This is a genomic window from Bacillus sp. AM 13(2015) (assembly GCF_001518755.1).
GTDB classification, from domain to species: Bacteria; Bacillota; Bacilli; order Bacillales; family Bacillaceae; genus Bacillus; species Bacillus safensis.
This window is the reverse complement of sequence record NZ_LKCP01000008.1, coordinates 1-96,721: the sequence shown is the minus strand read 5'-3', so window position 1 is coordinate 96,721 and position 96,721 is coordinate 1. Positions and strand designations below refer to the sequence as shown.

The window sequence follows — 96,721 nt, the reverse complement described above, 5'->3', positions numbered from 1 at the left end:
TTTTACAGCAGGTTTGTCTCGTTCTATCGTCAAATCCGCCCTCTCTACCTTTCCGATCTTTGTAAACAAAAGCAAGCATATACCTGAAACAGCTTCAATGATGCCGCCAGCCGCAATGACATACCCAGATCCAAACAGTGTAGCCATATAACCGCCAATGAGAGCGCCTAACGGAATCATCAAGAAGGAAATCATGTTGATAATCGCGTACACTTGCGGCTGATCCTCTGCCTTTACTGACAATTGAATCATCGTATGTTCGGGTACGTTAACTGCACTAATGGCTGCTCCTAAAGCAAAAGCTGATATAAACACAAGTGGTAACAATGCGTTCATACCTGTGATGAAGAAGGCGATTCCATCAACAATCCCAGCACCTATAAACAGCAATCCATACCGATTCACTTTTATTTTTGTCAAAACAAACCCCATCAAAAATGCGCCTAGTGCGGTTGTGACTTTGATGAATGAATAGACGACCGGTCCACTATGTAAATCTTCAGTTAAATAAATAACAGACAATGCTTCCCATGGTGCCGCAGCAAAGTTTGAGCAGACACAAAAAATGGCTAACGGAAACAAAATATGATGGCTTCTAACAAGTGAAAAACCTCGAATTAATCTTTTGCCATAAGATAATCCTTTTTTGGCTTTATCGATGATGGCTTCTGTTTGATATGAAATCATGAACACCAATAAAGCGGACAAAAGATAAAGAGGAATGATCACAAGCATTGTATAGCCTACGCCTACAAATGCAATCATGACACCACAAATCGTTACCGTCACAAGTCTTACGACATGACTTGCTGATTGGATGGTTGCATTCGCCTTTTGTATGAGGTCCTCATGGACAAGCTTTGGAATAATCGATACAGATGCCGGTTCGTAGGAGCCTCCCGTCGCCGAATGAAGCAGCATGCAGCCAATGATGAGGACTAATGGTGTGAAACCATAAAAGTAACTAACCACGATCACAAGAATAATCGCTCCTCGTGTTAAATCAGCAAAGCACATCCAAAATTTCAATTGATGCGGCTTCATCATAGGCGTAATAAATGGTCCAACAATCGCTTGAGGGACAAAGCTGACCGCAATAAAAAAAGCTGTCCCTATTGCTCCTTTCCCTCCTAGTACCAAAAGCCACAAGATGGTGTTGAAAGATAAACTATCCGCTGTAATTTTGCACATTTTAGAAACAAATAGATAAGTAAAATTTCTTTTCCACAGGCTTTGAGCACTCAATAGTCGACATCTCCCTAAATCATATCCTTTTTTTTACATCCATATCTTTCACAATAGCTTACAAGAAAGCCTTCGTCAATTACTTCAACATTGTTTTTATTGACCATAAGCAATTGATTGTTGCTCCAATATGAAAAAGCACCAGACAGGTGCTTTTAACACTTACACGCTTCCCATAAAAGCCGCTTTGTTTTTTCATAAATCGAATCAAATTGATCCATGGAAAGAGGATTTTTCCCTAGACCAAGCTCAACTGTATAGCCCTCATTATGAAATTGATAAATAAACCAATCGCGATAGCCTGCATAGCTGTCGAGATATTGGATCGGTTTGTAGCCGCTCACTTGTTCGAATCGTTTGACCATTTCTTTTGAGATGGCTGGCTCATGGCCAAGAAAACCCCAATAAATCTCTTCTCCTTGTGTATGAAGGGCAATCAGCCGGTCAAATCGTTTTCGCAGCGCAAGATTTGCCATCGCTTTCGCTTCTGGTTCTGTTAATGGCTCGCGCCCAGGATAATCCCGGTAGGACGGTGCCTTCGACTGATGACGATAGTACTCGATCTCCCAATAAGCAGGGAATTGATTGTTTAAATCCACCCCTCGAATATTTGCTTTCCATTCCCGGTAATCGGAATATCCACCGTTTAGTAGTGTGAATTCTTCACGATGAAGACCTAGTGACTCCGGTCCATTACGAACCAAATCCACTCCATCTGGATTGACCATTGGCACGATGGATAAAGCGGTGGTCTGCAGAATATGAACCGCTTCATAATGTCTTGCCTGAACCGGGTCAGACGCTGCTAAGCAAAGCGATTTCAACCATTTTAATAAAACAGACGTCGTGATCCATTCATTTGCATGAAATGTGGCATTGAGATGAATAGAATGTAAATGCTGAACAGGCTCTGTTCGGATTTCATAAATAGGTGTATCAAGCACTGAATGACCAATGACGCTGATATGAAGAAAAGGAAATACGGCTTTCAAGCGGCTCAGCTCTTCTTCTAATTGAGCGCTATCATATTCAAATGTTCCATTGATCCAATCATCGGATTGCTGCAGTCTATAAGGCGCAATAAATTTCTGCACATCACCGATGGAATCAAATTCATGGACTCCTTCTGGAAGTCTATATCCCGGTAAAAGAAGGTCATCAGTGCTTGTTTGATTAGATAAATGAAAAGCAGCTTTGCCAATACCAAGCTGCTTTGCCACAGCATCCCTCTCCGCTTCATCCAGCTGCCATTCAATTTTTCCAAACGACGTTGTCTTCATTTACATCCCTCCTCTCATATTATATGAGCCGTCAGGCAAAAAAAGAAAACCTCTGCTTCTAAAAATAGCAGAGGTTTTTTCATCTATTAGGACGCCTTTTTCAGCTCCGTTTCACCTTCTTTTTTGGATGGTGAATGGTCGGGCTGTTTCGATCATAAAATCTAAGGAGATCTCCGTAGATGATTTGATCAGAGAATTGAAGCTCCTGCTTCGCCTTCTCTTCATAAGACTGACACAAATTTTTATCATCTGCTGGCTCGCCTGTCTCTTTATTGTAGCAAACACCATCTGTAAAAATGCTGTCCTTCGTAATAAAGCTTCCATCACGGAGTACTGTAAAGTCATTCGTATCTTTCGATAAAAGGTCATGACCAAATTGAATTTGTTTACTTGTATCAATGCCTAGAAGATTGAGTACAGTTGGACGGATATCGACCTGACCACCTACCGTATCAATTTCTTTTGGATGTTGATCCGTTACCCCTGGAATGTGTACAACAAATGGGACTTTTTGAAGCTGTACTTCTTCAAATGGCGTAATCTCTTTATTTAAAAATTGTCCCATGGCTTCGTTATGGTTTTCAGAAATTCCGTAGTGATCCCCATATAAAACAAAAATGGAGTTATCGTATAACCCAGCTTCCTTCATCTTTTTAAAGAAAAGCTTAAGGGCTTCATCTTGATAACGCACTGTAGGGAAGTACTTGTTCAGCGTTTTACTCTTTGAATCATATTCATCAATGAGCTTATCTTCTTCATCTAAATCAAAAGGGAAATGGTTCGTTAATGTAATCAATCTCGTATAGAAAGGCTGCGGGATCGATTTCATTAATTCAGCGGACTGCTCAAAGAACGGACCATCTTTCAGTCCCCAGCCAACTGAGTTTTCTTCATTCACATCAAATGATTTAATATCAAAGAACTTGTCGTAGCCAAAGCTATCGTAGATAAGATCACGGTTCCAGAAGCTTTTGTTATTCGCATGAATAACAGAAGAGTGGTAGCCCTCATCCTTTAACAGCTCAGGTGTCGCTGTAAACTCATTACTTGGATTTGTGAAGAACACAGCCCCTCTTCCAAGTGGATAAAGAGAATTATCTACAATAAACTCTGAGTCAGATGTTTTCCCTTGACCTGTTTGGTGATAAAAATTAGTAAAGTTATAGCTTTTCTTGATCAATTTGTTTAAAAACGGAGTAATTTCTTTCCCGTTTAATTTTTCATTGATCACGAAACTCTGTGTAGATTCAAGTGATACAAGAATGACATTTCGTCCTTTTGCTTGACCAAATGTCTTTTCATTACGGTCTGTTTGATTTGCGCTTACATAGTTTTCAATTTCAGTTAAGCTATTGCTGTCAGCAAGGGCTCGTTGGGCGGACTGCTTCGATTGCAATACCCCGTCATAAATATGAAAGTTATATAAGCTGATATTTTTCACCAGCATCTCACGGTCAAATGAGCGAGTAAGCAGTTCTGGTCTTTCTGTTTCAGCTAAACCAAGGTTAAAGAAAAATGTAGCTGCCACAAATAAGTAATATGCTGCTCGTTCTTTTCGTGAAACTGTGACATCTGTTCTAAAGGAAGGCTGTTTTTTATAGAGCCAAATTAAAATGATGATATCAACGAACATCAGTAAATCGACTGGTTCAATTAAAGAGGTAATACTTGACCCGAGGTCACCCATATTGTTTGTTTGAAATAGGACGGGGATGGTTAGAAAGTCACTATAGAATCGATAAAACACAATGTTGGCTAACAAAATGAATGTCAGGATAAAGCTTGTCACGATGATATATCGATTTCGATTTTTCTCTTTGAAAAATAAACCGATACCGAAGATAAACAAAAGAAAGCTAAGCGGATTAATAAACAGGATAAACTCCTGCATGAAATTTTCAATTTTAATATTGAAGCTAGATTTATAGATAACATAGGTTTTGACCCACATCAGCAATGTCGCAATCAGTAAAAATGAAATCGCCTTTAATCTATTCTTTCGCATTGTAACCTCCTTATGCTAAGCGCGCACCCAGGCTCAGGATATACCCTAATTATTGGTGCTTCTAGAAAAATAACTAAAGTATATCTTATCCTGTATATGATGGAAAATCAATGTCTTTTTCCTCATGACAAACTTATGAATATGCTAAACATCCAATTTCATGCCTATCTATCGCTTTTTTTAATAAAAATGACATCATTATGACTTTTTTGTTCAAGACAGCCATTTGGTTTTTGCCATCCATGCACCACCGATGACACCCGCATCGTTTCCGAGTGATGCTATCACCACTTCGACATCGTCTGCGCAAGGCGGGAACGCATGTTGTTTCACAACGCGTTCTACTTTACTGCGAAGAAGCTCACCTGCTTTTGAAACACCGCCGCCAATCACAATTTTCGTTGGGTTTAAAGCACTGGCAAGATTCGCTAGGACAAGTCCAAGATGTGTCGTCACTTCTTCTACGACACGCATTGCAAGATCATCTCCGTTTTCTGCCGCTTCAAATACATTCTTTGCTGATAGCGAAGCGAGCGTGCCAAGTGAAGATGTATGCTGCTCGGTTTCTAATTTATCCTTTGCAAGCCGGACGATGCCAGTTGCAGATGCGATTGTTTCAATACAGCCTGTTCTTCCGCAGTTACAAGGTGCTCCTTGAAATGGAACGGCACAAATATGGCCAATTTCTCCGCCAGCTCCTGTCTCCCCTTGAACAACTTCACCGTTGACGATGATGCCGCCGCCAACCCCCGTTCCAAGTGTGACCATCAGGATATTTTTTGCGCCATCTCCTGCACCCTTCCACATTTCACCGAGTGCAGCAATATTCGCATCATTTTCAATGACAGATGGAAGTCCTGTCTCTGCCTCTAGGTGATCTTTCAACGGATAGTTTGTCCAGCCCAGATTCGTTGTTTTATAGACGATTCCAGATACTTTATCTACAGGTCCAGGTGCACCCATTCCGATCCCAATAAGTGCTGATTTCGGCATACTGATCTCAACCAGTTTATGGTCAATTGATTTGGCAATATCGACTGTGATCGTCTGCCCGGATTTATCCGTAGGAATCTCCCACTTATGCTGAATTTCACCATATAGATTAATGAACGCAAGCTTAATTGTCGTACCGCCAAGATCAATACCTACAAACCAATCCCCTGTCATATGCCCTCCACCTTCACATTGTTTTTCGATTTAGTTTGGCTAACTCCATTTGAAGAATCGTCATTGCGTTTGACCATTCAGTCCGGTCAATGATGCCCGATGTATACATTTCCTTCAATTCGTCTGCCATAAATTCTAATTCTACTTCACGATCTCCGAAATACACATAATTTCCAAATCTCATAAGCAGCTGCTGTACATCATATAACGTTTTCATTGTTTCCACCATTTCTTCTCATCAACAGATAGGATAAGCGTATTCATAAATGCGCTTTCAGTCAAGTCATTCAACGTGTTTGACTATTTTCGATATATTGTTTCAGCTTTAAAAATTGATCATTTTGAGGATCTTGTTTTAATGCTTTCGCTAATAGATCATCTGCTTTCGCTGTCTCTCCTTTTTCTACGAATAACAACGATAAATGATACAGTTTATTTGGATCATCTGGATCTTTTTCAAGCGACTTTTGTAAAAATTGAATAGCCTTATCAAGTTGGCCCTGCTGCGCTTCCGATAGTGCATAAATATGAAGTGCCTCAGCTGATGCATCTTTTTCGTGTACATATTCCTCTAGTCGTTCACTTGCTTCGCTATACTTTTTCTCATCAAATAAACTCGCTGCCTCACTTGTTGCCGCTGCTTCCTTTTGATTATCTGAATGAAACCCTGTATACAATCCAAAACCACCAATCAAGAGCAAAGCAGCAGTCGCAAGAAGCATTTTGACAGGCTGCGTCTGTTTAGGAAGACGGACAGCTAATGCAGCGAAAAAGCCGCCAACCAGACCGCCAAGATGCCCTGCGTTATCAATACCTGATACAGTGAAGCCTATTCCTAGGTTAATGAGAATAATGACAATAATATTTGTCCCCATCGTCCGAAAGAAAAGCTTTCGGTTTGAGATAGCTAAATATAACAGTGCCCCTAAACAGCCAAAAATCGCGCCTGATGCTCCGGCTGCAATTGCCGTATTAAACACAAAGCTCGCTATGGAGCCAAAAATGCCAGAAATTAAATAGATGAGCAAAAATCTTCCTGACCCATAAATTCTCTCAACAGCCGCTCCAACTGACCAAAGAGCAAAAGTATTAAAGAGTAAGTGCGTCAAGCCAATATGTAAAAACATTGGTGTTATCAGGCGCCACCATTCACCCTCTAAAATCAGCACATTATTTTTAGCACCAAATGCAGTTAAAGTTGCCGTATTGGTACTTCCGCCAGATAGCTCAAGTAAAAGAAACATCACCACTTGGACAGCGATCAGCAAGTAGGTGAAAATGGGTCTGCCATTTTGAAACACGGCCCGTTCTCGTTCACGCTGTTTTTCCTGATCATCAAATGCCTGGAGCACGTTCCTTTTAAGCTGCATTGCATCCTCAGCTGTGTCTCTCTTCGCTTCTTCTACATCAACTGCAAGAGATGTATTCAGCCATTTTTGCAGTTCGTTTATATCGTTTTGAAGCGTGTCTGCATTGAGTAACACAGGAGTAACTGTCACCTTATTCTCTTTTTGCAGCTCACCGTTTAAGTCTTCCCAATCATCTACTGGAACATCAGTTGTAAATTGCAGCTGCAAGAGATGAAGCGATCGTTTACGCATAGCTTCTCTCAGCTGATTGATCCGATATGTTTGCTCCTCGATATCTCGAACGATCTCCTGTCTGAAATTCACATCTTTTCTATACAGACGAATGAGATCATAGCCTGAGTTTCGTGGTGCTTCAAAAAATATTTCATCTTCTGGGTACGGACTTTGAATCATCTCGTATCCTTTTTGTCTTAGTTCATCAACAACTCGCCAAAATAGACTATCTATGACATTCATACATTCGCGCTCCATTTTTTACATTATTATAACAAGAATCGTTCTGATCCGCATTTCAAAACAAAAAAATCCCGGCATTTGCGGGATTAGAATGCTTGGCGAATAAATTTCGTCCGAAAATATGGGATTTTCATCAGCCATTTAATCAAAAAGTGACGTACTTGATTTTGGCCTAAAATCAAATTCATGAGCCGATAACGATTTTGCACGAGAACGAATGCAAACAGTGTGAACACAATGCTCCAAATCATTTTATTCATCATATTCCCTCCTATGTTCGTATCGTGGCTTAAATAGGATTTGTTTATGCATGAACCAACATTTTTATCGCTTAAAAGCAGGCCTTCACAATCTAATCCCTTGTTCTTTTGATTGAATATAATAAACCTCTCCCTCTGATTGATCATAAGAAACGTCAAATTGATGAAGGTCGATTAAATCCTTGAAAGTATGAGGCAGCTTACAATTCCGCTCTAACCCCTCCACCTTGTGCGGGAAGTAACTGTCGTATGGATTTGGTGTATGAACATATACAGCGTCTAAACCAGGGTCATGCTCGTGAATACAAATCCAAGTTTGGTATGGCTTTTCAAAGCCTTCAAGCTGTTTTAACAGCCTATGATATAAAGCGATATGAGCTTTAATATGTTCTCTCCTTATTTTTAAGCTATTTTCCCCGACTCCAAAAAAATCAAGGTGCGTATGCGAAAAAGAGAACCACGAATCGTGGTCGAGCGTTAATTGATAAGTATTCACTTCCTCCCACATATTACGGAAGTATCTTTTCTTTCCACGAAATTTTTTCAAAACATATCCCCCCGTCAGCTAAAATGCTTTTTAATGAAGAATGTTGATCGCTATCGTTCATGTGACTTTTGATCACAAACAAGACCTTCGCTCAACACAAAAAGCCCGTTCATACGTATAAGCAGCGGACTTTATTTTATAAGATACCTTTCTCACTGACGATAATGGAGACCGGAATGTCGTGCGTTTCAACCGGAATCTGCTCGGTTTGCTGAACAGTCAAACAAAGGGCAAGGGTTTCACCGTGATAATCAGCTAAGTAGCGGTCATAATAGCCGCCCCCATATCCGATACGGTAACCTTGTCGATCAAAGCACACCCCAGGCACAATGATCAAATCGATTGATTTTTTAGATGCAGCGGCCGACGCCATAGGGTCGGGCTCCAATAGCCCAAAGTAGCGGGATATCATCTTCGTTTCTGGTGTATATTTATAAAACGTCATCTCTTTTGTTTCCGGAAAACAGGTGGGTACACATACTGTTTTCCCCTCCTGCCATGCTTTTTCAATGAGAGGCATTGTCGGTACCTCTTTTCCTCTAGACATGGTGAGTGCAATCGTATTTGCTTGTTTCCATGCTGGCAGCTGAAACAAGTGCTCATGAAGTAAAGCGGTGCTTCGCTCGAATTCCTCAGCACTCATCTGATCCAGCTTGGCTAATGTTTGAAGGCGGAGTTCCTTTTTCACACAGATCATCTCCCATCATAAAAAAACAGCAGGAAAATTCCCTGCTGCTTACTTTGTTTCACGATGTAAAGTTTGTTTTTTATCACGTGAGCAATACTTTTTGAATTCAACGCGATCTGGATTGTTTCGCTTATTCTTTTTAGTAATATAGTTACGCTCACCGCATTCAGTGCAAGCTAGAGTAATATTTACGCGCATGTTTTTCCCTCCAAACTAAAATCAATTCACATTCAGACCTAACTATAATACCACTTCTAGCTTAGGAATGCTAGAATGTTTTTTCACCAATTTCAATTTCAGTGCAATCCGTCTGCGTTCTGATCTATATCGTACGATCATTTCATGAAAAATGGCCTGCTCCCCTATAAAACGTCAATCTTTGTCGTACTGTATACATGAGAAACCCTCTTTTATTTTGACAGCGAGCAAGATTTTCATACTCGTTTTTCATATAAAAAGAAAAAAGATGAAAAAAAGGTGATTTTTTCAGCAATTCCTTTTGAAACTAGCTTTTTTATGGTATAAAAAAGAAGGGTCGAAAACTGTCTGAAACAATCATGAAAGCCTTTTATGGTTTTCAGCATTAAAATACGAATAAAAGGTGATGAAACATGGAAATTGCAATTATTGGATTGCTTGTTGTCAGTATCGTACTGATCGCATTCTCATATTTTCAAAGAGAGCCGATTAAAGAAGTCGAGCAGGAACTTGAAACACTTCAACTATCTGCAATGCAAGAAATCTATAAACTGAAAAAGAAAATGAAGGTTCTTGAAGAAGAATTGCTTGAAACAAACATCGTCGTCCGCAAACATTCAGAAATTGATCCATCTATCGCAAGACAAATCATTTCAAAGCATCAAAATGGCATGTCTCCTGAGGCCATTGCACGCGCTGAGCATGTATCTGTAGATGAGGTCAACATGATCATTAAAGACAACGAGAAGGTGCTTGTATGACGAAAAAAAGCATCCAAACGTTTGCGGCAGGTATGATTCTTGCAACTGGTGTTCTGGCAATCGTTTTTTTCCTCACTGGAAAAGATGAAGCGGCGGCTGATACGACCACAAAAGAAACGCTCGCAGCGAAAGTAACAGACACTGACGTGAAAAACTATTTAGACTCTAAAAAAGAAGTCTCCGTTAGCCGTGAAACATATCAGCAGCTTCTTGATTATAAAGAAAAAGCACTGAAAGCAAATGAAGACGGCGATTCTAAAAATGATAAAGAAACATCAGACAAGCCTAAAGGAAAATCGGTCAAATTCGTTATTAAAAACGGGATGAGCACAAGTGATGTTTCAGACATGCTTGAAAAGGACGGAATCATCAACTCGTCTAAAGATTTTAATGATTACGTGATTGACGCCGGCTACCATAAAGAAATTCGTGCAGGCAAGTTCAATTTAAAAACAGGGATGACGTTCAAACAAATCGTCAAAGCCTTAACAAAATAACAATAAAAACCCCTGGCGGCGCTGACCTCCAGGGGTTTTTGTTATCCAAATCGACCAGATATATAATCATTTGTTCTTTGATCATTTGGCTCAGAGAACATCACATTCGTATCATTGATCTCAACAAGCTCCCCCATTAAGAAGAAGGCTGTTCTATCTGATACCCTGGCCGCTTGCTGCATGTTATGCGTCACAATGGCAATCGTATATTTCTCTTTTAATTTCATAATCAATTCTTCAATCTTTAATGTTGAGACAGGATCAAGCGCTGATGTTGGTTCATCCATTAATAAGATATCTGGGCTTGTAGCAATGGCTCTTGCGATACAAAGACGCTGCTGCTGACCGCCGGAAAGACCTAATGCAGGCGCACTTAAGCGATCTTTCACTTCATCCCAAAGGGCAACATCACGAAGCGCTTTTTCAGCGATTTCTTTTAATTGCTGCTTGCTCTTCACCCCGTGAATTCTTGGCCCATAGACGACATTATCAAAGATAGATTGAGGGAATGGGTTTCCTTTTTGAAAGACCATCCCAACGTTTTTACGCAGTTCCACGAGATCGACACGGCCTTTTAAAATATTGTCACCGTTATACATCATATCCCCGGTGATTTTCACACCTGGCACTGTTTTGACCATGAGATTTAAGGTCTTGATAAACGTTGACTTTCCGCACCCGGACGGACCGATAATTGCTGTGACTTCATGCTCTCTTATGTCTAAATCAATATGCTTGAGTGCGTGATGCTGTCCATACCAAAGGTTCATATCATTCACACGAAACACTTCTTTTTTGGCTGTTTCAGTTGCTACTGCATTCATCAAAATCCACCCGCCTTATCCAAATCGACCATTGATATAGTCTTCTGTTTTTTGCTGCGCAGGACGTGTAAAGATACGTTCAGTGGCATCATATTCTACTAGATCACCGTTTAGGAAAAAGGCCGTATGATCAGATACACGTAACGCTTGCTGCATGTTGTGAGTCACAATGACGATCGAATAATCATTTTTCAAATCTGATAATAGCTCTTCAATTTTTGCATTTGAGATCGGGTCTAGGGCAGAAGCAGGTTCATCTAATAAAAGAACGCTGGGCTTCATCGCAAGTGTACGGGCAATACAAAGGCGCTGCTGCTGACCGCCGGATAATGACAAAGCTGAGCGGTGCAGACGATCTTTGACCTCATCCCAAAGCGCCGCTTTTGTTAAGCTTTCCTCTACCGCATCATCAAGCACTGATTTTCTTTTTTCACCCGCATACTTTAACGCATGGGTAATGTTATTGTAGATCGATTTAGGAAATGGATTTGGTTTTTGGAAAACCATACCGATCTCTCTTCTTAAATTGACCACATTAATGCGGTCATCCAAAATATTGAGCCCTTCGTACATGATCGCCCCTTCACTTCTCGCACCTGGGATCAAGTCGTTCATGCGGTTAATGCTGCGTAAAAAGGTTGATTTCCCGCAACCAGATGGGCCGATTAATGCGGTAATTGCGTTCTTCTCAATTTCAAATGAAATGTGATTGACCGCTCTTTTTTCCCCATAATAAATGCTTAAATCCTGCACCTGTAAAATCTGTTCTGCTTGAAGTGGAGCCTTTTTTGCTGCAATCTCTTTTTTTTCTGCTAGCATTTGAACCATATCCCCTTCACACCTTTCTCACATTATTTTGACGTAAGCTTCTTATGAATAAATGAACCAAGCCATCTAGCTGCTAAGTTGAATACTAAAACTGAAAGCACAAGTACGGCTGATGCACCATTTGCAATGGCCTCTGCATCTGGAATGATTCCTTGTGTATTGACGTTCCATATATGAACGGCTAATGTTTCTGCCGGTCTAAAAATATTCAGCGGTGACGTATCAGAAAATGGACTCCAGTTTGTAAAATCAAGACGCGGTGTGGTGAGGCCTGCTGTGAAAAGAAGCGCTGCTGCCTCCCCGAAAACTCTTCCTGATGCTAAAATCGCACCGGTAATAATAGAAGGAATCGCACCTGGAATCAGGACCGTCTTCACTGTATGCCATTTCGTCACACCAAGCGCTAGTGATGCTTCCTTTTGATCCTTCGGTACAGAGCGAAGCGCGTCTTCTGTCACCCTGACCATCACTGGCAGGTTAAACACCGTGAGCGCAAGAGCTCCTCCGATGATTGTATAGCCCCAGCCTGTTAAATTGACAAACATAAGTAAACCAAACATACCAATGACAATGGAAGGAAGTGAAGACAGCACTTCAATACATGTACGAATAAAATCAGTGACTTTGTTTTGAGGCGCATATTCAGCCATGTACACTCCGCCACCGACACCAAGTGGTACTGTGATCAGCATTGTAATAAACAAAATGTAAAACGAGTTAAACAGCTGATCCCTAATGCCGCCGCCAGAGCCAATTGCACTTGAGCGTGTTGTCAAAAAGTCAAAATTTAATTCTTTTGCACCGTTGAAAATGATATAAGAAAACAAACCAACTAGGATCGCCGTAATAATGGCGGCACATAATCCAAAAACAATCGTGGCAAAACGATCGGTCATTTTGCTATTCATTAAATCTTCCTCCTAGACGACAAGTATCTGATAATGAGTATGAACATAAACGATACAACTAGAAGGACAAGCCCCATTGACCAAAGTGTATTGTTCTCAACACTTCCATACGTTGTGTGACCCATGTTTAACGTAATAATGGTTGTTAATGTACCAGCTGTATCCATAATGCTCTCTGGTAAATTACGTGTGTTTCCAATGACCATTTGAACGGCAAGGGCTTCTCCAAATGCTCTCGCCATCCCAAGAACGACAGCTGTCATTAATGTTGGAAGAGCTGCTGGTACAAGCACACGTCTAATCGTTTGCCATCTTGTTGCGCCAAGTGCATACGATCCCTCACGCAAGCTTTTTGGAAGGGAAGCCATTGCATCAGTTGCAATAGATGTAACGGTTGGCAGAATCATAATAGACAGGACAATCGTTCCTGCTAACACGCTATGCCCTGAGCCGCTTGACTTGAAATGTCCGATAAACGGCACCAATACTGTAAGACCTATGAATCCGTAAACAACGGATGGAATCCCTACAAGCAATTCAATGACTGGCTGGAGAATTTTCCGGCCCCATGCAGGTGCAATTTCTGTCATAAAGATCGCTCCTGCGATGCCTAGCGGCGCTGCAATGAGTGCCGATAGAAGTGTGACGGCGATCGATCCAAAGATAAAAGGAAATGCGCCGTACTCCGGGTTTTCTGCTGTTGGGTTCCAATTGATACTGGTTAAGAACTCAATTGGGCTTACACCATTTACGATGAAAGATTGTAAACCCTTAATGCCAAGGAAGATGGTGATGGCGATGGATACTGCAATCATTAAGAATGCGCAGAATCTTACCAAAATACTTCCTCTTACTTCATCCATTTGCCTATTTTTCTTCGAGCTGATCAGCCGATCGCTCGCTTCTGTATGTTCTATCTGCTTCATCTTTTTCTACACTCCTATGAATGTCATAAAAGGAAAAGTGAAATGCTCCACTTTTCCTTCATCAGCAATTCAAGACCTCTTACTTATCTGATTGTTTGCCTGCTGCGTCTCTTTCTACTTTCATATTAGAGACTGAGATGTAGCCTTGGTCTTTAACGATTTCTTTTTGTACTTCGTCACTCATAAGGTAATCTAAGAATTGTTTTGCTAGACCTTCCGGCTCACCTTTTGTGTAAGAGTGCTCGTATGCCCAAATTGTATATTTACCGCTTTCTACATTGCTTTCTTCTGGTTTCACACCATCAATGCTAAGCGGTGTAATTTTGTCATCTGTTAAATAAGAGAATGCTAGGTATCCAATTGCACCTGGTGTTTCTGCAATCAGTTTTTTTACTGTGTTTGAAGAATCTTCTGTGATTCCTTCTGCAGGTGTTGCACCATCAAGTGCATATTTCACAAATGTTGCACGAGTTCCTGAAGAATCAGGTCTGTTAACAAGCGTGATTTTTTGGTCTTTCCCGCCAAGCTCTTTCCAGTTTTTGATTTTACCAGTGAAGATTTTTTTCAATTCGTCCTTTGTGATGTCTTTGACACCCACTTCAGGGTTAACAGCTGCGGCCATTCCAACAACTGCTACTTTGTGGTCTTTTAAAGCTTTTGCGTCGATTCCGTCTTTCTCTTCAGCGAATACATCTGAGTTACCAATTTGTACAGATCCTTCTGAAACTTGAGAAAGTCCTGTTCCTGAACCGCCGGCTTGTACTTGAATATCGGCTTTTGGATGTTTATCCATGAATTTTTCTGCTGCCGCAAGAACTAAAGGCTGCATCGCAGATGATCCTGAGATGGTAATGGAACCTGATGCCTCATCTTTGTTTGAAGCATTTCCTTTACTGTCTTTTGAATCTCCGCTTGAGCTGCTGTTTCCGCATGCTGTGACGAATGCTAACAATGCGATAGTAAGGAAAGTAAGCAGCCATAATTTGTTCTTTTTCATTTCAAGAATACCCCCTGAATAATTTGTCCTACGAGTAATACATTAAAGGTTCTTTATTAATTTCGTTTAAATGGAATGTTAAGGTTTTGTAAATGTCGAAGTTTTGTAGAGAAATTGCGGCGTTTTTTATGAATTTTGTCAATTTATATCGGAATTTTTGAAGAAAACGTAAAAAAACGCCCACAAAAAGTGAGCGTTTTTACCTATGAAAGGTCTAGTTATTTGTTTCTGCTTCATTTTCAATTTTGTTTTTGTTTTTCGCCTGTGTATCATTGCTTTCCTGTTTTGATTTCAGTTCAAAGTACTTGTCTAATACTTGTTCCCCAATATCATTTGTAATTGGATAGCGCTGATTATAGTCTTGATACACCCACGGGACGACAACGGAAATGGCCACTTCTGGATTATCAGCAGGCGCGTATGCTACAAGAGTTGTGTTATACGTCGGTGTACCGCGCTTGCTTTTAATTGGACCGTCATAGAATGATTGAGCGGTTCCTGTTTTGCCAGCTGGATTATACTTTTTGTTGCCAAAGTTTGAATAGGCTGTCCCTCTTGGGTTCTGCATCACAAGCTTGAAGCCTTGCTGGACACGCTTGATTTGATCACTTGTCATGTCTAGCTTATTCAATACATCCGGTTTAACGGATTCTGTCACAGCTCCAATGCCGCGCTGCGGATCTGGCTCTCTCACTTCTTTGACAAGCTGCGGACGTAAACGATATCCCCCATTTGCAATGGTTGAAACGTATTGCGCCATTTGCAGCGGTGTAAACGTATCATACTGTCCTATCGCATAGTCAAGTAAAAGGCCCGATTGTGTAGACGTTCCTCTGTAGCCCGTTGCCTCGTTTGGCAGGTCAATACCAGTTTTGACGCCAAGGCCAAATTTACTGAAATTGTAGCGGAACGTATCAAATGCTTTCGGATCAATTGGGAGCGGCTGATTCTTACGATATTCGCTTTTCCCAATGGCGATCGCTGTTTTGAACATATACACGTTTGATGAACGCTCTAGTGCTGTTAAATCATTAATGAGTCCCATATTTTGATAGGATTTCTTTGGCGGTGACTGGGCGATATAGAGAGGTTCATCATATTGGGTACTTCCAATATGAATAGCGCCTGTTTTATATCCGGTCAGTACCGTTGCCCCTTTTACAGCTGATCCCATCGCATATGAGGATGTCATCGTTCCTAATGAGTAGTCATCGAACTTGTATTTTCCGTTTTTGTTTGAAATCTGCTTACCCGCAACAGAGAGAACCTCTCCATTTCTCGGGTCCATCATAACAACAAATGCGCGATCAAGAAGCTCAGTTCCCCCTCTTTGTTTCGCACTTCTCAAGTTCTTTTCAATAATTTTTTCAACCGCTTTTTGCAGCTGAATGTCAATTGTCAGCACAAGGTCTTTCCCGCTCTTACCTTCAGTTAACACTTTAGAGCTTGTGACATTGCCCTGTTTATCAGTTGTACTCTGTTCTTTTTCCTTTTGACCCTGCAGGACATCTTCATATTGATATTCAAGATAGCTTTTTCCTACACGGTCATTTCGGCTGTAGCCGAGTGATAGATAATGCTCAAGAAGTGACTGCGGAAGACCTTCATCACTCGAAGACACACTGCCAAGCATACTGCGGAGCAGTCCTTTATACGGATAGCTGCGTGACCAGTCTGTCGTCACATCAACACCTGGCAGCTCGTCCAAATGCTCAGAGACGTAAGCAATTTCGCTCGGCTTTACATCTTCATTTTTAATAAATTGAGGCGTCAGTGCATAGCCTCCATCCATCTGCCTTTTAATGGCAAGCACTTGTAAATCTTTTTTCGTCAGTTGATTTAATTCCTTGTCTGTGATGCGTTTTAGCTGAAGCTCATATAGTTTATCATCAGAGACCTTATCGTCACCCTTTAATTCTGATTCCTTTTGAACAAGCTTTTTCGCTTCATTCGGATGCGTTAAGATCCAGAAATCTTTTTTGTCCCGATCTGTGATTTTTTTCGTACTCACATGAATCATATCCGCTAATTTTGATGCCACTTTGAGTCGCTCTTCTTGTGAAGTCGTCGAGGTTCTCGTATATGTAATGGCATTTAGCGCTTTATTGCTGACAATCGTATTGTAGTTTCGGTCGTAAATTTTTCCGCGCGGAGCAGATGAGCTGACATTCACATCCTCTTGTTTCTCTGCCTGCTTTTTATAATCTTCTCCATTGACAATTTGCACAAACCCGAGTCTAACGACAACGCCGGTAAAAATAATAAACGCAGCTAAAAATAATAAATTCAGCCGGATCGGAAGTGTTTTGCGCCCTTCCTTCGCGTCTTTTTTGTTTTTCTTGTTTCTCATCACATCACCTTTTCTATCAAGAAAGAAATGGCACCCCTTTTTGTGTTTAAAAGGTGCCATCATCATTTTAGCGGTTTTTTTATCATTTATCTAGAAATTTGATGTTCCATTGGTAAGAAATTTTACCTTTCTCCCTTAATAAGGTTCGTGTGAGAAACTGGCTTTTGACCGTCAGCCTCTTTCATATCAGCTGTTTTTTCTTTCAAATGAATATCTTTTACAAAATAATAAATGAGGGTATGTCCCGCCCCGAGCACTACAAGAGATGCTGGGATTCCGAGCTCATCACCTAGTAAGGTGACAGACAGCAGGAACAAAACAATCGAACTAATACGGCCGGCATTTAAAAATAACTCTCTGACCACAATATATTCAATTCTGGCCTTTCTGGCATACCTTGCATGGCCGATGACATCATATGTTAAGGATACATAAGGAACAAGCAGGAGCGGATATCCTATTGCAATCGCTACCGCATACATGAGAAGTGAAACATAGGACAAGTGGAAGACGATTAAAAACAGGGCGCCGTATAAAATCAGACCGCCAAGCATAATCGCCTTCTTCCGCCACTTTTTCTTAATCAAACGTGTAGCGAAGAAATAAGCAAAAAACGCAACACCTGAATTCACTAAACCAAACGTCCCGAGAGCAAGCTCGCTGTTTGTTGCAATAAACACGAAGACACTGATTAAGAAGACAAAGACCCCTTCACGAAGCCCTTGAAAAAAGTGTGCTGATGTAATCCTACGCCAGTTCTCGTCTGCATGGCGTTCTTTCCAAATTTGTTTGATGATAAATTTGCCTTTTGACTGTCTTCTTTTGAGGAAAAAGCTCATCACAACCGCTAGTGAAAACAAAAAAAGCGATAATGTGAAAATGACTGTGTAGCCTGTATCATCCGTTAACTGAGAAATGACAATCCCCGCAATGAGAGGACCGATCATGCCGGCAGTTGAGGAAAGCACCCCGAGAAACCCATTAAAGAAGTCTCTTGTTTCAGGCTCGGTGATCTCAAAGGTGAGTACGTTAAAAGCAAGCCAGTAAAAACCATAGCCAATCCCAAGGACACTTCCCAATAAAACAAGCCGTGCGGCCGCTTGTTCTCCTGCCATTAAAACAATTAAATAAAAAGCGGCTAAAAAGATGACACCGAAACGAAGGACAAACGCCCGGTCTATTTTTTTAGCGAGCCGGCCAGCGAATAAAAACGTAATGGGCTGAAGCACCACAATGGCCAAGTTATAAATCGCAAGATCCGTGAATTTCCCAGACTGTTTCCATAAGTACACATTTACAAACGTATTTGAAAGCGCTATGGCAAGTGCGTATAACCCGCCAATCGTGAGGAGGAGCAATAAATCTCTTGTAACATCCATGTCCCCGAACATTTTCTTTAATCTGCTCATACAATTCATTCTCCTTTTCTACACAATAGTCTGTCTCATCAAAAGGCAGATATGTAAAAAAAGGAGGGAAAATATAAAAAGACCTGCTTCTCTTGAAAGCAGGTCTTTTAGAATCAAATCATTATTTTGCTTCGCTGTAAAGGCGAGCTACTTCATCCCAGTTCACAACATTCCAGAATGCTGAAATGTAATCAGGACGACGGTTTTGGTAGTTTAGGTAGTAAGCATGCTCCCAAACGTCTAGTCCTAGAATAGGCGTTTTTCCTTCAGTTAAAGGAGAATCTTGGTTTGGCGTGCTTGTGATTTCAAGTTTTCCGTTGTTCACAACAAGCCATGCCCAACCAGAACCAAAGCGTCCTGCAGCTGCTGCAGCGAAATCAGATTTGAATTTTTCAAATCCGCCTAATTCTTTTTCGATTGCATCTGCAAGTTCACCAGTTGGTGCGCCGCCACCGTTTGGTGAAAGAAGCGTCCAGAATAATGAGTGGTTCGCATGTCCTCCGCCATTGTTACGTACAGCTGTACGAATGTTTTCAGGCACTGAGTTTAAGTTAGCCACTAGCTCTTCAATTGATTGATCTTCAAGAGCTGATACACCTTCGATTGCTTTGTTTAAGTTTGTTACGTATGTGTTGTGGTGTTTTGTGTGGTGAATCGTCATTGTTTCCTTGTCGATATGTGGTTCTAATGCATCGTAAGCATATGGTAATTCTGGAAGTTTAAAAGCCATGGTTAAATTCCTCCTTAAAATGTATGTACTGAAATGCTTCCTTTGTAAGTCAGCAATTCACCCTACTCAAAGAGTATCAAAAGAAACAGCTTGTTTCAACGTTATTGCTCATGTTCTGAAACATTTCAGTGTTTATTTTGTATTTAGCCCTTTAGATAAAGTTTTAAACACCCTTTTTCAACTTAGCGAAGGACATAAAATAAAAAGATGCCCAGCATCAGCGCCTGAATCAATCCTTTTGCAAAAACACCTGATACAAATCCAATTAATGAACCTAATCCGACTTTCACACTCGTCTTCAAATCTTTTTGATGAACAAGGAGCTCTGCAATGACACTTCCGAGAAATGGACCAATAATAATTCCTGCAATGGGGATCACAAAAGGACCAGCCAATAACCCAATGGTGCTTCCCCATATAGCAGCCTTGCTGCCGCCAAAGCGCTTGACCCCAATAAGGTTTGAGACATAATCTGCCGCAAATAAGACGGCAGTAAACATCGCTTGAATGAGCCAGAACGTCAGTGTAAGCGGCTCGAAGCTAAAGAAGAAACCATATAGAATAAATCCGAGTACCATAAAAACCACACTCGGGATAATTGGATAAACCAGTCCAACAAACGCAATGATAAATGCACAGCCAATCAGTATCCAATAAAGCACGTCCAAGACCCTGCCGCCTCCTTTTTATATGCTGTATACATTATGCCTCATTCCTTCTATCTTAACCAGTGATGAGGGCCATACTTGTACTTGATGGATAGACATTGATACAATATGAGAAATAGAAAAGAATGTAGGAAGTGAATGGGTATTGAACGTATTTAATCTATTGTTAAAAGGAATTTATTCACCAAAAGATATTGCCAAAGCAAGATTTACAGGAATCGGTAAAGCGATTTTATTCATTTTTATCCTCTCAATTATCGCAGCAGTTCCGCAGGGATATCATATGAGCCAAGAGATCTCGAATGCGATGTCAGGATTTCAGCACGTGATCAAAAAAGATTTACCCGACTTTTCAATTGAAAAAGGAAAGCTTCAAGCGGATCAAAGTGCACCAATAGAAAAAGAAGAAAACGGCATTACGATCATCTTTGATCCTGCTGAAAAAATAAAAGCAAGTGAACTTGAATCAAAGCAAACAGCCATCGCTTTATTAAAGGAAAAAGCAGTGATTGCGATTGATGGGCAAATGACAGATATTCCATACCAGCTCCTTGGCGGAACGCTGACAAAAGACGAACTTGCTCGCGTCACAAATCAGAACCAAGCGATTATTATCCCTGTCATCTGTGTACTGCTATATTTATCAACTGCGGCTCTCATGTTTATTAGCGCAACATTCCTTGCGATGCTTGGTACATTTATTAAACGAATGCAGCAAAAAGAGCTGTCTTTCCAAATGCTTTGGAAGCTCTCCGCTTATTCACTCACATTAACAACGGTCTTTTTCGCTATCATGAGTGCATTAAACACGCCTGTTGCAAACTCATTTTTATTAAATTGGGTCATTAACTTTATCTTTTTATATCTTGTTGTAAAAGAAATACCTGCCAAAAAAAGCAAATGATCCATCACAATGAAAGCTCCCCCGTCTCGGAGGAGCTTTTTATGTATGTTCATGCACTAGGACTCATCTGGATGGATGATCGCAAATAAATAATGATCCTCCCACACGCCATTAATCTTTACTTTTTTACGATTTAGTCCCTCATTTTCAAAACCTGTCTTTTCAAGTACACGAATGGAACCCTTGTTACTCGGCTTTACTCCAGCCTCAATCCGGTGGAGATTCAACTCAAAAAAGGCATAGTCAATGATTAAACGAATGGCTTCTGTCATATATCCTTTTCCGCCCTGCCTTTGATCGAGTACATACCCGAGCCAAGCTCCTTCTATCGGACCTCTTACGACAGAACTTAAAGAGATCGTCCCAATTAAGGCACCTGTTTCATTTAAGAAAATACCATGCATGTATGATTCATCTTGTTCACTTCTTTGCCTACTCCGCTGAATTCGTTCAATTTGACGAGGTAACGTGAAGAAATCATCTTTGATCAAAGGTGTAAATTCCTGAAAATATGAGCGATTCTCAAGCTCTAATGTTAACAGTGATTCTGCATCATTTTCTGTTAGTGTTCTCACATATATATGCTGACTAACTTTCTTCATTAAATCTCCCCCCTTTCTTATTTTATCATAATCGTCATATGAGATTGCTCTCCTATTTACACCAACGACCCAAGCAGTTTTATTACAAGACATACTAGAACTAACTAGAACCATCCTTTCCAGCTTTTCTCCTCTTTTTGGTTCTATCATTTCAGCATATGCATAGACTGAAGTAAACTCTTAAAAGCGGTGAGTAAAATGCGGCGAATTCTTTTTTTACTAATCAGTTTGTTTGTCCTCTTTATTATCTTTTTTGATTTAAAAAATGGAACCATTCCTGTTGAGGAAAACCCAGCCGTTCCAGCAAGTGCCCTTCAAACAGCTGAGAAAAAGACATATAAGAACGTCACGGTAAAACAAGGTGAAACGGTCCTCTCCATCGTACATACAAGCAAGCCACTTGATGATGTCATTAAAGATTTCGAGGAGCTGAATCAAGGTGTGAAAGCGAACGAAATCAGAGCAGGCAGCACATATAAGTTTCCTGTCTATAAGAGATAAAACGTTAATTCCTTGTCATTCATACAAAGAGACTGTTACAATATGAACTGTAAAACACGACGTACACAGCAAAGAATTGCTTGTACACTAAGGAGCGATTGACAAGTGAGTGAAGTCACACATCGTACTAAAACGCGTCCCGTCAAAGTGGGACCTTTAACTATAGGTGGAAATAATGAGGTTGTCATTCAAAGTATGGCAACAACCAAAACACATGATGTCGAAGCGACAGTCGCTGAAATTAAACGTTTAGAAGAGGCAGGCTGTCAAATCGTGCGTGTCGCATGTCCAGATGAGCGTGCAGCAAATGCAATTGCGGACATTAAAAAACAAATTAACATCCCGCTTGTTGTGGATATTCATTTTGACTACAAGCTTGCACTGAAAGCGATTGAAGCAGGCGCAGACAAAATCCGAATCAATCCAGGAAACATCGGAAGAAGAGAAAAAGTCGAAGCTGTTGTCAAAGCAGCAAAAGAAAAAGGCATTCCAATTCGTATTGGGGTAAACGCTGGTTCATTAGAGAAAAAGATTCTTGATAAATACGGCTACCCAACTGCAGATGGTATGGTCGAAAGTGCACTGCATCACATTAAAATTCTAGAAGACCTAGACTTTCATGACATCATCGTCAGTATGAAAGCATCTGATGTAAACCTTGCAATTGAAGCATACGAAAAAGCGGCGAAAGCCTTTGATTATCCTCTTCATCTTGGGATTACAGAATCAGGTACGTTATTTGCAGGTACAGTCAAAAGTGCAGCTGGACTTGGCGCTATTTTGAATATGGGGATTGGGAACACACTCCGTATCTCATTAAGTGCTGACCCAGTTGAGGAAGTAAAAGTAGCACGTGAATTGTTGAAATCATTTGGTCTTGCATCAAATGCAGCAACTCTGATCTCCTGCCCAACTTGTGGACGAATTGAAATTGACCTTATCAGCATTGCAAATGAAGTCGAAGAATATATTTCTAAAATCAAAGCTCCGATTAAAGTAGCAGTCCTCGGCTGCGCTGTAAATGGTCCAGGTGAAGCGCGTGAAGCAGATATCGGCATCGCAGGTGCTAGAGGCGAAGGATTATTGTTCCGTAAAGGTGAAATTGTTCGTAAAGTACCTGAAGAAACAATGGTCGAAGAACTGAAAAAAGAAATCGATAAAATCGCTGAAGAACATTATGCGAAAATGGAAGCTGAAAAAGAAAAACAAGCGAATGCATAACAAAAAACGCCTGACGTCATTGTCAGGCGTTTTTCTGTCCTTGTTAAAAGAACGGGGTAATAAATATGCCTAGGATGACGGAAACAATTCCGATCCCGATTGACCACGCGCCAAGCGCATGTGCTCCTTTTCTTCTTGCAATATAACCAACGACGATTGCCGCTACCCCTAATAGCACCGGCAAGACAAATAATGAGATAATCGCAATCGCGAGTGCTGTATAGCCTATCCCCTTACTGCCCGAATCGTCACCTGCATGGTCACGTCCTCGTCTATCTTCTCGATCTCTTGATGCTTGATATGGCTCTGCAATTTCAGCAGCTGTTTCCTCTAAATAGCCATCATCATTACTAAAGTGTGTGTCGATTTCACGATCATTTCTTCTGAAATCCTCGTCTCTTTCCATGATCAATTCCCCCTTTTGGTTAATAGAAAGGAGCTTTTTTAGTATGAGCAAAAATGTCTGTTTCATGTTTGCTAAAACTTGCTGGAATTGTGAAATGATTATGTTACACTTTAAGAGTATAAAAATGAGGAGTGTGGGCATGTTACGTTTAGGAATTGATATTGATGGTACAGTGACGGCGCAGGACACTTTTGTTCCCTATTTAAACGAGTCGTTCCAATGTGCCATGACACTAGATGATATGACAGAATATGATTTGACGAAGCTTTTAAAGATTTCTCAAGAAGAATTTTGGGGCTGGATGAATGAGCATGAGCCTCTTATTTATAAACAGGCAAAGCCTGCTGAGGGTGCTAAAGAAATCCTCGACCAAATGAAGCAGCAGCACAAATTGATTTATATTACAGCAAGAAGGCAGCAGCATTCAGATATCACCTACAAGTGGTTTCAAGAACATGACGTGCATTATGATGACATTGAGCTGGTTGGCGGTCATCATAAGCTGGAAGCCGTTCAAAAGCACAAGATTGATGTATTTTTTGAAGACCATCACGGCAATGCCACAATGATTGCAAAAGAGGCAGACATCCCGGTTATACTTTTTAACTCCCCTTATAACCAGATGCCAATTGACGACAGAATTATTCGCGTAAACAACTGGCACGAAGCGTCTCAATGGATCAAACAATATGAACAAAGTCTGCAAGCTGCTTATTAAGGTAGAAAAGCCGATACGTTTAATGTATCGGCTTTTTCGATGGAGCAAGCTGCCCTTCTTTCATGAGGAAATGGTACAACGCTCCCTTCATGCCTGCCTGATTCAAGTAATAACACGTTTCCAGCTTCACCTGAATGTTCTTCCACGCAGGCAGTGTATGTAGGTGTTTCTCAATACTTGATAGTAAATCTGGTCTTGCGCTCACGCCGCCGCCAATGAGAATTTTTTCTGGATTGAGGACGGTTGCTACATTGTAAATGCCAATGGCGATTCGCTTGTACCACTGATCCACCAGGTTTTCAATGGACGGATCGTGCTTCGCCTTTTCAAAAATGTCTTGGCCGTCTATTTGTGTACTTTGCGGAATTCCTTGCTTTTCTTTATAGCTGCGAATGAGACCAGCCGTTGAAGCGCTGCTGTTGAGTGTTGTAAATTGTCCATTGTCTGTTTCTGTCAGCATCATGCCAAATTCACCGCCGCGAAAGGAAGCCCCGCGCACAAGCTGACCACCAGCGAAAATACCACCGCCAACACCTGTGCCAAGCGTCATACAAATAAAGCTGTCACACTCTTTCGCATGGCCGCTATATTTTTCTGCGAGAGCTGCACAGTTCGCATCATTTTCCACTTCTACACGAAGAGATGTTTTCTCTTCTAAAAGTGTTTTTACATTTTGACCATTTAAGGCGATAATGGCGCCTGCAAATTCTGTAAAACCTGATTCACTGTCCACAAAGCCTGGAAGACTGATGGCGATACCCCTGACATTCTGCTTCCTTTGATAATCCCTGACCACACCCGCCATTGCTTCTAAAAACGGTTCAAGCTGCCGGCAGTTCGTCTGATAGTCACCGCTAGTGACCAGCTTTCCATCCTGATCCATTAATCCATGTTTCGTTCTCGTCCCGCCTACATCAAACACGACGTAATAAGCCACTTTTGACCCCTCCCTTTACTCCAAAAGACTCAAATTGCACGCTGTAGTACCTTGATCTCATTTTAATGAAACAGCCACTCTTTGTAAAACGTTTTCAAAAGACAAAACAAAAAAGCCAGCTTCACGGCTGGCTTTTTCACGAGTGAACTTCCTTCGGTTCGCAGGAAGGACACGTTCCGTATATTTCAAATTTATGTCCGCTAATATGATAATCCTCTAGATCGGCGTCAAGCTTGTCCATAGGACAGGCATCGATTTCTTTTGTTTTCCCGCATGTAAGACAAATAAAGTGATGGTGATGATGGGAAAATGAACATTTGAAACGGAATAATTTCTCCCCTGACAATTCCGTAGTTTCTAATATTCCAAGGTCTTCATATAGTGACAAGTTTCGATAAATTGTATCAAAGCTAAGACCCGGGTAATCTTCACTTAGTGCCGTCAGCACATTTTTAGCGGTCAAGTATTTATCAGAATCAGAAAACAATTGAAGCATATCTTCACGTTTGCTTGTATATTTGTAGCCTTTTTCCTTTAATAAATCAAGCGCTTCTTGTACGTTCATGTTGATTCCCCCTTCTGAATTTCCCAATACTAATACACCCGATTAAAATCAAAATAGACAGCATCACAATGGTTCCGCCTGGCGCTAAATCAAGATAATAGCTTAAAATCAATCCGGCTAATACCGACAATTCACCAAACAAGATCGAAAGGAAAATCGCCTGTTTAAATCCTTTGGCAATGCGGATACTTGCCGCAACAGGAAGCGTCATGAGCGCCGACACAAGCAGTGTACCGACGATACGCATCGATGCCGCAATGACAAGTGCAACGACTAAGATAAAAATAAAATGAATCCATTTTGCTGAAATACCAGAAGCCTTTGCATGCTCTTCATCAAAAGAAAGCAAAAATAATTCTTTATATAAAAGCACAACAACTAACACAACAACGAGTGAGATCCCTACAATAATCCAAAGATCGAGTCTTGACACCGCACTGACACTTCCGAACAAATAACTAAACAAATCTGTATTAAAGCCATTCGCTAGTGAAATGAAGATGACGGAGATCCCAATACCCCCAGATAAAATAATGGGAATGGCCAGCTCCTGATAATGCTTATACACGGAACGCAGACGTTCAATAAACAATGAACCAGCAACAGAAAAAGCCATCCCTAAGTACAGCGGGCTTACCCCTGTCAAAAGGCCAAACTTTTTATCAAGAAATAGACTTGCCGCAATACCGGCAAGTGATACGTGACTGAGGGCATCTGCAATAAGCGAGAGCCTTCTGACGACAATAAATACACCAAGTAAGGGCGCAATAAAACCAATCAATAACCCTGCGATAAACGCATTTTGTAAAAATTCATAATGAAAAAATGGAAATAGCATTATTCATGTCCCCCATGATGGTGATGGTCGTGATGAATCACTTGAATGTCATGCCCGTAAAATTGGGATAGCGCCTGATCATCCATTGAATCAAACGCTTCTGCATCCCCGTGGAAATGCAGTGTCTGATTTAAACAAGCCACATGGGTGACTTTATCGGAAACGGTGCCAACGTCGTGTGTGACGAGAATTAAAGACATTCCTTTTTCTTTGTTCAATGTTTCGAGCAGCTGATAAAAGCCTTCTACTGTCCGCTGGTCTACCCCAACTGTGGGCTCATCCAAAATGAGCAGCTTTGGCTGACTGACAAGCGCACGGGCAATAAATGCGCGCTGCTGCTGACCGCCTGATAGCTCCCCGATGTTTTGATGCTTTAAATCTTGTATACCAACTGAGCGAATGGCATCTTCCACTTGCCATTTATCCTGCTTGCTCATTCGTTTAAACAAACCAATTTTCGCGGTCAATCCGCTTGCGACGACCTCATATACAGAAGCAGGGAAACCCGTATTGAAGCTATTCGCCTTTTGAGAAACAAATCCAATTTGATCCCAGTCTCTAAATTTTGAAACAGGCGTGCCAAATAGCTTTAATTCACCTTGCTGCGGTTTAATAAGTCCGAGCAGGCATTTTAATAAGGTTGTTTTACCAGAACCATTCGGTCCAACAAGTGCTAGAAAGTTTCCTTCCTCTACTGTTAAATGAATGTGATCAATAACATTTCGCTGTCCATATGAGTACGAAATGTCCTTCATTTCAATGATTGGCTTTGCCATGAATCTTTCCACCTTTAATCAATATAAAAAGAATGATTACGATTTATACAACAAAAAGAAAATGGCTTTTGCCATTTTCTCTGTCCATACATACATTTCATTATATAAAAGAAAGATAAAAAAGTAAAATAAAAGCTAATGAATGGCTGTTTTGAACTTACCGCCTTTTGTTTCATGCGTATCCATAATCGTGATAAAAGCTTGGTCATCAATTTCAAATACGATGGATTTCAGCTTTGTAATTTCAAGCCTTGTGACAACGGCGTAGATGACATCTTTTTCTTCATCTGTATAGCCGCCTTTTCCTCTCAGCTTTGTCGTTCCCCTGCCGAGTCGATGCAGAATCGCATCTGAAATTTCATCATAATAATCTGATACGATAATGACAGCTTTTGTTTCATCAAGCCCTTGAATGACAGCATCAATTGTTTTCATTGCCAAATAATATGTCATGACAGAATACATAGCCTGCTCTGGTCCGAAAACAAAGCCCGCCCAAATAAAAATGAACACATTGACGATCATAACAAACTCACCGACGGAGAAAGGGATTTTTTTCGTCAAAAGAATTCCTAAAATCTCTGTTCCATCCATTGAGCCTCCATTACGGATGACAAGTCCAACACCAAATCCAAGTAATAGCCCGCCAAATACAGTGGCTAAGATCGGCTGTGTTGTAAATGCCTCCACATGATGAAGTGAAGATTCAATCACGGCTAAGCTGACAATCCCAATCACAGTGGAAACCAGAAAGGTTTTTCCAATATGCTTGTATCCTGATATCATAAATGGAATATTTAAAATGACAACAATCGTCGCAAAATTAATAAACGGGTTATCTGTAAAGAGATAATCCAAAATAAGCGAAATGCCGATGATGCCCCCATCAATAATATTGTTTGGCACTAAAAATAATTCAATGCTGACTGCTGCACATGCAGCCCCTACTAGAATCAGGAAAATTCTCAAAATAAAATGAGGCACTGATTCCTTTCTATGCTGTTTACTATTTGCCATACGTTCTCCCTTCTACACATGTTAAATTTTCAATGAACATTTTATTCACTTTACTATTTTATCATTTCACAGAATAAAATAAAATTTTTTGCACATTTTCCGTTTTCGCCCATACATTGTTACAGAGGGGAGGAATGGAATTGATTTTAATCCAAAAAATTGTCCTGCAGCGGCTCAATCAGATCACAGCAAATGATCTGTTAAGGTATGCGAAACAGTATGGTGTCAGTTTAACGTCACATCAAGCAGCTGAGGTTGCCAAACTCATGAACGGGAAAAACATCAATATTTTTAATGATTCAGAGCGTAACCGGCTTCTTAAGCAAGTGGAAGCGATTACTTCTAAACAGACAGCACAGACTGTGAATGATTTGTTTAACCAGTTTACAAGTTAAGCAAAAAAGGGCCGCATTTAGCGGCACCTCAACATGTTGCATCCTTTTTTACTGACCCATAATTTTGTCTAGTAAGCCTTCATCAAATTGCTTTTCTTTCAGCATCGCAATTTCGAATTTGTAAGGTGGTTTTTTGTTCTTTTTATCTTCACCTACATAAGGCGTTTCTAGAATTTTTGGCACATCTTGAAGCTGCGGATGATGCACAATATAGTTCAGTGCATCGAAACCAATTTCACCAAAACCGATATTTTCATGTCGGTCTTTTCTTGCGCCTTGTACGTTTTTACTGTCATTAATATGAAGAACTTTGATTCGGTCAATACCGACGATTCGGTCAAATTCTTCTAATACACCATCAAAGTCACTCACAATCGGGTAACCAGCATCGTGCGTGTGACACGTATCAAAGCAGACAGAAAGAGCTTCGTTATGTGTCACGCCGTCGATAATTTGTGCAAGCTCTTCAAAGCTTCTTCCGCACTCTGATCCTTTTCCTGCCATTGTTTCAAGTGCAATTTGAACCTCTTGACCTTTCACAATGACTTCGTTTAAACCTTCAATGATTTTTTGAATCCCTGCTTCTGCCCCTGCTCCAACATGCGCACCTGGGTGAAGAACAATTTGCCTTGCACCTAGCGCTTCCGTACGCTCGATCTCAGAGCGCAGGAAGTCTACGCCAAGCTCAAATGTCGCGGGATTCACTGTGTTTCCAATATTGATAATATACGGAGCATGGACGACGATATCTGTCATGCCGTGCTCTTTCATATGCGCTTGTCCAGCTTCAATATTGAGGTCTTCGATTTTTTTGCGGCGCGTATTTTGCGGTGCACCTGTATAAATCATAAACGTATTCGAACCATAAGAGGCAGCTTCTTCACTCGCTGCAAGAAGCATATGTTTTCCGCTCATGGATACATGTGAACCAATCTTTAACAATGTTTCCCCCTACTTTCCATTACGCTTTGACTTTCTACGTTCCTGTCTTTTGATTTTATCCATCTCACGTGTCATTTTCTTTTTATATCCAGGTTTGACGGCTTTCGGTTTTCTCACAAGACGTTTTGCTTTTTCTTCAATTTCATTTGGTGCTTTTTTACGTCTTTGACGCTTCAGACGGTCATCTGCATCTCGCCATTCGCCATGAACAATGGTTTTGTTTTCAAACACAACGCCCATTTTCTCAATTTGAATGAGTGCATCCTCATCAGCCAGCTCATAAATGGTCATGGCAATTCCAGATGAACCAGCACGAGCTGTTCTTCCAACGCGGTGCACATAAAAATCAAGATCAGATGGTAGCTCATAGTTAATCACGTGGCTGACGCCTTTAATGTCAATGCCGCGAGCTGCAAGATCAGATGCCACAATATAAGTGAACTCCAAATCTTCAATTTGTTTCATGACTTTTTTACGTTCGCGCGGCGTTAATCCGCCATGAAGCACACCGATTTTCATTCCTTTTTCTTGTAGGAACGATGCGATTTCATCAACAGTTGTTTTTGTATTGGCAAAAATAATCCCTAAATATGGCTGTACATTCGTCACCATTTCATGGAGCAATTTTAATTTATCACGCTGTTTAGATGGAACTAAAATATGCTGAATGTTTTCTGCTGTAATCCGTCTTGGTTCAACATGCGCATACTTTGGATTGTCCATATATTTTTTCAGGAAAGGCTTTAGTTTTTCTGGGATGGTTGCAGAGAACACAAGCATTTGCAACTGTTCTGGCATTTGTGCACCAATACGGTCCACATCTTCTAAAAATCCCATATCCAGCATTAAATCCGCTTCATCAATGACAAGGGAGGTCGCTTTGTAAACATTCAGCGCCTGCTCATGAATGAGATCAGCAATACGTCCAGGTGTGCCGACCACCAAATGCGGCTGATTTTTTAGCTTTTGAATTGATTTCTGCTTGTCCGTTCCGCCAATGTAAAGCTTTGCTTTGATCTCTTCTTCTGGGGAAGCATTCTTTAAAATCGTTTGAGCTTCTTTGAAAATTTGATTGGCTAATTCTCTTGTAGGTGCAGTAATCACGACTTGTACCTGCTCTTTGCTTGGATCAATTGAATGAATCAGCGGCAATAAGTACGCATGAGTTTTTCCTGTTCCTGTTTGTGACTGGCCAATCACGCTTTCTCCTTTTAAAACAGCAGGGATGATTCTTTTTTGAATATCAGTCGGCTCATAAAAGCCTAGTTCATGAATAGCATCTATAATAAAAGGCTTTAATTCATATGTCGTAAATTTTGTTTCTTTCATGTTTTCACTCCTTAAGGCAATGCCTTTTTGCTCATCTCCTCATTATAGCTGATTTTCAGTAAAAAAACCATGTCCGCTTTTCCTACAGGAAACCAATTGATGCTTCCTTGCATAACCTATGAAGAGAAAGAGAATGCAGTAAGGGAGGTACAAGTATGTTAGGGCAAAGGCCTATGGGCGATTTTCAGCCGCGCCGCCCCTCACGCCGGCACCTTGGAAATGGCGGACAGCCCCGAATGTTTCAAAGAGGGCAGCAGCCTCCTATCCAACAGCCTTTTCAAGGGCAAGGCAATCCATTTCAGCAAATGATGCCTCGCTCCCCGTCTGTACAGGGAGGCGGTTTACCCGGGATGGGCGGAATTCCAGGAGGTGAGAGCCGTGCACTAGGCGGCGGAGCAGGAATTAAAGGCATGCTCTCTAAATTTCTTCCTGGCGCAGGAGGAGCTGGAGTCTCTGGAGGTGGTGCGGGATTACAAGGAATCCAGAGCTTCACGAATCCTGCGACTCTCTCAAGCATGTTAGGAAATGTTCAAAAAGTGCTCGGGATGGCGCAGCAATTTACGCCAATGATTCAGCAATACGGTCCTTTAGTGAGAAACTTACCTGCAATGATTAAACTGTACAGCCAGCTTGGCAGTGCGGACGATGATGAAGCAAATGCAAATGACGATGATGCAGAATCAACGGAGACCAGCGCGGAAACAGAAGTACCCGAGGAAGAAGCACAACCTGATGAAATAGAAGAAAATGTTGAACCCGAAGACATCCTTGTCAAAAAAGCAGCACCACACACATCACCTGCTTCTGAAGCAAAACCGAAAAAAAGATCTGGCAGCTCTGTTCCAAAACTATATGTCTAGTGATCTTTTAACGGCGAAGTGTTCACTGCGTATAACAATCTTTGATATATACGCTTACTTTGGCTATAATGGAAGCAAGAGAATGATAAAAAGCCGTTTTTTACGGCTTTTTATATTGTTCTTCTCTAGCAGCACTTCCCTACAGGAGGACGAATAAATGAATGTAATTAAAATATCGCCGCGTGGCTATTGCTATGGCGTTGTGGATGCAATGGTCATTGCTAAAAATGCCGCACTTGATAAGAATTTGCCACGCCCCATTTATATATTAGGTATGATTGTGCACAACAAACATGTCACTGATGCCTTCGAGGAAGATGGAATCTACACACTGGACGGACCAAACCGCTTAGACATTTTAAAGCAGGTAGAAAGCGGAACAGTCATTTTCACGGCTCACGGCGTTTCTCCTGAGGTTCGTCAAATCGCAGAAGAAAAAGGCCTTGTCGCCATTGATGCGACCTGTCCCGATGTCACGAAAACCCACGAACTCATTTCAGAGAAAACAGCCGATGGCTATGACATTATTTATATTGGGAAAAAAGGGCATCCTGAGCCAGAAGGAGCTGTCGGAGTAGCCCCTGACAAGGTACATCTTGTCGAAACAGAAGCCGATATTGAGGCGCTCGATTTAACATCAGAAAAATTGCTCATCACGAACCAAACGACGATGTCTCAATGGGATGTCCACGATCTGATGGAGCTGATTAAGGAGAAATACCCTCACGTCGAGTATCATCAAGAAATTTGCCTTGCGACACAGGTGCGTCAGGAAGCTGTCTCGCAGCAAGCTGGTCAAGCCGATTTAACCATTGTTGTCGGCGATCCAAAAAGTAATAACTCCAACCGTCTCGCACAAGTGTCTATGGAGATAGCCGGAACGCAGGCTTACCGTATTGGCGATTTAAGTGAACTCAAGCTGGAGTGGCTGCAGGGCGTCAAAACCGTTGCCGTTACTGCTGGTGCTTCAACACCAACACCTATTACAAAGGAAGTCATTCGTTTCTTAGAAAACTATGAACCGGATGATGAAACGACTTGGAAGATTGAACGGACCGTTCCTCTTTCTAAAATTTTACCTCGCGTCAAAACAAAGAAATAAGAAAACGTCAGAGCGGATATGCTCTGACGTTTTTTGTTTACATAAATTGAAATGGGTTTGTGTTTGATTCAGAAACAAAGAGCTGTACGTCATATTTTTTATCTGCACATAGCGATTGAAGCTTCGCATTTACGCCCTCTTTCATAATCTTTTCAGCATAATGCCCTGGGTCCACTACGTTCAGCCCAAGCATCATGGCATCATGCGCAACATGGAAATAAAGGTCTCCTGTCACATACACATCTGCACCCATTCTTTTCGCTTGATGAATGTATTTATTTCCGTCTCCGCCAAGCACCGCCACTTTTTTCACTACAGCGTCTTGATCTCCTACAAAACGAGCACCATTCACATCTAGCTTCGTTTTCACAAATTGCGTGAAATCTCTAAGTGTCATAGGCTCATTTAGCTCTCCAATACGGCCAAGGCCTTTTTGAATAGGCGGAAGATCTGTCGTGTGTACACTATAGGCGACTTCTTCATAAGGATGTGCTTTGATCATGTCGCGAATCACTTGTTTTTCTATGCTTGCTGGGAAAATGGTTTCAATCCGCACTTCTTTCACAAATTCTAATTGACCCGACTCCCCAATAAACGGCTTAGCTTCTTCTGATGGCAAAAAGCTGCCTGTCCCTTCATTTGAAAACGCACAATGACTGTAGTTGCCTATATGACCTGCGCCCGCATTTCCTAAAGCTGTCCTGATGGCCTCTTCAAACTCTTCAGGGACATACAAAGCAAGCTGTTTGATTGGATCCTCGTATGTCGGCACTAGCACACTTATTTCTTCAAGCTCTAGAGCCTCAGCAAGCAGGTCATTGACTCCGCCATCAGCTACGTCTAAATTCGTATGTGCCACATATACCGCAATATCATGTTTGATGCATTTTTCAATGATCCGTCCAGCTGGCTGATCTGTCGCTACATGTTTTAATGGACGAAAAATCGGCGGATGGTGCGCAATAATGAGATCCACTTTTCGCTCGATCGCCTCATCTACTACATTCTCTAATACATCCAAGGTGATCATCACATTACTTACTTTTTTATTCAATGTTCCAATCTGGAGACCAATTTTATCACCTTCCATTGCATATGCCTTTGGTGAAAATTGTTCAAACAATTGGATGATTTCATGCCCGTTTACTGTTTTAGCCAACAGTCAAGACCTCCTTTAGCATCTTTATTTTCACATTCAGCTCTTCAAGGCGCTCTTTGTTTTCTTCTGTCCGTGCTGCCTGCTGAATTTGACTTTCTATCTTCTCCATATGCTGAAGCTCTTGCATCCACTTGCGCTGGAAGACGTCATTTTGCTCTTTCGCAAGAAACGGACCAACGAGCATGCCTGCTTCAAGTGACATCCCTTCATAAGCTTTATCTTTATCGCCTTTTTCTGCGATGATGATTTCGTATATTTTGCCGTCCTCTTCTAAAATGACTTCATCCATCAATTCATACCCCTCTTGATAAAGCCATAAACGAATATGGTGGGCATGGATATTCGGCTGAAGAATGAGCCGCTCATGGCCTGCGAGCTTATGCCTTCCTTCATTTAGAATGCTTGCGATGAGTGCCCCGCCCATACCTGCAATCGTCACTGCATTCACTTCGCCTTTTTCAATGACTTCAAGGCCATTTCCTTTTCTGACCGATATCTGTTCATCTAATTCAAGTCTATGTACTTGCTGCTGCGCCGATTGGAGCGGTCCATCGGTAATTTCACCAGCAATAGCTTTCACTGCTTTTTGATGCAGGATCGCATAGCATGGCAAATAGGCATGGTCTGAGCCGATATCAGCGAAGACTGCCTCATCTGGTAAAAAGTCTGCGACTTTTTTTAATCGTTTGGATAAATTCATTTCATTCATACGTATCACTACTTTTCTTTAATGTTCATACTTGTCTATCTTATATAAATTATGGACTTTTTAAAAGTCGTTTTCAAATGAAAAAAGCTCTTCTTTTGAAAAAGAGCTTTTTGTGTAAGGTTATTTAATTTTAGATACCCATTCCGCCATATCATCGAGCTTTTCATTCGGAATCAGCCCGCCTGGCATCCCGTTGCCGCCTTCTTGAATTTTCTTCTTGATGTCAGCTACTTCAAGCTTGTCTCCAACACCTTTTAAAGCAGGACCTGCGCCGCCTTCATAGTTTTCCCCGTGACAGCTTAGACAGTTCTGTTTATACAATTCTTCCGGCGTCGCATTTGCTGTCTCTTCTTGCTTTTGCTCCTTGCCCCCTGAGGCAATTTTTTCTTCATCTTTCAGCCCCTTCATTGATAAGAAAAAAGTGAGTCCAATACCTAAAATGGCAATCAATAAAAATGGTATAAGTGGATTCCGTTTCATTTCTTTCATCCTCCCCTTTGTGAAAACCCCTTTGAGACTATGCAAACAATTCTAATTCTACTTTAATTTTACAAAAAGTAAACGAATTATGATACAAAACTTTGGTCAAGTTCACAGATTAGACAAAAATGAATCTAGATGAGAAACGAAGCCTTCAGCACATTTAGATGTATTTTTTATACATCTTTTCTCTAAGAACGTTGCAAATTCATTTGTTATTCAGTAAAATATAATCAGATTGAAAAAAGCGTTTTCATTTTTGATAAGAAAGAACGGATCTCTTTCAAGATCCGTCCGGTTTCTACTCTAAGAAGTCTTTTAATCGTTTACTTCTGCTTGGGTGTCTTAATTTACGAAGAGCTTTCGCTTCAATTTGTCGGATACGCTCTCTTGTTACGCCGAACACCTTACCAACCTCTTCTAACGTGCGTGTTCTTCCGTCGTCTAGTCCGAAACGTAGTCTCAGCACATTTTCTTCACGGTCCGTCAGCGTGTCTAATACATCTTCAAGCTGCTCTTTTAAGAGTTCGTACGCAGCGTGGTCAGATGGAGATGTCGCCTCTTGGTCTTCGATAAAATCACCAAGATGCGAGTCATCTTCTTCACCAATAGGTGTTTCTAAAGATACAGGCTCTTGCGCAATTTTAAGAATCTCTCTTACCTTTTCTGGAGTTAAATCCATGTCTTCAGCAATTTCTTCAGGCGTTGGTTCTCTGCCTAAGTCTTGCAGAAGCTGTCTTTGAACACGGATCAATTTATTAATGGTTTCCACCATATGAACCGGGATCCGGATTGTTCTCGCCTGATCGGCAATCGCACGTGTGATCGCCTGTCTAATCCACCAAGTCGCATATGTTGAGAATTTATATCCTTTGCGGTAATCAAACTTCTCAACCGCCTTCATCAGACCCATGTTTCCTTCTTGAATCAAGTCAAGGAACAGCATACCACGACCGACATAGCGTTTCGCAATGCTGACAACGAGACGAAGGTTCGCTTCCGCTAATCTTCTTTTTGATTCCTCATCGCCCTCTTCGATCTTTTGAGCATACGTAATTTCTTCTTTAGCAGATAACAAATTGACGCGTCCGATTTCTTTTAAGTACATACGAACAGGGTCATTGATTTTGACACCTGGTGGTACGCTTAAATCATTCAGGTCAAATTCTTCTTCCGCTTTAGCCAGCTGCTGAACATTTGGGTCTTCTGTCTCTTCGTTTTCACTAATGAGCTCTACACCCTGTTCGCCTAAGTATTCATAGTATTCATCCATTTGGTCTGATTCAATTTCAAAGCTAGACATACGCTCTGCAATTTCTTCGTATGTTAAAACGCCCCGTTTTTTACCCGTTTCAGTGAGCTTATCTCTCACCTGTTCAAAGGTTAATTCAGTTTCGGTTTCGTGGGCTTGTTTATCAGCCATTATGGATCCCTCCTTCCAAAGCTTGCAACGAATTCTAAAGTAACTTGCGATTTGCTTCCGCCCTGCTTTTCTCTCTCTGTCAAACAGAAGACGAAGCAAATAGGAATAAAATAAATAATGATGAAGGCAAGATGCTTGCGGTCTTATGCTCCTCCCATAAAGGATTCATTGCCAGCCGTAAGTCCTGTCATTAATAATAGACGTATTACTTCAGCGAACGGTTCAACTGAATAATTTCTTTTGCAAGTGTTGCCGCTTTGAAGAAATCTTTTTGCCTCTCCGCTTCTGCACGTTCTAGTTCTTTTTCCTTTATCATTGACAAATTCCGATGATTCAACACTTTTTTTACATAATCACTTAATTCAGCTTCACTTAGTTCGTCTCCGACTTGAATCATCAATATATCCGTCAGCAGCTGATTCATGACATCATCTTCTATCCGGTTCATCAGATGCTGCGGCGTTGGTTCTTTGCCTTCTTCATACAAGGCATAAATGTACGTTGCCAGCGCCCTGTGCGAATCTATATTAAATTCAATCCCGATTCTGTCAAGTACTTTGCGGATCACGTCATCGCTTTTTAACATATGAGCAAGCAGCATTCGCTCTGCATTTTCATATGCCGGCCGCAGACGCTTTCTTCTCACTTGTGTTGACAGATGTGCACGCCGTTTTTCAAGCCCGTTTTCTTCCTGCGTGCTTTTGGTTTCTTGCCGCTGCTGCTTTTCAAACAGCTCCAGTTGTTCTTTTAATGAATCAAGTGAGATCGAAAACTCCCCAGCAAGCTGTTTCATGTAAATCTCTTGCTCCAAAGAGCCGTTTAACCGGCTGATTTCTCGGAGAACCTGCTTCATATAAGTAAGACGGTCTCCTTCGTCTGATAAGTTTTTTCCTCTTCGGAAAAAATTCATCTTAAACGTCATTAATGTCACACTTGCATCTATGATGTCATTCCTAAATTTCTCGCCGCCATATTTACGAATGTAATCATCTGGATCAAGTCCATCTGGTATCATGGCAACGCGAACTTTACATCCTCTTTTTCCAAGCAAATCTGATGCTTTCATGGTCGCTTCGTATCCGGCCGTATCAGAGTCATAGCAAAGGATGATCTCTTCTACATTCCGCCTGAGAAGCTTTACGTGCTCTTCTGTAAGAGACGTACCCATTGTTGCAACACTTTCACCGACACCTGATGTAACAGCTGAGATGACGTCTGCAAATCCTTCAAAAAGAACTGCCCGTTCGCGTTTGCGAATATGCATGCGTGCGTCATGAAAGTGATAAAGCAGCTTACTTTTATGAAAAAGCGGCGTTTCAGGACTATTCATATATTTAGGCTGCTGATCACCAAGCGATCTTCCGGAAAAAGCGATGACCGTTCCATGATGATCATGAATGGGAAACATGACACGATCTCTAAAGCGGTCAAAAAAGCCTGTGCCGTTTTCACGTTGAATCAAAAGACCAGCCTTCTCCATCATCACAGGATCAAATCCTCGTTTTTCTAAAAACTTGGTCACGAAATCCCAAGAATCAAGAGCATACCCGATCTCAAACTTGGCAATTGTTTCATCCGTAAAGCCTCTGGACCGTAAATAATCGAGTGCGTTTTGACCTTCCTTTGTATTTACCAGCAAATGGTGGTAAAATTTCTTAAGAAGCTCATGGGCCTCAATCATTTTATGATCTGCAGTGTCCTCTTGCTGAGAGGAACTCATCTGAGCATTCGCCACCTGATCAGGCAGATCAATATGGTACTTATCAGCCACATGTGAAACGGCTTCAATAAATGAGTAGCCTTCCATTTGTCTGAGGAACGAAAACACGTTGCCTCCTGCACCACAGCCAAAACAATGGAAGATTTGCTTATCTGCTGAAACAGAGAATGAAGGAGTATTTTCACCATGGAATGGACAAAGACCGAAGTAATTTCGACCTTGCTTTCTAAGCTGTACGTATTCTCCAATCACTTCGACAATGTCTGCGTTTTTTTGGATCTGCTCCAAAAGTTCATCTGGTATACGTTTGCTCATCCTAATAACACTCCGTCGTACATTATTCGCCTTTTAATTTAAAAATCCTTCATGATTCGACAGGATTTTTTGTAGTTGCGCCATAAATCGCTTCTTATCCTCTTCTAAAAGCTTTTTGGGACCTTTTCCGTATACACCTTTTCTTCGCTGTTTGCTGGAAACATGCCTGCGTTCCAAATCAAAATCAATTGTTTCGTTTGTGTACATTCGTCCTCTTTCAGACAGAACAATGACCTGTCTCGGAAGCAGTAAGGAGGCAAGACCAATATCTTGGGTGACGACAATATCATGTGCGGCAGCTGAGTTGGCAATGACTAAGTCCGCTGCTTCCTTATGTGTATCTACAAACCGCCAATCTTCAAGTGGAGATCTTTTGGTTTGAAAATGCTCATATGAAGCAATGAATGTCACTGGTACTTGAAATTGAGATGCGACAGAAAGGATTTCGTCTTTTACAGGACAAGCATCTGCATCGACATAAATCGTCCTCTCTTTTTTACGTTCATTCAGGTGACTAATTCTCCATCCCTCCACCTTATTCCTGCTTTAGAGAAGCAAAAAGACCATACTTTTCCCCCATAAAGCAATCAACAGTAAAACTCATTTTGTCGAAAAGTTATGTTCAGAATCACTTGACTTCTGCCAATATTAGTTTATTCGTTCTTGACTTAACTTAAACCTAAAATCAATCATTTTATCACAATTTTTTATTATAATACAAATGCAGCAAATATGCTATTGTTTTTGTTTACCCGTTTCCCACCATAGGAAAAACCCAGGAGGAGCATCCTGAGTTTATTCGGAACCTCTTTTGGTCAGCATTTGATGGATGACATTTGCCGTTTCCTCAACTGCTTTATTCGATACATCAACGACTTGACAGTTAATACGATCAACCACTTTTTCAAAATACTCTAGTTCCTCTTTAATCCGCTCAATGTTCGCATAAATAGCGCGATCATTTAAACCAAGAGATTTTAAACGCTCTTTGCGAATATGATTTAGTTTGTCTGGACTAATTTTCAAACCGATACATTTCTTCGGATCAACTGAAAATAACTCTTCTGGCGGATCAACTTCAGGTACAATTGGTACGTTCGCTACCTTCAGCCGTTTATGCGCCAAATATTGAGATAATGGTGTCTTGGACGTGCGTGATACACCAATGAGTACAATATCAGCCTTTAGAATACCTCTTGGGTCTCTGCCGTCATCGTATTTCACAGCGAACTCGATGGCTTCTACCTTTTTAAAATAGTCCTCATCTAATTGACGTACACGACCCGGCTCATGTTTCGCTTCATTTCCATAGGCCGTCTCCATTTTATCAATGAGTGGACCGATGATGTCATAATAAACAACACCGTTTGCTTCTGCTTCCTCGATTAAGAATTGGCGCATTTCTGGCACAACAAGAGTAAAGCAGACGATCCCATTATCTGCTTTCGCCAGTGAAATGACTTCTTTAATCGTACCAACATCCTCTACATACGGGATTCTTCTAATATTTGAATGGTCTGATGAGCCGCCATCAAATTGGCTAAGTGCCGCTTTGACCACGAGCTCTGCCGTTTCTCCTACTGAATCTGATACCACAAAAATTACGCGATTACTCATAACATCCCCTCGCAGTCTTCTGTCATTAGATTATTTCGTTCTCCGATAAGCTGACAAGTATTTTCGTCATGTTTGTTTTCGTGATTCTTCCGACCACTTCAAAGCCTTTTTCCGTATCTTTTATCACAGGAAGTGCATCTATTTGCTTTTCAATCAAGTGCTTAGCCACATCCATAATGAAATCTTCTTTGCGGCAAACGGTGATGTTCGGCATTCTTGTCATAATAATATGGACAGGGATAGATGGAAGCTCCTGTTTCCCTATACTTGCGCGAAGGAGGTCTTTTCTTGATAACACCCCTGTTAAAATAGAGTGATCGTCCACAACGAATAATGTGCCCACATCCTCTAAAAACATCGTACAAATCGCATCATAAACCGAAACATTCTCATGTATCACCACTGGAATGGATTGAAAGTCTTTCACTTGAAGTTTTTTCAGCTTATCTGCGAGAAGCTGCGTGCCTGTTTTTCCTGTGAAAAAGTAGCCGACCCTTGGTCTTGCTTCTAAAAAGCCTGACATTGTTAAAATGGCTAAATCAGGTCTGAGGGTCGCCCTTGTTAAGTTCAGCCGATCGGCGATATGCTCTCCAGTGATCGGACCATTCTCTTTGACAATCTGTAAAATCTGCTCTTGCCGTTTATTTAACTCGATTGTACTCACCACCTTTAAATAGAGAGAGCGAAATCTTTATTTTATGTATATCATTTTCATAACTCATCATATTATAGCGCATCTTTGTCCGAATGAAACAAAAATCCACTCAAAAACCGTGAATTAAATGAGTAAAAAACGATTGCCCTTCGGAAAAGGCAACCGTTCTTAGGTATTTATTTTACAATTAAATTGTTCATATTCGCAAATGATTGAATCACTTCGGCTAGTTTGACCATTTGTGCCAAACGATTTCGCTTCAGTTTTTCATCATCCGCATGAACCATTGTGTGATCGAAATAATGAACGATTGGTGTTTTTAACGTATCCAGCGCCTCAAGTGCCAAGCTGTATTGTCCTGCTGCTACATGTTCCTTGACAGCTTTCTCTACTTGCTGATACGCCTCAAACAGCTTTTGCTCATGTTCATTTTCAAACAGTTCAGGCTGAATCTCTGCGTCTTCGCCTTTTTTACTGATTGAAATGACACGTCCCAATGCTTCAGCCGTTTCTTTGAAGCTTTCTTGTTTTACACTCTCTTCAAGAACAGCTGCTTTTTTGACGACTGCATATGGCTCAATATTTTCAACATCCAGCACTGCATCAACAACATCATGGCGGATATGCTCTGCTTGAAGAACATATTTTAAACGATGCGTTAAAAATTCAATTAGAGCAGCTTCATGTTCTGTCTTTACTTGAGCAAGTGCTAACAGCTCTTTAAATGAAATATTCCAATGACGGTCGAGCAGGATTTGAACGATACCACTCGCTTGTCTTCTAAGTCCATAAGGATCTTGAGAACCTGTAGGGATCACATCGATTGAGAAGAATGAACAAATAGAGTCGAGCTTATCTGCTACGGCCACAATCGCACCAATCAAAGTAGACGGCGCCTCATCACCAGCAAAGCGCGGCATATAATGCTCGTTAATGCTTCTTGCCACTTCTTCATGTTCACCAAGAGCTCTTGCATATTTCTCACCCATGATTCCTTGTAATTCAGGGAATTCATAGACCATTTGAGTCACAAGGTCAAACTTCGAAATACTTGCTGCTCTAGCCACGCGTTTTGTTGTTTCGTCATCTGCTCCGACATGCGCCGCTAGACGGGTTGCAATGTCTGTCACTCTCTTCAGCTTGTCGCCGATTGTTCCAAGTTTCTCATGGAATACCACTTTATCAAGCTTTTTAATATTGTCTTCAATCACTAGTTTTTCGTCTTCTTTATAGAAGAATGCAGCATCTGATAAACGTGCGCGAAGTACTTTTTCGTTCCCTCTTGCGACATTTTCCAGCGCCTCACTGTTTCCATTTCTGACTGTAATAAAATGCGGCAATAATTCTCCTTGCTCATTTTTCACAGGGAAGTAGCGTTGATGCTCTTTCATTGTTGTCACCAATACTTCTTCCGGCAATGCAAGAAACTCCTCTTCAAAGGAACCAGACAGCACAGTTGGATATTCTACAAGATCGTTCACTTCTTCTAGAAGTTCAGGATCAACAGGAATGACCCAGCCTTTTTCTGAAGATAGCGCATTTAGCTGTTCAGTAATTAATTGTTTTCTTTTATCTGAGTCTGCAATCACAAATTGATCGCGCAAAGTTTGTTCATAAGAAGCAGGTGAGTCAATGCTGGCTGTCGTACCAAGGAAACGATGTCCTCTTGTTTCACGGCCGCTTTTCACCCCGGCAATTTCAACAGGTACAATCTCTTGTCCAAATAAACAAACAATCCATTTAATCGGACGGATATAGCGTAAATCTTCGCTTCCCCATCTCATGTTCTTTGGAAAGCTTAATGAAGCAGCGATCTCACCTAACGCTGGGAGAAGGTCTTTGACTTGCTTCCCTTCTTGAAACTTTTGGACATGGACATAATCCACTCCTTTGATCTCTTTGAAATAGAGATCATCTGTTGAAGCACCTTGGCCCCGGGCGAAGCCTTCAGCAGCTTTTGTCCAATTGCCTTCAGCATCTTGGGCAATCTTTTTAGCTGGACCTTTTGCTTCTTCTTTGATGTCTTCTTGTTTTTCTGCAACACCTTTCACAAGTACAGCAAGACGTCTTGGTGAGTTGAATAAAGCAGTCTCTTCGAATGAAATATTTTGCGTTTCAAACCATGCTTTTACTTTCTCACCTAGCTGTTTTGTGCTTTCTGGCATGAAACGAGCCGGCATCTCTTCTAAGCCGATTTCAAGTAATACATCTTGTTTATTCATGAGAAGCCGCCTCCTCTTTTAGCATAGGGAATCCCAATTTTTCGCGTTCTTCATAATAGGTTTTGGCTACTTTTCTTGCTAACTGACGCACTCTTCCGATATAACCAGTCCGCTCAGTCACAGAAATAGCGCCCTTTGCATCGAGCAGGTTAAACGTATGAGAGCATTTGAGGACATAATCGTATGCCGGGTGAACAAGTCCTTTGTCCATTTGACTGTGTGCTTCTTTCTCATAGGTTGTAAATAGCTCGAACAGCATGTCAGTATTAGATGTTTCAAATGTATAAACAGAGTGCTCATATTCAGCCATTAAGAATAAATCTCTGACCGTAAATCCGTCTGTCCATTCAAGATCGAAGACATTTTCTTTGTCCTGGATGTAAGAAGCAAGACGTTCAATACCGTATGTGATTTCAACAGAAACAGGCTTACATTCTAATCCGCCGACTTGTTGGAAATACGTGAATTGCGTAATTTCCATCCCATCAAGCCATACTTCCCAGCCAAGTCCTGCACAGCCAAGAGATGGATTTTCCCAGTTATCTTCCACAAAACGAATATCATGTTTCAGCGGGTCAATGCCAAGTGCTTTCAATGATTCAAGATATAGTTCTTGAATATTGTCAGGTGATGGCTTAATGATCACTTGAAATTGATGATGCTGATACAATCTATTTGGGTTTTCTCCATATCTGCCATCAGCCGGGCGTCTTGAAGGCTCTACATATGCTACCTTCCACGGCTCTGGGCCGATGCTTCTGAGGAACGTGTATGGACTCATCGTTCCGGCACCTTTTTCTGTGTCATACGCCTGCATTAATACGCAGCCTTCATTTGACCAATGCTTTTGCAGCGTCAAAATCATGTCTTGAATATTCAATGATCGCACCTCCATCTTTTCTACACCAACCGCTATGTATGGCGGGTGGGATTAGAACCTTGTAAAAGAACACAAAAACTCCCGTCTCTATGCTCGCAAGGTTCTTTGCAAACATAGGGACGAGAGTTTTTCCCGCGGTTCCACCCTATTTGCTGGTGTCGTAGCATCCAGCCGCTTTGTTTTACGTTGCTCAAGAATGCCTTTCGTTACGCCTCCATCCTTAGCTCACACCGCCCTAAGGTCGCTTTTATGGATTTTACGTAAGTACTTCTTTCTATCAATGCAACATATTTTATCTTAGATGATCTTACAAAAAGTCATGGGAGATGTCAACTTTTGTTTTCGTCACCCATTAGCTTTTTCATGGATTCCATCTGATTCATGAATTTTTTTGATTTTAAATAGAGGCCGGAATATTCGTCATAGTAGTGATCAAGCACTTGACGAATTTCTTGTTTCGTCTGAGGCTTCACATCAACCTGACCAAGCCTTGATAAATCAAAATAATGAAACAAACGGAGCAGCCTTGCAGCTGCGGGGGATAAGGGCAGTCTATATGGATCTTTCGAAAAACAATTTTGGCAAATGAAGCCGTTATCTCTTATCGAGAAATGGAACTGCCCTTCTTTTTGACCACAGTGAACACATTGATCAAGTTCAGGTTTCATCCCCATCACTGATAACATTTTAACCTCTACGATAAATAAAATAATATCAGCATCTGTGCCTTCGTTGAGATGACGCAGAGATTGAAGCAGAAGCTCAAACAAATAAGGGTTTGGCTTTTTTTCTTCTGTCCCTTTATCAATCAATTCCGTCATATATGCGGCATATGCGGTCAGAAATAAGTCTTCCCGAATGGCCCGCATACTTTCAATCATTTCGCCTTGCTGGAGCGTTCCAAGTCCTGTTGATGATTGGATAAGAAAGGTGCCGTATAAAAACGGCTGGCTTATGGCTGACAGGCGGCTGTTTGATTTTTTTGCGCCTCTTGCCATTACGCCAATTTTTCCATGTTCTCTAGTGAGCAGCGTGACAATTTTGTTTGTTTCGCCATAATCTGTTGTTCTAAGGACGATTCCTTCACTTTTAATGAGCATTTGTCTACACTCCGAGCGCTGGAGGGGGTCAAGAATTATAAGATTGGAAAATCAAATCGTGCTATTTCTTCTTCAAGTACATCGGGTCTTTCCAGGTTCTCCTTTTCTAACTCTTTGAAAAGCAGATACGTGTCAACGCTTCCTGTTTGTGAAAATACGTTCCATGTAAAATTCAACATAAAAACCCCACCTTTCTTTATTAGAAGCAGCAACGCTACATCCAACATATTAATTTTATCTTGACCAGGCTACCTCCATTTCATGATAAACAATTTTTACTAATCGAACCGCACCATTGTCAGATTTGCTGACAAATGCAGCGATTTTTTAATATTCGTCTTCTCTAAATCCGAAGTCACGAAGGTGAGTGGATTTATTACGCCAGTCCTTCTGAACTTTGACCCAAAGCTCTAAATACACTTTTGAGCCTAGAAGTGCTTCAATATCTCTGCGCGCTTTTTGTCCCACTTCTTTTAACAAGCTGCCTCGTTTACCAATGACGATCCCTTTTTGCGAATCACGTTCTACGACAATGGTTGCCGCGACATGGATCTTGCCATTTTCATCTGGCTTAATCGATTCAATCGCAACCGCAATACTGTGCGGAATCTCTTCTCTCGTTAAATGCAGCACTTTTTCACGAATTAATTCAGAAATAATAAACCGTTCTGGATGATCTGTTACTTGATCTGCCGGATAAAATTGAGGGCCCTCTGGAAGATAACCTTCAATCTGCTGAAGAAGCGTGTCGATATTGTTTCCTTCAAGAGCTGAAATTGGCACAATTTCCTTGAATGGATAACGTGTACGGTATTCATCAATTAAAAGAAACAGTTCATCTGGATGAATTTGGTCAATTTTATTCACGACAAGGAACACCGGTGTAGATGTTTGCTTTAGTCGTTCAATGATGAATTCATCACCTTTGCCATAGCCTTCCTGTGCGTTGATCATAAATAAGATCAGGTCGACTTCCTTCAGTGTATTTTGAGCCACCCTCATCATAAAATCACCAAGCTTATGCTTAGGTTTATGAATCCCCGGTGTATCGATAAAGATCGTTTGTGATGTGTTCGTTGTCAGGACACCTTGCACTTTGTTTCGCGTCGTTTGGGGCTTATCGCTCATGATGGCGATCTTTTGTCCAATAACACGATTAAGAAAGGTTGATTTCCCTACATTTGGTCTTCCAATAATTGATACAAATCCTGATTTGAAGCTTTCGTTAGTCATTTAAATCCTCCGGTGAAAATGCTCCTGGCAATAGTTCGTTTACTGTTGTTTCGTATATATGTCCTTTTAAGTTCGTTAGAATCACTGGCATATCAGGTGCACATAGCTCTGAAATGACCTGTCTGCATGCGCCGCACGGCGAAACAGGCCGGTCTGTATCAGCCACCACTGCTAACATTTGAAAAGATGTAATGCCTTCTGAATAGGCTTTAAAAAGTGCTGTTCTTTCCGCACAATTACACATACCATATGCTGCATTTTCAATGTTGCAGCCACCATACACTTTTCCATCATTCGACAGTAATGCTGCACCGACTTTGAATTTAGAATAGGGTACATATGCAAAATCTCTTGCTTTGATTGCTTCTGAAATCAACTCTTGTTTGTTCATTCCTAGTTCCCACTTTCAGAAGAAATGGTACCACTGTCACATTTATATTTTACATAATTCACGTGACATTTTCACGCCCATTTCTAAAAATGTTAATAAATAGTAATATTGTTCTATTGCATGATCTTCGGTAAGAAGATGATCAATCCAATCATAACCGAAATCGCGGCGTAAACGCAAACAGCGCCTGCCGCAGCGTCCTTCGCTCTCTCTGCAAGCGGGTGCCTTTCTTCTGTCATCAGATCCACTGTATGTTCAATGGCTGTATTGACAAGTTCAAGCGCAAACATCCCCCCGCATAGAAGAAGAACGATCAGCCATTCAAATGGTTCAATGCGGAACCAAAAGCCGCAGATCACCACGATGATGGCTGCGACTGTGTGAAATCGAAAATTCCGTTCATTTAAGAAAGTTCGCCATATTCCTCTAAATGCATAGTAAAAACTCCGAAAAAAACGGGCGAGCGGCCTTCTTTTCTTACGATGATCTCGAAAGGCCATAATCATCCAAGATTTTTGTCTGTTTGGCGAACATTTCTTTTTCATCTTCCTCTGTCATATGATCAAACCCGAGCAAATGGAGGAAGCCATGAATCGTTAAGAATCCAAGCTCTCTCATAAAGGAATGTCCATATTCCTCCGCCTGCTCTTTCGTTCGATCCACACTAATGATAATGTCACCAAGTACAGGCGGGATATCATCCGCTCCAATGATTTCAATCTCCCCTTCTCCTTCTTCTTCAAGTGCAAAGGAGATCACATCCGTTGGTGCGTCTTTTCCGCGGTATTCTTTATTGATTTGATGAATTTCTTCATTCGAAACGATCGTCACTGATACTTCCGCTTGATCCTTGACCTCAAGTTCGTCTGCAGCAAACTGAAGAAGCTTTTCCACTTCTTCAAGCTGCTCTTTTGATACTTGTCCTGTTTCATCTATTAAATCGATTAACAATGTCATTTACTTCACCTTCTGCTTCGGGGCATCTGGATATTCAATCCGAGAATGGAAAATCCCCTTTAATGTTGTACAAATCGTTTGGCTAATAATATTTAATTCTTTAAATGTCAGGTCACATTCACTAAATTGCCCGTCCTGCATTTTATCTGAAATAATGCCTTTGACAAGCTTTTCAATCCGCTCTGGATTTGGATTATGCATGGAACGAACCGCCGCTTCAACGCTATCAGCCACAGAAATAATCGCTGCTTCTTTTGATTGCGGCTTTGGACCAGGATAACGGAATTCTTCTTCTGTCACCTGATCATCACGCTCTTTTGCCTTATAGTAAAAGAACTTTAAAAGAGACTTTCCGTGATGCTGTTCTGCAATGTCGACAAGCTCTTCAGGAAACTTCTTTTCTCTCAGCATATCAGCGCCATCTGTCGTATGGGCAATAATAATATTTTTACTCAGCTGAGGAGAAAGCTTGTCATGCGGATTATCAATGTTCATTTGGTTTTCGATAAAGTATTGCGGTCTTTTCGTTTTTCCAATGTCATGATAATAAGCGCCGACCCTTGCTAAAAGACCGTTTGCACCGACTGCTTCACATGCAGCATCCGCTAAATTCGCCACCATGACACTATGATGATATGTACCTGGTGTCTCGGTTAAAATCTTTTTGAGGAGCGGATGATTTGGGTTAGATAATTCAATCAGCTTCATTGTGGAAAGAATGCCAAACATGCTCTCAAAAACAGGCATTAACCCAATGACCAAGATAGATGATGCAAACCCTGACACTATCGCCATTATGAGGTTCACACCGATTTCAAGCCTGATGGTGAAGAGTTTTGGATCAGTGTAATGGATAAAACCACAAGTACATTCACCAAGGCCACCAAAAGCCCAGCCTGCAATATTTTTGATCTTGCATTATGTTTTCTTAAAAATAAAATACCCGCCATCCCGCTCATCAGATAATAGGCGCAGATCACATAGTTAAAGACGCCGGTTACTCCTTGATTAAACATCATACTGCCGCAAAGAGCAAATACAAGACCGGAGAAGATTGCTAACCGCTCATTAATGAGCAGTTTGATCAGCATCGTGCCAAGTGCCACTGGCACAACATAGCCTATCGTTGTATATTTCGTTTCCTGGAAGAGACTGAACACTTCCATGATCATTAAAATAATCGTAAAAATAAGCGAATAGAGCAGTAATGACTTATTCTTATGGACAAGCGACTTTTTTCTCGATTCAAGGGAATGAATAATCGCTGCTAAGAACAGGCCAATTAATATGAAAAGACCACTTACAGGCTTAAATAAATTTGAGCTGTTTAATAGACCCGTGAGTTCTAATTTGCGATAAACTTCCCGGTCGATGAGCTCTCCTTCTTCAACTAAGATTTGCCCTTGCTTAATTTGCACTGGCTGAATATTGTCAGCCGCTTCCTGTCTTTTCTTCTCTGTTGCCACTGGGTCAAATACATAGTTTGGGATGATCGCAAATTCACCGATTTCTTTCGCTGCATTTAAGTATTTTGATGGAATCGAATTATTTTCAAGCTCTGTTTTGACTTGTTTTTTCTCATCTTGTAGTTTCGCTGCTGTGATTTCTTTACTCATCAGTGAATTCACCACTGTGATGATGGAATCTTTAGTAAATGAGAGATTCTCATCACTTGCCTGAAGCAGTGCTTTGATGGATTGATCCGAAACAGCTTCCTGCATATCTGTTGTGAGCTTTTCTTTGACACGCTTGACCATTTCTTGATCTGATGGCGCTTTCTCTTTATCATCAGCTGCTTTCTTCTCTTCTTTAATGGCTTCAAAGAGGGATGAGATGAGGTCTACACGATTATCAGAATACGCTTTTTTGAGCGTATATTGATCTTCCACTTGATCTGTTGCTTCTTGTTTCTTTTCTTCTGTCGCTTCTTGATCATCAACGGTTGACGGAGAATAGATGGTCTGTTCGCTCACAGAAAATAAATCTAAGTCGAGCGATTCAGGCTTTACATGGAAGAAGAGGACCACGAATAAAATAGCTGCTAAAGCAGCGTACAGCAAAACATTTAAATAACGTGAGCGCTCCATTTTCTGAGGTTCTTTTTTAGACAGCAGTCTTTTGCGCTTACTGCCTTTTTGATTCTTTCTCAAGGAAAGTACCTCCTTTTTTACTTTAAACCACGATCGAAACAAAATGACCCGATGAAGACGATCGGGTCACTCAGTTCATTTTTGCTTTTCGTATGCGCCAATGATCTTCGCCACAAGCGGGTGTCTGACCACATCTGTCTGGTCTAATTCAATAAATGAGATGCCCTTGATCTCTGCAAGCATGTCCTTTGCAGCCGCAAGACCTGATTGCATGCCCTTTGGCAGATCAATCTGTGTAATATCTCCTGTAATGACCATTTTAGAACCAAACCCAAGTCTCGTCAAAAACATTTTCATTTGGGCAGGTGTTGTATTCTGCGCTTCATCTAAAATAACAAATGCATCATCAAGCGTCCGGCCTCTCATATAGGCAAGGGGCGCTATTTCAATCACGCCGCGCTCGATTAAACGTTCCGTATGATCACTGCCAAGCACATCATGCAAGGCATCATATAGTGGTCTTAAATAAGGATCTACCTTTTCCTTTAGATCGCCTGGTAAAAAGCCAAGACTCTCTCCTGCTTCAACAGCTGGTCTTGTCAGGATAATCCGTTTCACATGTCCATTTTTTAATGAATGTACCGCATTGACGACTGCCAAATACGTCTTCCCTGTACCAGCTGGTCCAATTCCAAAGACCAGGTCATCTTTTTTCATCGCCGCAGCATATTCCCGCTGGCCGATTGTTTTCACCCTGATCGACTTTCCTTTGGCATTTTTCGTAATTTCATCTTCATACATATTCTCAAAATAATTCAGCTTGTTTTTTTGCGCCATTTTAATGGCATAGACGACATCCCGTTCAGATATCTCGATTCCTTTACGGATGAGATGTAAAAGAGATGTGATCAAACGGCTTACTGTATCTCTCGATGCTTCCTCACCAGAAACATACACTTTTTCTCCACGCGTAATAACGGAGACGTTCAGCTCGTTTTCCATTAGTTTCAGATAAGCATCTTGATTGCCAAATAAAGCAATCGCTTCGTTTGGACTATCCAATTTTTGTTGAATCTCAAGTAAATGTTCTGTCATTCTCTAGTCTCCCTGAACAATAGGTGTTGGTTGAACAATATCTTCTATTACTTGGTAAAGGATGATTAACTTAACTTTACCATTCCCTGTTGTCTCGTGCAAAACTTTTTCACTTTTCACCTCTCCTGTTTGACCTAGCTTCTCTTCTAATTCTTTTTTACCCATTTTAATCCCTGCTTGAACCGCTTCTTTATTTGTGTATTCTCGATTTATTTTCTCACTTTCACGTGTGATTTCCTTTTCATAAGAGAATGGGAGCTGCATGTTTAAGAAATGAAGCGGATGAACTTCTGTTTCTGTTTTTGGCTGCTTGAAATCATCCTTTTTAAAAGAAAAGCCCCAAAATGGCAGTGAGCCTCCAAATGCGGAGAGCTTGTGCTTTGTCTTCATTTTACCCGTAAAGACGTCAAAAGATGTTCGAAGAGGGACAGAAACTTCAGAACGATACCACGTTTCACCATAGATTTTCGCTTTGGCTCCTACCGTTTTCTGCTGATCTTCGCTGCCAATGAGTCCAGAGACAAGCATCTGTCCTTTCTTTACATGTTCATCAACCGCGGCGAGCGGCTCCCCTTTTTCTACATACATTCTCGTGATGACAGCCTTTTTCTTGGCGACGATATGCTGAGGACTCGTGTATTTTTCTTTTTCGGGTTCATTTTTTTCCACAACTTTCATTTGAAAGGTTGTGCCGTTTAGTTCAACGCCGACCCATGTGATGCTTTGAATATTGGTTGTCAGGGATTTTTGAATTTTTTCAGGTGTTCCCATTAGAAACTGAAAACGTCCTTTTTGCACCCCAATGTCGTCTAAATGCTTTCTCATTTGATGTTCAGTTTCTGGATTGGCTCCTTTAATATCAATTTTCCATACCATGTTTGAAAGAGCCAATATCGTCACTAGAAAGCATACAATCCCAAGGGTAAATCCGATATTCTTCCTTGACCAAAGAAGTAGAAACGGAAAGCCCTTCTTTTGATGAAATGAACATGTCACGTCATGATGTCTGCGTACCTTTCTGAAGGCATGTACATCTGATAGGCGAATAAATAAGCGCACGCTGTCTTGACGGCGGCTCACTTGAAACATTGTGATCCCCTGCCTCGTGCACTCATTGATGAGCCGCTCAATGCCATTTCCTTTGATCTCCACTTCCACTCTGCCAATAAAATAGCCGAACCATTTATTCTTCACGCTTCTCCCCTCCGTCAGTTAAGAATCAATATAACGGACCTCATCGATTTTCCCTTCCAATAAAATCTCTTCTGGCAAAATCGTTTTAATCACAAAATCTTTCCCTGAAATAATGCATTGTCCCTGTTTGAGCATCAGCCTTACCTCTTGATCACTGAAAAGCAAAAGCCCTTTATGGTTCTCTATGTAAATGTGGAGTCTGCCAACCATCGTAATACGGGGAAGATCCATCATCACGTCTGGAGGGATTTCAAGTGTTCTTGTCAGCCATGCTTTAAGTCGATTTTTTCTTTTTCCCATTCAATAAGAACCCCTTCCCACCTCATGTGTATGAGATCAAACTGAAAGATGGTGAGACTGATGAGAAAGCCTCTATATCATCCTATTCCTCAGGGGTTCATATCATGCTAATGAATCCCGTAAAAGAGCCAGTGGACGATCAGTATTTAAGAAGTGCTCTTAATGATGAAGAAGTACGAATAATGAAAAATAAAAAAGCCTCATGAAGAGACTTTATAAATGCAGTTAAGAGTGCTACTCAACTACTGTATAATCATCTGTTTTGAGAAAATCATACTTAATACTGTGAACCTTATAAATATCTGTTTTGACAATATCTATACACTCTTGACTAAATAAAATTACGTTTAATCCATCACTTAAAGAACTATTAAAAATCATACCCTCATAACCAACGGATTTTATAACTTCAGTAATAAATTGAGTTGGTATATACTCCAAATATGATTCATTTGGAGAGATTGGTTTAGACATTTCATCACTAAGATTGTCAAAGAAAGCAATTTCACTCATAACAGTTTCAGATTGCTCAGAATTTATAACCTTAAACAAACTCATTTGAGAAGAATAAGAGAAATCCATACATAAAATATTATCCATTAATTCAAAATCACCAATTGTCACTTCTGCCCCACACCACGGTCTCACTTCTGCTATAGCTGTCTCTTTTTTATTTGCTAAATAAAGGTAGCGTATACCATCAGGATTTGCTCTGCCCATCCTCACCATATCTAGAGGCGGCATCCCCATATCAGATAAGTTAGCATCAAATGGAATCGAGACATTTTTATCGCCACTGCCTATTCTAGCCCGATAAAAAATCTCACCTTTTTCTAAAATTTTTGAGTTCCTACTTTTTTCCTTAAATAAGGTCTCAATTTCTAGTGGCAGTCTATTGATAAATCGATGCTCATGTTTAATGTTTTCTCTAAATTCATGCCATTTTATAATCAAATGTTCAAAATCAATCTTAATGACATAATACTCTTTCACATCCATGTCATAATTAGCGCACAATCTTTTAATAAGGTCATTATCGAAATTGTATTCAAATAGTCCCCAATCAATACTTAATATGTAAAAAAGATCTTTACTTCTTCTATTAGGATGAATCCCATAAATATTTTTTAAAAATTTAAATAATTTAGAGAATATTTCATTATCTAAATAAATGCACTTTGTATCTTTCATCTGGCAAAAATCACAATTGCTTAAGAATCCATTAGAAGTTATATAATTTTTAAATTGCTTGTCAACAAAGCAATTAGAACAACACTTATCCATAATTCCGCCCTTTCTTATATCATTAAAAAACGGTATGAATATATCATACCGTTTTTCTTTATCGTTTCATCGTTCTGTGCGGCTTTTTCGCGCGCGGCTCTCCAAATACTTCTCCAAGGATCATTCCTTGAACAATTGTATCTTGGTTCAGATTCTCAATGATTTTTGGCCTCACTTCAGCAGATGCAGCCTTTGGCCTTGTCAGCTCTCTTTCAAGCGATTGGAACTCTTTGTTCAGCTCGTTTTTTCTTTCTTCCATTTCGGCAAGTGTAGCTGTATAACGATCTTGTAAGGACTGAGATGTTTTTTTCTTCATCCCGCCATGATCATGTACATCACCGAAATCGTCCAGCTGATCCGTCACGACTGGATCTGGACTTGTTTGCTTTGTTTGTTTCTGGGGCACCGGCTTACGCTGAGGAGCGGGCTTCTTTTGCTGATTCTGCTCTTCGTTTTCCTCTTGTTTGCCGATCTTCCCAAAGACGGCAGAGATGATACCGATGATAATCGCAATTAGTAGCGGATTTTCAAATAGAATGTCCAATGGGCTCCCTCCTTAAAGCGTGAGAGGATGCTTATTTGTTTTCATTATCAGATGGACCTTTTGTCATTTTACCAAATGAATCTCTCATATCCGTATCAGCATCGATATTTTTAATGTTCATGTAGTCCATGACACCAATATTGCCTTCACGTAATGCTTCAGCCATTGCAAGTGGTACTTCAGCCTCTGCTTCTACAACTTTCGCGCGCATTTCTTCAACTTTCGCACGCATCTCTTGCTCTTGTGCAACAGCCATTGCGCGGCGTTCTTCTGCTTTCGCCTGTGCAATATTTTTGTCTGCTTCTGCTTGGTCTGTTTGCAGAATCGCCCCGATGTTTTTACCGATATCCACATCTGCGATATCAATCGAGAGAATTTCAAATGCAGTACCTGAATCTAATCCTTTACCAAGAACCGTTTGAGAAATCATATCAGGATTCTCAAGAACCTTTTTATGATTATCTGATGAACCGATTGTCGAGACAATCCCTTCACCTACACGGGCAATAATTGTTTCTTCCCCTGCACCACCGACAAGTCGGTCGATGTTTGCACGAACTGTAATACGTGCTTTTGCTTTGACTTCAATCCCGTCCATCGCAACACCAGAGATAAATGGTGTTTCAATGACTTTAGGGTTTACACTCATTTGAACTGCTTCTAGTACATCACGGCCTGCTAGGTCGATGGCTGCACAGCGGGCAAAGTTCAATTCGATATTCGCACGTTGAGCTGCAATTAATGCGTTCACAACTCGGTCCACGTTACCACCTGCAAGATAGTGGCTCTCCAGTTGGTTAATCGTCACATCAAGACCTGCTTTATGTGCTTTGATGAGCGGGTTGACCACTCGGTTTGGAATGACTCGGCGCAGTCTCATTCCTACAAGTGTAAAAATGCTCACTTTTACGCCAGCCGCTAGGGCAGAAATCCACAGCATCACCGGTACAAAGGTGAAAAAGATCGAAAGAACAATCAAACCTGCTGCGATAATCACAAATAATAGTAAAGTAGATGGATCCATTTTATTCCTCCTCTAAAATCAGTATATCTATACTTTCCTCACGACAATGCGTGAGCCTTCCGCTTTCACAATTTTTACTTGCTCATCCTTATCGATAAATGCACCTTCTGACACAACATCAATGCGCTCATCTCCGAATACGATCGTACCAGATGGACGAAGTGCAGTTGCTGTCACTGCGATTTGTCCAACAAGATCTTCTCTTGTTTCATTTGAGACATAACCGCTTTCCTTATTGGTTGAATCGGTTAAAATGAACTTTTTAAAGAATTTCATACGTTTCCCCAACACCTTTGTCAATAAAATAACTGCTATGATTGAAACAGCAGTGGCAATCAAGATGGAAATCGCCATTTCTGTAAAGCTTCCAGCTGCTAAAAATAAGCTGACAACGACACAGATCAGTCCAATGACACCTACGATTCCCCCTGGCAAAAACAATTCCAGAATGATGAGTGCAATCCCTGCCAAAAACAGGAACAACGTCTCATATCCTGCAAAACCTGCCACGAGATGACCATAAAAGAATAGAAGAAGCGCTGTCACTCCCATGGTGCCCGGGACTCCAAAGCCAGGAGAATAGAGCTCAACAATTAACCCTAAACTTGCAATGGATAAAAGGATCGGAATGACAATTGGGTGCGTAAGAAAACGCGCAACCTTTTCAGCAAAGCTCACTTCATCGTATTGAACAGAAGCGTCTGTTAATTTCAGCTTCTGAAGCAAGTCATCCATATTTTTTGCTTCACCTTCTGCATACCCGAATTGAAGCGCCCGGTCTGTGTTAAAGGTGAGCAATTCCCCTTTTGGTGCACCGGCTTCTTTTGCGTCTATATCTACATCCGCCATGGCAAGAGCATACTTTGGATCACGCCCCTGCTTTTCGGCAGCATCACTCATTTCAGCAAGCCATAGAGATTCAGATTTTTGATCGGCAGCATTACCTTCTCCATCAATGATCGCAGCAGCCCCCATCTTTCCATTCGGGGTCATATAAATTTGATCGGCATTTAGCGCGATGAAGGCCCCGGCTGAAAGCGCTCTATGATTGACAAACGCTGTCACTGGGATATCGGAAGCACGAATGGTATCTGCGATCTCAAGCGCTGCATCGACTGCACCACCCGGTGTATTGATGTCGAGAATAATATGCTTCGCCCGCTCCGCCTTTGCCTGCTCAAACGATCGTTCAATGAATTTAGAAAGTCCTTTTTCTACTGTATCTTCAATTGGGATAACATGAACTTTCTGATCTGCTGATTTCGCGGTCAATTGAACCCCTAATAACAAGCATATTATAAAACAACTGAAGAGAGCAATAGAAATTTTTATTTTTTTCATCTATTTGGTGATCCCTCCTCTCTTTCTTCCATTTTACTGTTCCTTTACATACGTTACAAATGTATCATAGGTTTCATTTTTATATGACAGAATCATGAAGGCATAAAAAAAGTACCCTTCTAACAATAGAAGGATACTTTTTTATTGAGACAGCTGCTCGCTGACAAGTCTGTTAATGACAGCTCCATCAGCTTTACCTTTTACTTTTGGCATAATAGCGCTCATGACTTTACCCATGTCAGCCTTTGAGGAAGCACCTGTTTCAGCAATCGTTTCTTTCACGATCGTTTGCAGTTCTTCTTCAGAAAGCTGTTCAGGTAAATAAACGTCTAAAATGTCAATCTCTTTTTGAACTTTATCTACTAAATCTAAGCGATTAGCTTTCGAAAATTCATGGAGGGAGTCTTTACGTTGCTTAATCTCGCGGGAAAGGACGGTTAGTTCCTCATCGCCGGTCAAACTGTCTTTCTTAAGCTTAATTGCTTCATTTTGCAGCGAAGCCTTTACCATACGAATGACAACAAGCTTGTCTTTCTCACGGTTTTTCATCATAAGCTTCATATCAGAATTTAATTGCTCAAGAAGACTCATAAAATCCACCCTCTTTAGAATTTACGTTTTCTAGCAGCTTCAGACTTTTTCTTGCGCTTTACGCTAGGCTTTTCATAAAATTCACGCTTTCTTGCTTCTTGCAATGTTCCAGTTTTGGATACACTGCGTTTAAAGCGACGAAGAGCATCTTCAAGCGATTCGTTTTTTCTAACGACCGTTTTTGACATTCTCTTTCCCTCCCTCCGAATACACCAATCGACTGCATTAAAAAAAGATATACATGCAAAACATGTACCTAGACATTATAATATAAGCCTTGTGTGAGGTCAACTAAGTGATTTGGAAATATATTTTCGTCATGAGCAGGTAGACAAGTCCATATATTCATTGGTAAGAGGAGGACTTTTCTATGATGGCGATCATTTATTTTTGTGCACTTATTTTCATTTTTTTATGGTCAATGGGTTTGCTGAGAAAAGGATTAATGGCGCTTGCGTCGTCTCGTATTGAGAAATCACTTCTTCTCTTTACAGATCACCCGGTCAAAGCATTCTTGGTCAGCATTGTGTTTACAGGGGTTCTACAAAGCAGTTCGGCATTTATGGTCATCGTCATCGGCTTTGTCAGTACAGGCATTCTCTCTTTTAAAAAATCAATCCCTATGATTCTTGGAACCAATATTGGCTCCACGTTTACGACAGAATTTATCGCTATTAAAATGGACGTGTTCATGTGGGTTTTGATCATAGCCGGTCTTGTATGCATCCTTTTTGGCAGGACATCTTTTAGACATGCAGGAAAAAGTTTATTTGGGCTCGGGATGATCTTTTTTTGCATACAAGGCTTTTCGAAAATTGCAGGGATGATGACAAGCCAGCCTGAGACATTGCGTTTTCTTGAAATGATGCAGCATTCAGACTGGACAGCGCTGCTTTCGGGTACCATTTTCACAGCGATTGTTCATTCGAGCTCCGTCTGTATCGGCATTTTAATGGGATTTATGAACGAAGGAACTGTGGCACTTCAGGAAGGCATCAGCTTTGTGTTAGGTTCCAATATTGGGACATGTATTACGGCTGTGATGGCTGCGATATCTGGCGGCTACGCAGCGCGTCAAACGGCTTATGCACACGTCGTGTTTAATGTACTGGGGGTTCTTTTATGCCTCCCGTTTCTCGCCCTGATCACAGAGGTTGTCGCCCTTCTCGCAAGCTCACCCGCCCAGCAGATTGCGCATTTCAGTCTGCTGTTTAATGTGGCAAGCTCTCTCCTCTTCTTCCCGTTCATACGCCCTTTTCACGCATTAATCTTGTGTCTCATGCCGAATCAGTCAAAATAAAAGAAACCGGCTTGCCTTTTTGGCTGCCGGTTTTTTATCTATTATGAGGTCATTCTCACTTTGTCTGGCTTCACATCATCGCTGATGCGAACGAATTGTCCTTCGTTATAAGGATAACCCGCTTTCGTAATTTTCACTTTGACCAGACGGCCGATCATGTCCTCTGTTCCTTCAAAAACAACCTTCATATAGTTATCGGTATAACCAACATAAAGATTGTGGTTTCCTTCTTGTTCTTTGAAGGATTCTTCCGGAATAATTTCTAGCACATCACCTTCATATGCAGATGCATACTCTTTCGCAAGCTGGTCAGAAAGAGCGATCAAACGGTGTACACGTTCGTTTTTCACATTTTCATCCACTTGATCTTCCATTCTTGCAGCCGGCGTACCTGTACGTTTGCTGTAAGGGAAGACGTGCAGCTCAGAGAATTGATGGTCTTTGACAAAATTGTACGTTTCCAAGAACTCTTCTTCTGTTTCCCCAGGGAATCCTACGATTACATCAGAGGTGACAGCAAGTCCTGGCAATGCTTTTTTCAGCTTTGTTAAACGCTCTGCAAAGAATTCCATCGTATATTTACGGCGCATTCTTTTTAGCACAGTATTTGAGCCAGATTGAAGCGGGATGTGTAAGTGTCTGACAATTTTATCTGACTGATCAAGCACTTCAATCACTTCATCTGTAATTTGACTAGCTTCAATAGATGAAATACGGATTCGTTTTAAGCCAATAACACGTTCATCTAATGCTCTCAGAAGCTTCGCAAAGTTATAATCCTTTAAGTCTTCTCCGTATCCGCCTGTGTGAATACCTGTAAGCACAATTTCTTTATAGCCTGCATCAACAAGCTGCTGTGCTTGATTGATGACTTCTTCTGGGTCGCGAGAACGAAGAAGGCCGCGTGCCCAAGGAATAATGCAGAATGTACAGAAGTTGTTACAGCCTTCTTGGATTTTTAATGAAGCGCGCGTTCTGTCTGTAAAGGCAGGAACATCAAGTTCTTCAAACACACGTGCTTTCATGATATTGCCTACCCCGTTGATCGGCTGTCTTTCTCTGCGGTATTCTTCTATATAACCTAGTAATTTATGTCTGTCCTGTGTTCCAACCACAATATCAACACCAGGAATCGCCATGATTTCTGCTGGAGATGTTTGCGCATAGCAGCCAGTTACACAAATGACACCATCCGGGTTATGACGAATGGCTCTTCTAATGACTTGGCGGCTTTTCTTATCGCCTGTATTCGTGACCGTACATGTATTAATGACATATACGTCTGCTTTTGATTCATACTCTTTTCTTTCATAGCCAGCTTCTTTAAACAGCTGCCAGATCGCCTCTGTTTCATAGTGGTTGACCTTACAGCCAAGTGTATGGAACGCTACTGTTCCCATCATGATTCACCTCTTAATAACTCTGTTTGATAAGATATAGCGGAAAGCGCGTATAAAGGAGCGGTTTCCGTTCTTAAAATGCGTGGTCCGAGCCCGCAAATGACTGCACCAAGCGTTTCAAGCTCTTCAATCTCCTTTTCTGCCAAACCGCCTTCAGGGCCAAAAACCACTAACAAGGTTTGTCCGCCTTTCATCTGTTGAAGCACAGTTTGAAAGCGGCTTTGCTCTCCTTCTTTCGATGATTCTTCGTATGCAACGACACATTTATCGAATTCACCAGCTAATTGCGTCAGCTCTTTAAACGTTGATACTGAATAAACACGCGGAATGATATTCCGGTAGGACTGCTCTGCTGCTTCTTTCGCGATTTTCTCCCAGCGCTCTCGTTTTTTATGTGACTTTTTTTGGTCAAGCTTTGTAATAGAACGAGCCGCTTGAAATGGGATAAAAGCACTTGCGCCAAGCTCTGTGCCTTTTTGGATAATGAGCTCAAGCTTATCTCCTTTTGGAAGACCGCTTGCGATCGTCACCCGAATTGGAAGTTCTCTGTCTTGATTTGTCCAGCTTTCAAGGTGACAAATCACTTCTTCCTTTGTTATTGTATCAATTTTACTGAGTGCTTCAAAGCCGTCTGTTGTTAAACAAAGGATCTCCTGCCCTGCTTTCATCCGCATGACATTGGAAAGATGATGTACATCTTCACCTTTTATAACGATGGCTCCCTTTAACGTCACTTCTTCTTTCGTGAGGTCGATAAAATATCGTTGCATACGTGTCCTGACACCTACTCGCTTTATTTTTTCGCTATAATGCTGACCCAATCTTCCATTGACAGCACTTCAACAATATCAAAACCTGCTTCTTCTAATGCTGTTTTGACTTGTAATTTCTTTTGTCCAATGATGCCTGATGTAATGAAATAGCCATCTTTCTTCAATAGGTCATAGGCTTGATCTGTAAAGCGCAAAATTACTTCTGCCAGAATGTTGGCGACAATCACATCACGCTCACCTGAAATCCCATCAAGCAAGTTGTTTTGTTTGACCGTCACTTGATCACTTACACCATTTAGTTCGATGTTTTGCTTCGCACTTTCTACCGCAACAGTGTCGAGATCAAAGGCTTGAATGTCTTTTGCACCAAGCATCGCTGCTGCCACACTTAAAATCCCAGAGCCTGTTCCAACATCAATCACCGTATCGTTTTCCTTTACATAGCGCTCAAGCGCCTGAATGCAAAGGACGGTTGTGGGATGCGTACCTGTTCCAAATGCCATTCCAGGGTCCATTTCAATAATCAGTTCATCAGAATGAACCGGTGTATATTCTTCCCACGTTGGAACGATGGTGAATTTTTCAGAAATTTTCACAGGATGATAGTATTTCTTCCATGCGGTGGCCCATTCTTCTTCATTTACTTCACAAATTGACAGTGTATTGCGTCCAAGGTCAATATCGTATAGAAGAAGATTGTTGATGGCTTCTTTGATCTCATCTACCGTTTCCATCAAAAAGCTGTTCATTGGAAGATAGGCTTTGACAATGACACCTTCATCCGGATAGTCATTCGGATCGAGCTGGTAGATCTCACCGTATACATTTTCACGTTCCTTGACTAAATCAAGCGGGTCCTCAATCACGACACCACTTGCACCTGCTTCATGCAAAATATTGGTGATCGGTTCCACCGCTTCATTTGTTGTATGGACGCTAATTTCTGACCACTTCAATACTACCAACTCCTTATCCGTCTTACTCGCCTTTAAATGCGCGTTTTACCTTATCGAAAAAGCTCATTTCTTGTTCGTCCGGTTTATTTCCGCTCACTTCAGCAAATTTTCTAATGATATCTTTTTGATTGTCTGTTAAATTTGTCGGTGTGACGACACGTACAACGATATGCTGATCGCCTTGGCCGTAGCCGCGTACATTTTTCACACCTTTTCCTTTAAGTCTAAACTTCGTGCCAGTTTGAGTGCCAGCAGGAACTTTTAATTTTACTTTTCCGTGTAATGTCGGCACTTCAATTTCGTCACCTAATGCAGCTTGGGCAAAGGTGAGCGGCATCTCGCAGTAAATGTCATCTCCATCACGTTCGAAGAATTCATGCGCACGCACATGGAATACAACGAATAGATCGCCTGGAGGTCCTCCATTTACACCTGGTTCACCTTGACCAGATACTCTGAGCTGCTGACCATCATCTACACCTGCAGGGATCGTCACGTTAATTTTCTTACGCTTACGCACTTTGCCAGATCCGCCGCATGTTGAACATTTATGATCAATTTGTTTCCCTGTTCCGCTGCAGTAGTTACATACTCTGCGGTTGACCACTTTACCAAATGGGGTTGACTGTTCAACATTTAATTGACCAGATCCGCCGCAATGTGAACAAGTTTTCGCCTGCGTACCAGGCTTTGCACCTGATCCATGACATGTTTCACAAGATTCTTCACGAGGGATTTCAATCGTTGCTTCTTTTCCAAATGCCGCTTCTTCGAATGAAAGCGTCATTGTATATTGAAGGTCCGCTCCTTGGCGTGGTGCATTTGGATCTCTTCTTCTCGCTCCGCCGCCAAAAATACTAGAGAAGATGTCATCAAAGCCGCCGAAGCCGCCAAAGTCTCCTCCTCCACCAAAACCGCCGCCGCCAAAGCCTTGGTTTGGATCGGTATGACCGAACTGGTCATAATGCGAACGTTTTTGATCATCAGAAAGGGTTTCATAGGCTTCTTTTACTTCTTTGAATTTCTCATCTGAGCCAGCTTCTTTATTAATATCAGGGTGATACTTTTTTGAAAGCTTGCGGTATGCCTTTTTGATTTCGTCCTTTGAGGCGCTCTTACTTACGCCAAGCACTTCATAGTAATCACGCTTACTCATCTCTTCACACTCCCGATTTTCTCACATAAATACGATTGTATCATTTTGATTTAACTTTTTTCAATTCCTTTCATCGTTGAAAAGAAAAAAAGTCAAAGCCAAGAGATCCTGACTTTGACTTTCTGACGAGTACGTTTCAGCAGTCTTTTTCAAAAGTAAAGGTGATTATTTTTTCTCTTGATCGTCGTTTACTTCTTCGTATTCTGCATCCACTACATTGTCATCTGCTTTTTGAGCACCTTCAGCGCCTTCTTGCTGAGCTTGTGCTTGTTTTGCAGCTTCTTCATAGAGCTTTGTCGTTAATTCTTGAACGATTGTTTGCAGCTCATCTTTTTTCGCTTTGATGTCTTCAAACTCGCCTTTTTCGATCGCAGCTTTTAGTGCATCTTTCGCGTCGTTTGCTTTTTTCACTTGCTCTTCATCGATTTTGCCTTCTAGATCTTTTAATGTTTTTTCAGTTGTAAACACTAATTGATCTGCTTCGTTGCGCACTTCGATTTCTTCTTTTTTCTTCGCATCTGCTTCAGCATTTTCTTCTGCTTCTTTGACCATTTTTTCGATCTCATCATCAGAAAGACCTGAAGAAGATTTGATTGTGATGTTTTGCTCTTTGCCTGTACCCATATCTTTCGCACGTACGTTGACAATACCGTTTTTATCGATATCAAATGATACTTCAATTTGTGGTACGCCGCGTGGTGCTGGCGGGATATCAGTCAATTGGAAGCGGCCTAATGTTTTGTTATCTGCAGCCATTGGGCGCTCACCTTGCAAGACATGGATATCTACAGCTGTTTGGTTGTCAGCAGCCGTTGAGAATACTTGAGATTTACTTGTTGGAATTGTTGTATTACGTTCAATCAGCTTCGTGAACACGCCGCCCATTGTTTCAATTCCTAAAGAAAGTGGTGTTACGTCAAGAAGAACAACGTCTTTGACATCTCCTGTGATAACTCCACCTTGAATCGCTGCACCAAGTGCAACAACTTCATCAGGGTTTACACCTTTATGAGGCTCTTTGCCTGTTTCTTTTTTGATTGCTTCTTGTACTGCAGGAATACGAGTTGATCCACCTACAAGGATGACTTTATCAATCTCGCTAGCAGATAAACCAGCATCTTTCAGTGATTGACGTACTGGTGTCATTGTACGCTCTACAAGATCTGCAGAAAGCTCTTCGAATTTAGCACGCGTTAACGTTAATTCAAGGTGAAGAGGTCCTGCTTCTCCAGCTGTGATAAATGGCAGTGAAATTTGTGTAGAAGATACACCTGAAAGATCTTTTTTCGCTTTTTCAGCAGCATCTTTTAAACGCTGAAGCGCCATTTTATCTTTAGAAAGATCAATGCCATTTTCTTTTTTGAATTCTGCCACTAGGTGATCAATGATGACTTGGTCAAAATCGTCTCCACCTAGACGGTTGTCCCCAGCAGTTGAGCGCACTTCAAAGACGCCGTCTCCAAGTTCAAGAACTGACACGTCAAATGTACCGCCGCCAAGGTCGTATACAAGGATCGTTTGATCTTCATCTGTTTTATCTAAACCATACGCAAGTGCAGCTGCTGTTGGTTCGTTGATGATACGTTCTACTTCAAGACCTGCAATTTTACCAGCATCTTTTGTTGCTTGACGTTCTGCATCGTTGAAGTAAGCAGGAACTGTGATAACAGCTTTTGTTACTTCTTCACCAAGATAGCTTTCAGCGTAAGATTTAAGGTGTTGAAGAATGATTGCAGAGATTTCCTGCGGTGTATAGTTCTTGCCTTCAACTTCTACTTTATAATCTGTACCCATATGTCTTTTAACAGACATGATCGTGTTTGGGTTTGTAATTGATTGACGTTTTGCTACTTCACCCACTTGGCGCTCTCCGTTTTTAAAAGCGACAACAGATGGTGTTGTACGTGCTCCTTCAGCGTTTGCAATGACTTTTGGCTCGCCGCCTTCAAGTACTGCAACACATGAGTTTGTTGTTCCTAAGTCAATCCCAATGATTTTACTCATATTCGATGACCTCCCATTATGTAGTTATTGATTTACTTTTACCATTGATGGACGAATAACTCGATCTTTGAGTTTATAGCCCTTTTGCAATTCTTCTACAACGATATTTGAATCGTAGTTTTCATCTTCAACTTGCATGACGGCTTGATGAAGGTTTGGATCGAACTCTTTGCCGACAGCTTCAATTGGTTCAACGCCTTCATTTTTCAACGCTTCTACCAGCTGGCGGTAAACCATTTGCATTCCTTCTAACAAACTTTTCGTCTGCTCATTGTCTGGATCAATTCCAAGCGCTCTTTCAAAGTTATCAAGAGCTGGGAGAAGATCACTGACAACATGTTGAGAACGATATTTTTGCACGGTCTCCACTTCAGTTCGAGCACGGCGTTTATAGTTTTCAAAATCTGCTTGAACACGCAGAATTTTGTTTTCTTTTTCATCTAGAAGCTGTTGCAATTCATCGATTTTTTCTTGGAAGGCAGACTGTTCATCATGTGTTACTTCCTCATTATCTGCTTGAACTGCTTCTTCTTGTGCTTCAACCTCTGCTTCTTGCTCAGGTGTCTGTTTTTCTTCTGACATTGTGTTCACCTCCCTCAAAAGATTCAAAAATACGAAGGGGCTATGCCCCTATCTTTTATCACCCTACTCATCATACAAATTGGAAAGTGCGTTTGACAAGTCTTTTGATACATGATGCAAGAGACTGACAACCCTGCCATAATCCATACGGGTTGGACCGATGACAGCAATGGAGCCGAGTGATTTTTGATCAATCGAATAAGTGGCTGTGATTAAGCTGCAATTCTCCATCGCTTCCAAATTGTTTTCTGAACCGATTTTAATGGTGATTCCTTGCTGATTTGGATGAAACAGCTGCATGACATCATTCTTTTGCTCAATAAGCATCATGAGTGAACGAATGCGGTCAATGTCATGAAACTCCGGCTGATTCAACATATTAATCTTCCCGCCAAAGAAAAGTTTTGATTCATTTTGAGTCGATGTAAATGTATTGCCGAGCGCATCTAAAATATGATCATAATCTTTTAAATGCGTGCGAAGAAGCATCACAACTTCTTTATACATTCTGTCCTTCAGCTGATCCATCGGGACTCCGGCTAGGCGGCTGTTTAAAATATTCATCAGCTTCTCAATATCGGAGACATCGAGATGCTCAGAGAAGGTAATGGTTTTGTTTTCAACATGTCCGCTGTCTGTAATCATGATTGCCACTGCTTTGTTCGGCTGAACAGGGACAAGCTGAATTTGCTTTAATCGATTTTCACTTAGCTTTGGACCAAGCACAATCGATGTATAGTTTGTGAGATCTGATAAAATTTCCGCCGATTTTTGAACTGTTTTTTCCAGCTCAAAAATTTTCTCCTGAAAGGCCGATTGGATGAGCACAAGCTCTTTAGACGACAGTTTTCGCGGAGAGAGCAAATGATCTACATAATAACGATATCCTTTTTCGGAAGGAATTCTTCCTGATGAAGAATGGGTCTTTTCAATAAAACCAAGTTCCTCCAAATCAGCCATTTCGTTTCTAATCGTCGCAGAGCTGAATGTAATGTCTTCTTTTTTAGAAAGAGTCCTTGATCCAACTGGCTGCGCCGAACGAATAAAGTCATTAATGATGACTTGCAGAATCAAAAGCTGACGATTTGTTAACATCATCATCACCCCTGTTAGCACTCTCTTTCAACGAGTGCTAATTGTATAAACAAAATTACCAAACTCAAATTAAAATGTCAATTATAACTCACCGAGAAACGCTTGAAATACTTCATTCCCTAACAATTTTCCTTTTCTTGTTAAACGGATCCCAATGTCATCTTTTACAATGAGGCCTTTTTCTTCTAATTCTTCAAGAACAGTGGGAAAAAGTGCTTCTGGTGCAGTACCATATTTTGCTTGGAAATCAGCACTTTTCACTCCTTCGATCTTTCGAAGACCTAAAAACATTTCTTCTTCTATTTGCTCTGCTTTTGTGACCTCATGTGTTTCCTTATACGGGAACCCTGTTTGGTCAATCAGCTCCAAATAATGTTTCACCGGCCCTGCATTCACATTTCGGACGCCATCTACATACCCGTGTGCGCCTGCACCAAAACCGAAGTAATCTTCATTGCTCCAATAGGTCAGGTTATGCTGGCTTTCAAAGCCAGGTTTAGCGTAATTGCTAATTTCGTACTGCTTTAATCCATGGCGCTCCATTTCATCCATCACAAGCTCATACATTTCAGCCTCACGTTCTTGCGGCGGTAAATGAAGTTTTCCCTTTTGCATTAAGTTGTAAAAAACGGTTTTCGGCTCGACGATGAGTGAGTAAACCGAATAATGCTCTGCACCCAGCGAGAAAGCCGTCTCAAGTGAATTCATCACATGATGCTTTTCTTGATGCGGCAAGCCAAACATGAGATCGAGGCTAATATTGTCAAATCCAACCGCTCGAGCTCGCTCAAAGGACGTAAGGACATCCTTTTTTTGATGAACTCGTCCGATTTTTTTGAGCAAATCGTCTTCAAAGGTTTGAACACCAAAACTCAGCCGATTGACACCGGCTTCTTTTAACACATGCAGCTTCTCGAGTGATAATTCATCTGGGTTCGCTTCCACTGCAAATTCAATCAGGTTTTTTGTCGGCTTTAATACACGGTGAATGCTGTTCATGAGCTTGTCTAGCTGGCTGACAGTCAGTGATGTCGGGGTTCCCCCGCCAATAAAAATCGTCTTGAGTTCCTGCTCGCCCTTTTGTTCGATCGTATGCTGCATCTCTTTTTCAAGAGCCGCTAAGTATTCATCGACTGGCTGCGTTTTAATGAAAAATTTATTGAAATCACAATAGTGGCAAATGTGCTCACAAAATGGAATGTGAATGTATGCTGCTTTCATTTGATGACACCTTCTTTACAGGTAAAGAGCCGCAGTTTATCGCTGCGGCGCCTTTGTTTGTTATCGACTATAAACGTCAAGGCGAACATTGTAAAGCAAGCAGCCTTGAGGATGTTATTTTTTCGGTGTGCTGTCATCCATCTTCAGCACGGCCATAAATGCTTCTTGCGGGACTTCAACAGAGCCCACTTGCTTCATGCGCTTTTTCCCTTCTTTTTGCTTCTCAAGAAGCTTTCTTTTCCGGGAAATGTCTCCACCATAACATTTGGCAAGTACGTTTTTACGCATCGCTTTAATGGTGGAACGAGCAACGATTTTTTGACCGATTGCTGCTTGAACTGGCACTTCAAAGTGCTGGCGTGGAATCAGTTCTTTTAGCTTTTCTACAATGATCTTGCCTCGTTCATATGCATAATCGCGGTGAACAATAAAGGAAAGGGCATCGATTTTTTCGCCATTCAGCATGATATCCATCTTCACCAGCGTCGATGGACGATAGCCAATCAGCTCATAATCAAAGGACGCGTAGCCTTTTGTGTTAGACTTTAGCTGATCAAAGAATTCGTATACGATCTCTGCCAAAGGAATTTCGTACACAATGCTCACACGGTTCGCATCAAGATACTGCATATCGATGAAATTTCCGCGCTTTCCTTGGCAAAGCTCCATCACAGAGCCTACATAATCGTTCGGCACCATCATTGTTGCTTTTACATATGGTTCTTCAATTCGCTCAATCTTTTGCGGATCAGGCAGATTGGACGGGTTATCTACGACGATTTTTTCTCCATCTGTCATATATACATCATAAATAACACTTGGCGCTGTCGTAATCAGATCAATTTTAAATTCACGTTCAATCCGTTCTTGGATGATTTCCATATGAAGCATTCCAAGGAAGCCGCAGCGGAAACCGAAGCCAAGTGCTTGGGATGTCTCTGCCTCATATTGAAGTGAAGAATCATTTAATTCAAGCTTTTCTAACGCTTCACGTAAGTCGTTGTATTTCGCTGTATCAATCGGATAAAGTCCGCAGTATACCATTGGGTTTAGCTTTCTGTATCCTGGCAGCGCTTCTTTCGCAGGGTTTTCCGCACTTGTGATCGTATCCCCTACACGTGTATCACCGACATTTTTAATCGCAGCGGTTAAGTAGCCAACATCTCCAACTGTGAGTTCATCTGTTGGCATGGCTTTTGGTGTGAATACGCCGACTTCAAGAACTTCAAATTCTTTCCCCGTCGCCATCATTTTAATTTTCTGACCAGGTCTGACGGTTCCTTCAACAATTCGTATGTACGCAATAACGCCGCGATACGCATCGTAAAGAGAATCAAAAATAAGGGCTTGAAGTGGTGCTTCTGGATCTCCAGCAGGTGCTGGCACCTTTTCAACGATTTGTTCTAAAATATCCTCGATTCCAATACCCGCCTTAGCAGAGGTGAGAACAGCTTCAGACGCATCCAACCCGATGACATCTTCAATTTCTTCTCTTACACGCTCAGGCTCTGCACTCGGCAGATCGATTTTATTGATAATCGGAAGAATTTCTAAGTTGTTATCAAGAGCTAAATAAACGTTCGCAAGTGTCTGTGCTTCAATTCCTTGTGCTGCATCTACTACGAGAATCGCACCCTCACAGGCAGCTAGGCTTCGAGATACCTCATAGGTGAAGTCGACATGCCCTGGTGTATCAATCAGGTGCATGATATATTCTTCTCCATCCTTCGCCTTATACTTCAGCTGGACAGAGTTTAGTTTAATCGTTATGCCGCGTTCACGCTCTAAATCCATGGAATCAAGTAATTGTTCTTTCATTTCCCGTTGAGTAATCGCCGCTGTTTTTTCCAAAATACGGTCCGCCAATGTGGATTTCCCATGGTCAATATGGGCGATAATGGAGAAATTTCGAATTCTTGATTGCCGTTCTAATCGTTTTTCTTTATCTGTCACAATCTATCACTCCTACTATAAAACGCGGGTTGCGCTAGGTTAGATTATATCAATAGGGCTGTAAAGATTCAATCGAAATCAAGAAAAGCCGCTTATCGGTCAGCGGCTTTGATTAAAAGGGTGATATCTCATGAAATTCGTTTATTTCCCATTCACCCAATCATAAAGAGAACGGGCTGCATGTGTCATACCATCAGACAGGGCTTTTCCTGCTTTGGAAAAGGCATTAAAGCCTTCTATTTCCTCGAGCTGCTTTTGTTTTTCGGCAAGATCCTTTTCTGTAACAGCCGTTCCTAAGATAGAAGCTTCCTTTTCTTCATCATCGTTCATTTGAATGGAGAAAGCTCCTTTTAATTGCGGATCATGGTAGCCCTTCATTTGCAGCATGCCATTATTCGCTTGCTGCATTCCTAAAAAGACACCAAACAGCAAGACCAATCCTAAAATAATGGTTTTTCCAATAAATGAGCCCATACCCGTCACCACCTTAAGAGCGTTTTTTCTCATCCTTTGCTTTGCCGTCCACCTTTTCCGCGTCCCAGAAAATGTCGCTGAATACATCAGCTGCTGCATTGGATGCATTTCTTAATTCTTCCATATTATTATCTACTCCACCAAATTCTAAAAGAAGGGCTTTGTCAGATAAATCTTGATTATAGATTCCATTATCGCCAATTTCTCCTTTGGCAAACACGCCGACACTAAGACCTTTATATTTTTTCTCCATCAAATGGTGGAACTCTGTCGCAAGCTTTAAGTTTTTCTCATAGCTTTGATTCTTCTTCCCTACAACAAACGCAATTCTCGCATATTTCTTCCCTTTGATTTCGACAGTCGTATCTTTCTTTCTTCTTGAGTCCCGGTGAATATCAATTAAATAATCGAGGTCATCATTTTTCGCTAAGGCTTCTTTCACGACCAATCTTGATTCATTATAAGACTGCGGATACTTTAATCCTTTTTTCACGAGTCTTTTTTCAATTTCCGTTTTGTCGACTGTATTGCCGATTCCTTGCTGATCAAGTGCCTTTCCAAACATGTCGCCGACAAGGGTAACATTCACTTTTGAGTGCCGTGCATTATTTGGATTCGTTTCTCCTTTTAAAAATGGTAAATATGATTCCGTATTATGTGTGTGATAAATGTACACAGCTTTTCGTTTTCCTGTTGACCGGTCCGGTTCTTTGGCAGGCTTTTTCGGCCCATCTTCATCAAGCTTGTCCAGTTCAGCTAAATTTGCTTCTTTTTCATCTTGGATCACTTCACTCGGAGGCGGCGATTCCATTGGCATGTTGGTATAGTCTGTGCCTTCACCCGCTAAGATGATTTTTGTATCAAAATGTTCAAAGCCTGGAAGTTCTCTTCCTAGAAAACTGCGCGGGTCTTCTAAATTAATACTGGTTGCAAGCTTCAGTGACAGCCCAGAGAAATGAAATCCTTTTTGATCTTCTGGAACTGCTGAGGCGAAATATTGGTTTTCCATGCCCATTAAAGTGGCAAAAAATGCGCCAGAGAGCTCATCTGCTACACCATATAACGAGGCTTGCGGCCTCAGCTCAGGTTTTAAAGATGTTAAAGCCCCTGACATCACAAACACCACAACAAGAGAGGCAATAAATAAGAAAATGCTTTTGACTACTTTCGTTCCATTAATCGCAACGACCAACTGTCGAGGACGGCGGGGTCTTTTTTTCATGATTTACTCCCTCCAGCACGCTTTCTAGTAATTACACTATGAGCGAGCTAGAGAAAGTAGAACCGATTAATGATTATATGAACCCATGTTATCTTGCGTGATTTTTTGATGAAGCGCTGTGTTTAATCCGTTGGCAAGTACGTTTGCCATATCATCAATGAATGTATCGACTTCTTTAGGTGTGACCATTAAATTTTGCCCGAGCGGCGCAAGCACTTCATGGATCAGCTGCCTTTTCTCTTCTTCTGGAAGGGTTCCTACGATGCCTAAGAATGATTGACGTGTTTCCTCATCTGGCAAGTCTTCTTCGTTAAGCACTTTTTTCTTCCCGAATGTCAAACCAGCCGGCACAAGAGAGCGAGATGGTCTATCATCTTTTAGTTCTCTACCAAAATGCTTTAAGACATAATCAATTGTGTCACTAGCAATCGTTACTGCATCCACAACTGTCGGAACGCCAATCGCAATCACTGGGATGCCCAATGTTTCTTTACTTAATTCTTTCCGCTTATTCCCTACACCAGAACCAGGATGGATACCTGTATCAGAAATTTGAATGGTTGTATTCACTCGTTCCACCGCACGAGCAGCAAGGGCGTCGACAGCAATGACAAAATCAGGCTTAGACCGCTCAATCACACCTTGGATAATGTCACTTGTTTCAATACCAGTCAGTCCCATCACACCTGGTGACAAAGAGGAAACCGGGCGATAGCCTTCCTGAACATTTTCCGGCTGCAATTCAAAGAGATGGCGGGTTACAAGCAGGTTTTCAACTGTGAGAGGACCTAGTGCATCTGGCGTGACATTCCAGTTTCCCAGTCCTACTACAAGGCAGCTCGCATCTGCCTGAATGCCTCTGTCTTTTAAAAACTGAGCAAAATGACGGGCAAAGACTTGGACGACTTTTTCTTGCATTTCAGAGTCTTTCTCCCGAATGCCTTGCGCTTCAAACGTCAAGTAGGTCCCTGCCTTTTTGCCAGTCAGCTCCTCCCCTTCTTTCGTGATTTCTACAGTACGGATGCGGATGCCTTGCTCATCTTTTTCCTTTTCGACGATCCCTTGGATCCCGTCCTTTTTGACGACATTCGGATCGTTCTCTTGTTCTAGTATCTCTTTTGTTTCAACAGCAAGGTCTGTCCGGATTTGATAAACGCTTAAATCGAGCTTCTGTTTCTCCATAAAAAGACTCCTTCCACCAAGTAATTAACAGTAGTCTTTCCATCTCTTGAAAGAAACATTCGAGCACGTCATCAATGAAAAATACTTTACATTTATATTGCATTCTAAAGGTGTGTTTGATAGAATACAATTTGTTCTATTGTGAAGATTTAACCTTAAGACAATTGTGTTTAGGTTGTATCTTAGGAGGTGAAACACATGCCAAATATTAAATCAGCGATCAAACGTACAAAAACGAATAACGAACGCCGTGCACATAACGTAACAATTAAGTCTGCGATGCGTACTGCGATTAAACAAGTTGAAGTTTCTGTAGCTAACAACGATGCTGAGCAAGCAAAAGCTGCTCTTGCTTCTGCTGCAAAACGCATTGACAAAGCCGTTAAAACTGGTCTTGTACACAAAAACGCAGCTGCGCGTTACAAATCAAGACTTGCTAAACAAGTAAACGGACTTTCTGCATAATGCTTGCAACGCCTCAGTAATGAGGCACCTGTTTAACTGTACGTCCGTCCTGACCGGCCGAGCCTAAGGACAGACTGGCAATTATACATCTAAACAAAAACGACCCTCTTTTTAGAAGGTCGTTTTTTTATGTTCAAGCGCCTAACAATCGAAGCAGGAACAATTCTAACAGCAGCTGCTTGTCCTTTTTACCCGTTTTCATTTCATAATCAATTGTTGAAAGCTCTTTGACGATCTGCTTGAGCTCTTCTTCTGAAAACAATCTTGCCTGATCCATGGCAAGTTTGACCCGGAATGGGTGGACTTTTAGATTTGAAGCAATTTGTTTTTGTCCATACCCTTGCTGAGCAAAATACTTCGTCTGCAAAATCAATCGAAATTGAGTTGAAATGAGTGCTAATATTTTAATGGGTTCCTCATTTTGCTTCAAGAGGTCATAAAACATCTGCATGGCTTCAGAGCGGCGTCTGTTTACGATTTGATTAATCAGTTCGAAAATATTTTGCTCCAAGCTTCTTGCAACGAGTTGATTGACATCTGCTAACTCAATTTCTTCCCGCTCTCCAATATATGTACTTAGCTTCCGAACCTCTTGGAATAGAGAGGATAGACTTCCACCGCATAACATCACAAGCTGTTCAGCCGCTTCAGATGTAATCATCTTTCCTTCTGTCTTCACCAGTGTAATGGTGAAATCAGTTGTTTCTTTTGGGTTTAATTCTTTCGCCTCAACAACAGCAGCTTTCTTTTTTAGCAATTTGGTGATTTTTTTACGCTCATCCAGCTTTTCATACGGTGCTAATAACACGAGAATGGTATAGGGCGCTGGCTTTTCTAAATAAGCTTCTAATACAGAAAGCTCATGCTCGATCTTTTCCTTTTTCTTCTCAGCTGTAAGAAAATAAGGATTCTTGATCACGACGAGACGTCGTTCTCCCATAAACGGAAATGTTTCTGCATCGGTCACAGCCTGTTCAAGCGGCACCTCTTCCATATCGAAGATAGAGTAATTAAAATCTTTCGTTTCCTCGTCTACTACAGCTTGTCTCAATTTAGCGGCGGTTTCTTGCAGTAAATATGTTTCTTTCCCATATAAGCAATAAACGGGATGGATATCCCCTCGTTTTAAATTGTTCCATACATCAAAGACCATCAATTGAATCCCTCTCTTTCACTTCCTCCTCTATCCTAAAGTGTGTGAAGACATTAGTAAAGAGGAAGCTGAAAGTGCCGCCTCCTCATTTATAGTAAACGTCCGGCGCAAGCTCCCGGGTCAGCCTGCTGTCAGACGATATTCACAAAATGATCATGAAAATGGAAAACGGTTACTTTACCTTCTAGCAATTCCAAATGAGTTCAAGTATACTAAAATTAGCCAGGAGGGATGAAAATGAATGAATTTGAAAAAAATGTTCAAAGCAAGCGGAATGATGTGACCGACTCAGCCGTTGGTTTTATCGTCACATTCGGATTTTTCGCCTCAATGTTTATTTTGGCAACCATTATACACCTCGTTGGATCTTAACTTCATGAAGGTTACATGACTGCCGTTTTGGCAGTTTTTTTATTGAGTTTGTAAGATATCATATGGAGGGTGAGTGTAAAACGTTCCTTCCTCATCGAGAAATTCATACGTCACGCTCCCGTCGGTATCTGTACGATACACCTTCATTTGCTGATCCTTTAATTTTTTCAAGACTTCCTGATGTGGATGCTGATAACGATTGCGTTCACCTGCTGAAATGAGTGCATGTGAGGGCTTGAGATGCTGAAGCCATTCTTCGCTTGTCGACCCTTTACTCCCGTGATGTCCAACCTTTAAGATATCTGCCCGCAGATGAGGAAAGGCTTCTATAATGTCTCGCTCTCCTTCTTGTTCAAGGTCTCCAGTGAGCATAAACCGCTTCCCGCCTAGAGTAAATATCAAAACGAGCGAATCATTATTCTTAGTTGTCACTCGATTACGAGACGGATGAAGAACGTCAAATATTTGCTCTCCAATCTGAAGCTGATCTCCTCTCTCTAATTCATCAATCATGATCCCTTGATCAGCTGCTTCTTTTAACAGCTCCGCATCCTCTGGACTCCGTGCAAAGCCTTTTGGAATGGCCAGCCGCTTTACTTTATTTCGCTTGATTAAACGAACTGCTTCTCCCATATGGTCTTGATCCGCATGCGTCAGAATAAGGACATAAAGTTTCGCTATTCCTTTAGAATGCAAAAACGGGATCAGCGTTTGATCACCGATCGTAGACACTTTTCGTCTTTTTTTCCACGGTTCTTCTTCAAAAGAAAGCCTGCCTCCCGTGTCCACAAGCAGGTGCCCCTTTCGATAGGGTAGCTGAATAAACAAACTATCCCCCTGTCCTACATCCAGCATCGTCACTTCCCCTTTTTCGAAAAAATTCGGGGTGAAATAGTGTGCACTCAAGATACCAATGAGAAAAAGGAGCGGCACAGCATAGGACTTCACAGAAGTTTTGCACTCCATCACAACTAACAGAACAATTAAGGCACTCACCTCAAGAACAATATGCCACCAAGTTGACTTCATAAAAATCAAGTTGAATCCATCAAAATCAGCCATATAGGCTGACAATTGATGACTAAGCTGGATCACCGAATCAAGCAGTTGAAACAATGTTTGTCCAAGCGGAAGATAAACGATCGTCAAAAGAAAAAAGAGTAAGGATAATGGCATGACGATCGTCGTAAAAAAAGGAACAAATATCATGTTCAAAGGAACGCTCAGTAAAGAGAATTGATGAAAATGATATAAAAGAACAGGGAGCGAAGCAAGCTGTGCAATAAAGGAAATCAGGAATAATTGCATGACCGAACTTTTTGGTTTTGATAAAATCCTCGTCGATAACAAAATAAAAAAACGTCACCACGAAGGAAAGCTGAAATCCGATATCAAATAAATAAAGAGGATGAATCGCTAATAAGAGTAAAAACGTTGCACTTAATACCACAGCAGAAGTCTGTTTCAATTCTTTTGGCAGACTAGTCATCACTAAATAGATTCCTGCCATGAGACAAGCTCTTAACACAGATGGTGCAGCACCTGTCAAACAAGCATAAATAGGAAGAAAGCATAATAGAAGAATACGTGCTGTCTCTCTTGTCACACCCACACGAAGGAGACACCAAAATAAACACGCAAGAAGCGTTTGCACATGCAATCCTGAGATCGCTAGTAAATGAATAATACCGAGCATTTGATAATCTCTTAATGTGTCAGGTTCTATCAACTCACGATCGCCAAAAATAAGTGCCTGTACAATGCCAACAGAGTGTTTTGGTACATGGTCCTCTAAAAATGTCAAACCCTTTTGCCTCATCGCTTGAAGATAGTAGGAAGAACCGCCTTTTTTTGTACAGTTTTTGATCGACTGCGGCAGAAAAATAGCGTCAATGCCTTTTGTTTTTAAAAATTGATCGTATTGAAACCCGTTAGGAATGGTGGCGTGTTTTGCTGGGCGAACATCACCTGTCATGTGACAGCTCATACCAGGTTCTACCTCTTTTAATGCCTCTTTTTCACGCTCTGTTTGAATTGTATAAAAAGTGGCTAGTCGTTCATGGTCTGTCGATACAGTCGCTGAAAAACGATTGCCATCTGTTTTCGGAATGCTTTCAATCACAACGGAATCAGATAGGAATTTTTCTTGTACGGGTAGCTCCGTTTCAAGAGACTCATGAACCATAAAAATAAGTATATAGACAGCCCCGCATAGGCTGGCCATTAAAAAGAGCTGAGGCATTTTTTTCAGTAGGCTGAGAAGTAATATGATGAGAAGAAAGAGAAGGAAATATATATGAAGATGATATGCAGCCAGAGCAATTCCAACAGCTGCTGAAATTGCCCCAAACGGCAAATATTTAAACATAGGAAGTAAATAATTGATTCGCCTTCTCATGCATATCGCGAATTTCTGTTTCGCTAAGTCCTGATTCACTCAGCTTCCCAATTAAATCTGCAACAAAGGCCAATTTTTCTTGATTTTTTAAGTCGATGATCATTTCTTCTAATTCAACTTGCTCCGTTTGAACACCCGCCTGCTCGAATAAATCAACGGCATATGGATGATTTTTATAATCCTTTGCATAGTACACTGTCCGTATACCCGCTTGAATAATGGCTTTACAGCACTGTAAACAAGGAAAATGTGTGACATATATTTCAGCATCAGCTGTAGGTGCTCCAAATTTGGCACATTGTAAAATAGCATTCATTTCCGCATGGATGGTGCGAACACAGTGATGATCAATGACATAGCACCCTACATCCGCACAATGAACATCACCGGCAATGGAGCCATTATACCCCCCTGCAATGATGCGCTTGTCCCTTACGATGGTCGCCCCAACAGCTAACCGCTCACAGGTGCTTCGTAAAGAAAGCAAATGGCTTTGTGCCATAAAATATTGATTCCATGAAATTCTTTCCACGAGCTGATCCCTCCAGAATGATGGTTGATATTAAGTGTACATGCCTTTCTTCTATACCGTCAATTCTACTTCACGGTCAATTGACTTTTCAGCCGTTCAATCGTCTTTTCCCCAAAACCTGAAATGTTCCGCAAGTCTTCAATTTGTTGAAAATCTCCGTGTTCCTCTCTATAGGTAATAATAGCTTCGGCTTTAGCTGGTCCTATGCCGTTAATGGTTTGCAATTCGGCTGCATCGGCCTGATTGACATTTACCCCCTCACTCTTTTCAACGTCCGTTGATGCGTCATCTGATGCTGTTTGCGTCTCTCTTTCCGCTTCCCCCTGCTTCCGAACATAAATCATCATACTATCCTCTAATTTTGCTGCTTGGTTGATTTCAATCGAGTCTGCTTTGCTAGTAAAGCCTCCTGCCCTTCGAATCGCTTCTTCTACCCGAGCATCAGATTGAAACGTATAAACACCTGGCTTTCTTACAGCTCCTTTGACTTCTACAAAAATCGTCGATGGCTCTTTTTCTGTCTTTTCTTGTTTGTCTTCTAATGTGACTTGTATGTCTTTATCTCCCTTCAATACATTTGGTTCTCTGCTGCCCTCCCCTTTTCCAGTGAAAAAGAAGAGACCGATGATCATCACAACCATGAGCCCAGCTGCAATATAAAGACTGTATTTTTTTATCGGAATGAGTCGTTTCACTTACTCACGCTTCTTTCAATCATATTTTTTTACTGCTCGACATACTGTTTAGAAGATAACAGATCCTATGCGTCTAAGGAGGGAGAACGTTTGAATATAGGGTTAATCGGTACAGGAAACATGGGTACCATACTTACTGAGGCATTTATTGAATCAAAGGCAGTCAATCCCTCATCGATCACCATTACAAACCGAACCATTGAAAAAGCGTTCAATATAAAAAAGAACCATCCAGAGCTTGAAGTAACGAAACAGCTTTCAGGGGCTGTCACGAATAAAGATTTCATTTTTGTTTGTGTCAAACCACTTGATATTTATCCACTTTTAAAAGAGCTGAGTCCTCTTTTAACGGAGCAGCAAACCATTGTCATCATTACAAGTCCGGTTCATCCTGAACAGCTTCAGGATATCGTTCCTTGTCAAACAGCCAGGCTGATTCCAAGCATTACAAACCGCGCTTTATCAGGCGCATCACTTTTAACTTTTGGTTCATCATGCAATGCCGTGACGAAAACAGCGTTAAGACAGTTAGCTTCGTGCATTTCAACACCAATCGAGATCCATCATTCGATTACAAGAGCGGCTTCCGATATTGTCAGCTGCGGTCCTGCTTTTATCAGTTTTCTCGTTCAGAAGATGATTGAAGCGGCCGTAGAAGAAACGGATATTTCTAAAGAAGAAGCCACCACCTTAGCAGAAGATATGCTGGTTGGACTTGGCCGTTTGATTGAAAAAAGAGTCTATACCCTTCCGACACTGCAAGACAAAGTATGTGTGAAAGGCGGGGTCACTGGTGAAGGCATTAAAGCACTTGAAGCAGGTGTGCAAGATATGTTTCACCGCCTCTTTCAAAACACCCATGAAAAATTCGATGAAGATCTTGAAGCAGTTGCGCATCAATATCCACCAAGTGTGTTCACTGATGATCGCAGAAATTAATCATCTTTGCAACAAGCGAAAAAAGGGTTTTAAAAAACCATCGTTCTATTAAACGATGGTTTTTGGTTTCTTAGCTGAGATGAAATATCTTTCGGCAAATTCACCGGGGGCTTCATTTGTAAAATCAGCGGTCACTTCTATTTGTTCAAAACCAGCGGACTTAAGGAACGCTGCATATGTTTCAAATGGAAATGTGCGCTGTTCATGCGTCTCATCATAACGCTGATACATGTCTCCATCTTTTACAAAAAAGCTTAAATAATGAATGACCGAATACATGTCATCCCCTTTATCGCTCTGCCAAATATAGCTAATCTCTTCATCTTGATCTGCAAAAGTCGATCCCGGGAATACCTCTTCCATTTTATAAGGCGTATGAACATCAAAAAGTAAAACCCCATCTTCCTCTAAAAGCTGAAACATGTTTTTAAAGGTTTTTTTGACGTCATTTTCGTTTTTTAAGTAATTCAAGGAATCACAGCAAATAACGGCTGCCTGGAAGGCTTGCTCAAAGCCCGTAACCTCTCTCATATCTTGATGTAGAAATTGAATCGACTGCTTTTTCGCCTGGGCTTTTTGCTGCGCGAAGGCCAGCATTTCTTCACTGAGGTCAATTCCTGTGACCTTGTGGCCCTTTTCAGCTAACCGAAGAGAAATCTCTCCAGTTCCACAGCCTACATCGATGATGGCAGCATTCGGCTTCATATACTGCTGGATCCATTGAACCCATTCATCATAAGGTGCATGTGTCATGAGCTCGTCATACACACCTGCAAACCCTTGATAAATCATGAGTTAATGCCAAGTGAAAGCGTTTCTCTCGGCGCATCTCCCCAAAGCTTTTCTAGATTGTAATATCCTCTTTCTTCTTTGTGGAACACATGGGCAATGACATCTCCTAGGTCAATCAATACCCATCTTGCTTCATCAAAGCCTTCCATCTTCTTTACTTCAATTCCACTTTCCTCTGCAAGATGTTTTACTTCTCTTGCAATGGCTTGCACTTGTTTATCAGAATTCCCGTGACAAATGAGAAAATAATCTGCAACAAGTGAGATTCCTTGCATATTAAGGGCAATAATATCCTCAGCCCGTTTATCATCGCATGCTCCTGCTGCGACGTTTAAAATTGATGATGAATCCATCCAAAATTCCTCCTTAGTTGTTCTTATGCACAAGCGAGTTGTAAGTAGCAAGCGTATCTGGAAAGACTGGCTGATTCTTTTTCATTAGAAAACTGATGGTGTTTTTTAATGATTGGATCAGTGCACGATCTAGATCATGTTCTGCTAACTCCCTTACTTCTTCGACACCAGGGAAATGTCGTCCTGGTTCTATATAATCTGCGACATAAATGACTTTTTCAAGTAAAGTCATGTCTGGTCTGCCGGAAGTATGAAATTCAATGGCTGTTAAAACATCTTGATCGCTAATTCCAGCTTCTTTTTTGACCAAATAGGCACCAACCGGGGCGTGCCAAAGCTCGGGCGAATATTCAAGCAATAAAGGGTTCATCTTCTCTTGCTCGATAATCCCCTTCATTTCTTCCTTTGGTCTAAATTTCGCATAATCATGAAAAATAGCGGCGATCTCTGCTTTTTTCACATCAGCACCGAACCGTTCCGCTAATGAAATGGCTGTTTCCATGACTCCAAGTGTATGTGTATATCTATGCTCTGTTAACTGCTCTTTGACACAGTTCAATGCTTCTTCACGATTCATATAAATGATGCTCCTTTATATAACGCTCAACAGCTTTCGGAATCAAATAATCAACAGGTTTTCCCTGCTCTATTCGCTGCCTAATCAATGTCGATGATACATCAAAAGCTGGAACATCTGCAAATAAAAGAGGATATGCCGTACTTCCAACGTAACCCGGTCTTTTCATCCCAATAAAGGTGATCATTTGAAGCAAGTCATCGATCCGATGCCATTTTGGCAAATACTCGACCATGTCCGCTCCTATCATAAAAAAGAACTGATCTTCTGGATGACGCTTCTTTAACAGATTGACTGTATCTACCGTATAAGACGGACCCTCCCGCTCCATTTCAATGAGCTCGAGCTGAAAATACGGATTTGACTGAATCGCCGCCTCCACCATATTTATCCGGTGATGACTATCTGCTCGTTTCCGTCCTGTTTTGTGAGGAGGCATATGGTTTGGGATAAACCAAATTTCATCAAGCCCAACTTGAATCCGCACCTCACTTGCCATCAGCAAATGCCCATTATGGGGAGGATCAAACGTACCGCCGAACAACCCTATTTTTTTCATATCGCATCCACCTTTACGGCAGCTTAATTTGTTTATTTTCCTTAGATTCTTTGTAAAGGACAATCACATTTCCGATCGTTTGAACGAGTTCAGCCTTTGCACCTTTTACAAGTGCTTGCGCAACTTCCGTTTTGTCTTCATCGCAATTTTGCAATACGCTGACCTTTAACAGTTCTCTTGCTTCAAGCGCCTCGGAAATTTGCTTGACCATATTGTCATTTACCCCGCCTTTTCCAACTTGAAAAATAGGTGATAAATGATGTGCTTGTGCACGTAAAAAACGTTTTTGCTTACCTTTTAACATGGTGTTCCTCCTAATTTCTCTATGACAATTGACTTCATTTTTCCGGCGTCAGGCGTAATGCCTGTCCACAGTTCAAAGGCTCTTACTGCTTGTCCAACAAACATGCCAACCCCATCTACTGTTTTCAAGCCTAAACCTGCTGCTTCACTTAGCAGTTTTGTTTCTATTGGATTATACACAATATCACAAACGACCGCTGTTTTTTTTGCGTTCGCTAAAGAAATCGGGGTTTCTTCAACATTCGGATACATGCCGATCGAGGTCGTATGGATGATGACATCATATTCCCCAAGTTGCTCTTCTGCTGTATTTAATGTGATTGCATGAGATGTGATTTTCCCCTCTGCACTTTCAATTAAAGCTTCAGCTTTTTCAATGGTGCGGTTCGTAATATCAAAGCTCTTCGGTGCATACTGAGCAATTGTCGTATAAATCGCTCTTGCCGCTCCGCCAGCACCAATCAAGAGAAATGACAGCTCTGATAACGGCTGATCCAGGGCTTCAAGCAATGAATGAAGAAAGCCTTCTCCATCTGTATTGTACCCAACGAGCTGATCTCCTTCGAGCCGCACCGTATTGACGGCACCGAGGCGTTCAGCTGTTACATCAATTTTGTCAAGGTACTTCATGATTTCTACCTTGTGCGGAACAGTGACGTTAATGCCGCTGATTCCTAACGCTTTCATGCCGCTAATCGCATCTTTCAGGTCATCATTTTCTACTTGAAAGCCATGATAATGTCCATCAATTCCAGCATCCTTTAGTGCAGCATTATGAATATCCGGAGACATTGAGTGGCCAACAGGGTTACCGATTACTCCGTATAAAGGTTTCAAGGTCTCTCCCCCTTTGAACATTTAAATTAACGAACGTCTCATAAACACATGAACGCCTTTTGGCGCATAAACTTTGATTTGCTTGTCCGCATCATTTGCAGTGACCCAGCCTAAACCTGAAAAGACGATGTCCATTTTTGGCTGATCAATGGTAAAGGTATGCGGAACGAGCGGCGGGAAATCTTCCATTCCCTCTTTTGATGGCGGCGACAGCAGTTCTCCTGCATGTTTTTCATATAAATCATCTGCGTTCTCAAGCTTTGTACGGTGAATGTTCAGCTCATTTGGCATATAGCAGACAAATGACGTTCTGCCGCCTTTTACGTAATCAAATCGAGCCAGTCCACCAAAATAAAGCGTTTGTGCTTCATTTAATTGGAACGTTCTCGGTTTCAATTCTTTTTTCGGCGTTAAAATCTTCAGGTCATTTTTGCTGACATAATGCGCCATTTGATGGCGGTTGATGATGCCCGGCGTATCGAATAAAGCAGATCCGTCATCAAGCGGTATTTCAATCGCATCAAGTGTAGTACCTGGATATTGGGAGGTAGTAATGACATTCTCTTCTCCAGATACTTCTTTGATGATTCGATTGATAAATGTTGATTTCCCAACATTCGTACAGCCGACAACATAGACATTTCTTCCATCGCGATAATGATCAATCGCTTCCATCACCTCAGGCACGCCCTGACCTCTGCTTGCACTAATTAAGAAAACATCAATAGGGTTTAATCCGTTTTCCTTTGCTTCCCGTTTCATCCAATGAATCAGACGATCTTTTTTCACGGATTTCGGTAAAATATCCACTTTATTGCCGACAAGTAAAATCGGATTACCGCCGACAATACGGCTCAGCCCATTGATCCAGCTTCCGTTAAAGTCAAAAATATCAACGACCTTCACAATGAGAGAATCTGTCTCTCCAATGCTGTGCAATATATTTAAAAAGTCGTCTTCTGTTAAAGAAACATCTTGAATCTCATTGTAGTTCTTTAACCTAAAACAGCGCTGACAGATCACATCTTCTTTCAATAGAGATGCTGCCGGCGCATATCCTAATTGATCTTTATCTTCCGTCTGAATGGCTACACCGCAGCCAATACAAACAACCTTTTCCATTATTACTCTTCCTCCCACTGAATGTGGCCCTTACGCTTTAAGGCTCCTAAAATTCTGCGTTCAATCTGCCTGTTAAACTTTGTGAAAAATCCGTCCGAGGCAGCAACAGGAACGACCAAAATCGTATGGAAGCCATGACGATTCCCGCCAAGAACATCTGTCATGAGCTGATCCCCAATGACAACCACATCTTCTTTTTTCAACTGCATATCAGCGACTGCCTTATTAAAGGCTCTTCCCATAGGCTTTCTCGCTTTATAGATAAACGGGATATGAACCGGTTCAGAAAAAAGCTTGACCCTTTTTTCATTATTGTTCGATACAATCGTCACTTGTATCCCGTGATCTTTCATTTCTTGAAACCATTCAATTAAGCGCGGTGTCGCACTTGGACGGTCCCATTCTACTAGTGTGTTATCTAGATCGGTAATAATTCCTTTTACATTTCGTTCTTTTAATTTTTGCGGTGAAATGTGGAAAATACTTTTCACAAATTCATCCGGTAAGAAATACTTCTTTAGCACAATTTGCACCCTTTCTTCCATTGGTTTTCAGCGATTGTGTCGAATCAAATCACAATTTGTCTGTCTATCGAATACAATGAAAAAGTTTTCGACATATGATGAGGACCTTCAACAGGTGTGGATAATTTTACACACATTATCCACCTATATTTCATCACGCTTTCATTCAATTATAAACACTCTACCCACAAGTTATCCACTTAACCATGTGGATAACAGAACGATTGTTCTTGTTTCCCATTCATGGTAGATTAAAGGTACTTCAAAGACAGTCGATCAACCTATGATGATATGTCTTTTCCTCAAATTTTATGCCAACTTTTTCAGGGGAGGTGTTTTTCCCATCATATGGGTTTCTAGTATGAAAAAGCTGTCAGATGATTTACTTATAGAATCGTATTATAAAGCAAATGAAATGAACTTAAATCGCGACTTCATTGAATTAATTGAGACAGAAATGAAAAGACGTTCGCTCGGGCATATGCTCTCTGTTTCCTCTTAATTCCATATCACAGGAACCATGCCTCCCGAGCACTCTCCTTTTTTAAACTCAGGTGACTGATATTATATCACTTGCGCTATAGGCTTACTACTATTTTCCGTAAAAAACACCCCTTCTGATAAAAGAAGAGGTGTCTTAATTGTAAGGCTGTTCATTCCAAAACCATAACCCTCCGCCTACGACTAAAATGACCACAAGGAACACAACAAGAAAAGCGTAACCGATTCCTGCTCCTTGTGCTGGATAAGGCGAACACGCAGGGTAAGGATAAGGACATCCCCACATATCAGTTACCTCCTTCTAGGAAGATATACTGTTAGACTATGCTGGATGGATGGTCTTGTTTAGGCAGATGGCCATCATTTAAAAATGTTTGATGACATCACGCTCTTTGATTTCGTTATAAATAATTCTCGCACCTTTTGGTGTCATATGATTGCCAGAAGGGTCGATCAAGCCTGACTGAATCAGGGCATGATCACTATCTTCACCAGCTTCTCGGATGAAAGCTTTCCAGTTGTCGACAAGCGGCACCTGCTCATCCTTCGCTACTTCTCTCGTGATGTCATTATAAGAGTTTTGCCAAGCTCTTGCCCCGCCTCTTCCGGCAAAATAAGATGACTTATATCTAGAGTAATAATACAAGCCCTTTTTCCCGCCTTCTACAACAGGCACACAGGTCATGAGAATCGGGGTAATGCCTTCTTTTCTACTTTCAGAAATGAAGTAGGATAAATTTTCTTTAAACCTTTTTTTCGTCACTCGGGGATGTTTCCCGTCTAAAATCGCCGCATCATTCGTACCGAACATGATGAGGACGTAAGTTGGTTTCTGCTTTAAAATATCCTGCTCAAAACGAAGCTTCGCATCTTCAGTCGTCTGCCCGCCAATGCCTGCATTCTTCACTTGAATTTGGCCGCGCTCGACGTTTTTCATGAGATTCACCCATTTTTCAGATGTTGGATAATCTCGAAAGTCCCAGTTTGATCCTCTTGTATTGCTGTCACCAAATGCAATGACGCTTTCTTGTACTGGCTTTGAGCACCCAGCAGCAACACATAATAGGATAAAAAGGAAAACATACTTCTTCACAACATTCACCTCCAAAAGCCCTCTTCATATAGTAAACGACAAGACTTTTGGTTTCAATGAATGACTGTTTTTGACGAATGATTACTATTGCAGTTGAACTGGCATATATGCTTTGTCATGGTGCAGCAGCTCACTTACTTTTACAAATTCATAGCCTCTCTTCTTTAATTCAGGAATCACCTGCTTTAATGCTTCTACCGTTTGCTTGCGATTTCCCCCGCCATCATGTAAAAGGATGATATCGCCGCCTTGAATATGATCAATAATTCGGCTTGCAATTTTATGTGCGCCTGGTCTTGACCAGTCCTTCGGATCTTGCGTAAAGGACCACATAACCACATCGTACCCTTGCTTTGACAGAATGCGGAATGATTTCATTGTTAAACGTCCACCAGGAGGGCGAAATAATAAGGGACCGCCAGGCTGGAGTGAAGCGATATGAGCCGCTGATTCTTTTAATTCCCGCTTGATCTCCTTTGACGACAACAGGTCAAAATACGTATGATTCATCGTATGATTGCCGAGTTCATTCCCTTCGTCCACAATCCGTTCTGCGATCATCGGATATGCATGGATTCGGCTCCCTATCACAAAAAAGCTCGCATTCACTTGATGCTCCTTCAGCACATCCAATATTTGATTTGTATACACTGGGTGAGGTCCATCATCAAAGGTGATTGCAATCTTTTTCCGTTCCGCTCTCATGTCCCAAAAGGCACGTCCCGTTTTTTCAAGATCGACTCGTTTTAATGTACGTGCCTCTACTTTATTAGGAACAAAAGCACATAGCAGCCATATACACATTAAGATATGCAGCCCTTTCATTCGACCGCCTCCTCCACCGAACATCATTACCAATTAAATTGCCCGCTTTCTCATCAATTCATGCAAACCTCATGAGGATATCGACATCTTTTTCACATAAAAAAAGCCGGCCATACTGGCCCGCTCTTTGTGTTTCACGTTTGGTTTCTCTCTTCAACTGTCGAACGTTGCTTAGAATTCATACAGACACTCTCCTTCTTGGATTTGATTTTGAGCCCATAATAATTTCTGATAATACTGGTTGGACTTTTTGTATTGTTGAGAGGCTTCTAAGGCTGTCGCAATTTCTAGTGAGATATCCTCTATATAAGAGTATAGGCTAAGTTTTTCCAAATAATCAATGGTTTTTTGCAGTTGGTCTTCATTGATTTCCTGAACATATAAAGCATCCAGATACTCAAACATATGACAGAACAGCTGGTCTTCATGCTTCTTTGCAGCCAATTTCCCAGCTTCTAATATGCGCAGGGCATCCGCCTGTTCATTCTGTCTAAAAAGCAGCTTCGCCAGCGTATAGAGCGTATGTGGAAGCGTTGGGAGCAGCTCTTTGCGAGCAAGATCAGCGGATTCCGTTAAATATCGTTCCGCTTCCTCTCTATAGCCAAGCTCGCCATAACATTTCCCTAAATTATAGAGCGCTGAACTGTATATGCGCGGGTGATCAATTTGAGATGCGAGCTGTTTTGCCTTTTTTAAATGAGGCAGTGCCCGGTCTTTTCGTTTTAAATCTTGATAATTTCCTGAAATAACAAAGAGACATTGAATGATGCGAATGGTATACGCATCATGCTGATCGTATATTTCCAGCGCCTTTAAAATATGGTGCATGGAGACATGTGTTTGTTTCATGATATAGTAGGCTTCTGCCACTTTAAAATGAAACTCTGCCTGCTCAATATCATCAAATACCATGGACAGCTGCTTTTCTGCGACTCGATAATATTTGACGGCTTCTAAATATTCTTTTTGACTAAATTCATGCATGCCACGAAAAAATGCATGGTAATAATGCAGCATATCAGATAACTCATGATTGGAATTTTCGATTTTATCGACTAGATTAGATACTGAGAAAGGTTGGTATTTTGAAGGGTGTATATAGTCAAGCATGATTTGGTGCCGAAAACACATGAGCTGATAATAAATCAGTAAATGCTGGTCCTCTTCCATCTGTTCAATTTCCGCTTCAACTTCCGCTTTCAAGATTTCCGCATCTGGAACACTGAACTGCCGTATCATTCGATACCATTCATTAATTTTCATACCTACATGTGAAGATAGAACCTTCCCCATGTTCCGAAATGACCCCTTCCTTTTCGGTCTAATATTACATATTTTAGCACGCTTCTTGACCGCCAAGCACCGAAAAGAAACCGCAAACATAAAAAAGAGACGAACAGAAGCACGATTTTTTTGAAAAAGAGGATTTTTTCATCGTACAGACACAGACAATCCCTCCTTCACATACATTTGAGGATATAGGCAGCAGCCTAAACATGGTGGAGGTGAAAATCGTGGCAGGAGTATTTACAGCGATGGGATTGATGGTCAAAGAATTGGTGTTTTTAGTGTCCTATGTCAAAAACAATGCCTTTCCACAGCCCCTTTCGGGAGATGATGAAAAAAAATACTTAGCCCTCATGGCACAGGGCGATGAACACGCAAGAAACATGCTGATTGAACATAACCTTCGGCTCGTCGCCCATATTGTAAAGAAATTTGAAAATACCGGGGAAGACGCTGAAGACCTCATCTCCATCGGGACGATCGGACTCATTAAAGCCATCGAAAGCTATTCCTCTGGAAAAGGAACAAAGCTGGCAACGTATGCGGCGCGGTGTATTGAAAATGAAATTCTCATGCATTTACGCGCGCTCAAAAAAACGAAAAAAAGACGTCTCCTTGCATGACCCCATCGGTCAGGATAAAGAAGGCAATGAAATTTCATTAATCGATGTCTTAAAATCCGAAAATGAAGATGTGATCGATACCATTCAGCTCAACATGGAGCTTGAAAAAGTAAAGGAGTATATCGACATCCTCGACGGCCGAGAAAAAGAAGTCATTGTCGGCAGGTTCGGCCTTGATTTAAAGAAAGAAAAAACGCAACGGGAAATAGCCAAAGAGCTCGGGATATCACGGAGCTATGTGTCACGGATTGAGAAGCGCGCGCTGATGAAGATGTTTCATGAGTTTTACCGGGCGGAGAAGGAGAAGCGGAAACGGGAGAAGGGGAAGTGAAAATGAACTCTTTCCAACTTCTAAAAAAACAGACCTTGTTGGGTCTGTTTTTTATTTCGGCACTAAGCTACTGTCTCGCTGCATTTCATTTCACCATCTTAGCCTTCAAGAACAAAATAGCAAGATTTTGGTCATGGTCATGAACTAAGACATGAAGGAAATCAATTCATCATGCCCCACTATTTAGAGAGCTACAGGAAATGATGGCAAAGCGATTTGCATATAAATATTGTATTCTGCATTTATGCTTAAAAAATTTAAATACGAAAAAATAAAATATAATGCTTCATGTATTCTTGCTAATCAATTTTAAATGTTGTTATTTGATACCTGTCAGAAAGCTTAGTATAATCAATATAAGAACAAATATTCGGGGTTAGTAATCGTAGATAAACTACAACTTACCAAAAAGTGCTGCAAGAGACGCTATAAACGCAACAGTTTCCAAGGGCTATGTTATGAAAACAAGGTTGAAAGTATGATTGGTTCTAAACTGACACCAGATCATGTACATTGTGTCGTTTAATTCAACAAGAATATCTTTAAGAGATAGCAGTAATTAAACAAACAATTTAACTTTGGAGTGATGATAATGAATAAGTTTTTTGAGTACAACTGGCAGGTGAGAGACGAATGGATTAATTGGTGTAATCAACTAACAACAGAAGAGTTGCTACAAGACCGCATAGGTGGAGTAGGGAGTATTTTATACACTCTTTTTCACATTATGGATGTTGAATATAGTTGGATTCGTGGTATTCAGGGTAAAGAAGACGTGGTATTAGATTTTGATGATTACAAGACTATGGCGAAAGTAAAAACGCTCTCAACTACTTTACGATATGAAATAGTCGAATTTTTAAAATCTCATTTAGATGAAAAACAAGATCGAATGGTATCAGTTCCTTGGGATGAAGATGAATACACTAAAAATGAAATATTACATCATATAATTACCCACGAAATTCACCATATTGGTCAACTTTCTGTTTGGGCAAGAGAAAAAGAATTAACACCTGTATCTGCTAATTTTATCGGTAGAAAGTTAAAATCAGTACATGCTTATGAAAAGTAAGGTCAGTTAAAGATCCATTCATTTATCCCACTATGTTGTTTCCTTTTAAAAAGTGCTCAAATAATCGCTGACCTTCCTCTTCAATTTGATCATCTTCAATTGGATATTCCCCAATGAATAAGCCTAAATGGTCGTATTCCACATAACTCTTTAAGAGATTCAACTCGTAACTTTTCTGATCAAAAAACAATAACCATCTTCCTGTTTCTAAACTCTTAAAAAAGACGCCTTCATAATCATAACCTTGTTCATCATATCCTACATGTAAATGCATACTCTCATCTAAACTATGTATTCTTTCATTTGTACACACTTTCACCTTACTCCCCTACCTTTTCACCTCCTGCTGAAAATCAATATTCCTCAACTCGACCCATTCAACAAGATCAGATACTCTTTTTGTCGTCAAAAACTGTTGAATGATTTGATACGCCTGATTGCGGTCGACATAGCTGCACGATGGCACACACAATGGTGATCCAGCGACCAAATGCTCGATCGTTTCGATCTTTTCTACCTTTTGAAAAGGGACTAAAAAATCTGGATATCTGATGATAAAGAATCCATACGGTTCAGTATAAAAGAAAACTAGACTTTCGCATTCCCAATCTTCCTCTAACTCAATGGAAGATTCCCCGTTACCTTGTTTCCAATACTCTTCATCCTCCTGGAAGAAGATTTTTTTCATGAATTCTTCTCCCGGATTTTCTACTGGAGCTCCTATAGGTCCGTAGTATAAAAACATCCATATCGCTCCTTCATGCCTATATCAATTTGGATTTAACCAATTGTTCTATTTCCCTCAAAATCATAAAAAGTTTTTGTTTGTTGGTTTAATTTTAGCATGTGATATAGCTTTGGGTTTAGCTTTTGAAAGGTTTGAGTATTGACCCATTTTACTTCTTCAATATCCTGATCCGGATCTAGAATGTTCATCTCTCCCCCGATCATTTCCGCAAAGAACGTAATGATCAGCGCATGATGCTTTTTATCTTGAAAGAATGCTTCTCGAACCGAATGAAGTTCATTTACTTTGACAACATACCCTGTCTCTTCTTTCACTTCGCGGATGACAGCCTGCTGCAGGTGTTCACCTTTTTCCACAGCACCGCCCGGAAATTCCCAATATCCCTTTACATTCTTGACCGTTAATATATTTTCTTCCTCGTCATAAATAATAGCTGAAACCACGTCTACTCGTTTCAAATGAATCCCCCTTAACAATCCATTCACACCAATTGTCGAATAGATGGCACGAACTGTTCATTTTATACATTCTTATTGTACCGTATCCTTCATATCGATTGGAGGTCATAGCTTGTGGATGATCATTATTTTACTTATTGTCCTCATACGATTTACGGGGAATTTCGTTTCTCTTTTGAGACAAATCAAAGCACCAAACGGGAAAATCATCAAACTGTTAGAACATAAAAAAATAAAACCTCACGCAACTAGCAGGAGGTTTTTTTCCATAGGAGGAATCTTACCGTTTTTCCTCAAACAACATATATCTAATTCGCCGAATATAATGGAGCGCAATATGACCGAGACATAAAATGAGCCCAATCATCGCAAGAATATAGATGGGCAGCATCAAACCAGGTACATAGTTTATAACAAATCCCAAACTAAACACTGTCAGCATATATATGCTGATCAACCTCATCAACACCATTCGAAGCCCTCCCTTTCTATAACTTTAACATATTTTTCCTTTATCTTCATAATATGCTTTAAAAAAGATGCGAATCCATTAAGACTCGCATCTTTTTTACGTATTCAATTCACCTTTTTCGCCCGTGCTTCCTTCCACTGCTCAAGCTCCGATACTGTTAGTAACTGATATCCTTGTTTGGTCAATTCCTTGATGATCGTGACAGCTGCGTTGGCAGAGGTGTCATAGATGTCGTGCATTAAGACGGTTTCTCCGCTAGACGCATGTGAAAGAATGTAGTTTGCGACGTATTGGCTGTTGCGATATTTCCAGTCTTCAGGATCAACGTCCCAAAGCGTAACTTTCATGTTGACAGCTTCGTTGATCTGCCCGTTTGTTCCACCATATGGCGGTCTAAAGTGAGTCGGTGTGAATCCGCTAGCTTTTTCAATAATTTGCTGCGTTTCTTCTACTTGTTTGATGGCTTGTTTTAATGGCAGTCTTGTGAGTAAAGGGTGATTATAGGAATGATTTCCGATTTCATTTCCACCTTTTCTGATTTCACCTAGCATATCAGGATAATATTGTACCCTGCTTCCTAATACAAAAAATGTCGCGTGTCCTTTGTTTTCTTTTAAAGCAGTTAAGATCTTTGAAGTCGTTGATGGATTTGGTCCATCATCAAATGTAAGGGCAATGGCTTTTTGATGTGGGTTAAATATTCGCTGTTTAGGCAGTTTTATAATCTTTCTTTTTGCGATCGGTTCTTTTTTCTCGTTTTTGTTCTTTTCTTTATTGATGTATTCTGGCTTTAACATTCCTTTAAGCAGTGTTTTCTTAATCGCCAGCACTTGAGGGCCTTTCTTGTCTGGTGCAATTTGCCCCGCTGGGAAGTAGAATTCAATAAAACGATCTTTGATGGCAAAATACTGATAATGCTCTGCCTCAGGAGATGTTCCTTGTTTAAGCAAATGCTTGTTTTCAGCAAGAGAGCGATCTTTTTTTAACTCCTCAAATGTCATTTGAGAAAGTTTTTTCAGACTTTCTTTCTTTGATAAAAATAGATCATCTATCGATAAAAATTGCTGTTTCTTGAAATCAAAATTGAATATCTTCGTTTCATGTGCGCCTTTTACTCCGCTTTTTAATTCATATGTATTGAATTTGATCGCAGCAGTTTGTTTGGCATAATGAGTAATCTCGTAATCTATGTTTAATTCGTATCGATGATCTTCATCGACATCACTTGCTTCACTAAATGATGTTTTGAATTTATCGAGCGCTGTTTCTGCAAATCTTTTCATCTCTTGATCTAGCTTTTTTTGATGAAACACAGGATAGTTCACAGCATATCTCAAGTATCTCCCGTCATTCACGAGGGTCACAATTTCAACTTCTTTATAGCTCGCATCTGGTGCTACCTTCTTCTTCTCTGTCCCGCTTGCCTGCTGATTATGATAAAACGCGGCGATTCCGATGATCATCGCAAGTCCGCATAGGACGAGACTGACTTTCCATTTAATTGACACAATGATTCTCCTCTCGTGATGCCGTCATGCCTGAATGACGTGTGTTTGTAGGATAGACTTTGCATGCCTCCTTTTTAGTTTGCAAATCACAAAATCGTCACATTTTCGACACATTTTTAGAGAGGAATAAAAAAGGACTGATTTCTCAGTCCTTTGATTATTTTTGCATATATAGTTGAAATAATTTCGTTTCTTCATCAATGGAACGCGCTCGATCAAATGCCGCTCTGACTGTCTTTGTATTGTTCATGAGCTCGTACATCATGGTCAGCACAAAGATAAAAGCTGCATTCCCATCTATGTAATCGTCCGGCGCCGAATAAGATGTAGCTCCTGCCTCTAAAAAAGCATCTGCTAGATTTTTCTCTCCTAGTGTGCAGCCTGTAGAGATAACATGAACTCCTTCTAAGGAAGCATACCGCTTGATTTCATCCGCTCCAAAAGCAGTATCCCTAGGCTCTTCATCTTCGTATACATCTTCCCCTAATTCAGGCATGATAAATGCTCCTTCTTCACCATGAAACGATAAAAGAAGGTAATCTATTTCTCCTCTATTTCTACCAGATAACACATGAATCAGGTCATTTGGTCTTCCGATCCAATGCATATCGACTTTCGCGCCGAAGTTTTCAAGTGCTGCACGCAGTGCAAAAGATTCCAACTCACTATTGGGTCCTGCTGCTAACGTAATGCGCATGGCCTGTTGATTCACTTCTATCTCCTCCAGTCTATGATAAAAATAAAACCATTTTTTCCTCATCTGCATATGTATCAGCCCATTTTAAAAATTTTTCTTCGACAGCGTACGACTCAAATCCAACGGAGCGATAGAGGCGCTTTGCTGAATGATTAGTTGTCACCACTGATAAATACACTTGCTCGATGTCCTGCTGTTCTTGCGCGAAGGAAAGAGCTTTCGTCATCAAGATCTTGCCTGCTCCCATTCCGCGGGCATCAGCTGTTACATACATCGCAGTCAGATTCGCTCGGTGCTTTAACTTCTGCAAGGTTTCTTGGATGAGCGTGACTGCCCCCACAAGCTGCCCTTGATGAAAAGCGCCAAATGTCCACATAGATTGCGCCGAAGCAAAACGCGCTTTATATTTGTCCTTTGTATTGAATTGCTCTTCCTCATAGCTCATCGCAAAACCCTCTGGATTTAATTGCAGTGCTTCTAGTCTGAGTGCTGTATATTCTTCAGCATCATCTGTTGTTAACAATCGAATATTCAGAAAATCACCTCCAAAAGAATGATGGATACTTCCAATTTTATCTTGAAAAGAACTTTGGATCAAAATTTTATTCCTGAATATAAAAAGGCATCCCATAAAAGGATGCCCCTTCACTACCACTTACAGCGCTTCACCGGACGGCAGCAAGGGTTTTTTATATCACTGCCGCAATCGTATTCTTCTACAATATACTCGTTGTGAGTCGATTCAGTGACCGGATAGTAGTTTTCTATTCTTTTGATGTTTTTATTGACGTTTGTAATATGCGTTGGATGAATTTTTCTGATCGTTTGTTCATTCGTTCTTGTGTTGACAATTTGACGTGTGGGGAAAACAACCGTTTCTTCTCGGCGAGGTCCAAAGAAGAAATCATCTAATCGATTTCGGCTCATCTTAACACCCCTTCAAGTTGTCTTTCACTTACACTCTATCGTATGTTAGAGTTACCTTTCGTGATTAGATGCATGTCTATTTTTAAAGAAATCCACTTTCTATCTAGTTTTCTTTTTATTTACAAAAGGACAATTTTAACATATTATACAAATGATATATTGAGAAGATAGGACATCCATGAAAACAACACATAAGCTCTTTTTATTCACTGTATTTTCTCTACACATCATCAAATAAGAGGTGCACGATATGATTAACACGACACAGCCATTCGAACGAAACAAGCTAGACATTGCACTAGAACTAACTCAATTACATCTGAATCAATATCAAACCAATCATCCTGATCAGCTGAGTGAAATTTACGCGAAATATTACGCGCTGCTTGAAGTGCTGGATTTGTCTTCCTACGATCAATTAATTGATTTACTGCCAGATGAGCTTAAACAGACGCTTGAGTAAAAAAACCATCTATCCCGTGTGGGTAGATGGTTTTCTTAAATTTATACACGTGCAGCCATATCGGTTTCGATTTGCTCTAAGCTTCTTCCCTTTGTCTCGACTAGCACAAATCGGGTGAATAATAGTCCGATTAAGCAGATGACGCCAAATGAGGAGAAAATGACCCCAAAGCTGAATTGATCTGCCAAGATAGGGAAAACGAGTCCAACTGCTAACGATCCGGTCCAGTTAAAGGCAGAAGAGATACCTGCTCCGATGCCTCTGACAGATAGCGGGAAGATTTCGCCAATGATGATCCAAGTGATCGGTGCCCACGAGAAGGCATAGCACAAAATAAAGCAGCAAAGTGAAATCAATGTCACCCAGTTTAAAATTCCTTCACTGACGCCAAGTGCACCTAATGCGGCGGGAGCAAAGAAAGAAAGAGCCATTCCCGATCCCCCTACGGTGAGAATCGTTCGGCGATCGAAGCGGTCAACAAATTGTAAAAAGATCACGGTCGTGACGACAAAAATGACACCGACAATGACTGTAAAACCTGCGGCGACCTGCGGCGCAAGGCCTACATTCCGAGCGATACTCGTTGCATAATAGACAATGGAGTTCGCGCCTTGAATTTGTTGAAGGGTCGCCATTCCAACCCCAATGAAAAGAGCCATTCTGAATTTCTTTTGAAACAATTCACGAATACCCGAGCGTTCTTCTTTGGCGACTTCTAAGATTTCCTGCATTTCTGAATCGATTTCTTCACGGGAAGAACGCAGTGATCCTAATACCTCTCGTGCTTTATGAGCCATTCCGTGTTTAATCAAATATCTCGGAGATTCAGGAAGCTTCAGCATGCCAATATAAAGCACGATCGCAAATAAAGCAGCACTTCCCAGCATCCAGCGCCAGCTGTCTGGGATGGGTTCAAACACAAACGCGACAATATAGCTGAGCAATAGTCCAGTTACAATCATGAGCTGATTGAGTCCAGATAATTTCCCGCGGATTTTAGCAGGAGCGATTTCAGACATGTAAGCCGGAACCAATGATGAGGCTGTTCCTACTGCTGTCCCTAAAAAGATACGAGCGATGGTGAGTGAAATCTCTTCTGGTGCGACAGCTGATCCGATAGCCCCGATAAAAAAGATAACGGATGAGACCAAAATGAGTTTTCTGCGGCCAAATTTATCCCCTAAGAGACCGCTTAAGATGGAGCCAATGATGGCCCCGCCCAT

105 protein-coding genes, 4 pseudogenes and 1 other annotated feature are annotated in these 96,721 nt (G+C 41.1%); of the genes and pseudogenes, 17 read left to right on the top strand and 92 right to left on the bottom strand.

Translation table 11 applies throughout. From position 1 onward, the window contains the following. From AOQ70_RS01730 to rpmG, 10 genes and pseudogenes are all read right to left on the bottom strand, one after another. Window positions 1-1,245: MFS transporter (locus AOQ70_RS01730; RefSeq protein WP_059374632.1), on the bottom strand; the 1,245-nt coding region annotated here is incomplete at its 3' end. Between the two features lie 155 nt (window positions 1,246-1,400). Beyond that, the gene (locus tag AOQ70_RS01725) at window positions 1,401-2,525 is read right to left on the bottom strand and encodes a M14 family metallopeptidase (RefSeq protein ID WP_059374629.1); all 1,125 of its coding nucleotides are present in this window, start codon (window positions 2,523-2,525) and stop codon (window positions 1,401-1,403) included. Between the two features lie 86 nt (window positions 2,526-2,611). Further along, a pseudogene (locus AOQ70_RS01720) lies at window positions 2,612-4,530 on the bottom strand (LTA synthase family protein). Between the two features lie 213 nt (window positions 4,531-4,743). Next, on the bottom strand, window positions 4,744-5,697 hold the full coding sequence (locus AOQ70_RS01715; protein ID WP_039179975.1) for an ROK family glucokinase: 954 nt from the start codon (window positions 5,695-5,697) through the stop codon (window positions 4,744-4,746). A 13-nt stretch (window positions 5,698-5,710) separates the two neighbouring features. Beyond that, a complete protein-coding gene (locus AOQ70_RS01710) occupies window positions 5,711-5,914 on the bottom strand; it encodes a YqgQ family protein (protein ID WP_008342322.1) in 204 nt (67 codons plus the stop codon). 70 nt (window positions 5,915-5,984) lie between these two features. Continuing rightward, window positions 5,985-7,523, bottom strand: coding sequence for a rhomboid family intramembrane serine protease (locus AOQ70_RS01705; RefSeq protein ID WP_059374625.1), 1,539 nt, complete (start codon window positions 7,521-7,523; stop codon window positions 5,985-5,987). 86 nt (window positions 7,524-7,609) lie between these two features. Further along, window positions 7,610-7,783, bottom strand: coding sequence for a hypothetical protein (locus tag AOQ70_RS19635; RefSeq protein ID WP_162473402.1), 174 nt, complete (start codon window positions 7,781-7,783; stop codon window positions 7,610-7,612). A gap of 85 nt (window positions 7,784-7,868) precedes the next feature. Next, a complete protein-coding gene (locus tag AOQ70_RS01700) occupies window positions 7,869-8,330 on the bottom strand; it encodes a hypothetical protein (protein WP_059374622.1) in 462 nt (153 codons plus the stop codon). A 136-nt stretch (window positions 8,331-8,466) separates the two neighbouring features. Continuing rightward, the gene (locus AOQ70_RS01695; RefSeq protein ID WP_059374620.1) at window positions 8,467-9,018 is read right to left on the bottom strand and encodes a 5-formyltetrahydrofolate cyclo-ligase; all 552 of its coding nucleotides are present in this window, start codon (window positions 9,016-9,018) and stop codon (window positions 8,467-8,469) included. Window positions 9,019-9,066: 48 nt separating this feature from the next. Further along, window positions 9,067-9,216 carry a 50S ribosomal protein L33 gene (gene rpmG, locus AOQ70_RS01690; RefSeq protein ID WP_008360061.1) on the bottom strand — a complete coding sequence of 50 codons (150 nt, stop codon included), beginning with the start codon at window positions 9,214-9,216 and terminating at the stop codon, window positions 9,067-9,069. Between the two features lie 413 nt (window positions 9,217-9,629). Between rpmG and AOQ70_RS01685 the strand changes: the two genes are divergently transcribed. Together AOQ70_RS01685 and AOQ70_RS01680 are read left to right on the top strand one after the other, a co-directional pair. After that, window positions 9,630-9,977, top strand: coding sequence for a hypothetical protein (locus AOQ70_RS01685; protein ID WP_024422989.1), 348 nt, complete (start codon window positions 9,630-9,632; stop codon window positions 9,975-9,977). Further along, window positions 9,974-10,474, top strand: a complete 501-nt coding sequence (locus AOQ70_RS01680) for an endolytic transglycosylase MltG (RefSeq protein ID WP_024422990.1) — start codon at window positions 9,974-9,976, stop codon at window positions 10,472-10,474. The genes AOQ70_RS01685 and AOQ70_RS01680 overlap by 4 nt, the downstream gene beginning before the upstream one ends. A 41-nt stretch (window positions 10,475-10,515) precedes the next feature. Here AOQ70_RS01680 and pstB (AOQ70_RS01675) read toward each other — a convergent pair whose 3' ends face one another. From pstB (AOQ70_RS01675) to AOQ70_RS01635, 9 genes are all read right to left on the bottom strand, one after another. Continuing rightward, window positions 10,516-11,298: a phosphate ABC transporter ATP-binding protein PstB gene (pstB, locus tag AOQ70_RS01675; protein ID WP_039179987.1), complete on the bottom strand. Its 783-nt coding sequence runs from the start codon at window positions 11,296-11,298 to the stop codon at window positions 10,516-10,518. A 15-nt stretch (window positions 11,299-11,313) separates the two neighbouring features. Then, entirely contained in the window at window positions 11,314-12,126 is an 813-nt protein-coding gene (gene pstB, locus AOQ70_RS01670) for a phosphate ABC transporter ATP-binding protein PstB (protein ID WP_024422992.1), read from the bottom strand. 23 nt (window positions 12,127-12,149) lie between these two features. Then, window positions 12,150-13,034, bottom strand: coding sequence for a phosphate ABC transporter permease PstA (gene pstA, locus AOQ70_RS01665; protein WP_039179988.1), 885 nt, complete (start codon window positions 13,032-13,034; stop codon window positions 12,150-12,152). Next, window positions 13,034-13,960 (bottom strand): phosphate ABC transporter permease subunit PstC, encoded by a 927-nt coding sequence (gene pstC, locus AOQ70_RS01660; RefSeq protein ID WP_047202305.1) that lies wholly within the window; start codon window positions 13,958-13,960, stop codon window positions 13,034-13,036. Before pstC ends, pstA begins: the two co-directional genes overlap by 1 nt. A gap of 79 nt (window positions 13,961-14,039) precedes the next feature. Beyond that, window positions 14,040-14,957 (bottom strand): phosphate ABC transporter substrate-binding protein, encoded by a 918-nt coding sequence (locus tag AOQ70_RS01655; RefSeq protein ID WP_047202306.1) that lies wholly within the window; start codon window positions 14,955-14,957, stop codon window positions 14,040-14,042. Window positions 14,958-15,171: 214 nt separating this feature from the next. Beyond that, window positions 15,172-17,307, bottom strand: coding sequence for a peptidoglycan D,D-transpeptidase FtsI family protein (locus AOQ70_RS01650; RefSeq protein WP_039183202.1), 2,136 nt, complete (start codon window positions 17,305-17,307; stop codon window positions 15,172-15,174). A gap of 122 nt (window positions 17,308-17,429) precedes the next feature. After that, entirely contained in the window at window positions 17,430-18,716 is a 1,287-nt protein-coding gene (locus tag AOQ70_RS01645) for an MFS transporter (RefSeq protein WP_059374618.1), read from the bottom strand. Between the two features lie 121 nt (window positions 18,717-18,837). Next, window positions 18,838-19,446: a superoxide dismutase SodA gene (gene sodA / locus AOQ70_RS01640; protein ID WP_007501264.1), complete on the bottom strand. Its 609-nt coding sequence runs from the start codon at window positions 19,444-19,446 to the stop codon at window positions 18,838-18,840. Between the two features lie 182 nt (window positions 19,447-19,628). Continuing rightward, window positions 19,629-20,114: a DUF456 domain-containing protein gene (locus AOQ70_RS01635; RefSeq protein ID WP_039180001.1), complete on the bottom strand. Its 486-nt coding sequence runs from the start codon at window positions 20,112-20,114 to the stop codon at window positions 19,629-19,631. Window positions 20,115-20,259: 145 nt separating this feature from the next. Here AOQ70_RS01635 and AOQ70_RS01630 point away from each other — a divergent pair, with 145 nt between their 5' ends. Next, complete coding sequence (locus AOQ70_RS01630; RefSeq protein WP_041117993.1) at window positions 20,260-21,018, top strand: DUF1189 domain-containing protein; 759 nt, start codon at window positions 20,260-20,262, stop codon at window positions 21,016-21,018. Window positions 21,019-21,074: 56 nt separating this feature from the next. Here AOQ70_RS01630 and AOQ70_RS01625 read toward each other — a convergent pair whose 3' ends face one another. Then, a complete protein-coding gene (locus AOQ70_RS01625) occupies window positions 21,075-21,620 on the bottom strand; it encodes a GNAT family N-acetyltransferase (protein WP_047202309.1) in 546 nt (181 codons plus the stop codon). A 198-nt stretch (window positions 21,621-21,818) separates the two neighbouring features. Here AOQ70_RS01625 and AOQ70_RS01620 point away from each other — a divergent pair, with 198 nt between their 5' ends. Together AOQ70_RS01620 and ispG are read left to right on the top strand one after the other, a co-directional pair. Then, a complete protein-coding gene (locus AOQ70_RS01620; RefSeq protein WP_039180007.1) occupies window positions 21,819-22,121 on the top strand; it encodes a hypothetical protein in 303 nt (100 codons plus the stop codon). Between the two features lie 105 nt (window positions 22,122-22,226). Next, window positions 22,227-23,342, top strand: a complete 1,116-nt coding sequence (gene ispG / locus AOQ70_RS01615; RefSeq protein WP_024423001.1) for a flavodoxin-dependent (E)-4-hydroxy-3-methylbut-2-enyl-diphosphate synthase — start codon at window positions 22,227-22,229, stop codon at window positions 23,340-23,342. A 43-nt stretch (window positions 23,343-23,385) separates the two neighbouring features. Here ispG and AOQ70_RS01610 read toward each other — a convergent pair whose 3' ends face one another. Next, window positions 23,386-23,748: a DUF308 domain-containing protein gene (locus tag AOQ70_RS01610; protein ID WP_039180010.1), complete on the bottom strand. Its 363-nt coding sequence runs from the start codon at window positions 23,746-23,748 to the stop codon at window positions 23,386-23,388. A gap of 139 nt (window positions 23,749-23,887) precedes the next feature. Here AOQ70_RS01610 and AOQ70_RS01605 point away from each other — a divergent pair, with 139 nt between their 5' ends. Next, window positions 23,888-24,466, top strand: coding sequence for a 5' nucleotidase, NT5C type (locus AOQ70_RS01605; protein WP_039180012.1), 579 nt, complete (start codon window positions 23,888-23,890; stop codon window positions 24,464-24,466). A gap of 19 nt (window positions 24,467-24,485) precedes the next feature. Here the strand turns inward: AOQ70_RS01605 and AOQ70_RS01600 are convergent, their stop codons facing one another. From AOQ70_RS01600 to AOQ70_RS01580, 5 genes are all read right to left on the bottom strand, one after another. Continuing rightward, window positions 24,486-25,403 carry an ROK family protein gene (locus AOQ70_RS01600; RefSeq protein WP_047202311.1) on the bottom strand — a complete coding sequence of 306 codons (918 nt, stop codon included), beginning with the start codon at window positions 25,401-25,403 and terminating at the stop codon, window positions 24,486-24,488. Window positions 25,404-25,539: 136 nt separating this feature from the next. Next, window positions 25,540-25,968 (bottom strand): Fur family transcriptional regulator, encoded by a 429-nt coding sequence (locus AOQ70_RS01595; RefSeq protein ID WP_003217433.1) that lies wholly within the window; start codon window positions 25,966-25,968, stop codon window positions 25,540-25,542. After that, window positions 25,946-26,806 carry a metal ABC transporter permease gene (locus tag AOQ70_RS01590; protein WP_024423005.1) on the bottom strand — a complete coding sequence of 287 codons (861 nt, stop codon included), beginning with the start codon at window positions 26,804-26,806 and terminating at the stop codon, window positions 25,946-25,948. The genes AOQ70_RS01595 and AOQ70_RS01590 overlap by 23 nt, the downstream gene beginning before the upstream one ends. Then, a complete protein-coding gene (locus AOQ70_RS01585) occupies window positions 26,806-27,582 on the bottom strand; it encodes a metal ABC transporter ATP-binding protein (RefSeq protein WP_024423006.1) in 777 nt (258 codons plus the stop codon). The genes AOQ70_RS01590 and AOQ70_RS01585 overlap by 1 nt, the downstream gene beginning before the upstream one ends. Before the next feature lie 135 nt (window positions 27,583-27,717). Continuing rightward, the gene (locus AOQ70_RS01580) at window positions 27,718-28,599 is read right to left on the bottom strand and encodes a YitT family protein (RefSeq protein WP_047202313.1); all 882 of its coding nucleotides are present in this window, start codon (window positions 28,597-28,599) and stop codon (window positions 27,718-27,720) included. Window positions 28,600-28,739: 140 nt separating this feature from the next. On the opposite strand from AOQ70_RS01580, the gene AOQ70_RS01575 reads away from it, so the two are divergent. After that, window positions 28,740-28,994: a DUF2624 domain-containing protein gene (locus tag AOQ70_RS01575; protein WP_024423008.1), complete on the top strand. Its 255-nt coding sequence runs from the start codon at window positions 28,740-28,742 to the stop codon at window positions 28,992-28,994. A 48-nt stretch (window positions 28,995-29,042) separates the two neighbouring features. On the opposite strand, the gene AOQ70_RS01570 is transcribed toward AOQ70_RS01575, so the two are convergent. Further along, window positions 29,043-29,936, bottom strand: a complete 894-nt coding sequence (locus AOQ70_RS01570; protein WP_047202314.1) for a deoxyribonuclease IV — start codon at window positions 29,934-29,936, stop codon at window positions 29,043-29,045. A 9-nt stretch (window positions 29,937-29,945) separates the two neighbouring features. Beyond that, window positions 29,946-31,265: a DEAD/DEAH box helicase gene (locus AOQ70_RS01565; RefSeq protein ID WP_024423009.1), complete on the bottom strand. Its 1,320-nt coding sequence runs from the start codon at window positions 31,263-31,265 to the stop codon at window positions 29,946-29,948. A gap of 155 nt (window positions 31,266-31,420) precedes the next feature. On the opposite strand from AOQ70_RS01565, the gene vrrA reads away from it, so the two are divergent. Continuing rightward, entirely contained in the window at window positions 31,421-32,125 is a 705-nt protein-coding gene (gene vrrA, locus AOQ70_RS01560; RefSeq protein ID WP_059374616.1) for a VrrA/YqfQ family protein, read from the top strand. A gap of 157 nt (window positions 32,126-32,282) precedes the next feature. Further along, window positions 32,283-33,227, top strand: coding sequence for a 4-hydroxy-3-methylbut-2-enyl diphosphate reductase (locus AOQ70_RS01555; protein ID WP_024423011.1), 945 nt, complete (start codon window positions 32,283-32,285; stop codon window positions 33,225-33,227). Window positions 33,228-33,264: 37 nt separating this feature from the next. Here AOQ70_RS01555 and AOQ70_RS01550 read toward each other — a convergent pair whose 3' ends face one another. From AOQ70_RS01550 to rpsU, 26 genes and pseudogenes are all read right to left on the bottom strand, one after another. Then, window positions 33,265-34,386 carry a Nif3-like dinuclear metal center hexameric protein gene (locus AOQ70_RS01550; protein ID WP_059374615.1) on the bottom strand — a complete coding sequence of 374 codons (1,122 nt, stop codon included), beginning with the start codon at window positions 34,384-34,386 and terminating at the stop codon, window positions 33,265-33,267. Next, a complete protein-coding gene (locus AOQ70_RS01545; RefSeq protein ID WP_039180027.1) occupies window positions 34,379-35,095 on the bottom strand; it encodes a tRNA (adenine(22)-N(1))-methyltransferase in 717 nt (238 codons plus the stop codon). Before AOQ70_RS01545 ends, AOQ70_RS01550 begins: the two co-directional genes overlap by 8 nt. Before the next feature lie 120 nt (window positions 35,096-35,215). After that, window positions 35,216-35,575, bottom strand: a complete 360-nt coding sequence (cccA, locus tag AOQ70_RS01540) for a cytochrome c550 (protein ID WP_059374613.1) — start codon at window positions 35,573-35,575, stop codon at window positions 35,216-35,218. A gap of 301 nt (window positions 35,576-35,876) precedes the next feature. Then, the gene (rpoD, locus tag AOQ70_RS01535; RefSeq protein ID WP_008342392.1) at window positions 35,877-36,998 is read right to left on the bottom strand and encodes an RNA polymerase sigma factor RpoD; all 1,122 of its coding nucleotides are present in this window, start codon (window positions 36,996-36,998) and stop codon (window positions 35,877-35,879) included. A gap of 205 nt (window positions 36,999-37,203) precedes the next feature. After that, on the bottom strand, window positions 37,204-39,033 hold the full coding sequence (gene dnaG, locus AOQ70_RS01530; RefSeq protein ID WP_024423015.1) for a DNA primase: 1,830 nt from the start codon (window positions 39,031-39,033) through the stop codon (window positions 37,204-37,206). Window positions 39,034-39,066: 33 nt separating this feature from the next. After that, window positions 39,067-39,567 carry a YaiI/YqxD family protein gene (locus AOQ70_RS01525; RefSeq protein ID WP_024423016.1) on the bottom strand — a complete coding sequence of 167 codons (501 nt, stop codon included), beginning with the start codon at window positions 39,565-39,567 and terminating at the stop codon, window positions 39,067-39,069. A gap of 261 nt (window positions 39,568-39,828) precedes the next feature. After that, on the bottom strand, window positions 39,829-40,650 hold the full coding sequence (locus AOQ70_RS01520; RefSeq protein WP_008342399.1) for a pyruvate, water dikinase regulatory protein: 822 nt from the start codon (window positions 40,648-40,650) through the stop codon (window positions 39,829-39,831). A 25-nt stretch (window positions 40,651-40,675) separates the two neighbouring features. Further along, a complete protein-coding gene (locus AOQ70_RS01515; RefSeq protein ID WP_039180035.1) occupies window positions 40,676-41,314 on the bottom strand; it encodes a helix-turn-helix transcriptional regulator in 639 nt (212 codons plus the stop codon). A gap of 167 nt (window positions 41,315-41,481) precedes the next feature. After that, the gene (glyS, locus tag AOQ70_RS01510) at window positions 41,482-43,527 is read right to left on the bottom strand and encodes a glycine--tRNA ligase subunit beta (protein ID WP_059374611.1); all 2,046 of its coding nucleotides are present in this window, start codon (window positions 43,525-43,527) and stop codon (window positions 41,482-41,484) included. Continuing rightward, on the bottom strand, window positions 43,520-44,407 hold the full coding sequence (gene glyQ / locus AOQ70_RS01505; protein WP_012010611.1) for a glycine--tRNA ligase subunit alpha: 888 nt from the start codon (window positions 44,405-44,407) through the stop codon (window positions 43,520-43,522). Before glyQ ends, glyS begins: the two co-directional genes overlap by 8 nt. A gap of 112 nt (window positions 44,408-44,519) precedes the next feature. Continuing rightward, window positions 44,520-44,697: a binding site (T-box leader), on the bottom strand. A 39-nt stretch (window positions 44,698-44,736) separates the two neighbouring features. After that, window positions 44,737-45,507, bottom strand: a complete 771-nt coding sequence (gene recO / locus AOQ70_RS01500; RefSeq protein ID WP_059374606.1) for a DNA repair protein RecO — start codon at window positions 45,505-45,507, stop codon at window positions 44,737-44,739. A 35-nt stretch (window positions 45,508-45,542) separates the two neighbouring features. Then, complete coding sequence (locus tag AOQ70_RS19030; RefSeq protein WP_003217288.1) at window positions 45,543-45,686, bottom strand: YqzL family protein; 144 nt, start codon at window positions 45,684-45,686, stop codon at window positions 45,543-45,545. Between the two features lie 148 nt (window positions 45,687-45,834). Next, window positions 45,835-46,740 (bottom strand): GTPase Era, encoded by a 906-nt coding sequence (era, locus tag AOQ70_RS01495; protein ID WP_007501305.1) that lies wholly within the window; start codon window positions 46,738-46,740, stop codon window positions 45,835-45,837. Further along, complete coding sequence (locus AOQ70_RS01490; RefSeq protein ID WP_008356263.1) at window positions 46,733-47,131, bottom strand: cytidine deaminase; 399 nt, start codon at window positions 47,129-47,131, stop codon at window positions 46,733-46,735. The genes era and AOQ70_RS01490 overlap by 8 nt, the downstream gene beginning before the upstream one ends. A gap of 113 nt (window positions 47,132-47,244) precedes the next feature. After that, entirely contained in the window at window positions 47,245-47,631 is a 387-nt protein-coding gene (locus AOQ70_RS01485) for a diacylglycerol kinase family protein (protein ID WP_048238914.1), read from the bottom strand. Then, window positions 47,609-48,088 (bottom strand): rRNA maturation RNase YbeY, encoded by a 480-nt coding sequence (gene ybeY, locus AOQ70_RS01480; protein WP_059374604.1) that lies wholly within the window; start codon window positions 48,086-48,088, stop codon window positions 47,609-47,611. The genes AOQ70_RS01485 and ybeY overlap by 23 nt, the downstream gene beginning before the upstream one ends. After that, window positions 48,089-50,199 (bottom strand): annotated as a pseudogene (locus AOQ70_RS01475) (HD family phosphohydrolase). A gap of 114 nt (window positions 50,200-50,313) precedes the next feature. Then, window positions 50,314-51,273 (bottom strand): PhoH family protein, encoded by a 960-nt coding sequence (locus AOQ70_RS01470; protein WP_059374602.1) that lies wholly within the window; start codon window positions 51,271-51,273, stop codon window positions 50,314-50,316. A gap of 3 nt (window positions 51,274-51,276) precedes the next feature. Next, window positions 51,277-52,467, bottom strand: coding sequence for a sporulation protein YqfD (gene yqfD / locus AOQ70_RS01465; protein WP_058839064.1), 1,191 nt, complete (start codon window positions 52,465-52,467; stop codon window positions 51,277-51,279). Between the two features lie 18 nt (window positions 52,468-52,485). Next, window positions 52,486-52,767: a sporulation protein YqfC gene (gene yqfC / locus AOQ70_RS01460; protein WP_012010618.1), complete on the bottom strand. Its 282-nt coding sequence runs from the start codon at window positions 52,765-52,767 to the stop codon at window positions 52,486-52,488. 234 nt (window positions 52,768-53,001) lie between these two features. Continuing rightward, on the bottom strand, window positions 53,002-54,051 hold the full coding sequence (locus AOQ70_RS01455; protein ID WP_059374600.1) for an RES family NAD+ phosphorylase: 1,050 nt from the start codon (window positions 54,049-54,051) through the stop codon (window positions 53,002-53,004). Between the two features lie 58 nt (window positions 54,052-54,109). After that, entirely contained in the window at window positions 54,110-54,595 is a 486-nt protein-coding gene (locus tag AOQ70_RS01450) for a hypothetical protein (RefSeq protein WP_059374598.1), read from the bottom strand. Between the two features lie 31 nt (window positions 54,596-54,626). Further along, complete coding sequence (floA, locus tag AOQ70_RS01445; protein ID WP_024423026.1) at window positions 54,627-55,619, bottom strand: flotillin-like protein FloA; 993 nt, start codon at window positions 55,617-55,619, stop codon at window positions 54,627-54,629. A 27-nt stretch (window positions 55,620-55,646) separates the two neighbouring features. Beyond that, entirely contained in the window at window positions 55,647-56,960 is a 1,314-nt protein-coding gene (locus AOQ70_RS01440) for an NfeD family protein (RefSeq protein WP_058839062.1), read from the bottom strand. A 141-nt stretch (window positions 56,961-57,101) separates the two neighbouring features. Then, the gene (locus AOQ70_RS01435; RefSeq protein WP_041086254.1) at window positions 57,102-57,551 is read right to left on the bottom strand and encodes a GatB/YqeY domain-containing protein; all 450 of its coding nucleotides are present in this window, start codon (window positions 57,549-57,551) and stop codon (window positions 57,102-57,104) included. Window positions 57,552-57,565: 14 nt separating this feature from the next. Next, complete coding sequence (gene rpsU / locus AOQ70_RS01430) at window positions 57,566-57,739, bottom strand: 30S ribosomal protein S21 (RefSeq protein ID WP_003152957.1); 174 nt, start codon at window positions 57,737-57,739, stop codon at window positions 57,566-57,568. Window positions 57,740-57,921: 182 nt separating this feature from the next. Between rpsU and AOQ70_RS01425 the strand changes: the two genes are divergently transcribed. Then, on the top strand, window positions 57,922-58,851 hold the full coding sequence (locus AOQ70_RS01425) for a Na/Pi symporter (protein ID WP_041106927.1): 930 nt from the start codon (window positions 57,922-57,924) through the stop codon (window positions 58,849-58,851). 41 nt (window positions 58,852-58,892) lie between these two features. Here AOQ70_RS01425 and mtaB read toward each other — a convergent pair whose 3' ends face one another. The 12 genes from mtaB to gpr form a co-directional block, all read right to left on the bottom strand. Continuing rightward, the gene (mtaB, locus tag AOQ70_RS01420) at window positions 58,893-60,251 is read right to left on the bottom strand and encodes a tRNA (N(6)-L-threonylcarbamoyladenosine(37)-C(2))-methylthiotransferase MtaB (RefSeq protein ID WP_059374596.1); all 1,359 of its coding nucleotides are present in this window, start codon (window positions 60,249-60,251) and stop codon (window positions 58,893-58,895) included. After that, window positions 60,251-61,021 (bottom strand): 16S rRNA (uracil(1498)-N(3))-methyltransferase, encoded by a 771-nt coding sequence (locus AOQ70_RS01415; RefSeq protein ID WP_024427953.1) that lies wholly within the window; start codon window positions 61,019-61,021, stop codon window positions 60,251-60,253. The genes mtaB and AOQ70_RS01415 overlap by 1 nt, the downstream gene beginning before the upstream one ends. 23 nt (window positions 61,022-61,044) lie before the next feature. Then, entirely contained in the window at window positions 61,045-61,980 is a 936-nt protein-coding gene (gene prmA, locus AOQ70_RS01410) for a 50S ribosomal protein L11 methyltransferase (RefSeq protein ID WP_024423032.1), read from the bottom strand. A 22-nt stretch (window positions 61,981-62,002) separates the two neighbouring features. After that, window positions 62,003-63,136, bottom strand: a complete 1,134-nt coding sequence (dnaJ, locus tag AOQ70_RS01405; protein ID WP_024427952.1) for a molecular chaperone DnaJ — start codon at window positions 63,134-63,136, stop codon at window positions 62,003-62,005. A 165-nt stretch (window positions 63,137-63,301) separates the two neighbouring features. After that, window positions 63,302-65,140, bottom strand: coding sequence for a molecular chaperone DnaK (dnaK, locus tag AOQ70_RS01400; protein ID WP_047201915.1), 1,839 nt, complete (start codon window positions 65,138-65,140; stop codon window positions 63,302-63,304). Window positions 65,141-65,164: 24 nt separating this feature from the next. Then, the gene (gene grpE / locus AOQ70_RS01395) at window positions 65,165-65,722 is read right to left on the bottom strand and encodes a nucleotide exchange factor GrpE (protein WP_058839059.1); all 558 of its coding nucleotides are present in this window, start codon (window positions 65,720-65,722) and stop codon (window positions 65,165-65,167) included. Window positions 65,723-65,785: 63 nt separating this feature from the next. Then, window positions 65,786-66,817 carry a heat-inducible transcriptional repressor HrcA gene (gene hrcA / locus AOQ70_RS01390; RefSeq protein ID WP_003217350.1) on the bottom strand — a complete coding sequence of 344 codons (1,032 nt, stop codon included), beginning with the start codon at window positions 66,815-66,817 and terminating at the stop codon, window positions 65,786-65,788. 81 nt (window positions 66,818-66,898) lie between these two features. Further along, complete coding sequence (hemW, locus tag AOQ70_RS01385; protein WP_059374594.1) at window positions 66,899-68,038, bottom strand: radical SAM family heme chaperone HemW; 1,140 nt, start codon at window positions 68,036-68,038, stop codon at window positions 66,899-66,901. A gap of 114 nt (window positions 68,039-68,152) precedes the next feature. Further along, complete coding sequence (gene lepA / locus AOQ70_RS01380) at window positions 68,153-69,991, bottom strand: translation elongation factor 4 (RefSeq protein ID WP_024423038.1); 1,839 nt, start codon at window positions 69,989-69,991, stop codon at window positions 68,153-68,155. Between the two features lie 141 nt (window positions 69,992-70,132). After that, complete coding sequence (locus AOQ70_RS01375) at window positions 70,133-70,465, bottom strand: YqxA family protein (RefSeq protein WP_024427951.1); 333 nt, start codon at window positions 70,463-70,465, stop codon at window positions 70,133-70,135. 13 nt (window positions 70,466-70,478) lie between these two features. Then, on the bottom strand, window positions 70,479-71,687 hold the full coding sequence (locus tag AOQ70_RS01370; protein WP_059374593.1) for a stage II sporulation protein P: 1,209 nt from the start codon (window positions 71,685-71,687) through the stop codon (window positions 70,479-70,481). A gap of 66 nt (window positions 71,688-71,753) precedes the next feature. Further along, window positions 71,754-72,869: a GPR endopeptidase gene (gpr, locus tag AOQ70_RS01365; protein ID WP_059374591.1), complete on the bottom strand. Its 1,116-nt coding sequence runs from the start codon at window positions 72,867-72,869 to the stop codon at window positions 71,754-71,756. A 198-nt stretch (window positions 72,870-73,067) separates the two neighbouring features. Here gpr and rpsT point away from each other — a divergent pair, with 198 nt between their 5' ends. Beyond that, window positions 73,068-73,334 carry a 30S ribosomal protein S20 gene (rpsT, locus tag AOQ70_RS01360; protein ID WP_024423042.1) on the top strand — a complete coding sequence of 89 codons (267 nt, stop codon included), beginning with the start codon at window positions 73,068-73,070 and terminating at the stop codon, window positions 73,332-73,334. Window positions 73,335-73,467: 133 nt separating this feature from the next. On the opposite strand, the gene holA is transcribed toward rpsT, so the two are convergent. After that, window positions 73,468-74,487: a DNA polymerase III subunit delta gene (gene holA / locus AOQ70_RS01355; RefSeq protein ID WP_047201921.1), complete on the bottom strand. Its 1,020-nt coding sequence runs from the start codon at window positions 74,485-74,487 to the stop codon at window positions 73,468-73,470. Window positions 74,488-74,724: 237 nt separating this feature from the next. On the opposite strand from holA, the gene AOQ70_RS19025 reads away from it, so the two are divergent. Then, entirely contained in the window at window positions 74,725-74,859 is a 135-nt protein-coding gene (locus tag AOQ70_RS19025) for a YqzM family protein (RefSeq protein WP_012010638.1), read from the top strand. 39 nt (window positions 74,860-74,898) lie between these two features. On the opposite strand, the gene AOQ70_RS19855 is transcribed toward AOQ70_RS19025, so the two are convergent. The 4 genes and pseudogenes from AOQ70_RS19855 to AOQ70_RS01340 form a co-directional block, all read right to left on the bottom strand. After that, window positions 74,899-76,167, bottom strand: a complete 1,269-nt coding sequence (locus AOQ70_RS19855) for a DNA internalization-related competence protein ComEC/Rec2 (RefSeq protein WP_231730806.1) — start codon at window positions 76,165-76,167, stop codon at window positions 74,899-74,901. After that, window positions 76,154-77,101: pseudogene (locus AOQ70_RS19850) on the bottom strand (ComEC/Rec2 family competence protein); the annotation flags it as partial. The gene AOQ70_RS19855 and the pseudogene AOQ70_RS19850, both read right to left, overlap by 14 nt. Window positions 77,102-77,219: 118 nt before the next feature. Next, window positions 77,220-77,789 carry a ComE operon protein 2 gene (locus tag AOQ70_RS01345; protein ID WP_059374589.1) on the bottom strand — a complete coding sequence of 190 codons (570 nt, stop codon included), beginning with the start codon at window positions 77,787-77,789 and terminating at the stop codon, window positions 77,220-77,222. Window positions 77,790-77,854: 65 nt separating this feature from the next. After that, window positions 77,855-78,484, bottom strand: coding sequence for a helix-hairpin-helix domain-containing protein (locus tag AOQ70_RS01340; RefSeq protein ID WP_059374588.1), 630 nt, complete (start codon window positions 78,482-78,484; stop codon window positions 77,855-77,857). Between the two features lie 90 nt (window positions 78,485-78,574). Here AOQ70_RS01340 and comER point away from each other — a divergent pair, with 90 nt between their 5' ends. Further along, the gene (comER, locus tag AOQ70_RS01335; protein ID WP_059374586.1) at window positions 78,575-79,423 is read left to right on the top strand and encodes a late competence protein ComER; all 849 of its coding nucleotides are present in this window, start codon (window positions 78,575-78,577) and stop codon (window positions 79,421-79,423) included. A gap of 48 nt (window positions 79,424-79,471) precedes the next feature. On the opposite strand, the gene AOQ70_RS01330 is transcribed toward comER, so the two are convergent. Genes AOQ70_RS01330 through AOQ70_RS01295 form a run of 8 tightly spaced genes read right to left on the bottom strand, consistent with a single transcriptional unit; the run spans window position 79,472 to window position 84,490 of the window. Then, on the bottom strand, window positions 79,472-80,215 hold the full coding sequence (locus tag AOQ70_RS01330) for a class I SAM-dependent DNA methyltransferase (RefSeq protein ID WP_058839050.1): 744 nt from the start codon (window positions 80,213-80,215) through the stop codon (window positions 79,472-79,474). After that, window positions 80,212-80,568, bottom strand: coding sequence for a ribosome silencing factor (gene rsfS, locus AOQ70_RS01325; protein WP_003217467.1), 357 nt, complete (start codon window positions 80,566-80,568; stop codon window positions 80,212-80,214). The genes AOQ70_RS01330 and rsfS overlap by 4 nt, the downstream gene beginning before the upstream one ends. Before the next feature lie 13 nt (window positions 80,569-80,581). Then, window positions 80,582-81,145: a bis(5'-nucleosyl)-tetraphosphatase (symmetrical) YqeK gene (yqeK, locus tag AOQ70_RS01320; RefSeq protein ID WP_058839049.1), complete on the bottom strand. Its 564-nt coding sequence runs from the start codon at window positions 81,143-81,145 to the stop codon at window positions 80,582-80,584. Further along, window positions 81,135-81,704: a nicotinate-nucleotide adenylyltransferase gene (locus AOQ70_RS01315; RefSeq protein WP_058839048.1), complete on the bottom strand. Its 570-nt coding sequence runs from the start codon at window positions 81,702-81,704 to the stop codon at window positions 81,135-81,137. The genes yqeK and AOQ70_RS01315 overlap by 11 nt, the downstream gene beginning before the upstream one ends. 13 nt (window positions 81,705-81,717) lie before the next feature. Beyond that, window positions 81,718-82,008, bottom strand: a complete 291-nt coding sequence (yhbY, locus tag AOQ70_RS01310; RefSeq protein WP_058839047.1) for a ribosome assembly RNA-binding protein YhbY — start codon at window positions 82,006-82,008, stop codon at window positions 81,718-81,720. Beyond that, window positions 82,002-82,844: a shikimate dehydrogenase gene (gene aroE / locus AOQ70_RS01305; protein ID WP_039180084.1), complete on the bottom strand. Its 843-nt coding sequence runs from the start codon at window positions 82,842-82,844 to the stop codon at window positions 82,002-82,004. Before aroE ends, yhbY begins: the two co-directional genes overlap by 7 nt. A gap of 21 nt (window positions 82,845-82,865) precedes the next feature. Then, window positions 82,866-83,966 carry a ribosome biogenesis GTPase YqeH gene (gene yqeH / locus AOQ70_RS01300; RefSeq protein ID WP_059374584.1) on the bottom strand — a complete coding sequence of 367 codons (1,101 nt, stop codon included), beginning with the start codon at window positions 83,964-83,966 and terminating at the stop codon, window positions 82,866-82,868. A gap of 2 nt (window positions 83,967-83,968) precedes the next feature. Continuing rightward, window positions 83,969-84,490 (bottom strand): YqeG family HAD IIIA-type phosphatase, encoded by a 522-nt coding sequence (locus tag AOQ70_RS01295; protein WP_008356191.1) that lies wholly within the window; start codon window positions 84,488-84,490, stop codon window positions 83,969-83,971. 361 nt (window positions 84,491-84,851) lie between these two features. On the opposite strand from AOQ70_RS01295, the gene AOQ70_RS01290 reads away from it, so the two are divergent. Next, the gene (locus AOQ70_RS01290) at window positions 84,852-84,992 is read left to right on the top strand and encodes a sporulation histidine kinase inhibitor Sda (protein WP_003217327.1); all 141 of its coding nucleotides are present in this window, start codon (window positions 84,852-84,854) and stop codon (window positions 84,990-84,992) included. 135 nt (window positions 84,993-85,127) lie between these two features. Here AOQ70_RS01290 and AOQ70_RS19630 read toward each other — a convergent pair whose 3' ends face one another. The 4 genes from AOQ70_RS19630 to AOQ70_RS01275 all read right to left on the bottom strand — a co-directional run bounded on the left by AOQ70_RS19630 (window position 85,128) and on the right by AOQ70_RS01275 (window position 88,202). Next, the gene (locus AOQ70_RS19630) at window positions 85,128-85,277 is read right to left on the bottom strand and encodes a hypothetical protein (RefSeq protein ID WP_181286113.1); all 150 of its coding nucleotides are present in this window, start codon (window positions 85,275-85,277) and stop codon (window positions 85,128-85,130) included. 78 nt (window positions 85,278-85,355) lie between these two features. Next, a complete protein-coding gene (locus tag AOQ70_RS01285; protein ID WP_231730805.1) occupies window positions 85,356-86,084 on the bottom strand; it encodes an SGNH/GDSL hydrolase family protein in 729 nt (242 codons plus the stop codon). An 84-nt stretch (window positions 86,085-86,168) separates the two neighbouring features. Continuing rightward, window positions 86,169-86,909, bottom strand: coding sequence for a polysaccharide deacetylase family protein (locus AOQ70_RS01280; RefSeq protein WP_047201930.1), 741 nt, complete (start codon window positions 86,907-86,909; stop codon window positions 86,169-86,171). Window positions 86,910-87,080: 171 nt separating this feature from the next. Beyond that, window positions 87,081-88,202, bottom strand: coding sequence for a response regulator aspartate phosphatase (locus AOQ70_RS01275; RefSeq protein WP_041086294.1), 1,122 nt, complete (start codon window positions 88,200-88,202; stop codon window positions 87,081-87,083). Window positions 88,203-88,420: 218 nt separating this feature from the next. Between AOQ70_RS01275 and sigK the strand changes: the two are divergent. Next, window positions 88,421-89,150 (top strand): annotated as a pseudogene (sigK, locus tag AOQ70_RS01270) (RNA polymerase sporulation sigma factor SigK). Window positions 89,151-89,742: 592 nt separating this feature from the next. Beyond that, the gene (locus AOQ70_RS01265; protein WP_059374580.1) at window positions 89,743-90,225 is read left to right on the top strand and encodes a DinB family protein; all 483 of its coding nucleotides are present in this window, start codon (window positions 89,743-89,745) and stop codon (window positions 90,223-90,225) included. Between the two features lie 22 nt (window positions 90,226-90,247). Here AOQ70_RS01265 and AOQ70_RS01260 read toward each other — a convergent pair whose 3' ends face one another. The 8 genes from AOQ70_RS01260 to AOQ70_RS01225 all read right to left on the bottom strand — a co-directional run bounded on the left by AOQ70_RS01260 (window position 90,248) and on the right by AOQ70_RS01225 (window position 95,035). Further along, window positions 90,248-90,544, bottom strand: coding sequence for a DUF3986 family protein (locus AOQ70_RS01260; protein WP_231730804.1), 297 nt, complete (start codon window positions 90,542-90,544; stop codon window positions 90,248-90,250). A 9-nt stretch (window positions 90,545-90,553) separates the two neighbouring features. After that, on the bottom strand, window positions 90,554-90,970 hold the full coding sequence (locus AOQ70_RS01255) for a hypothetical protein (protein WP_059374578.1): 417 nt from the start codon (window positions 90,968-90,970) through the stop codon (window positions 90,554-90,556). A 35-nt stretch (window positions 90,971-91,005) separates the two neighbouring features. Next, complete coding sequence (locus AOQ70_RS01250; RefSeq protein ID WP_059374576.1) at window positions 91,006-91,431, bottom strand: NUDIX hydrolase; 426 nt, start codon at window positions 91,429-91,431, stop codon at window positions 91,006-91,008. Between the two features lie 280 nt (window positions 91,432-91,711). Then, window positions 91,712-91,903, bottom strand: coding sequence for a hypothetical protein (locus AOQ70_RS19020; RefSeq protein ID WP_039180094.1), 192 nt, complete (start codon window positions 91,901-91,903; stop codon window positions 91,712-91,714). A gap of 104 nt (window positions 91,904-92,007) precedes the next feature. Beyond that, complete coding sequence (locus AOQ70_RS01240; RefSeq protein ID WP_059374574.1) at window positions 92,008-93,411, bottom strand: polysaccharide deacetylase family protein; 1,404 nt, start codon at window positions 93,409-93,411, stop codon at window positions 92,008-92,010. 157 nt (window positions 93,412-93,568) lie between these two features. Continuing rightward, on the bottom strand, window positions 93,569-94,123 hold the full coding sequence (locus tag AOQ70_RS01235; RefSeq protein ID WP_041086306.1) for a hypothetical protein: 555 nt from the start codon (window positions 94,121-94,123) through the stop codon (window positions 93,569-93,571). Window positions 94,124-94,139: 16 nt separating this feature from the next. Next, entirely contained in the window at window positions 94,140-94,706 is a 567-nt protein-coding gene (locus AOQ70_RS01230) for a GNAT family N-acetyltransferase (protein WP_231730803.1), read from the bottom strand. A gap of 50 nt (window positions 94,707-94,756) precedes the next feature. After that, window positions 94,757-95,035, bottom strand: coding sequence for a spore coat protein (locus AOQ70_RS01225; RefSeq protein WP_039180101.1), 279 nt, complete (start codon window positions 95,033-95,035; stop codon window positions 94,757-94,759). Window positions 95,036-95,285: 250 nt separating this feature from the next. Between AOQ70_RS01225 and AOQ70_RS01220 the strand changes: the two genes are divergently transcribed. Beyond that, entirely contained in the window at window positions 95,286-95,498 is a 213-nt protein-coding gene (locus AOQ70_RS01220) for a hypothetical protein (RefSeq protein WP_024423072.1), read from the top strand. Window positions 95,499-95,539: 41 nt separating this feature from the next. Here the strand turns inward: AOQ70_RS01220 and AOQ70_RS01215 are convergent. Further along, window positions 95,540-96,721, bottom strand: a 1,182-nt coding sequence (locus AOQ70_RS01215; protein ID WP_059374573.1) for a sugar porter family MFS transporter, incomplete at its 5' end; no start/stop codon positions are given.

Bases quoted from the DNA above. Each gene is read 5' to 3' on its own strand.
- dnaK (WP_047201915.1), bottom strand. From the start codon at position 65,140: ATGAGTAAAATCATTGGGATTGACTTAGGAACAACAAACTCATGTGTT.
- rpsU (WP_003152957.1), bottom strand. From the start codon at position 57,739: ATGTCAAAAACGGTCGTTAGAAAAAACGAATCGCTTGAAGATGCTCTT.
- AOQ70_RS01255 (WP_059374578.1), bottom strand. From the start codon at position 90,970: ATGTTTTTATACTACGGACCTATAGGAGCTCCAGTAGAAAATCCGGGA.
- AOQ70_RS01370 (WP_059374593.1), bottom strand. From the start codon at position 71,687: ATGAAAAAAAGACCCCGCCGTCCTCGACAGTTGGTCGTTGCGATTAAT.
- pstB (WP_024422992.1), bottom strand. From the start codon at position 12,126: ATGGTTCAAATGCTAGCAGAAAAAAAAGAGATTGCAGCAAAAAAGGCT.
- AOQ70_RS01715 (WP_039179975.1), bottom strand. From the start codon at position 5,697: ATGACAGGGGATTGGTTTGTAGGTATTGATCTTGGCGGTACGACAATT.
- AOQ70_RS01580 (WP_047202313.1), bottom strand. From the start codon at position 28,599: ATGGCAAATAGTAAACAGCATAGAAAGGAATCAGTGCCTCATTTTATT.
- AOQ70_RS01725 (WP_059374629.1), bottom strand. From the start codon at position 2,525: ATGAAGACAACGTCGTTTGGAAAAATTGAATGGCAGCTGGATGAAGCG.
- AOQ70_RS01290 (WP_003217327.1), top strand. From the start codon at position 84,852: ATGAAAAAGCTGTCAGATGATTTACTTATAGAATCGTATTATAAAGCA.
- AOQ70_RS01275 (WP_041086294.1), bottom strand. From the start codon at position 88,202: ATGGGGAAGGTTCTATCTTCACATGTAGGTATGAAAATTAATGAATGG.
- AOQ70_RS01605 (WP_039180012.1), top strand. From the start codon at position 23,888: ATGTTACGTTTAGGAATTGATATTGATGGTACAGTGACGGCGCAGGAC.
- AOQ70_RS01625 (WP_047202309.1), bottom strand. From the start codon at position 21,620: ATGAAGAAAGTTAGTCAGCATATATATGTGAGAACACTAACAGAAAAT.
- AOQ70_RS01545 (WP_039180027.1), bottom strand. From the start codon at position 35,095: ATGAATGAAATGAATTTATCCAAACGATTAAAAAAAGTCGCAGACTTT.
- era (WP_007501305.1), bottom strand. From the start codon at position 46,740: ATGACTAACGAAAGCTTCAAATCAGGATTTGTATCAATTATTGGAAGA.
- AOQ70_RS01425 (WP_041106927.1), top strand. From the start codon at position 57,922: ATGATGGCGATCATTTATTTTTGTGCACTTATTTTCATTTTTTTATGG.
- AOQ70_RS01590 (WP_024423005.1), bottom strand. From the start codon at position 26,806: ATGCTATTTCCATTTTTTCATTATGAATTTTTACAAAATGCGTTTATC.
- AOQ70_RS01610 (WP_039180010.1), bottom strand. From the start codon at position 23,748: ATGGAAAGAGACGAGGATTTCAGAAGAAATGATCGTGAAATCGACACA.
- AOQ70_RS01520 (WP_008342399.1), bottom strand. From the start codon at position 40,650: ATGAGTAATCGCGTAATTTTTGTGGTATCAGATTCAGTAGGAGAAACG.
- mtaB (WP_059374596.1), bottom strand. From the start codon at position 60,251: ATGGGAACAGTAGCGTTCCATACACTTGGCTGTAAGGTCAACCACTAT.
- yqeH (WP_059374584.1), bottom strand. From the start codon at position 83,966: ATGGAAAAGGTTGTTTGTATTGGCTGCGGTGTAGCCATTCAGACGGAA.
- AOQ70_RS01620 (WP_039180007.1), top strand. From the start codon at position 21,819: ATGCGGCGAATTCTTTTTTTACTAATCAGTTTGTTTGTCCTCTTTATT.
- AOQ70_RS01315 (WP_058839048.1), bottom strand. From the start codon at position 81,704: ATGAAAAAAATAGGGTTGTTCGGCGGTACGTTTGATCCTCCCCATAAT.
- yhbY (WP_058839047.1), bottom strand. From the start codon at position 82,008: ATGTTAAAAGGTAAGCAAAAACGTTTTTTACGTGCACAAGCACATCAT.
- AOQ70_RS19030 (WP_003217288.1), bottom strand. From the start codon at position 45,686: ATGTTGAATTTTACATGGAACGTATTTTCACAAACAGGAAGCGTTGAC.
- gpr (WP_059374591.1), bottom strand. From the start codon at position 72,869: ATGGAGAAACAGAAGCTCGATTTAAGCGTTTATCAAATCCGGACAGAC.
- yqfC (WP_012010618.1), bottom strand. From the start codon at position 52,767: ATGGGAAAAAGAAAAAATCGACTTAAAGCATGGCTGACAAGAACACTT.
- AOQ70_RS01650 (WP_039183202.1), bottom strand. From the start codon at position 17,307: ATGAGAAACAAGAAAAACAAAAAAGACGCGAAGGAAGGGCGCAAAACA.
- AOQ70_RS01565 (WP_024423009.1), bottom strand. From the start codon at position 31,265: ATGAAAGAAACAAAATTTACGACATATGAATTAAAGCCTTTTATTATA.
- holA (WP_047201921.1), bottom strand. From the start codon at position 74,487: ATGGTCTTTGATGTATGGAACAATTTAAAACGAGGGGATATCCATCCC.
- cccA (WP_059374613.1), bottom strand. From the start codon at position 35,575: ATGAAACGGAATCCACTTATACCATTTTTATTGATTGCCATTTTAGGT.
- AOQ70_RS01645 (WP_059374618.1), bottom strand. From the start codon at position 18,716: ATGAGCAGATTAAAGAAAATGTTCGGGGACATGGATGTTACAAGAGAT.
- AOQ70_RS01585 (WP_024423006.1), bottom strand. From the start codon at position 27,582: ATGGCAAAGCCAATCATTGAAATGAAGGACATTTCGTACTCATATGGA.
- AOQ70_RS01490 (WP_008356263.1), bottom strand. From the start codon at position 47,131: ATGAACAAACAAGAGTTGATTTCAGAAGCAATCAAAGCAAGAGATTTT.
- rpoD (WP_008342392.1), bottom strand. From the start codon at position 36,998: ATGGCTGATAAACAAGCCCACGAAACCGAAACTGAATTAACCTTTGAA.
- ybeY (WP_059374604.1), bottom strand. From the start codon at position 48,088: ATGACATTGTTAATCGATTTAATAGATGAAACAGGACAAGTATCAAAA.
- pstC (WP_047202305.1), bottom strand. From the start codon at position 13,960: ATGAAGCAGATAGAACATACAGAAGCGAGCGATCGGCTGATCAGCTCG.
- AOQ70_RS19855 (WP_231730806.1), bottom strand. From the start codon at position 76,167: ATGCAATTATTCCTGATTTCCTTTATTGCACAGCTTGCTTCGCTCCCT.
- AOQ70_RS01680 (WP_024422990.1), top strand. From the start codon at position 9,974: ATGACGAAAAAAAGCATCCAAACGTTTGCGGCAGGTATGATTCTTGCA.
- AOQ70_RS01415 (WP_024427953.1), bottom strand. From the start codon at position 61,021: ATGCAACGATATTTTATCGACCTCACGAAAGAAGAAGTGACGTTAAAG.
- AOQ70_RS19020 (WP_039180094.1), bottom strand. From the start codon at position 91,903: ATGGTGTTGATGAGGTTGATCAGCATATATATGCTGACAGTGTTTAGT.
- dnaG (WP_024423015.1), bottom strand. From the start codon at position 39,033: ATGAGCAAACGTATACCAGATGAACTTTTGGAGCAGATCCAAAAAAAC.
- rsfS (WP_003217467.1), bottom strand. From the start codon at position 80,568: ATGGATTCATCATCAATTTTAAACGTCGCAGCAGGAGCATGCGATGAT.
- AOQ70_RS01705 (WP_059374625.1), bottom strand. From the start codon at position 7,523: ATGAATGTCATAGATAGTCTATTTTGGCGAGTTGTTGATGAACTAAGA.
- rpsT (WP_024423042.1), top strand. From the start codon at position 73,068: ATGCCAAATATTAAATCAGCGATCAAACGTACAAAAACGAATAACGAA.
- AOQ70_RS01375 (WP_024427951.1), bottom strand. From the start codon at position 70,465: ATGGGCTCATTTATTGGAAAAACCATTATTTTAGGATTGGTCTTGCTG.
- AOQ70_RS01265 (WP_059374580.1), top strand. From the start codon at position 89,743: ATGAATAAGTTTTTTGAGTACAACTGGCAGGTGAGAGACGAATGGATT.
- AOQ70_RS01685 (WP_024422989.1), top strand. From the start codon at position 9,630: ATGGAAATTGCAATTATTGGATTGCTTGTTGTCAGTATCGTACTGATC.
- AOQ70_RS01225 (WP_039180101.1), bottom strand. From the start codon at position 95,035: ATGAGCCGAAATCGATTAGATGATTTCTTCTTTGGACCTCGCCGAGAA.
- AOQ70_RS01440 (WP_058839062.1), bottom strand. From the start codon at position 56,960: ATGAAAAAAATAAAAATTTCTATTGCTCTCTTCAGTTGTTTTATAATA.
- hrcA (WP_003217350.1), bottom strand. From the start codon at position 66,817: ATGTTAACAAATCGTCAGCTTTTGATTCTGCAAGTCATCATTAATGAC.
- sodA (WP_007501264.1), bottom strand. From the start codon at position 19,446: ATGGCTTTTAAACTTCCAGAATTACCATATGCTTACGATGCATTAGAA.
- AOQ70_RS01220 (WP_024423072.1), top strand. From the start codon at position 95,286: ATGATTAACACGACACAGCCATTCGAACGAAACAAGCTAGACATTGCA.
- AOQ70_RS01655 (WP_047202306.1), bottom strand. From the start codon at position 14,957: ATGAAAAAGAACAAATTATGGCTGCTTACTTTCCTTACTATCGCATTG.
- vrrA (WP_059374616.1), top strand. From the start codon at position 31,421: ATGTTAGGGCAAAGGCCTATGGGCGATTTTCAGCCGCGCCGCCCCTCA.
- AOQ70_RS01710 (WP_008342322.1), bottom strand. From the start codon at position 5,914: ATGAAAACGTTATATGATGTACAGCAGCTGCTTATGAGATTTGGAAAT.
- glyS (WP_059374611.1), bottom strand. From the start codon at position 43,527: ATGAATAAACAAGATGTATTACTTGAAATCGGCTTAGAAGAGATGCCG.
- AOQ70_RS01470 (WP_059374602.1), bottom strand. From the start codon at position 51,273: ATGACAGAACATTTACTTGAGATTCAACAAAAATTGGATAGTCCAAAC.
- yqeK (WP_058839049.1), bottom strand. From the start codon at position 81,145: ATGAATCGTGAAGAAGCATTGAACTGTGTCAAAGAGCAGTTAACAGAG.
- pstA (WP_039179988.1), bottom strand. From the start codon at position 13,034: ATGAATAGCAAAATGACCGATCGTTTTGCCACGATTGTTTTTGGATTA.
- pstB (WP_039179987.1), bottom strand. From the start codon at position 11,298: ATGAATGCAGTAGCAACTGAAACAGCCAAAAAAGAAGTGTTTCGTGTG.
- AOQ70_RS19630 (WP_181286113.1), bottom strand. From the start codon at position 85,277: ATGTGGGGATGTCCTTATCCTTACCCTGCGTGTTCGCCTTATCCAGCA.
- AOQ70_RS01595 (WP_003217433.1), bottom strand. From the start codon at position 25,968: ATGAACGTACAAGAAGCGCTTGATTTATTAAAGGAAAAAGGCTACAAA.
- dnaJ (WP_024427952.1), bottom strand. From the start codon at position 63,136: ATGAGTAAGCGTGATTACTATGAAGTGCTTGGCGTAAGTAAGAGCGCC.
- AOQ70_RS01485 (WP_048238914.1), bottom strand. From the start codon at position 47,631: ATGGCCTTTCGAGATCATCGTAAGAAAAGAAGGCCGCTCGCCCGTTTT.
- AOQ70_RS19635 (WP_162473402.1), bottom strand. From the start codon at position 7,783: ATGAATAAAATGATTTGGAGCATTGTGTTCACACTGTTTGCATTCGTT.
- AOQ70_RS01555 (WP_024423011.1), top strand. From the start codon at position 32,283: ATGAATGTAATTAAAATATCGCCGCGTGGCTATTGCTATGGCGTTGTG.
- grpE (WP_058839059.1), bottom strand. From the start codon at position 65,722: ATGTCAGAAGAAAAACAGACACCTGAGCAAGAAGCAGAGGTTGAAGCA.
- recO (WP_059374606.1), bottom strand. From the start codon at position 45,507: ATGCTCATTAAAAGTGAAGGAATCGTCCTTAGAACAACAGATTATGGC.
- rpmG (WP_008360061.1), bottom strand. From the start codon at position 9,216: ATGCGCGTAAATATTACTCTAGCTTGCACTGAATGCGGTGAGCGTAAC.
- AOQ70_RS19025 (WP_012010638.1), top strand. From the start codon at position 74,725: ATGAATGAATTTGAAAAAAATGTTCAAAGCAAGCGGAATGATGTGACC.
- floA (WP_024423026.1), bottom strand. From the start codon at position 55,619: ATGGATCCATCTACTTTACTATTATTTGTGATTATCGCAGCAGGTTTG.
- AOQ70_RS01455 (WP_059374600.1), bottom strand. From the start codon at position 54,051: ATGGATAAGTGTTGTTCTAATTGCTTTGTTGACAAGCAATTTAAAAAT.
- AOQ70_RS01330 (WP_058839050.1), bottom strand. From the start codon at position 80,215: ATGATTTATCAAGGGTTTGCAGGTGTGTATGACGAGCTCATGACACAT.
- AOQ70_RS01280 (WP_047201930.1), bottom strand. From the start codon at position 86,909: ATGAAAGGGCTGCATATCTTAATGTGTATATGGCTGCTATGTGCTTTT.
- hemW (WP_059374594.1), bottom strand. From the start codon at position 68,038: ATGAAAGCAGCATACATTCACATTCCATTTTGTGAGCACATTTGCCAC.
- AOQ70_RS01435 (WP_041086254.1), bottom strand. From the start codon at position 57,551: ATGAGTCTTCTTGAGCAATTAAATTCTGATATGAAGCTTATGATGAAA.